At 40.5% G+C, this 104,496-nt stretch carries 60 protein-coding genes and 2 tRNA genes; 33 read left to right on the top strand and 29 right to left on the bottom strand.

Annotated features, from left to right (window positions below; all coding sequences use genetic code 11):
• Window positions 1-913: 913 nt before the first annotated feature.
• The 3 genes from HCG49_RS15455 to HCG49_RS15445 all read left to right on the top strand — a co-directional run bounded on the left by HCG49_RS15455 (window position 914) and on the right by HCG49_RS15445 (window position 3,948).
• A complete protein-coding gene (locus HCG49_RS15455; protein ID WP_168470427.1) occupies window positions 914-1,837 on the top strand; it encodes a mechanosensitive ion channel family protein in 924 nt (307 codons plus the stop codon).
• A 266-nt stretch (window positions 1,838-2,103) separates the two neighbouring features.
• The gene (locus HCG49_RS15450) at window positions 2,104-2,979 is read left to right on the top strand and encodes an AraC family transcriptional regulator (RefSeq protein ID WP_168470426.1); all 876 of its coding nucleotides are present in this window, start codon (window positions 2,104-2,106) and stop codon (window positions 2,977-2,979) included.
• A gap of 255 nt (window positions 2,980-3,234) precedes the next feature.
• Entirely contained in the window at window positions 3,235-3,948 is a 714-nt protein-coding gene (locus HCG49_RS15445) for a pirin family protein (protein WP_168470430.1), read from the top strand.
• 505 nt (window positions 3,949-4,453) lie between these two features.
• On the opposite strand, the gene HCG49_RS15440 is transcribed toward HCG49_RS15445, so the two are convergent.
• The gene (locus tag HCG49_RS15440) at window positions 4,454-5,452 is read right to left on the bottom strand and encodes a TlpA disulfide reductase family protein (RefSeq protein WP_168470425.1); all 999 of its coding nucleotides are present in this window, start codon (window positions 5,450-5,452) and stop codon (window positions 4,454-4,456) included.
• Window positions 5,453-5,928: 476 nt separating this feature from the next.
• On the opposite strand from HCG49_RS15440, the gene HCG49_RS15435 reads away from it, so the two are divergent.
• Window positions 5,929-6,501, top strand: coding sequence for a sugar O-acetyltransferase (locus tag HCG49_RS15435; protein WP_168470424.1), 573 nt, complete (start codon window positions 5,929-5,931; stop codon window positions 6,499-6,501).
• A gap of 274 nt (window positions 6,502-6,775) precedes the next feature.
• On the opposite strand, the gene HCG49_RS15430 is transcribed toward HCG49_RS15435, so the two are convergent.
• The 3 genes from HCG49_RS15430 to mce all read right to left on the bottom strand — a co-directional run bounded on the left by HCG49_RS15430 (window position 6,776) and on the right by mce (window position 8,713).
• Window positions 6,776-7,240 carry a hypothetical protein gene (locus HCG49_RS15430; protein ID WP_168470423.1) on the bottom strand — a complete coding sequence of 155 codons (465 nt, stop codon included), beginning with the start codon at window positions 7,238-7,240 and terminating at the stop codon, window positions 6,776-6,778.
• 880 nt (window positions 7,241-8,120) lie between these two features.
• A tRNA-Ile gene (locus HCG49_RS15425) sits at window positions 8,121-8,194 on the bottom strand.
• Between the two features lie 99 nt (window positions 8,195-8,293).
• The gene (mce, locus tag HCG49_RS15420) at window positions 8,294-8,713 is read right to left on the bottom strand and encodes a methylmalonyl-CoA epimerase (RefSeq protein ID WP_168470422.1); all 420 of its coding nucleotides are present in this window, start codon (window positions 8,711-8,713) and stop codon (window positions 8,294-8,296) included.
• 71 nt (window positions 8,714-8,784) lie between these two features.
• Between mce and rbfA the strand changes: the two genes are divergently transcribed.
• Together rbfA and HCG49_RS15410 are read left to right on the top strand one after the other, a co-directional pair.
• The gene (rbfA, locus tag HCG49_RS15415; protein WP_072765714.1) at window positions 8,785-9,177 is read left to right on the top strand and encodes a 30S ribosome-binding factor RbfA; all 393 of its coding nucleotides are present in this window, start codon (window positions 8,785-8,787) and stop codon (window positions 9,175-9,177) included.
• 2 nt (window positions 9,178-9,179) lie between these two features.
• A complete protein-coding gene (locus HCG49_RS15410) occupies window positions 9,180-10,388 on the top strand; it encodes an ABC transporter permease (RefSeq protein WP_168470421.1) in 1,209 nt (402 codons plus the stop codon).
• 487 nt (window positions 10,389-10,875) lie between these two features.
• On the opposite strand, the gene HCG49_RS15405 is transcribed toward HCG49_RS15410, so the two are convergent.
• The 4 genes from HCG49_RS15405 to HCG49_RS15390 all read right to left on the bottom strand — a co-directional run bounded on the left by HCG49_RS15405 (window position 10,876) and on the right by HCG49_RS15390 (window position 17,465).
• Window positions 10,876-12,453, bottom strand: a complete 1,578-nt coding sequence (locus HCG49_RS15405; RefSeq protein WP_168470420.1) for a hypothetical protein — start codon at window positions 12,451-12,453, stop codon at window positions 10,876-10,878.
• 21 nt (window positions 12,454-12,474) lie between these two features.
• On the bottom strand, window positions 12,475-13,182 hold the full coding sequence (locus HCG49_RS15400; RefSeq protein WP_168470419.1) for a hypothetical protein: 708 nt from the start codon (window positions 13,180-13,182) through the stop codon (window positions 12,475-12,477).
• Window positions 13,183-13,959: 777 nt separating this feature from the next.
• Window positions 13,960-14,964, bottom strand: coding sequence for a tRNA dihydrouridine synthase DusB (gene dusB / locus HCG49_RS15395; protein WP_168470418.1), 1,005 nt, complete (start codon window positions 14,962-14,964; stop codon window positions 13,960-13,962).
• 95 nt (window positions 14,965-15,059) lie between these two features.
• On the bottom strand, window positions 15,060-17,465 hold the full coding sequence (locus HCG49_RS15390) for an outer membrane beta-barrel family protein (RefSeq protein WP_168470417.1): 2,406 nt from the start codon (window positions 17,463-17,465) through the stop codon (window positions 15,060-15,062).
• Window positions 17,466-17,950: 485 nt separating this feature from the next.
• On the opposite strand from HCG49_RS15390, the gene HCG49_RS15385 reads away from it, so the two are divergent.
• Window positions 17,951-19,165 carry a CynX/NimT family MFS transporter gene (locus HCG49_RS15385; protein WP_168470416.1) on the top strand — a complete coding sequence of 405 codons (1,215 nt, stop codon included), beginning with the start codon at window positions 17,951-17,953 and terminating at the stop codon, window positions 19,163-19,165.
• Window positions 19,166-19,260: 95 nt separating this feature from the next.
• Here the strand turns inward: HCG49_RS15385 and HCG49_RS15380 are convergent, their stop codons facing one another.
• Window positions 19,261-21,618: an outer membrane beta-barrel family protein gene (locus tag HCG49_RS15380; RefSeq protein ID WP_168470415.1), complete on the bottom strand. Its 2,358-nt coding sequence runs from the start codon at window positions 21,616-21,618 to the stop codon at window positions 19,261-19,263.
• Window positions 21,619-21,973: 355 nt separating this feature from the next.
• Between HCG49_RS15380 and lepA the strand changes: the two genes are divergently transcribed.
• Together lepA and HCG49_RS15370 are read left to right on the top strand one after the other, a co-directional pair.
• The gene (lepA, locus tag HCG49_RS15375) at window positions 21,974-23,770 is read left to right on the top strand and encodes a translation elongation factor 4 (protein ID WP_168470414.1); all 1,797 of its coding nucleotides are present in this window, start codon (window positions 21,974-21,976) and stop codon (window positions 23,768-23,770) included.
• The gene (locus HCG49_RS15370) at window positions 23,770-24,591 is read left to right on the top strand and encodes a glycoside hydrolase family 16 protein (protein ID WP_168470413.1); all 822 of its coding nucleotides are present in this window, start codon (window positions 23,770-23,772) and stop codon (window positions 24,589-24,591) included. Before lepA ends, HCG49_RS15370 begins: the two co-directional genes overlap by 1 nt.
• A gap of 844 nt (window positions 24,592-25,435) precedes the next feature.
• On the opposite strand, the gene HCG49_RS15365 is transcribed toward HCG49_RS15370, so the two are convergent.
• Window positions 25,436-27,301, bottom strand: a complete 1,866-nt coding sequence (locus HCG49_RS15365; protein WP_168470412.1) for a cation:proton antiporter — start codon at window positions 27,299-27,301, stop codon at window positions 25,436-25,438.
• 235 nt (window positions 27,302-27,536) lie between these two features.
• Here HCG49_RS15365 and HCG49_RS15360 point away from each other — a divergent pair, with 235 nt between their 5' ends.
• The 6 genes from HCG49_RS15360 to HCG49_RS15335 all read left to right on the top strand — a co-directional run bounded on the left by HCG49_RS15360 (window position 27,537) and on the right by HCG49_RS15335 (window position 36,530).
• Window positions 27,537-29,318 (top strand): monovalent cation:proton antiporter family protein, encoded by a 1,782-nt coding sequence (locus HCG49_RS15360; RefSeq protein WP_168470411.1) that lies wholly within the window; start codon window positions 27,537-27,539, stop codon window positions 29,316-29,318.
• 117 nt (window positions 29,319-29,435) lie between these two features.
• Window positions 29,436-30,296 (top strand): MBL fold metallo-hydrolase, encoded by an 861-nt coding sequence (locus HCG49_RS15355; protein ID WP_168470410.1) that lies wholly within the window; start codon window positions 29,436-29,438, stop codon window positions 30,294-30,296.
• Window positions 30,297-30,618: 322 nt separating this feature from the next.
• A complete protein-coding gene (locus tag HCG49_RS15350; RefSeq protein WP_168470409.1) occupies window positions 30,619-32,250 on the top strand; it encodes a S8 family peptidase in 1,632 nt (543 codons plus the stop codon).
• Window positions 32,251-32,287: 37 nt separating this feature from the next.
• Window positions 32,288-34,126 carry a M1 family metallopeptidase gene (locus HCG49_RS15345; RefSeq protein WP_168470429.1) on the top strand — a complete coding sequence of 613 codons (1,839 nt, stop codon included), beginning with the start codon at window positions 32,288-32,290 and terminating at the stop codon, window positions 34,124-34,126.
• Between the two features lie 253 nt (window positions 34,127-34,379).
• Window positions 34,380-34,769 carry a ribonuclease P protein component gene (rnpA, locus tag HCG49_RS15340; RefSeq protein ID WP_168470408.1) on the top strand — a complete coding sequence of 130 codons (390 nt, stop codon included), beginning with the start codon at window positions 34,380-34,382 and terminating at the stop codon, window positions 34,767-34,769.
• Between the two features lie 132 nt (window positions 34,770-34,901).
• Window positions 34,902-36,530 carry a S41 family peptidase gene (locus HCG49_RS15335; protein ID WP_168470407.1) on the top strand — a complete coding sequence of 543 codons (1,629 nt, stop codon included), beginning with the start codon at window positions 34,902-34,904 and terminating at the stop codon, window positions 36,528-36,530.
• 42 nt (window positions 36,531-36,572) lie between these two features.
• Here HCG49_RS15335 and HCG49_RS15330 read toward each other — a convergent pair whose 3' ends face one another.
• Window positions 36,573-37,688 carry an acyltransferase family protein gene (locus HCG49_RS15330; protein ID WP_168470406.1) on the bottom strand — a complete coding sequence of 372 codons (1,116 nt, stop codon included), beginning with the start codon at window positions 37,686-37,688 and terminating at the stop codon, window positions 36,573-36,575.
• Window positions 37,689-37,952: 264 nt separating this feature from the next.
• On the opposite strand from HCG49_RS15330, the gene HCG49_RS15325 reads away from it, so the two are divergent.
• The gene (locus HCG49_RS15325) at window positions 37,953-39,014 is read left to right on the top strand and encodes a Gfo/Idh/MocA family protein (RefSeq protein ID WP_168470405.1); all 1,062 of its coding nucleotides are present in this window, start codon (window positions 37,953-37,955) and stop codon (window positions 39,012-39,014) included.
• A gap of 113 nt (window positions 39,015-39,127) precedes the next feature.
• Here HCG49_RS15325 and HCG49_RS15320 read toward each other — a convergent pair whose 3' ends face one another.
• Window positions 39,128-40,324: an SH3 domain-containing C40 family peptidase gene (locus HCG49_RS15320; protein ID WP_168470404.1), complete on the bottom strand. Its 1,197-nt coding sequence runs from the start codon at window positions 40,322-40,324 to the stop codon at window positions 39,128-39,130.
• 458 nt (window positions 40,325-40,782) lie between these two features.
• Here HCG49_RS15320 and HCG49_RS15315 point away from each other — a divergent pair, with 458 nt between their 5' ends.
• Window positions 40,783-41,157 (top strand): hypothetical protein, encoded by a 375-nt coding sequence (locus HCG49_RS15315; protein ID WP_168470403.1) that lies wholly within the window; start codon window positions 40,783-40,785, stop codon window positions 41,155-41,157.
• A gap of 115 nt (window positions 41,158-41,272) precedes the next feature.
• Here the strand turns inward: HCG49_RS15315 and HCG49_RS15310 are convergent, their stop codons facing one another.
• Window positions 41,273-41,713, bottom strand: a complete 441-nt coding sequence (locus HCG49_RS15310; RefSeq protein ID WP_168470402.1) for a GNAT family N-acetyltransferase — start codon at window positions 41,711-41,713, stop codon at window positions 41,273-41,275.
• A 3,790-nt stretch (window positions 41,714-45,503) separates the two neighbouring features.
• Window positions 45,504-45,935, bottom strand: coding sequence for an RpiB/LacA/LacB family sugar-phosphate isomerase (locus tag HCG49_RS15305; protein ID WP_168470401.1), 432 nt, complete (start codon window positions 45,933-45,935; stop codon window positions 45,504-45,506).
• Window positions 45,936-46,684: 749 nt separating this feature from the next.
• Between HCG49_RS15305 and rnr the strand changes: the two genes are divergently transcribed.
• The 3 genes from rnr (at window position 46,685) to HCG49_RS15290 (ending at window position 50,389) form a co-directional block, all read left to right on the top strand.
• A complete protein-coding gene (gene rnr / locus HCG49_RS15300; RefSeq protein WP_168470400.1) occupies window positions 46,685-48,874 on the top strand; it encodes a ribonuclease R in 2,190 nt (729 codons plus the stop codon).
• A 151-nt stretch (window positions 48,875-49,025) separates the two neighbouring features.
• Window positions 49,026-49,709 carry a head GIN domain-containing protein gene (locus tag HCG49_RS15295; protein ID WP_168470399.1) on the top strand — a complete coding sequence of 228 codons (684 nt, stop codon included), beginning with the start codon at window positions 49,026-49,028 and terminating at the stop codon, window positions 49,707-49,709.
• A gap of 14 nt (window positions 49,710-49,723) precedes the next feature.
• Window positions 49,724-50,389, top strand: a complete 666-nt coding sequence (locus tag HCG49_RS15290) for a LysE family translocator (RefSeq protein WP_168470398.1) — start codon at window positions 49,724-49,726, stop codon at window positions 50,387-50,389.
• 693 nt (window positions 50,390-51,082) lie between these two features.
• Here the strand turns inward: HCG49_RS15290 and HCG49_RS15285 are convergent.
• The 6 genes from HCG49_RS15285 to HCG49_RS15260 all read right to left on the bottom strand — a co-directional run bounded on the left by HCG49_RS15285 (window position 51,083) and on the right by HCG49_RS15260 (window position 77,921).
• Window positions 51,083-51,153 (bottom strand) — tRNA-Cys (locus HCG49_RS15285).
• Window positions 51,154-51,205: 52 nt separating this feature from the next.
• On the bottom strand, window positions 51,206-51,562 hold the full coding sequence (folB, locus tag HCG49_RS15280; RefSeq protein ID WP_168470397.1) for a dihydroneopterin aldolase: 357 nt from the start codon (window positions 51,560-51,562) through the stop codon (window positions 51,206-51,208).
• 96 nt (window positions 51,563-51,658) lie between these two features.
• On the bottom strand, window positions 51,659-52,609 hold the full coding sequence (locus HCG49_RS15275; RefSeq protein WP_168470396.1) for a type IX secretion system membrane protein PorP/SprF: 951 nt from the start codon (window positions 52,607-52,609) through the stop codon (window positions 51,659-51,661).
• Window positions 52,610-52,630: 21 nt separating this feature from the next.
• Window positions 52,631-72,946, bottom strand: a complete 20,316-nt coding sequence (locus HCG49_RS15270; RefSeq protein ID WP_168470395.1) for a T9SS type B sorting domain-containing protein — start codon at window positions 72,944-72,946, stop codon at window positions 52,631-52,633.
• A gap of 631 nt (window positions 72,947-73,577) precedes the next feature.
• Complete coding sequence (locus HCG49_RS15265) at window positions 73,578-75,659, bottom strand: type IX secretion system membrane protein PorP/SprF (protein ID WP_168470394.1); 2,082 nt, start codon at window positions 75,657-75,659, stop codon at window positions 73,578-73,580.
• Window positions 75,660-75,665: 6 nt separating this feature from the next.
• The gene (locus HCG49_RS15260; RefSeq protein ID WP_168470393.1) at window positions 75,666-77,921 is read right to left on the bottom strand and encodes a gliding motility-associated C-terminal domain-containing protein; all 2,256 of its coding nucleotides are present in this window, start codon (window positions 77,919-77,921) and stop codon (window positions 75,666-75,668) included.
• 279 nt (window positions 77,922-78,200) lie between these two features.
• Between HCG49_RS15260 and HCG49_RS15255 the strand changes: the two genes are divergently transcribed.
• The 4 genes from HCG49_RS15255 (at window position 78,201) to HCG49_RS15240 (ending at window position 81,202) form a co-directional block, all read left to right on the top strand.
• On the top strand, window positions 78,201-79,886 hold the full coding sequence (locus tag HCG49_RS15255; protein WP_168470392.1) for a glutamine--tRNA ligase/YqeY domain fusion protein: 1,686 nt from the start codon (window positions 78,201-78,203) through the stop codon (window positions 79,884-79,886).
• 405 nt (window positions 79,887-80,291) lie between these two features.
• Window positions 80,292-80,621 (top strand): YtxH domain-containing protein, encoded by a 330-nt coding sequence (locus HCG49_RS15250; RefSeq protein ID WP_168470391.1) that lies wholly within the window; start codon window positions 80,292-80,294, stop codon window positions 80,619-80,621.
• Window positions 80,622-80,632: 11 nt separating this feature from the next.
• Complete coding sequence (locus HCG49_RS15245; RefSeq protein WP_168470390.1) at window positions 80,633-80,980, top strand: hypothetical protein; 348 nt, start codon at window positions 80,633-80,635, stop codon at window positions 80,978-80,980.
• A 3-nt stretch (window positions 80,981-80,983) separates the two neighbouring features.
• Window positions 80,984-81,202, top strand: coding sequence for a DUF6327 family protein (locus HCG49_RS15240; RefSeq protein WP_168470389.1), 219 nt, complete (start codon window positions 80,984-80,986; stop codon window positions 81,200-81,202).
• Between the two features lie 892 nt (window positions 81,203-82,094).
• Here HCG49_RS15240 and HCG49_RS15235 read toward each other — a convergent pair.
• On the bottom strand, window positions 82,095-83,027 hold the full coding sequence (locus HCG49_RS15235) for an SPFH domain-containing protein (protein ID WP_168470388.1): 933 nt from the start codon (window positions 83,025-83,027) through the stop codon (window positions 82,095-82,097).
• A gap of 166 nt (window positions 83,028-83,193) precedes the next feature.
• Window positions 83,194-84,705, bottom strand: coding sequence for a glutamate--tRNA ligase (gene gltX, locus HCG49_RS15230; RefSeq protein ID WP_168470387.1), 1,512 nt, complete (start codon window positions 84,703-84,705; stop codon window positions 83,194-83,196).
• Window positions 84,706-84,963: 258 nt separating this feature from the next.
• Here gltX and HCG49_RS15225 point away from each other — a divergent pair, with 258 nt between their 5' ends.
• From HCG49_RS15225 to HCG49_RS15200, 6 genes are all read left to right on the top strand, one after another.
• Window positions 84,964-88,386 (top strand): hypothetical protein, encoded by a 3,423-nt coding sequence (locus tag HCG49_RS15225; RefSeq protein ID WP_168470386.1) that lies wholly within the window; start codon window positions 84,964-84,966, stop codon window positions 88,384-88,386.
• On the top strand, window positions 88,379-88,798 hold the full coding sequence (ybeY, locus tag HCG49_RS15220) for an rRNA maturation RNase YbeY (protein WP_168470385.1): 420 nt from the start codon (window positions 88,379-88,381) through the stop codon (window positions 88,796-88,798). Before HCG49_RS15225 ends, ybeY begins: the two co-directional genes overlap by 8 nt.
• 5 nt (window positions 88,799-88,803) lie before the next feature.
• Entirely contained in the window at window positions 88,804-90,672 is a 1,869-nt protein-coding gene (mnmG, locus tag HCG49_RS15215; RefSeq protein ID WP_168470384.1) for a tRNA uridine-5-carboxymethylaminomethyl(34) synthesis enzyme MnmG, read from the top strand.
• Window positions 90,673-91,026: 354 nt separating this feature from the next.
• The gene (locus tag HCG49_RS15210; protein WP_168470383.1) at window positions 91,027-91,575 is read left to right on the top strand and encodes a hypothetical protein; all 549 of its coding nucleotides are present in this window, start codon (window positions 91,027-91,029) and stop codon (window positions 91,573-91,575) included.
• Complete coding sequence (locus HCG49_RS15205) at window positions 91,553-92,380, top strand: class I SAM-dependent methyltransferase (RefSeq protein WP_168470382.1); 828 nt, start codon at window positions 91,553-91,555, stop codon at window positions 92,378-92,380. The genes HCG49_RS15210 and HCG49_RS15205 overlap by 23 nt, the downstream gene beginning before the upstream one ends.
• A 296-nt stretch (window positions 92,381-92,676) precedes the next feature.
• Complete coding sequence (locus HCG49_RS15200; protein ID WP_168470381.1) at window positions 92,677-93,183, top strand: OmpH family outer membrane protein; 507 nt, start codon at window positions 92,677-92,679, stop codon at window positions 93,181-93,183.
• A gap of 935 nt (window positions 93,184-94,118) precedes the next feature.
• Here HCG49_RS15200 and HCG49_RS15195 read toward each other — a convergent pair.
• Together HCG49_RS15195 and holB are read right to left on the bottom strand one after the other, a co-directional pair.
• Entirely contained in the window at window positions 94,119-94,514 is a 396-nt protein-coding gene (locus HCG49_RS15195; RefSeq protein WP_168470380.1) for a DoxX family protein, read from the bottom strand.
• A gap of 29 nt (window positions 94,515-94,543) precedes the next feature.
• The gene (holB, locus tag HCG49_RS15190) at window positions 94,544-95,695 is read right to left on the bottom strand and encodes a DNA polymerase III subunit delta' (RefSeq protein WP_168470379.1); all 1,152 of its coding nucleotides are present in this window, start codon (window positions 95,693-95,695) and stop codon (window positions 94,544-94,546) included.
• 266 nt (window positions 95,696-95,961) lie between these two features.
• Here holB and HCG49_RS15185 point away from each other — a divergent pair, with 266 nt between their 5' ends.
• The 3 genes from HCG49_RS15185 to HCG49_RS15175 all read left to right on the top strand — a co-directional run bounded on the left by HCG49_RS15185 (window position 95,962) and on the right by HCG49_RS15175 (window position 99,899).
• Complete coding sequence (locus tag HCG49_RS15185; RefSeq protein WP_168470378.1) at window positions 95,962-97,152, top strand: phosphoglycerate kinase; 1,191 nt, start codon at window positions 95,962-95,964, stop codon at window positions 97,150-97,152.
• A gap of 125 nt (window positions 97,153-97,277) precedes the next feature.
• Window positions 97,278-98,891 (top strand): lytic transglycosylase domain-containing protein, encoded by a 1,614-nt coding sequence (locus tag HCG49_RS15180; protein ID WP_240938719.1) that lies wholly within the window; start codon window positions 97,278-97,280, stop codon window positions 98,889-98,891.
• 12 nt (window positions 98,892-98,903) lie between these two features.
• Window positions 98,904-99,899, top strand: coding sequence for a DUF4837 family protein (locus HCG49_RS15175; protein WP_168470377.1), 996 nt, complete (start codon window positions 98,904-98,906; stop codon window positions 99,897-99,899).
• A 257-nt stretch (window positions 99,900-100,156) separates the two neighbouring features.
• On the opposite strand, the gene HCG49_RS18765 is transcribed toward HCG49_RS15175, so the two are convergent.
• The 5 genes from HCG49_RS18765 to HCG49_RS15155 all read right to left on the bottom strand — a co-directional run bounded on the left by HCG49_RS18765 (window position 100,157) and on the right by HCG49_RS15155 (window position 104,235).
• On the bottom strand, window positions 100,157-100,324 hold the full coding sequence (locus HCG49_RS18765) for a DUF6747 family protein (RefSeq protein ID WP_317167508.1): 168 nt from the start codon (window positions 100,322-100,324) through the stop codon (window positions 100,157-100,159).
• Between the two features lie 250 nt (window positions 100,325-100,574).
• Complete coding sequence (gene nadB, locus HCG49_RS15170; RefSeq protein ID WP_168470376.1) at window positions 100,575-102,170, bottom strand: L-aspartate oxidase; 1,596 nt, start codon at window positions 102,168-102,170, stop codon at window positions 100,575-100,577.
• Between the two features lie 4 nt (window positions 102,171-102,174).
• Window positions 102,175-103,101, bottom strand: a complete 927-nt coding sequence (gene nadA, locus HCG49_RS15165; RefSeq protein ID WP_168470375.1) for a quinolinate synthase NadA — start codon at window positions 103,099-103,101, stop codon at window positions 102,175-102,177.
• Between the two features lie 151 nt (window positions 103,102-103,252).
• On the bottom strand, window positions 103,253-103,726 hold the full coding sequence (locus tag HCG49_RS15160) for an RES family NAD+ phosphorylase (RefSeq protein ID WP_168470374.1): 474 nt from the start codon (window positions 103,724-103,726) through the stop codon (window positions 103,253-103,255).
• A complete protein-coding gene (locus HCG49_RS15155) occupies window positions 103,726-104,235 on the bottom strand; it encodes an antitoxin Xre/MbcA/ParS toxin-binding domain-containing protein (protein ID WP_168470373.1) in 510 nt (169 codons plus the stop codon). The genes HCG49_RS15160 and HCG49_RS15155 overlap by 1 nt, the downstream gene beginning before the upstream one ends.
• Window positions 104,236-104,496 lie beyond the last annotated feature (261 nt).

The following is a 104,496-nucleotide window of genomic DNA, read 5'->3' as shown; positions in this document are numbered from 1 at the left end:
GAACTTTTTATTCTTTTCTTCTTCGCCCTGTCTCCCAAAGCGGCTGCAAATGTACAGCTTCTTTTTTATCCGGCAAGCTTTTTTGAAAAAATTAAATTCTTTCTTTTCGCTTAGCTGATAATGGAAACAAAACTCAATGAACATGGCGCTCTTAACGCCTTTTCCGTTTGCTCGGCACTGCCTCGCTAGCGGACGGCAAAGGTACGCCACTTTCTAAAACTGGCAAGGTTTTTTTGTTGTTTTTACACCCTTACGTTCATTTTATTTTTAACCGCTTTAATATAAGTATTTTATAAGGTAATAAAAATCGAAACTCGCTCCGAAAAGTCTCACGACTTCGCAGCATACTCAGTACGGGCACGAGCGCGACGCTCGCGCCAGCGATCGGGGTTCAACTGTCCTATATATAAGGATAGCTTAAGAAAACCGTGAACAACAAATACAGTAAACATTAAAATCAGTCAGCTTGGCGCTCAACTAAGTCTTTCGCAGTATACACCATTTTGAACCTTGAACTATAATGCACCTCAAAGTCGCACCGCAAAGTCGGGAGACTTTGCAGAACAGTAAACAATAAAATCAGTTATGGAGTTGTCCTATATATAAGGATAGCATTGGATATTTCTAAAATATGGCCGCCACCCGGTACGGGCACGAGGGTGACCCTCGCGCCAGCTTTCAAGATCTTGGACGTTGCATTTAGCCTAAAACGATATACATTTGATTAGCGCTGATTTCTTTTATGTAGTTTCGCCAATTGTTAATACGGGTTTAAAAGACGACCATCTTTCCATGGAGCGCTTAACAAAAACCGTATAATGTTCGATATACACGACTTTTTAAAATGGAGTTACTACATCCATTGTTCAAACTTGAGTATTATTTTTATATATTAAAATAGAACCAACATTTTATGAAAATTCAGAAATCGAAAAGCTGGATCACGATTTACGGAGTATTGGCGGTATTGCTAATGGCCGTAAATTATTTATTGGATTTGAATGTTTTTGACCCTTGGGAAGAGTACCTTCCTTTTCTAAAAAAGCTAAGTTTAAGCTTATTTTTAATTGCCCTGATCTTTCTGGTAAGCAAAATCCTTGCGAAAATAATCGATGCCCAAAGCCAATCCGAAGGAGACCGATACAACCTATTGCGCATTGTCCGGTTTCTTGCCATGACATTCAGCCTTATTGTGGTCACTTCCTTTTTATTTCAAAACCTCTATGCAGCCGTACTTAGCTTTGGATTAATATCCTTGGTTGTTGGTTTTGCTTTACAAGCCCCCATCACTTCCTTTATCGCCTGGATTTATTTAATCTTTCGCCGATCGTATTTGGTAGGGGATCGTATTCAAATAAAAGGATTCCGTGGCGATGTGGTAGAGATAAGTTATCTAGACACTTCAATTTTGGAATGTAAGGGTGATTATCTCGGCAACGATAGAAAAAGTGGGAGAATAATCAGATTCCCCAATAGCCTGATATTGAAAGAGGAAATCATAAATTATGCTGGTCCCGAAGCTCCTTTTATTTGGAATGAGACTGCGGTTCAAGTAGCCTATACCAGCGACCTACAGTTTGTGGAAGAATGTTTAGTGGAGGCTTCCATCAGAGATTTCAAGGAACGCTATCCCCAGCTCACCTCCAAAAAGCATAAGCAATGGCTACCGGCCGTCTATTTTAGGACCAATAAGTATGCTTGGATGGAAGCAGTAGTGTTTTATCCTGTGGAGCCAGAAGACGCCACTGGTCGCCGAAACCGTTTATTGAAATATGCCCTGCCAATGTTAAACGCAGCTCCGGACAAAGTGAAATTTCCGGAAGGAACCTTGCGGTAATACTTATAGTAAGGTATACAGGTAATCCTTGTTTACTATATATAAGGATAGTTTTCAAAAAAGGCAGAGCGACATCCATTGTTTGGAACCTATTCAAAAAGGGAGCTCCACATAATTTGTAAACAGGATATACTTCCCTAAACCAAAAAGAAGCTAATAGCTGGTCAATAGAAATATTGCTAAATTTGATCTGAAATCGAAGGATGTCTACTTTAATAAACCTCTAATAATCATTATATTAAATTTTACCTTCGTTAAAATTAAAAATGAACAGCGTCAAAACATATCACACAGTAAATTCTGAAAAGGAAAACGTGAGTTTTGGAATATCTAAAATGGAAGATATTTATACAAAACGAAACGGTAAAGTTGACGAACCACACCGGCACCACTATTTTACGGTTTTGATTGTCAATAAGGCCAAGGGACTGCATAAGATAGACTTTAACACTTACGACTTATCCAACAGACAAATTTTCTTTGTTGCTCCTGGGCAGGTACACCAAGTAATTGAAACAGAAAAATCTATTGGCTTTGCGATGGTTTTTTCGAATCAGTTTTTAGTGGAAAATTCGATTCCTATATCCTTTATTGATAGCTTAAGCCTCTTTCAAAATTATGGACAAAGTCCACCATTAACTCCTGTTAAGGAACAATTTGACGTTATAGAAAATTTTACAAAACATATTTTTAGACTATTCCACAGTGATGTTAATATGAAGAGTTTGTCTATTGGTGCATTTTTAAAACTCTTGCTTATAGAATGCAATAATATATGTGCCATCAACCCTATCGAATCGGATGTCGACAGTTCTGGTGACAATTTAATCAGGGCTTTTAAAAAAGGCGTGGAAGACCACTGTAATAAAGAACATGCTACTACTTTTTATGCAAATATGCTTCATATTACGCCCGACCATTTAAATCGAACGGTAAAGGCTAAAATTGGTAAAACTGCCAAAGACTATATTCAAGCAAGAATAATCACGGAAGCCAAAAGACTTCTCTATTTTACCGATTTATCGAATAAAGAAATCGGGTATGCCCTAGGTTTTAACGAACCGGCCAATTTTAGTGCTTTTTTCAAAAAACATACTCAATTATCTCCTTCAAACTTCAAGAAAACCGAAATGAAGCACTAATATCGGATTTTCATAAGTTCCTTCCCTCTTTTCATATTCCACAACTCTCTAAAGGTCCCCATCTTTGTACCATACTTTAAAGCAAAGAATATGGATCGTAAAAAATTTATTAAAAATGCCCTTTTAACCGGCGTTATGGGTGCTATTACTCCGCAAATACTAAAAGCAACCAATAGCCAGTCCATTAAATCTACTTACGATACATTGATGCAACAAGTAGGATTTAATCATTTACCAAATAAAAACATATATACTATGAATACAGTAATTCACAAGGCAGAAACAAGAGGAAGTGCAAATCACGGTTGGCTAAACTCTCACCACACCTTTAGCTTCGCTAATTATCACAACCCAGAAAGAATGCATTTTGGAGTACTACGTGTTTTAAATGACGACAGGGTACAAGCAGGAATGGGTTTTGGCACGCATCCACACGACAATATGGAAATCATATCAATTCCACTTGAGGGCGATTTAGAACATAAGGATAGTATGGGCAACGTGGCCGTGATTAAAGAAGGTGATGTACAAGTATTGAGTGCAGGAACCGGAATTACCCATTCGGAATACAACAAAAACAAAGACAAGGAAGTTAAGTTTCTTCAGATTTGGGTATTTCCAAAAGAGCGGAATGTAACGCCACGTTATGACCAAGTTTCTATTAGGGATATTGCAAAGGACAATGAATTTTATCAGGTACTTTCACCTAACCAGGACGACCAAGGTGTTTGGATAAATCAAGACGCTTGGTTTCATATCGGGAAATTTACAAAAGGAAATTCTGATAAATACAAGATCAAAAAAGAAGGAAATGGCGTTTATGCTTTTATTCTTGAGGGGGAAGTAGAAATTAATAATGAAAAACTATCCAAGAGAGATGGTATGGGTATTTGGAATACCGACTCCATTAATGTAAAAGCAACAGAGAATGCCCGTGTACTATTAATGGAAGTACCAATGACCATGTAATAAACCGCTTTCCAAACATATTGCTTTGCTGTTACCAAAGAAAATAGCAGCTAAAATGACCTACTCCTCTCCTTTTGGGCACTATCCCTTTAGGTGTGTAAGTAGAAAATAGCAAGGGTTGGACTTATTTTAAAGTCCAGCCCTTGTTTCATAGATTGTCAGGAACTGATTTAAAAATTATACCCTATAATCGCAAAAACTCCCCGTAATAACTAAGAAGCTTCCATTAAAAATGAACAAATACTATAGCGGTAGTGCGCTAATCGAATTCACGGAGCTTACGTTACTTTAATTTCACCATAAACACCTCTGATTAAAGCCACGAGTAAAGCCTGGATACTTTAACAACAAAACCCCGGACTAGCCGGGGTTTTTATAAAGTGCTTACACTTCTATTAAATGAATCTTATTTGTTTCTGATCGCAAGGGATCAACATTTTTTTTACCACAGGGTAATGATCTGAGGATCTTTTTGCACTGATCTTGGACAGCCGAGAACGGATTATTACTCTAGAATCTCTTGTAGTTTTTCCTTTAACGCTTCCCCTCGTAAGTCCCGACTTATTATAGTTCCGTATTCATCGATCAGGAAATTACTTGGAAGTAGATTTATACCGTAAATCATGCCCGCCTTATTGTTCCACGATTTTAGATCACTCACATTGGTCCATTGTAGCTTATCTTTTTGTATTGCTTCTAACCATTCCTCCTTATTATCGTCCAGGGAAACTTGGAATATATCAAAACCTAAACTTTTGTATTCATTATGAAGATCTACTAAATTGCTATTGTCCTTTCTGCAAGGTGCACACCAGCTGGCCCAAAACTCTAACAGTATCAATTTACCTTTGAGGTCGGATAGTTTTATTTGTGAGCCATATTGGTCCGTCAGTTCAAAATCAACATACTTATCCCCAATTGTAGGGTTTTGGTTGAGTTGAATGTATTTAAGGATTTTCTTTCCGTAAAACGAATTTTTACCCTCTTCAGATAATTGAGCATAGAGAGGCTCGGTCCCTTCTTTTTTCCACGAAGTATACCACCTAGAAAGAACATAGGGACCTAATATATTGTCCGCATTGCTTTTTATAAACTCCATTAATAGTTTTTTGCCTTCTTTTTTTGAAAGGGTGTCAATTGCTTTATTAAGGTCATTATAAATTATTTCGGTTTCAGAACCAGAAATTACGGCATTATTAAAATGGTGACTTGCCGCATTAAACGTCATTGGTTTATTTTCTAGCCAAAGGCTCTTATACAAGGAGTTGTTTTTGTTTTTCAACACGGCAACCATGGGATGGTTCGGTAATTGGGTGGTAAGTTTGAAGGTGTTATTATGAACCTTTACTGAATCTATTATTTCCTCCTTTGCGGCATCGAAAAGGTACAAAAGGGTCCCATTCTTCAGGTTTTCAGTGGTTCCATTTAGTGAAAATGCGGACTCCTTTTTTTCACTACAAGAGGTAGAAATAAGTAATAAGGTGATTAATGCTACAATTCTCATGGGTTTTATTTTTAAAGGTTGGTAAATAATGTTTGGTCCATTTTTACACACAACAATCATGCCGTCAAGTGGTTGGATTTTTCTGTAGCATGATACCGGTAAGTTTTCCGCCTTCGCGGAATGAACTTCCCAGTTAGGTGTTGACCATTTTTAGTCTTTGTAAATTGCTTATTGTTCACTAAAAACAGCGTTAGCTATTGCAGCGGCATCCTTTTTTAAAGGCCCCGTGGCCTTTAAAAAAGATACAGCGGAAAGAGCGACCCGATAGGGGAACGCCCAGATCATTTAACAAGACTTTTAAAGTGCAGCAGGTTCTCTAATTAATCCACTGATCAGGGTATTTTTATAATCGCGCACCCTATTTTAACATTGTTCCATTTTCAGATGTATCCAAAATAGGCGAAGAATTGATCTTAGGGTCCATGACGAAATATTATACTACATTTAAGCATTCATCATATTAAAAAAATAGGCTTGTGACCGAAAAGGAGAAAATGCTCAAGGGCGATTTTTACGATTCTAGAGATCCGGAATTGATAGGAATGTATCACAGGGCGCGGAAATTATTAAAGAATTACAACCTGCTGGATTCTGAACTTTTAGAAGAGCGGGAACGGATTTTGACCGAACTATTTGATGTTGTAGGTACAGGCGTGTGGATTGAAACCCCCTTTTTCTGCGATTATGGGAAAAATATATCCATTGGGGAAAATACTTTCGTCAATACAAATTGTATGTTTTTGGACAACAATAAAATAACTATTGGGAAAAATGGCCTGATTGCTCCTTACGTACAGATATACACGGCCAGCCACCCTTTAAAAGCATCGGAAAGAATCATTGAAAACGGTCATAAAGCCCGGTATCTAACTTCAACAAAACCGGTTACTATTGGTGATAATGTGTGGGTTGGCGGAAATTCTATAATATTCCCTGGGGTTACCATTGGGAATAATGTAACCATTGGGGCAGGAAGTGTGGTTACGAAAAATATTCCTGACAATGTTTTGGCTTTTGGAAATCCTTGTGTGGTTATTAAAAGCTTATAGCCTTATCAGTGAATCCATGGGCCATCAGAATTTGGCGATACCCTAGGCCTATTCAAAGGAATTGGATAGTGCTGTTTTGGATGAGGCCAGTGAGCTTTTATGGTAGATGTAAAAACAAACTTTCATCACAAAACGCTGGAAAAGCTTTAATTCGACGGATGGGTACTTTTTCTTTATAGTTCTAAAATCAAAATCGGAAAGATTCTGCGACTTCATAAAGTAAGACAAAACTTGGGGTTGAATACGTGGCTCCCCATTTCTTATAGGCACTGTTTTAATTATTTAGGAATGCAATTTTTTCATTGACCTTATCAATAAAATTGTGTAAATAATCTGGGACATTCTCTTTATTTTGGTCAATTCTCCAACTTTTTACGGTTCCATTATCGGAGTATTGAATAAATAATCCACCACCCTCTGCGCAATCCGGACAACCAAAAATGTCTTCATTGTCGTTCAGAAGTTGCTTTGGAAAAAACTTAGCCAAGTCTTTCACTATTTTAAATTTTTCGTTTTCTAATTCCACGAAGTTCAAATCCTGTCCAGAATAATCGTCAATGGTATCCTCAAATAATTTTTTGTCGGTCAGCATAAATGTTTCCACACACCCCTCCCCAACACACATGCCGTAGAAATGACCAAAAATTAAAAAATTCTGTTCATTTATTGAGACGCTATCATCATTATTGCAAGACATTAAAACTCCAATAATAGCCATAACCAAAAATGCCTTTTTCATAGGACTGTTTTATGTAGAAGATTTAGAATTCTATATTTGGTTGCGTCAAAATTACTTCCAACTAGTTAATAGAAGCAATTTATCAAAAAAGTGCGTATATGAAACAAAAGTAGACTGCTTATAAGGACAAAATTAAAGGATTGTTTATGAGCAATTCACTGGACTGTCAGACCCTACTTCCAATGAAATGATATAGCCCAAATACCATTATAGTTATAAGAACTATTTGTTCCTTTTGTTATTGTCATAAGGGAGCTAACCTCTAAGCCACAAATACTAATTACAGACCAGTCTCAAAGTCTACACTAGTCCTTAAGCCCTCGTGAGAGAGGTCTAAAATATATCGAAAATCATACAATTCTAGAGTTATAGCAGAATTATAAACTTTTAAATTCTAATTCATTAACTTATTTATTCGTCCCCTGAAAATAAAAAATCCCTGTAAGCACAGTGTTTAAAAGGCTTGTGGAGCGTCTCCAGTGGTCCCACCTGGGTTAGTGCGCAAAGCGCATGGACCAGGGTAACCGCGCCTGAAAATGCAAAGCCCAATAGTTACCGAATTTTGATGGAATGTTGTTCAATTCGGCTAAAACTTAAGAATTCTGGAAGAATTTAAAAAAGAAGGAAAATGTTGTACCTATGTTGTACCCACTACCAAAAAAAAAGCCCTCCCATCTGGGAAGGCTTGATTTTACTAGTGGTCCCACCTGGGTTAGTGCGCGAGCGCATGGACCAGGGTAACCGCGCCTGAAAATGCAAAGCCCATGGCTTACGCCATTGTCCTTTTCTTTTTGGTTCATCGGGTATACCTTCGGTATTCCCATGCCCAAAAAAAGAAAAAGCCCACACTCCTTACGGAATATGGGCTTTGCGCTTTAAGTGGTCCCACCTGGGCTCGAACCAGGGACCACCTGATTATGAGTCAGGTGCTCTAACCAACTGAGCTATAGGACCCGCGAATTGCGGATGCAATATTACAGTTTATTTCTCAAGACTGCAAACAAAAAGACTCGAATTCATCATTTTTTTTTGTTGCGCCATTTTCTAGGGCCTTTATTTGGGTTTATCGGTGTCCTTAACTTCCTGACACAGTTCTATTAAAACCCCATTAGTGCCCTTTGGGTGCAAAAATGCCACCAGTTTATTGTCGGCCCCTAATTTTGGGGTATTGTTTAAAACAATGAAGCCTTCTTCGCTTAACCGTTTTATTTCTGCCTCAATGTCATCGACCTCAAAGGCGATATGGTGTATGCCTTCTCCTTTTTTGTCGATAAACTTGGCAATGGGGCTATTGGCATCCGTAGCTTCCAACAATTCTATTTTATTGGGGCCCGACTTAAAGAAAGATGTCTTAACGCCTTCCGAGGCCACCTCTTCGGTCTTGTAGTGCGCTACCCCCAACAGCTTTTTGAACAATAGATTAGACGCCTCCAAATCCTTAACCGCTATGCCCACATGCTCTATTTTGTTCATTTTTTGCCAATTTGTATTAGTATCTATCAACTAAAACACTAAAATAAACATATTGTGCGTATTTTTGTCCCATGGAAACACAACGACAGAAAAAAATAGGCGGAGTTATACAGAAAGATATCGTTGATATCTTGCAACGTGCCGCTACAGATGGTGGGTTAAAAGGGACGCTTATTTCCGTATCTAAGGTGTCGGTGACCACGGATTTATCTATTGCGAAGATTTATGTGAGTATTTTTCCTGCCGACAAGGGCAAGGAATTATTGGAAGGCATCAAATCCAATCAGCCTTTGATAAAGCACGAATTGGCCCAACGCACCAAGAACCAATTGCGCAGGGTACCTCAGTTATTATTCTATTTAGACGATTCTTTAGACTATATCGATGGTATTGAAAAGTCCTTAAAAGGAGAAGATAACCCGGTTAAGAACCCTGATTTATTGGAGAAAAGGAAAAAAGCATAAGGTTGAATTTTCCCCTGTACATCGCCAAGCGGTATTTGCGTTCAAAGAGTAGTCAAAATGCGGTAAACATCATTAATTTCATCACCTTTTTGGTGATCGTTATTGGTTCTGCCGCCCTTTTTATTGTACTCTCGGGCTTTGCAGGACTAAAGACTTTTAGCCTTTCCTATACCAATACGGTCGATCCGGACCTAAAGGCAATACCGGCTACCGGAAAGTTTTTTACTATTTCGGAAGGTCAGATACAACAACTGCAAGAATTAGGCGACGTATTGTCCTTTTCCAAAGAATTGGAAGAAAAGGTATACCTTACCCATGCCCAAAAAAGTCATATCGCCTATATTAAAGGAGTAGACGCCCAGTATGTAAAAACGGTCCCCTTGGACAGTAGTGCCTACTTTTATGGCGATTGGTCCTTAAACAGCCTCCAGGCCGTGTCTGGACAGGGAATAGCCAATCTTTTAGGGATCAGTATAAACAATTTCAGCAGCCCCTTGGTGGTCCTGGCCCCAAAACCGGGGAAAGGCTCCCTATCTCAACAAGCCCTGAAAAGCAAGCCGTACAACGAGCTGAGCTTGGTCATTGGCGGAATTTACCAGATAGAAGAAGATCTGGACAAAAAGTATCTCTTTGCCGATTTGCCCTTGGTACAGGCCTTATTAGAGAAAGACAGCACCCAAATATCGGGCATCAATTTTAAGGTGCGGAAAACGGCCGATATTCCCGCCCTAAGAACGGCGATTGCCGCCGTTTTTGACGACACTGTCCTAGTAAAAGATCGCAAGGAACTCAATAGTACCCTTCACCGTATGTTGAATACGGAGAACTTAGCCACCTATCTTATTTTTACCCTTGTCCTTATCATTGCCCTCTTTAACGTAGTAGGGGCCATTATTATGATGATATTGGACAAACAGCAAAACTCCAAGACTCTTTATAATTTAGGAACCACCATACGAGAGCTACGTAGAATTTATTTTTTACAAGGTATTTTGGTCACTGGTATCGGCGGCCTTATAGGGGTGTTCACCGGCTCCCTGTTAATTTGGTCCCAATTGGCCTTCTCATGGCTAAAAATAACCCCTTCCCTAGCCTACCCGGTAGAATACAAACTCATGAACGTGGGGATTGTATTGGCCACCATCATCGTTTTAGGAATCATCGCTTCTATCATTGCCAGTAGCCGGATCAATAAAAAATTGATACAATAAGGGCTGTTTAATGTAAAAATGAAGCGCTTATTAAATGTAACTATTAAATAGTCATCACCTCTCCCATCAACTCGGGGAACAACCAGCCAATGTGACTTTTTACTACACACTAAACAAATGCAAGTTTAGTCCCGTGATCGTTGATGTTTTATTTTTTCGATGGTTTTTTCTTTTTAAGAAACTCATTGCAGCCAAGGCCAACGCGCCAACCGCCCCCTTACTCCAAATTCAAATTGTTGCATTTTCCGTGCGGTCTATTCCTAATTGATTATTGTTCACTGAATTCCGCGTTAGCTTTTGCAGCGGCATCCTTTTTTTTAGAGGCCATGGGCCTTGTAAAAAAGATATAGCGGAAAGAGCGACCCGATAGGGGAACGCCCAAATAAAAATGATCCTAAGGCTTTAATTTATCCCTAGCCCACAAAAAAAAAGGCTGTCCTTACAGACAACCTTTTTAGTATTAAATTATGTGAGTTTCCTTAAAAAACTACATTTCGTCCTCTATTTTAGAGCAAATTTCATTGACATCGTACGAATCGATGATATCGCGAACTCTACTTCCTAAAATAGGATTTGTTTGGCGTTTTTGTTGATACACAAAAGAGAACACATACTCGGTATTATCCTCTAATTTTGGTGTTTTACCCAATAAGCCGTTAAGAACCACCCCATAAGGCAAGAAATTTGTCCCCGTGGCCTTTTTGAAATAAATAACGGTATTGTCCAAGGTAATGGTTGCCTTGCTACAAGTGATACTGAATTGGATATCGAAATTTTCCGTCAAGGCGTTCGGTACCGATACGTCTACAGTAGACTGCTGCCCACAATTGATACTTTGGGAGACGACACTTTTCTTACCATTGATGGTATTGGCCGTAATGTTCAAGGTATAATTTCTGTTTTTAACAAGACGTTTATTAAAAGTCAAGGTTTTGTTCTTACCAGAAAATACCGTAGTCAATTTAGAGCTTACAATATTTCCCTGAGCGTTTTTAATACTCACATAGTACTGAGTGGCCGGACCATTGTTTACCAGGTTAAATTTTGGATAAGATGCGCAATAAGGGCTTCTTATTCTCTTCACAATATAATATCTACCCCACCATCTCCATGAAAAGCTATATCTTCTAAAACCAAAACGCGCTGCAGAGGCAGTTTTAGCACCTGCACCAGTTTCTGTAATAGTGATTTGTTCTGGGGTATCGTTCCCAGGTGTCTTTAAATACACCTCGTACTCTTCGCCGTCATCTGGTACGGCAACCGACATACTAGCAGGATTCTCTTCTGATAAATTTACTGTTTTACCATTGACCGTAGGATTGATATCAATCACAGAAAAAGGCTCTAATACGTTATCACCAGAAATGCTGATCTCTTCAATTTCGTTGATAGCACTAAAACCGGTATCGTCGTTTCCGGCATCGGTACCCAATTCAAAAGACTGTACATTTAAAGCAATATCACTACCGCTGACAACCGTTCCGTCCTGATCTACAAATGAACTTCCTTCTTCAACAGCAATGTTCGCCAAGGATTCTTCCTCTTCATCTGTAGAAGCTATGGTAACGGCAATAGTTTCGGCAGTTTTATTGGCAGAAAGGGCTGCATTTGCCTTTTGTACTTTTATAGTTGACGGTAAGTTGGCTACTTCCAAGACCGGGATACTTAAAGATTCTACCTCGGTACCATCGAAAACAATTTCGACAGTTTTGTCCAAATAACCTTCTGCCGATATTTTTGCAAGGACTACGATAGGCTCTTCCTCAGTAGCTGTAATACCATGTCTTAGTCCAATAACGATACGGCCTTCATCTAATTTAAGGGCCGATAATCCGTCTGAAGTAAATACCTCTGAGGCATATTCGCCCTCTATGGTTAATTTAACATCGTTTACTGTAGTTTCCGAATTAAGGGCATTTACAATATGGAGTTCCTTTTTATCTCCTACTGCATCTGGAGTAACAGCTATTTTAAATTCGTCTTTTAGACTTAAAAGTTTATCGGTATCGCAGGCCATAAGGGCTAATACGAACAAAAAACAACTTATTTTACCTAAGTTTTTCATGTTTAATCTTTTATGGTATTGTTATATTGAATAGGAAATTTTAAAGGAGAATTGAGGTATAAACCTTAATTCAGAAAAGCTATCCTGTAATAATGCTTCTTGATTTTTGGTGTTTTCTATGATCCCAGTGGCATCTAAACCTACTTTTGGAGAACGGGCATAATAGGTTCCGGCCTCGATACTAATACCAATTCTGCTATTCGGTACAGCTCTTCCAAAACCTAGGGCTACAAATGGAGAAACTTGTTCCCAAGCAGAGTCAATGCTGATAAAGCCTATATCTTCCGGGGTAAATTCTACCTCTCCAATAATGATACTTTCTTTAAAGGAAGTAGATACATTAAATTTGCTATCGGTAAAGTATCCCAAACCACCTACGATCTTAAAAGCATTTTTAAACGGGTGGTAATTTACTAGTACATCGATGTTCTTGAAATCGACGTCTACATCGAACAATAAATTCTGACCGTCTATGCTTTGTTCATAGTCATTTACTTCAAAAGCCAGGTAGTTGTAACGGGCCGTCAAAGAAATGGTTTCGTTAAATTTGTAAGAGTAGCTAAGACCTAGACCAGATCCGGCGCTAACACCAATGGCATGTTGATTCATTGGAGATTGTGTTTCTACCATTTCAGCTACTTCAGGCTGTGGTACGATAGTCTCTTCTTCTTGTGCCATTAGGCCCAGAGACATCGAAAAAAATAATAGGGGAAGGAGTTTCCTTTTCATTTAATGATAATAATAATGGTTAATAATTTGGTTAATCGTTTATAGACAGTCTGTGTTTTTGTACTACACCCATCTTTTTTTTCTAAAAAGCAAAAGGCCCACCCTGGCATCCGGTTTAAATCTCGAATGGCCTTTACGCTGTGAACCTATCTTATTTTCGGGATATTTTTACACCTTGCCGGTGATTATTCCTTACATATGCTTCTGTATCGCATGTTTATTCAGGATTTAAAATATGGAATTGATCCTATTTCCATAATTCAATATTGTACCAGCTTTAATTCTTTTATAAAAAATTTTATAGCTAAAGTCTCTGATTTTAGTATGATTCTTCTTGTTTATTTTTTTCTACTGAAAGGCCACAAAGATAATGAGTTACACCCATTTACAAAAGGCTAAATCCCTAATTTTTTAAGGTTTTTTTAAGAATTTCACAAAAAATAGATAGGGTGTTGTAATAGGCCACTAAAGCTAAAACTGGACTTCTAATAAGTGCCCTTTCATTAAAGAACAATAAAAGAAAATTGCAATGATGTTAAGGGTGACAATAAGCCAGAGGCATGCTAACAGTTGCTTATGGGTAAGCAGTGGTTTTTTTATAAATGATATGCTTGCGTGAGGTGTTTGCCACCATATCCCGGCAACAAAAAAAGGGCCCCTTACAATTGAAGAAGCCCTTTATTAAAATATTCTGTAGTTTTTATAGCTTTCAAAGCAGAACAAGCAACCCTGCTATTACGGCTAATATCAGGTCTAGATTTTGCTTTTCTGTGGTCTTTAATGGGTAGCGGGACTAAATTCGAAGTCCCCAAATTTCTCCAATACTTCGTCAAATGCCGCAAAAACATCTTCGGAATGATCACTGGTCACCATTTTCATTCTACATTCCTTAAAATTAGGAATCCCTTTAAAATAATTGGTATAATGTCTACGGGTTTCAAAAACCCCCAGTTGTTCTCCTTTCCAGTCTATGGCCATTTGCAAATGGCGACGGGCGGCCTCTACGCGCTCTTCCATGGTAGGAGGAGTGGCATGGGTACCGGTTTTAAAATAATGTTTTACTTCTTTAAAGAACCAAGGGTAACCAATACTGGCACGTCCTATCATGGCACCGTCCAAACCGTACTCATCGCGCATTAACATGGCTTTTTCCGGAGTGTCCACATCCCCATTTCCAAACACTGGAATATGCATCCGTGGATTGTTCTTTACCGCGGCTATAGGGGCCCAATCGGCATCTCCCTTATACATTTGCACCCTGGTACGTCCATGGATAGAGATGGCCTTGCAACCAACATCTTGCAATCGTTCTGCGACTTCCACTATTTTTATACTATCGTTGTCCCAGCCCAAACGGGTCTTTACGGTAATGGGCAACTTAGTGTGTTTTACCATGGCTTCGGTAAGTGATACCATAAGGTCTATATCCTTCAGTATCCCTGCTCCGGCACCTTTACTGACCACCTTTTTTACCGGGCAACCAAAATTAATATCGATTATATCGGGATTAGATTTTTCTACAATTTCAACAGATTGTAGCATGGAGTCTAAATTGGCTCCAAAAATCTGGATCCCTACCGGGCGTTCTTTTTCATAAATATCCAACTTCATCATGCTTTTCGCCGCATCGCGAATAAGTCCTTCCGAAGAAATAAACTCGGTAAATACCACATCTGCACCCTGTTCCTTACAAAGCGCACGAAAAGGTGGGTCGCTAACGTCCTCCATGGGAGCGAGCAACAAAGGGAAATCTGGTAACTGTATGTCTCCTATCTTTGGCAAATTGTTGTTTCTTTAATTGTGGAGTGCAAAATTAATGAAAATTAAACAATTGAATATCAATAGGAATAAGAATTGATTCGAAGATTATGAAATAATTATAGTTTAGATTTCTCTTTTAGGCGCTCTAACTCTTCTGGGCTAATGTCCCTATGGTTGTCTACCAACCTATAATTTCCAAATTTATAGCGTACCCCTAGTGAAATACTGCGACTTTCGGGCATGGAGATAAACCCGTTGTCCTGATTGCCATTTTTGGTAAACACAGGAATATTGGTGGTGTTAAAAATATCATGAAGCTCCAGGTTCACATAAACCCTTTTCTTATAGAACGACTTCCTAAAACTAAGGTCTGCCGTAAATTGATTTTTAAATTTGTGCTCCCCCATGATGTAGTCCGATAAATACATTAGGGAAAGATCGACGGTAAAGCTTTGGTCTTTAGAAAGTGTAAACTGGTTATAAAACTGTCCCAAATACCCCAGGGTACTGTTTTTTTGGACTACTCCTGTATTCCCGCGGGACAAATAGCTGTTTTCAAAATAAAAACCGGACATATAAGTACTTATATACCACCAATCTTTTATATAATCGAAGAAGATAAAATCGGCACTATATTGACTACTCCCCTCTATATTATAGTCCGATGAATTGAGTGTTTTATTGATATTGTCCTGTAGAATCAACTCTTCTAAATGCTTATTGATATGCTCATAATAGAAGGAAAATATATACTTGGCGTTATAGGTGTACTCTAGGGTTATCTTATTTTCTATAGATGGTTTTAGGGTTGGGTTTCCGGTATTATACTGACTTTCGTTTAAAAAATAACGGAAAGGATTCAGGTTTTGGTAGCGCGGTCTTTCAATAGCCTTCTTATAGCTAATCCCAAATATATGATCGGTTCCCAAGCCATACTGTAGGTTCATGGTTGGAAAAAGCTTAAAATAATTATCCTTGTGTAGATTTCCCAAAGAAATAGACTTGGCCTTTATTTGAATATATTCTCCTCTTAGTCCAAAAACCAGGCTCCATGGGTCCCACTGATTCCCGATATTGGCATAAGCGGCATAAATCTTTTCGTCATAACTAAAGATATCGTCCGCAATGTCGTCTGGCAGGGATGTTCCCTTATAGCGTACACTACTCCTGCTTTTGATATCGGCATACTTGCTTCCAAGCTCCAATTGGTTATTGCCCTGAGCCACGGAATAATCGATTTGGCCAGTCCCTATCCTATAATTTTGCTTGTTCCAAACATTGAAATTATTCTGATCTATTAAAGTACCGTCCTCATCGTAATAATCGGTAGTAAGATCTTGAAACTGATGATCCCTATAGTCTATATAATTAGAAATCACCTTTAAATCCCCGCCATTTTCGCCCAATTTAAGTCCATAATCCACATTGAGGGACACATTGCTATTGTCATTTTTTAAATCGTTAAACGAATTAAAATAAGATTGCAGCAAGCCCTGTTGGTCCAGGTCTCGGGCAGTAACCGTATTGTTGTTGTCCTTATTTGGAGAATTCAATAGGTTGGCGGCCAGACTTAGGTGATTGTTATCATTCAATTTAAAGTCTATGATAGCATTAAAGTTATGGGCATAGGATTTTGAAATGCTGCTAAAATCGGTTTCCCTCCTAAAGTCGGGCAGATTACCGTCAAAAAAATTGATATAACTCTCGTCCTTTTTATAGTTTTTTTTGGGGTTGTAACTATAGCTTGCAAAGGCATTAACAACTTCATTTTTGTAATAATGACTTGTGTTAAACTCATATTTAGAATAGGTAGCCTGTGTAATTTTGCTGCCCACTTCTCCCTTATACCCAATGGATAGATTTTTAGACGCTACGATATTTAATATAGCGCCCCCTTCGGCATCGTACTTGGCAGAAGGATTGGTAATTAGTTCTATAGAATTAATGTTTTCACCAGCATAATTTTCCAAAAGATCCTTCAATTCCGTATTGGACAAATACACTCTTTTACCGTTAATATAGATGAGTGTGGGCGAGTTTTTAATCGTAATCTTATCCCCGATGACAATTACTCCAGGGGTTTTTGAAAGGATAGAGAATGCTGAGGACTGGGATAAATTAGTATTTTCTACCTGAAACACCATACGATCCGAAAGTCGTTTTACGCTAGGTGCCTTTAAAACCACTTCATTTAAATATTTGGTTTGATCCCCAATAATAAGCGGACCTATACTAACATCCTCATTGACCTCCAAGGGCAAAAAATCGGATTTTTCAGAAACATAACTAACACTTACAAAATAGGCGTTGGGGGGAATGTTTTGGAGTATAAAATCTCCGTTATGATCGGCAGAGGTACCACTGACCAGCATAGAATCTGAAACCTTTTGAAGGTATACATTGGCAAAAGGAACAGGCTCATTGTGCTCGTTTTGTACCTTCCCAGATACCTTGTAAAGCTGACCGAAGACAGTAAGGGGACTAAGCCATAAGAAAATTAGAGTTAGGATGTTTTTTGGCAATAGTCAGTTCGGTTTTAAGGTAGCAATCTAAACAAAATTAAGATTTAATTAAGAATTAAACGGGTTTTTTTCCTAAGTATTATCTCGATAATATTTTTCGTGTTAAAAATAATTATCTGTAATGAATTTAGCTTCATGAACTTACTAAAATAACCACTCTAACTCTTACATTTCTCCTTTTTTATTCCAAAGTCCCCAAAAATTATTAATGTCAGGTATTTCTTCGCCTAAAAAAACGGATTTTACTGTACAGCAGGTGTTATTATGGTTATTTAAAGGCTTTTTAGACTACTTATTGCAACCGAGGATGGTACTGCTTACTATTCTTTTCTCGTTGGTATGGTAGCAAATAAAAAAAACGAGCGTTCTTAGGTCCTAACTTCCTATACCCTAAGGTTTTTTATTAAGGAAGCCTTAACCTTTTTATAGCCTATTTATAGCTAAATAAGCGATACCTTGGCCCCTTCCAAATAATGTAACTATTGATGAAGGGAAAAGCTAGGATTTCGGTGGCCAGCAAGGCCAATGGAAAATTAAATTTTGAGCTTGTTTTAATTGTTCTAGGGATTGTATTTATAGCCGCCAATTTACGGGCTCCTATTACGTCGGTGGGTCCGGTTATCACCGAACTTTCTGACCATCTTCAACTAACGCCGGCCCTTGTAGGCCTTCTTACGGCTATCCCTTTAATGTCCTTTGCTTTTTTATCTGTTTTTGCACCAAAACTCGGGCGCAAAATAGGGTTGGAAAAATTACTGTTGTACTCCTTATTGGTTTTGGCCTTTGGCCTTTTTATACGGTCTTTTGGCAATGTATTCTTATTGTTTTTTGGTGCTGCCTTAATTGGGGCTGCCATTACTGTAGGCAATGTATTAATGCCGGCCTTTATTAAAAAAGAGTTTCCTACCAAGGTGGGTATTGTCACGGGGGTGTATTTGGTATCTATGAATTTCACTTCAGCATTAGCGGCCGGATTTAGCATTCAAATTGGAGAGCTAAGTGGTTTTGGATGGAGAGGTTCTATTGGAATATGGGGCTTTTTGGCCTTGTTAGGCTTTCTTATTTGGTTTCCACAGGCCCGAAAAGCCTCGGCAGTAAGATCTGAACCTAAAACCACAACGAAAACCTCTCTTTGGAAATCGGGACTGGCATGGAATATAGCCGTTTTTATGGGCTTGCAGTCCCTGTTGTTTTACTGTTTTGCCGCTTGGCTGCCTACCATACTACAAAGTTGGGGCATGTCTGCCGATCGTTCTGGCTGGATGCTCTCCTTTATTCAAATGGCCCAATTGCCCATTATGCTTATTGGCCCCATTTTAGCCGCGCGCATGAAAAACCAGCAAGCCCTGGTATGGGTCACTGTTGGGTTATTGCTCCTTGGCCTGGCCGGAATAATCTTTGGGAAAATCACCTTTATTATCCCATCTGTAATCAGTATCGGCATTGCCCTTGGTTTGGCCTTTACCCTAGCCATGATGTTTATGGTCTTACGGACCAAACAAACCACGGAAGCGGCAGAACTTTCGGGCATGTCACAAACTGTGGGCTATATCATAGCGGCCTGTGGGCCTCCCGTTTTTGGAGCTCTCTTTAGCCTTACCGACACTTGGTACTACCCCCTTGGGTTACTGGTCATCGCGACATTAATACTGTGTAAGGTAGGCCTGACCTCTGCGAAGGACAGCTATGTTTCTTTTTAATAAGGTACTCTAGAGGCCTCACCTTAAACCTCTAAAATCAATAGCTTTATAGAAGGTATACGGAAAGTACTTAGAAGCGGCTTTTTAAAATTTTGTCACAGTCGGTTTCGTTCCTCTACGTTTTTGGAACGGTAGTTATCCTTTATCCCAAGGTTCCCAAATTTGTAACGGAACCCAAGGGAGAATATTCTCCCATCTGGTCGGTAGACCGACGTATTATAATGGTTGCCATACTTACGGGTATTCCGCAGGGTAAACTGCTTAAAAACATCTGTAAGCCCCATACTTATTACACCTCTTTTCCCAAAAACGGTCTTTTTAAGGGAAATCTCCCATTCGTTATACCTCTCTTGTCTAGAATTTCCCCTTATAATGGGAGATACGTACATGAAATTAATATTTCCACTGAGGGACCTATCTTTGAGCAAGGAAAAATTATTGTTCCACTTGACCAAGAGCGTCCACAAACCCTGATCTATTTTCTGCTGGGAATCCAAATCTACAAACCGCTCGGCACTATAAAAATAAGAGGCCAAGAAATAAGTGTCCCAGAATTTAGCCACTCCTTTATTATAGATAAAATCTAAGCCATAGGCCAACTCCCTATCTACGTTGCTAGTCTTAAACCGCAGTAATTCGTTCTCATTGTCCTGAAAAGTAAGCAGTCTTATAATATTGTTGTGATAACGATAAAACAATTCAAAGGTATAATCGCTCTGATAGGTATAGGATAAAATTGCCGAATGTTTAAACGAAGGTTGCAAGTCCATATTTCCCTCTACCACAGAATTATTGGACTGAAAGACCTGAAACGGATTTACCTTATCGTAGCTAGGTCTGGCAATACTCCTTTTTACACTCAATCCCCACAAGTGATTATCCTGAGGTGTAAACTGCACATAAAGACTGGGGAACAATTCTAAATAATCCTTATTTATCTTATTGCTCAACTGGCTGAAATTGCCTGTGGTGGTTGTGTATTCTGCTCTTAGGCCTGTTTTAAGGGACCATTTTTCGCCTTGGGAATGAAAACTGGCATAGGCCGCCCAAATATTTTCATCGTATAAAAAGACCCCGTCCTCGGTAGGATCTATTCCGGGCTGATCTCTGTCGAAGCCTTCTTGGGAAATGCGGCTTTCAGAGTCAATAAGGGCATATTTTAGACCCGTTTCTAAAGTCGATTTTTCCCCTATAGGCGATTCGTAATCGGTTTGCAGGCTAAATAAATCAGTCTGTTGCTCATTGGTGGTCGTAAAGTCGTTCTCACTGACGGTGTTCCCATTGTTGTCGTAGAAATCGGTAGCCAAGCCCTGATCTCTTTCATATTGATAATAGGTAAAATGGGAATGAAAGCTTAGCCGTGCCCCTTCTGGGTTCAGCTTTCGTACATAATCTAGATAAAAAGCCGAGTTGATCCCTTCGGATTCGGAATCGATATTGGTATAAAATCCGTTGTTATTAGGGTTGTCCTGCTCCCGGATCCTGGTATCTGAAAAATCCTTGGCATCACCTAAAGGCGTTAAGGAAGCGATGGTAGAAAAGGCTAGGGTATTGTTGTCATCCAAGGGATAATCCAAAAATACGCTGGCGGTATGTTTTTTGCGTTTATCTACCGACTCTAATTCCGAGGTCCATGTTTCCCTCACATTTCCTTGGTCCAGAAAATAGGTGACATCGGTATAACGGGTTAAAAATTTATCCTGGTTAAAGCTATAATTAAAGGAGGATTCCAGCTTTTTTCCCTTAAAATAATGGTTGGTTCCCAACATTTGTTGCGGAAAAACCCCTTGTTCATAGCGGTTAAAAAAGGCTCCATTATACCCTGCTACTAGATTCTTTTTCATTTTAATATTGATAATGGCCCCACCTTCGGCATCGTACTTTGCCGGTGGCGTGGTAATTACCTCTATCGCTTGTACCCCACTGGCCCCCGTACCGCTTAAAAGCTGTAACACATCGCTTTGGGGAAGATGTACCCTTTTGTCATTGATATAAATCTGCACCCCGCTTTCTCCCTTAATGGTTATTTTTTCGTTCATCACAAATACACTCGGGGTATTTTTAAGAACCTCCCAAATATCGGATTCTGAAAGCGCTGTATTTTCTATGTTAAACACCAAACGATCGACCTTTTTTACCACTGTGGGCTTATTGGAAACGACGAACACCTCGTCTAAGGCATGCATTTCATTTTCCAAAAATATTGTTTCCAAGGCTGTATTAGAGGTCAGCTCTATGCGCCGAAAAGGGGAAGAATTGCCAATATAACTGGCCTGTAAAAAATACACGTCGGGAGCGATATTGTTAAAAGCAAAGAATCCGTTTTCATCAGAAGCGGTTCCTTTTACAAAACTAGTGTCCGAAGCCTGTAATAAGATAAGATTGGCAAAGGCAATATTCTCCCCGTCTTTTTGGCGTACCTCGCCCGAAATTTGATATTCTTGCCCCCACATTGGGAATGAGAATAGCCACAAAAACACGTAATTTTTAAATAGTTGTCTCACGAAAATATCAAATAAGGGGGGTTTTTGATTTTTTTTCAACAATCTAAACTTATAACATAATTTTAAGAAAGCAGCGTCTTTTCTCTAATTCGTTGTCAATAATTTAACTCATTTAAAAGAATAGAAAGGATTAGGCACTTTCCAGAGCATTTATTTTACCAGCCTTGCCATCTTCCATGAAAAGAGCACTGCTTTTTTACTAAAAAAATGATGGATAAAGCCTATATTTGCAGTTGATTTTAATGCCATTGCACCCCTTGGTGTTTCGGGCGTTGAAAAATGGAACTGAAATAATTCAGCATAGATGAAAAACATACGGAATTTTTGCATTATTGCACATATTGATCACGGTAAAAGCACCTTAGCAGATAGATTATTGGAATTTACCGGATCGGTAACTGACCGGGAAAAACAAAATCAGCTATTAGATAGCATGGATTTGGAGCGGGAACGTGGTATTACCATTAAGAGTCATGCCATACAAATGGACTACGAACATGAAGGTGAGAAATATATCTTAAACCTAATTGACACTCCTGGTCACGTAGATTTTTCCTATGAAGTTTCCCGATCTATCGCGGCTTGTGAAGGAGCCTTATTGATCGTAGATGCGGCCCAGAGCATACAGGCCCAAACAATATCGAACCTTTATTTGGCCTTAGAAAACGATTTGGAAATTATTCCTGTTTTGAACAAGGTAGATTTACCAAGTGCCAACCCGGAAGAAGTTACCGACGATATCGTAGAGCTTCTAGGTTGTTCTAGAGAAGAAGTTATTCCTGCCAGTGCCAAATCAGGACTGGGAATCAAAGATATTTTAACGGCTATTATAGAGCGTATCCCTGCCCCTAAAGGCAATCCGGACGAATCTTTACAAGCCTTGGTCTTCGATTCTGTTTACAATCCATTCAGAGGGGTTGAGACCTATTTTAGGGTCATCAACGGAGAGATTAAAAAAGGCCAGAAAATAAAATTTGTTGCCACCAACAAGGATTACTACGCCGATGAAGTAGGAACCTTAAAGTTGGTACAACATCCTAAACAAGTTATAAAAGCCGGAGATGTGGGGTACCTGATCACCGGTATCAAAGACGCCCGTGAGGTAAAAGTAGGTGACACCATTACCGATGCTGCCAATCCTACCAAAAATGCTATTGGAGGATTTGAAGATGTTAAACCTATGGTATTTGCCGGTATATACCCTGTAGATACCGAGGATTACGAAGAATTGCGTTCTTCTATGGAAAAACTGCAATTAAACGATGCTTCCTTGGTTTTTGCCCCCGAAAGTAGTGCTGCCCTTGGTTTTGGTTTCCGTTGTGGTTTCTTAGGAATGCTTCACATGGAAATTATCCAGGAACGTTTGGAGCGCGAGTTCGATATGACGGTTATTACTACCGTACCTAACGTTAGTTACCACGCCTTTACCCGTAAAAATCCGGAAGACGCCCTTATCGTTAACAACCCGTCAGATTTACCAGATCCGTCTACATTAGACCATGTAGAGGAGCCCTATATTAAGGCTACCATAATCACAAAATCGGATTTTGTAGGGAACGTTATGTCGCTTTGTATTGATAAAAGGGGACAGATTACGAACCAGACCTATTTAACGCCAGAAAGGGTAGAGCTTAATTTTGATATGCCTTTGGCCGAGATTGTTTTTGACTTTTACGATCGTCTAAAAACAGTTTCTAAAGGATATGCTTCCTTTGACTACACCCCTATTGGTATGCGTACCTCTAAATTGGTGCGTGTAGATATTCTATTGAATGCACAACCGGTAGATGCACTTTCTGCCCTGATACATGCCGACAATGCCGCCAATATCGGTAAAAAAATGTGTGAGAAATTAAAAGAACTGATCCCTAGACAACAGTTCGATATTCCTATCCAAGCGGCTATTGGTGCGAAGATCATTTCCAGGGAAACGATAAAAGCCTTGCGTAAAGATGTTACCGCCAAGTGTTATGGAGGTGATATTTCTCGTAAACGTAAATTATTGGAAAAGCAAAAGAAAGGTAAAAAACGTATGCGCCAAGTGGGGAACGTAGAGATCCCACAGCAAGCGTTTATGGCCGTTTTAAAACTGAATGACTAATGACAACAGCCCATAAGTATACCCTCCGAACAATTGGTCTATGCTTATGGGCTTTTTCTATCCTTAGCGGTTGTAGTTCCTTAAAAACCCCCGCTCCTACCAATGCCGATGGATGGCAATTAATCTGGGAAGAATCTTTTGACAAAAAAGATTTCCTAGACCCTGCCAAGTGGAATATTATTGAAAGGGGTACTCCGGACTGGTCCAATTATATGTCCGATCACCAAGATGTTTATCAAGTAAAGAACGGGAAATTATACCTGCGCGGGATCGTTAATCCGGACCGCAGCAAGGATACCGTACCTTTTTTAACCGGTGGCGTATCTACCCAGGGAAAATTTGCTTTTCAATACGGTAAAATCGAAGTCCGCGCCAAACTAGAGAGTGCACAAGGCGCTTGGCCCGCAATCTGGATGTTGGCAGACCAGCCAAAATACGGGAAATATCCCAGAAACGGTGAAATCGATATCATGGAACGCCTGAGTTTTGAAAATAAGATTTACCAGACCATCCACTCTTACTATACCTTGGAACTAAGACAAAATTCCGTGCCCCCGCATTCTTCCACAACGGCGGTACAGCCAGAAAAATACAATATTTATGGCCTGGAGTGGTTCCCAGATAAATTGGTCTTTACCCTGAACGGTAAGGAAACGTTTACCTATCCCAAATTAGAGGGTGTCGATGCCACACAATGGCCCTTTGACCAGCCGTTTTACTTTATGCTCGACATGCAATTGGGCGGTGCTTGGGTGGGCGCTGTCTCCGCCGAAGATTTACCGGTACAAATGATCATAGACTGGGTAAAAGTCTACCAATAGCCCTTGTGGCCATTACTGCGCAAGACCTAGGAGCGAATCACCTAACTCTGATATTATACCACATCCTAGCAAGAAAACCTCTTAAAACTGAGGCCTGGGCTAAACATTATATCGCCAAAAATAGGCTAGTAGTACCAAGAATAACTTTTTTTTGGGCGTTCCCCTAGCGGGTCGTGCTTTCCGCTATATCTTTTTTAAACGGCCCAAGCCTTTAAAAAAGGATGCCGCTGCAATCTCTAACGCTTTTTCAATTAACAATAACCAATTAGAGAAAAGAGAAGAGAGAAGAGAAAAGAGAGAAGAGAGGACCGCTCTGCAAATGCAACGACTTGCATTTGTAGTAAGGGGCCAGCTGACGCGTTGGCATTGGCTGCAGTCATTTTAAATTAACAATACACAATTGGATAAAAGAAGAGAGAGAAGAGAGAAGAGAGGACCGCTCTGCAAATGAAACGATTTGGATTTGCAGTAAGGGACCCAATCAATTTCCTATAAGCAGTAGACAATGTTTAAATGAGGGCAACACTAATCAACGAAGTACATGATATTTGTTATGAAGTTATCTTGTTATCGATTATGATGAAGGGTGGGGTTCAGTGAACTTTAACCAATCGGTACATTTTCACATTGCTACATTAAACAATTGCATTTTTCACATTGTTAATTGCTAATTGTTTATTGTTCACTGAAAAAAGCGTTAGGGACCGCGGCGGCATCCCCGCAGCGCAGCAAGGGATATAGCCAAGGGCCCGACCGACGAAGGAGGGAACGCCCTAAAAATTATAAATGTTTGCCAAAAAGTTGAAAAGCATAGAAGGTGAAACGATCTCCTTACTACGATTCACTATACCTCTATTTCCTTAGGTTCCTTTTCCTTCTGTTCATCTTCCAAGTCGAATTCCTTCCCTAGATACACCAAAATACAGCCGTCTGTGATATCGTCCATTTCCTTGCTAAAAGACGAAATGATCCGTAGTTCGCCATCGGGCATTTTTAAAAATAAAGGCACGATATCCTTATCTACTTTGGAAAGTTCTATAAGACCATCGTAATGCTCCTTGTTATTTACCTCAATTTCATTAATCTTAGGATATTTCCTAGAAGTTTCGGTCAGGTTAATAAAATCGTCAGTATGCGAAAACAGGCCTTCTTTGGGATTCTTTTCCGGGTCGTTCATTTCGCTCGAGTTAATTAAGCGATAGGCCCCGTTTTCCCCATATTCCTTTTTAAAGTGTTTAATGGCAAAATTGTTGATATCAGAATTCCCGGTGAGCGCCAATAAATAACCTACGTCACTAAGCTCTATATTATCGGTAATGGAATCGGCATAAATATTGGCCGCGATGGCTTCTAAGCCCTGTTTTTTAGCCTTATTAACGTTGTTTTGGTTGTTATCGATCAGCACTACGTGGCGGTTGTTATCCTGAAGGTAGGTCCCAATAAGCCTGGAAATTTTGGAAGCCCCGATAATCAATATTCCCTCGGACTTGTTTAAAAACACCCCTATTAATTTGGCAAAGAGCCTGGCCGTCGTTGCATTAAACAAAACGGTTCCCAAAACGATCATAAACACCAATGGGGTTATAAATTGTGCATCGGCCTCGCCCTGTACCAATAATTTGGACCCAAATAAAGAAGCAATACCCGCCGCAACGATTCCTCTAGGGCCTACCCATCCTATAAACAGTTTATCCCTAAAGCTTAGGTTAGACCTAGTGGCACTAAGGAATACGCCCAAGGGACGAATAATGAATACGATGGTACAAAACAAGGTTACGGTCTTCCAGGTATAGATTAGCTCTAAATCTGCCAAATTGATATTGGCCGCCAATAAAATAAATAAAATGGATATTAAGAGAATACTTAAGCTTTCCTTAAAATACAAGAGTTCCTTTAGGTTTGGCAAATCGGTATTCCCCATTACCATTCCCATAATCACCACCGCCAAAAGGCCCGATTCGTGTGCGAATACGTCTGACATCACAAACACCATCAGTACGGTAGATAAGGATACCACATTCAATAAATAATGGGGAACAAAATTGTTTTTAATCACAAATACCAAGGCATGGGCAAAGGTAAATCCGAAGGTAAATCCGAACAGCAGAATTTTTCCAAATTCTATTAAAGCGGTCACCGTATAGTCCCCACCTCCACCTACTCTAATAAATTCGTAGACCAATACCGCCGCCAAGGCGCCAATTGGGTCAATAAGAATCCCTTCCCATTTCAACACTGCCGAAAGGTCTTTTTTTAGGGGTATATTCCTTAAAATAGGGGTAATTACTGTAGGTCCTGTCACAATGATCAAGGAAGAAAACAGAAAGGACATTTGCCAATTCAGTCCAAAAATAAAATGTGCTGCCAAACCGGCACCAAAAAAGGTTACTAAGGAACCAACGGTTATAAGTTTGGTAATCACAGGCCCCACATTGGCCACCTCTGATCGTTTTAACGTAAGTCCGCCTTCGAATAAAATTATACTAATGGCCAGGGAAACAAAATAATACAGGCTATCTCCGGGGAACAATCCTTTGGTGCCGTTCCATATAGGTTCAATTAACTTGGAGCTATCATCGGTAAACATGGTGGCTATAGGCCCCACCAATAATCCGATTAAAATTAAGGGTAAAATAGCAGGTAGCTTTAATTTCCAAGCTACCCATTGGGCAATAATTCCAAGTATAATAATTCCAGCAAGCTCTACCATAAAAAAATTTGAAGCAATATAAGTTTTAAAAAATAAAAATATTGCCCGAAAAAGAAAAAACCTTGGTTGATTTATATAAAATTATATCGGAAAAGCCCTTAATTAGGCCAAACAAGAGGCCCTACTTGTTAAAAGGAATTCCATTAAGCTTGGCGAACTATTTGTTGGGCATGCTTTGTCATTCGGCAATATTTAGGTATTTTTAGTTTCTTAGAGTGTTAAAAACCAAACTCCTATGGCAGAACTACAAATATTAAATCTTCTACTTGTATTAGTTGCCGCCTGGGGTGGGGGCATGTTGGCAAAACGGCTTGGTTTCCCTCCTATTCTAGGCGAATTGTTGATAGGTATCATTCTTGGGCCAGGGCTTTTTGGGGTTCTGGAAACCTCTGGGGCCCTCAATACCTTGGCAGAAGTGGGTATTCTATTCCTGATGGCCTATATAGGAATGGAAATAAATTTTAAAGATTTAGGAAAAGCCTCTTGGCCAGGATTATTGGCAGCCATTGGAGGGTTTGTAGTGCCTTTTGTACTGGGGTATTATACGATAATATTGTTTGACGGCACCAAAATTGCCGCCCTTTTTGTAGGTATTGCGGTAGGGGTGACTTCCCTGGCCACAAAAAGCCGAATCTTGGTAGACCTTAAACTTTTAGATACCAGAATTGCCTATGTCCTCATGGCCGGGGCACTGATATCGGACACCTTGGCCCTGATCATTTTTGCAGGAATCATTGGGTATGTCGACGTTGGTAGCGTAAACGCGGCTAGCCTGAGCTGGGTCGCCGGAAAAGCCATGATCTTTTTCGCTTTTTCCGCCCTGATCGGAATATATATTTTTCCGGTAGTGGGCAAGTTGCTGTCCAAATCAAAAACAATAAACCGCACTGTCCATTTTACCATAATGGTCATTATTGTTCTCGGCTTTTCCGAACTAGCCGAGCTCGCCGGACTTCACGGTATATTGGGAGCATTTATGGCGGGACTCTACATCCGGGACGGGGTTTTTTCCCGACAGGTGTTCAAAGACGTTACCGGGGTTTTCCACGATGTTTCCATTGGTTTTTTAGCCCCTATATTCTTTGTTACGGCCGGTTTTAATGTTAGCTTGGAGGTCTTTCAGACAAACCTATTGCTATTAGTCCTAATTATTGCAGGCGCCGTAATAGGTAAAATTGTGGGGACGGCATTGTTTTATTTGCCCAGTGGCAATGGCTGGAGGGAAGGTATTACTATTGGCACCGGAATGAATGGTAGGGGAGCCGTAGAAATAATCATCGCGGGAATAGGCCTTCAAATGGGAATCATCTCCACAGAAATATTTTCGATCCTTGTATTTATGGCCATTTCTACCACCCTGACCGTGCCATTTCTTCTTACTTGGACCACCAATTGGTTAAGAAAAAGAGGGGAATTGGTAATGCAGGATGCACGAAAAGGATACGTGATCTTAGGTGCCAACCCTTTAGGGCTGTATATTGCCAAACAGCTTCAGGAACACAACGAAGTAGTCCTAATAGATGCTAACAAAGACCTTGTACACGAAGCCATAGAACAAGGGATCACCACCATACATGGGAACGGATTAAAAGAGGATACTTTTGAGATGGCCAATGCCCTCAACAAAAATACCTTTATAGCCTTGACCGGAAATAGTGAAATTAATCTACTTGCCGCCCAATTGGCAAACAATTCTTTTTATATCCCTCATAAAATAGTGCTAATATCGGCTGGGGAAGAAGGAGCAGGTTTAGACCTCCTAGCCCCTATGGATGCCTCCTCTATGTTTGCTAGTAAAACCGATTTGGCACCTTGGGCCTATAAAATCTCTGCCAGCGAATTTAAAGAGCATACCGTAGAAGTGGCTATCGATTGTACCACAAGGGAATGGGTAAAGGAACACGGTAAACACCGGGATATCCTTCCCGTATTAATTATAGGGGAAACCGGACACAAACGTCCCTTCCATTATAAGGATAGCATAAGCGCAAATGAGAAGGTTATTTACCTAGAATGACCTATTTTATTGGAATTCGACACAAAGTGTTAAAAAACAACTAATAAAGTATTTCCTTTTCACAAAGCTCAATGCTTTTGTTATTTTGCGTAAAGTTTACGGAAATGTAAATATTGTATGAAATTACACCCCATAGAGACTGGAAATTTTAAATTGGACGGAGGCGCCATGTTCGGTGTAGTACCAAAATCTATTTGGAACCGCACCAACCCTGCAGACCCTAATAATATGATAGATATTGCCGCAAGGTGTCTTTTAATAGAGGATGGCAACCGTTTAATCTTAATTGATACCGGTATGGGCAACAAACAATCAGAGAAATTTTTTGGGTATTACTATCGGTGGGGCAATTTTACCTTGGACAGTTCCTTGCAAAAATTAGGCTTTCACCGAGACGACATCACCGATGTGTTTATGACCCATTTACATTTTGACCATTGCGGGGGCAGTGTACAATGGAACAAGGATAAAACCGGCTATGAACCGGCCTTTAAAAATGCGACCTATTGGACCAATGAAGCTCATTGGAACTGGGCCATAACTCCCAATGCCCGTGAAAAAGCCTCTTTTTTAAAAGAAAACCTTTTGCCGATGCAGGAAAGTGGCCAACTGAAGTTTATTGACAGAGGGGAAACTTCTTTTAAAGAACATTCCGAATTGAATTTCGGTATTCTTTTTATAGACGGCCATACCGAAAAGCAAATGTTGCCCCATATTCAATACCAGGGCAAAACATTGGTTTTTATCGCCGATCTGATTCCGACCGTTGGACACATTCCCCTACCTTATGTGATGGGGTACGATACCCGTCCCCTACTGACACTTCAGGAAAAAGACAGCTTCTTAAACACGGCAGTGGACAAGGAATACCTGTTGTTCTTTGAACACGATGCCCACAACGAACTATGTACCTTACAACATACCGAAAAAGGAGTTCGGTTAAAAGAAATTCATACCTTTAACAATCTTTTTCTATAATATGGGTTGTAGCAAATTCTTTTACCTTGCTTCCTTTTGTGATGTAATGATTTTAGGGTTCTCTAATAGAGTACACCCTAAGAATAGTAGTATTGCAAAATCTATTTTTCCAAATTGCATTGAACAAGGAGCATTGGCAACCGAATATATCCCTAAGACATCACAAAAAATTTATAAAATTCCTATTCCCACAGGACTATTAAACCGTTTGTCGCCATCCTAAAAGGTTTTTCCTTTGTACATGGTCGAGCAAGGGAAACCTATGCCACTATATCGTAAAGAAATAAATTTTAAAAATAATCTAACTTAACATTACAATCATATGACAATGAAATTAAATAACACGTTTGTAGCCCTTTCGGCTTCTTTGTTTTTGATGGGTTGTGGCAGTACCGCTTTGGTGTCTACCCCTATTGAAAACATTGATACCTTACCTTTAAAAGTTACGCCTTTAACGGAGGCTCAAAAACAACACTGGGGTCATGCCAATTTATTGACCGATACCATACCGGGAATGAGTGTTGATAAGGCATATGCAGAACTAATTGCCAACAAAAAAGGTGAAAAAATAATCGTTGCCGTCCTAGATGCAGGAATGGATTTAGAGCACGAAGATTTGGTAAACATTCTTTGGACCAATGAGGACGAAATTCCTGGAAACGGCATAGATGACGATAACAACGGCTATATAGATGATATCCACGGGTACAATTTCTTGGGAGAGTCTTATGACGAACAGCTAGAAATGACCAGAATGGTAGGCCGTAATATGGGCGATCCTGCGACTCTTGCCAAGGCCAAGGCAAAATTGGAGGCAGATCGTAATAAAGCCATGCAAAACAAGGAACGTTACGAGCAAATAATGCAGGCGGTGACCAATGCCGATACTGCCGTACAAGAAGTATTGGGCAAAGAGATTTATACCAAAGAAGATTTGGCCACTATAGAAACCGAAGAGGAAGAAATGCTTCAGAACCTTGGTATCTTATCGCAAATGTTGAGCATGGCCGGTAGCATTGCCGAAGTAAAGGAAGAGCTTAACGGAGCTATCTCTTACTTTACGGACCAACTTAACTACAACCTAAACGTTGACTTTAACGGTAGGGAAATTGTTGGCGACGATCCTTATGATATTACCGATACCAATTACGGGAACGGGAATCCGCATATCAGAAGAGACGATGAAAGCCACGGTACGCACGTAGCCGGAATCATTGCTGCAGAACGCAATAACGGTTTGGGTGCTAATGGTGTAGCCAACAATGTGGCTCTGATGAGTATCCGTGCGGTTCCTAATGGGGACGAATACGACAAAGATATTGCATTGGGGATCCGATATGCCGTAGATAACGGTGCAAAAATTATTAACGGAAGTTTTGGAAAGCCTTTTTCTCCAAACGCACAATGGGTGTACGATGCCATTAAATATGCTGCGGAGCACGATGTGCTTTTTATACATGCCGCCGGAAATGACGGGAAGGATTTAGACGATCCGAACAACCCTAATTTCCCTAACGACCAAATAAACAATGGACCAGAAATGGCCGATAACGTTATTACTGTTGGTGCTTTGGAAAGTAAATACGGATCAGAAATGGTCGCTGGTTTTTCTAATTACGGTAAAATAAATGTTGATCTTTTTGCACCAGGTGCAAAAATATATTCTACCATGCCAAATAACGAATATAAATTTATGGGAGGTACTTCTATGGCCGCCCCGGCCGTAGCGGGTGTAGCTGCCCTTGTTTGGAGCTACTATCCAAGCTTAAAGGCCCCACAAATTAAGCAAATATTAATGCAGTCTGGTCTTACCACTACTACCAAAGTATTGGTATCTGGAGAGGAGTCTAAAGCCACAGAATTCCAGAACATCTCTAAATCTGGTAAAATGGTGAATGCTTACAACGCTCTAATAATGGCTGAGCAGGTTGCAAAAGGAAAAATTAAATTATAATATCAGCATGAAGTATCACAAAGGCTTATTCATAGGCATGATTGTCGCTATTCTAGGGTTAACCACTACCCTAGAAGCACAAAACAACACTACCTATTGGCAACAACACGTAGATTATACCATGGAAGTGGCTATGGACGTGGAGAATTACCAATACCATGGAACACAGAAATTAGTATACACCAATAATTCGCCCGACGAGATAGATCGAGTGTTTTACCATCTTTTTTTCAATGCCTTTCAACCTGGCAGCGAAATGGATATGCGTTTACAGAGCATTAAAGATCCAGATGGCAGGATGTTTGTAGACGGCAAAAGTAGGATCGCCGGTTTAACCCCCGATAAGATCGGATACCTTCGGGTAACGGATTTAACGCAAGACGGTGAAAAAGTATCCTTTACCGAAAAGGGAACCGTATTGGTGGTAAACTTGGCAAAACCAATTCCTGCTGGCGGGAAAACTACTTTTGATATGACCTTTAAAGGGCAGGTACCAGAGCAAGTACGTCGTGCCGGAAGAAACAGTAGTGAAGGGGTTGCCCTTTCTATGAGCCAATGGTATCCTAAAATGGCAGAATACGATTTTGAAGGTTGGCATGCCGACCCTTATATAGGGCGTGAATTCCACGGTGTTTGGGGAGATTTTGATGTAAAATTGACCATAGACAAGAAATATGTTGTCGGTGGAAGCGGATATTTACAAAACCCTCAGGAGATAGGCCATGGCTATGAGGCCCCTGGTACAAAAGTAAAGAGACAAAGAGGAAAAACCCTTACTTGGCACTTTAAAGCTCCTATGGTTCACGATTTTATGTGGGCAGCAGATCCAGACTATATTCACGATACCTTACAGGTAGAAGATGGTCCCTTATTACATTTCTTATATAAAGACGATAAGGAGATCTTAGAAAACTGGAAAAAACTTCAGCCAAAAACGGCCGAAGCCATGAAGTTTTTCAATAACAATATTGGAAAATATCCCTATGATCAATACTCCGTTATCCAAGGTGGCGATGGCGGTATGGAATATGCTATGAGTACCCTAATTACCGGAGGCAGAAGTTTTGGTAGCCTAGTAGGGGTCATGGTACACGAGTTGGCCCATTCTTGGTTTCAGCATATATTGGCAACCAACGAATCTAAACACGAATGGATGGATGAAGGTTTCACCTCCTTTATTTCTAGCCTTTGCATGAACCAAATTATGGACCAGAACAAACAGAATCCGTTTGAAAACAGCTATAAAGGATACTATAATTTGGTCGCTTCGGGAAAGGAACAACCACAGACTACCCATTCTGACCGATACGATTTGAATTTTGCCTATGGCGTTGCTGCCTATAGCAAAGGAGCTATCTTTTTATCGCAATTAGGATATGTTATTGGACAGGATAAATTAATGGAGACCTTGAGAAAATATTACGAGGACTTTAAATTTAAGCACCCTACTCCCAATGATATAAAAAGAACGGCCGAAAAGGTTTCGGGAATGCATTTGGATTGGTACCTAACAGATTGGACACAAACCGCTAATACCATCGATTACGGTATTAAAGAGGTTGCGGCCAATGGCGAGAAAACCGTAGTTACTTTAGAGCGTATCGGCGCTATGCCAATGCCAATAGATATTTTGGTATTGTACAACGACGGTACTCAAGAAACTTTTTACGCCCCATTGCGAATGATGTACGGCGAAAAAGAAAATCCGTATCCTACCTTAAAAAGAACGGTTTTAAATGACTGGCCTTGGGCACAACCGGAATATGATTTTGTTTTAGAAACACCCTTGGACAATATTAAGGCCGTGGTGATAGACCCTTCTCAATTGATGGCAGACGTCAATGAGGAAAACAACGTTTACCAGCCACAGGAATAACTCCTAAGGGCAATTTTAAAATCCGATTAAAAGACCAATGCTTTGGTTTTTTAATCGGATTTTTTTTTACCATAAGAACTGAAATAGGGCTTCCTAGGGTTTTCTTGCTACTATGGCTGCTCAATATTTATGGCATGGCCTTATAAAATTAGCCAATCCCTTCATATATGGAGTTTTCCAAGCGCTTAGTTTTTTTAAGTTGAGGCTCGGGAACTATAAATGCTGAGAATATTATTTATACTTTTGCGCTTCTATGTCATTTACATTCCCGAAAAAAGAAAAGCTTAAAAGCAAAAAACTTATTGAACGCCTTTTTAGCGAAGGCCAGGGTATTTCGAAATATCCTATTAAGTTATTTTATTTAGAAACTACCTTACCCGAAGAAGTACGGGCGCAAGCAGGCGTTACCGCTTCCAAACGGAACTTTAAAAGTGCTGTAGCCCGCAATCGTATAAAAAGACTGCTACGGGAGGCATACCGCTTAAATAAACCCCTTCTTTTTAACAACATAGAGGGCAACTATGCGTTAATGTTTTTATATATTGGGAAGGAAATGCCCACCCAGGAAAAAATAACGGAAACGATGGTTCTTTTAATCCAGAAATTTTCTGCGGAACTCAATAAATCCAAGCTCGGGGAATAAGGCCTAAGATAGTTTCTTTCACCTTATTACAACACACTGCATGTGGTTGTCTACTAGCTTTTTTAGTTCATATTTCCATAAAAGGGCATTCTTCAAAATTTGGCGTTTTAAAGAACTATAAAAGTAAGGCAGATGAAAATAAATTTTAAAAAACAGATACTAATCCCGCTAGTAGCCCTAGTTTTTATAGTTACCGCAAGTAGTTTTAGAGGCGATTTTTTTGAGATTGCCAAACAGATCGAAATTTTCACGACCCTTTTTAAAGAGCTGAACATGAACTATGTGGATGAGACAAATCCTGCCGAGTTGATGGATACCGCTATAAAAAACATGTTGGAGGACCTAGATCCCTATACCAAATTCTTAAATGAGCAGGATGTAGAATCTTTTAGAATTAACAATACGGGCGAATATTCTGGGATCGGTGCTTTGGTACGCGGCCAGAAGGGCAAGATAGTTATTATGGAACCCTATAAAGGATATCCGGCAGACAAGGCCGGATTAAAGGCCGGGGACGAAATAATTAAGATCGGAGACATAGATCTGTCCGATTTTAAAGATGATGCGGGAGAGCTTTTAAAAGGTGCCAACAACACCAGTATAACAGTTGTTTATAGCAGACAAGGAGCCCTAAAAACGACCACCATTACCAGAGAAGCCATAGAGGTAGATGCCGTCCCTTATTACAAAATGATCGATGACAAAACCGGGTATATCGTTTTGGCAAAATTCAACCAAAAAGCCTCTAAACAAACCAAGGAAGCCCTTAGAAACCTTAAAAATGAAGGGGCACAGAAAATTGTACTCGACTTAAGAGGGAATCCCGGCGGCCTATTGACAGAGGCCATTAACGTGACCAACCTTTTTATCCCCAAGGGAGAACTGGTGGTGACTACAAAATCTAAAGTAAAAAAATTCAATAGGGAATACCGCACTAAAAACCAGCCGGAGGATACCGAAATACCCTTGGTAGTATTGGTCAACGGAAGAAGTGCTTCGGCCAGTGAAATTGTTTCGGGAAGTTTGCAGGATTTGGACAGGGCCGTTATAATAGGCGCCCGTAGTTTTGGGAAAGGCCTGGTACAACGCCCTTTAAAACTAACCTATGGCACCCAATTAAAGGTTACCATATCGCGTTATTATACCGCTTCGGGCAGGTGTATACAATCGCTGGATTATTGGAACCGCGATGAAGACGGGAATGCCGTCCGAAACACCCAATATAACGATTTTACCACCCGAAACGGCCGTAAAGTACAAGATGGCGGAGGCGTATTGCCAGATATAGAAATTGCCACGGCAAAAACAAATTCCCTCACCCAAGCCCTTTTATCGGAACATATGATCTTTGATTATGCTACCGATTATTATTACAACAATACCTTGGAAAATTTAGCCGACTTTCAGTTTGGGGAAGCCCAGTTCAATGCCTTTAAAAACTTTGTCCTTAAAAGTGGATTTACCTTTGAAACCAAGGCTGAAAAAGCTTTAAAGAATGCCATGGCCAACCAAGATAGTTCCTTGTTTAACGGGTCGGTACAGGACGCCTACAAAACCCTTTTATTAGAAATGGATAAGAGCAAAGTTTCGGCCCTAGATACCCATAAAAAGGAGATCCATAAAAATTTAGAGGATGAGATCCTGAAAAGATATTTTTATAGGGAAGGTCTTTACGACTATCACCTAAAACATGATGAGGCAATCATGGCCGCTACCGCCCTATTAAACGATGCGGCCAAATACCAGGAAATATTGCGATAATTAAGAAGGGATATCAATCTGTGATGTCTCTTAAAGCAGCGCTTATATCTTAAAGTATATTTTCTTCTTGTTCAGAAAATAGGTCAGGTACCAGAAAATAAATAATACAAAAAGGGAATTGATCACCATAATGATCACTTCGCCCACCCCCATTGGCGATAAGATACCTTGGGTAAAAATAAGTCCGAATTTTCTAAACCACTGTACTCCTACCGTTTCTGCAAACAAATAAATAAAAATAGCGTTGGTTCCCACCACAGAAAATATGGAGAGCCATTCGTTTTTATTGTTCTTCACCTCTATCCACCAATAAAACAAGGCCAAGGTCAGCAAGGCCCATCCTCCTGAAGCCAAGGTAAAAGAAGTAGTGGCAATACGCTTAATTATGGGGGTAACACCTACTATATCCATACCGTAGCCCAATACCAATAAAATAGCTCCCCACACCAACAAAAGCTTTATATTTTTTGAAGAAGTACTGTTGGAAAGTAATAATTGACCACATAGTACCCCCATAATCGTATGTACCGCCGTAGGGAGAAAATTGATGGTGACCCATCCACCTCCATTAATTTTTCCCATCAATATCATATCCATATACGATCCAAAATTCTCCCCTTGAACAAAAGGATCTTGTGGGTTATAGGTGCGGTATAATATTTCGGTAAGCAACAGTATTCCGACACAAAAATAGATTTGCCAAGCCGCCGATTTATCCATAATTATAAAAGCAATGGTAATGGTAAAAGCCAATTGCACCAATACGTTCCATAATTCCCAAACTAGCGCATGGCTATAGACACAGTGTAATAATACGCCAAAGCCAAAAAGCAATAGGCACCTTTTTACAATATGGGCCCTTACTTGTTGTTTACTGTCTCTAGCCATTCTTTTTCGCAAGGAAAAAGGCATGGCCACCCCTACTATAAACATAAAATAAGGTTGTATCAAGTCCCAAAAACGCAGCCCATTCCATGAATGATGTTGCAATTGTTTGGCAAAGGGTTGTATAAAATTAAACTCCTTGGCAAGGTTTCCTATACTATGGTGAAAGCCTGCTGCTTCGGCAATTAATAAAAACATGATAAGCCCGCGAAATACATCCAAGGATAATAATCTTTTGGAAAGCGCAGTGGTAGTTTGGGTAGTTTTGGTCATTTTAGAAAAATTGATGCATTGGTTTTATATAAAGTAAGGGCGCCTATACCCTATTATTTGGTTGGTGATTTGTCCGGAACTATCTGAGTACAAACGGAAAAACTAGTCGTAATTTACTACTTTTTTATAAAGAGAAACGATGAAAGAAAGAATGGTAGTCCCAAATTTTTCACATATTGCCCATTGTGCCAAAAAGGGTTCTTTAAATTTGGTTTCTTTTCTTAATTTGCAGGTGGAATCCGTTGAATATTTAAAAGAAAACGCATGAAAACTTTAAAAACATTGGTAGTAGGTTGCGGAAACATGGGTGTTTCCCATGCCAGGGCCTATCACCAACTGCCAGATTTTGATATTGTTGGTTTGGTGAGCCGAAAACCGGAAAGCAGGGAAAGACTCTCCAAAGAATTGGGCGGATTAGCTACCTTCGCCGATTTTAGCACGGCCTTGGAAACTACTAAACCCGATGTGGTATCGATAAATACCTATCCGGATACCCATGCCCAATATGTTCGAAAAAGTTTGGAAGCAGGAGCCCATGTTTTTGTAGAGAAACCCTTGGCCCTGACCGTAGAGGAAGCCCAGGAATTGGTGGCCTTGGCCATAGAAAAAAACCTGAAAATGGTGGTAGGATATATCCTAAGGGTACATCCATCATGGACAAAATTTGTTGAAATGGCGCGTGGATTGGGGAAACCCTTGGTGATGCGTATGAACCTTAACCAACAAAGTTCTGGCGATAAATGGTATACCCACAAACAATTGATGCATTCTATGTCGCCTATCGTTGACTGTGGGGTGCATTATGTAGATATTATGTGTCTAATGACCCAATCTTACCCTATTAGTGTAAGTGCTATAGGTGTTAATCTCAGTGAGGAGATAGACTCATCTATGTATAACTATGGACAGTTACAAGTGCGATTTAAAGATGGTTCTGTAGGCTGGTACGAAGCCGGTTGGGGACCTATGATGAGTGAAACGGCCGTGTTTATTAAGGATGTCATTGGTCCTAAAGGTTCGGTTTCTATAGTTGACCAAGCCAAAGGTGCCTCGCAAGATATTGAAGGGCATACCAAAACCAATAGCCTTAAATTACATCACAGTGAATTAAATGAACAGGGAGAATTTATAAAAAAAGATGAAGTCGTTCCTACGGCAGATGAACCCGATCATGATGGACTCTGCCTGCTAGAACAAGAGTATTTGTTAAAGGCAATTCGGGAAGATATAGACGTGTCGGCACATTTGCAGGATGCCGTCAATAGTTTAAAAATTGTTTTGGCTGCCGATGAATCCGTCAAAACCGGTAAAACAGTATTTTTATAAGGACCGCACTACCCTAGCCGCCCTTGTAAGGCTACAATAAGGGTATAGTATCTAAAAAATCCATTCTCCGTTTCAAATCAATTTTGAAGGGAGAATGGATTTACTACTTTCTTTTAATCTTTAAAGACCGGAGTTTTTACTAATTCTATTAAGCCGTCCTTAGCTTCATTTAGGTATCTGTTAGATCGTAAGTAACGGTTGTAATTATAGGCGTCGTAATTAGGCGCATCCTTGTCCATACTACTAATATGTACCCTCCCGGCAGAGTGGATAAATTCATTGTTTCCAATCCACATTCCTACGTGAATGACGCGTTCTTTGGTAGTATCGGTAGCCGGTTTTCCAAAAAACAATAAATCTCCAGGTACTAATTTGTCAAAATCCTTTTTAGCATCTACTTGTTTCCCCGTATGTATTTGTTGGGAGGCATCCCTTGGTAAAACAATCCCATTTAAAAAATAAATACTCTTGGTAAAGCCACTACAATCGACCCCTTTGGTCGATGTTCCTCCCCATAGGTACGGTACCCCCATTAAGGTTTTAGCAGTATTGACCAAGGATTCCTGACTTGGATCTAAGCGTTCTAACCAGGTATCGTACTCCATGGCTTCTTTTTTGTTTACAAAAGCCTGTCTCCCATCGGGAAATTGTACTTTAAAGAATCCCTTTTCTTCCCCTAAATATTCTAATATCCCCCCGGCAACCATATCGGAAACCACCTGCGAACTTTCATCTGCTTCGGTATAGGCATGACCGATGGTGGACAGGAAAATAATTTTTTCGGCCGCTTTCCATTTTGAAAATTCAGCTGGCAATACCCCTTTAACTCCCCCTCTATCTACCCAGGACAGATAATTATCTGGGGTCTGAATCAGTAACCAATCGCCTTCATTTTTTAATATTTTTACGGGCGTTCCCAAAGTGGCCTGAGTAACCAATTCCGAGGAATGTGCCGGTTTTCCCCTTAAATTAGCCACCGAAATGGTTATAAGTCCTTGCTTTTCTGCTAAGGAACTAGCAGGTAAATGCTGTACACTGTCTATATAGGTTATTTTATGGGCGTCTAATTTTTGTTTAAGGGCATCCACGGCGGCTACCATATCAGATTCTCCTTTAAGAATAATTCCGTCCTTATTTTCTGAAAAAGAAATGTCAAATAATGCCACCCTTTTATCCGGGGCAAAGTTTTCTTTTACTTCCCCAATCAGCTTGTCCAAGGTATCGTCTTCTTTATTAATTTCAGTTTTACAGGACATAAAAAAGCTTAAAAAAAGCCCTAGTACCCCAATGTAAATTTGTTTTTTATTCATTTTCCTTATTTTAAAGTGTATTATTTTTTAAAACGATTTCCTTTTCTGAAAAATAGGAAATTAAATGATAATGGGTTGCAAAAGAGACATTAATTGCTTCAAATTATCCTTTAAATATCCTTTTTCCCTGCTTTCTGTATTTTTAGAAATGGCATCCTTAGGTTCTCATATATTTAGGAAGAGCTCAATAAAAAATAGTACCTATTTACTACCTACCTAAAATCAGCCCTAATTAGCCTAAGACCATGGGATCACTATAGGTAAAAGCACAAGATAAATACTGCTAATATCCTAAGGTCCTTAGCCACATTCTTTTATGGGAGGCTAATGGCAAGGCATCCGAGAAACTGCTTTTTTGCATTAAATAAAACCAGATACTAAAGTGTTGTTAATGAATCTGTTAAATTAGGAATTGGACGTAAATTTAATTAAATTAGAAGTTCACTAAAAAACAATCAATGGTACAAGTAGAAAGAGAAGAAAACGCGGCATTCTTAAAAAAATCGATAACGCATTTAGAAGCACACGGTTTTGAGAAGATCAAAGCAGATTTAGAAGGATATGACATCCCTAAATCTTATTTAAAAAAGGGCAGTGACACTAAAATCACGCCGGACATTGTGGCCACTAAAAATGGTAAAAAGTATTATTTTGAGATTAGCTTAAAATCCAGCCGACCACTTCTTCTAAAATCTAAATGGTTGTTTTTAGATACGTTGAGCCGTATGAAATCTAATCATTTTAAAATTATTACGACCAAAGGCCATTACAAGTTTACCGATAATATGCTCGAGGATATTAATTTAAGCGATAAAACGCCTATTAAAATTTAGTAGATTCCCGCATTTCCCCTAATTGTACACATTTTGCCCAAGTATTTTTTTTGGGCCATACAACAATAAGATTTAGTATTAGCCCTTTAATTATTCCCTGTCGAGTAAATAAGGGCTATTTTTTTTTCATTCCTATATGCGGAATTCCGTCTTCCAAATAGCCTTCTCCAAAAACTTGAAAGCCCAAGGAATTATAAAATTTCATCAAATATTGCTGGGCAGAAATTCTGATGGTTTTGGTGTCAAAATAAGTTTCTATGGCTTTTATAGAGGCTTTCATAATTACTTCCCCGTAGCCATAAGAACGTTGGTTCTTCTTAACTACTACCCTACCAATACTGGCCTCTTCGAAATAATCCCCAGCCTTAAATACACGGGTATACGCGACTATGACATCATTTTTACGCCCTATAATATGCAGGGCCTTTTTATCCTTCCCGTCCAGGTCCTGATATACGCAATCTTGTTCTACCACAAAAACTTCGGACCTCAATTGCAAGATGTCATACAGTTCGTCCGTATTTAAATCACTAAACGTTTTTATATCTATTTCCATAACCACTCCTTATATATATGTACAGATAAGCTGTTTCATGATATCCAAATTTTTACTTCTAACCAATCAGATGATAAAGCTACTAAAATTGGAATTCCAGGTTTTAAATGCTGATCTTTTTTTTCCTATATCCTTATTTTGTGCAAAACTATCTCGCAAGGCGTCTTATTTTTTCCTTCATATAACATCACTCCAAGGTTAAACATTTCATGAATTGACCCCTTATTACTATTAAAATCTTAGGAACTATTCTAAAATGGTTCCATAAACCTGCACAATTTTGGGAATGAGGACATTTTCTCATTTAATTTCAGTTACATTTAAAAGTAAGGGCAAGCCCAATAAAAAGAAATAATTATTACTAAAATTAATGCAAACAAATCTACCCTAAGAACACCCATCCTTATTTTCTAGATACAGCTTAGCCCTAGAATGGATAATTCTATATCATCTAAATATTATTTAGGACAGTATTGATTTCTTTTAAAAAATTATGGCCAAAAATTTAGATCATTTTACAATTGTCGACATCAAAGAACTTTGTGTACGGTAAAAAAATAGGCATTGATCCTTCACTCCATGCCTATTCCTTAAAAAAGGATAAACCTAGGCTTAATTTAAGTATTTACGAACCTAAATTTAGTCCCATTTTAAAAAAAACATAAAGAACGGGGAAAATATTAGCTACGAATTTAGTTGTCTTAACATTAATATATACCTCAATTCAAGTTTAACTTAAGCCATAATTTGAAGGTAATCACAGCTCTCATTTATTAAATTAGAACTTTTAAATGGCCTTTAACTCGTACAAATTAGATCAAAAACTAAAACAAAAATATCCGTATTTCATAAATAAAATCTTAGAAAAATTGTTTGTTTAGACCCAAACCTCTTCTAAATTATTTCTTGTATTTATCAAAAATGAGAACGAAAATCAACTATAATCCAGAGGTAACTTAACCCTAAAAGAGACCTTATTTTGATAAATATTAAAAAAGAATTCTACTGTAAAAACAGTTGTAGGAACATAAATTTCCAACTCTTTTTAAGGCAAAACCAATCCAAAATATACTTGAATTTAAAGTTCGTTTTAGTTAAAACAGCCCATGAAAAGACTGTATAAAACGCTAAGATTTGGATAAAACAAAACCATTAAAATTCATTTATTTTATAAATACAACCGTTATAAAAAGCCATAATTAGAGCTAGATATCATCTAAAAAACTTCATTTATTCATTGAAAACAAAGACAGAAAATCATCCATTTCAGGGTTCATCGAGCCTAAAAATAGTGCCTATTTAAGCAAAATTTTTAGTAAAACAAAGAATATTTCCGATGTAGAAACAGCGGTACAAACATAAAATTTGCCTTTATTCTGCGCCCAACCTACCCTAAAATATACTATCAATTAAGGTACATTTTACTTAAAACAGCCCAAGAAAAGACAGTATTAAACTTAAAGATTTGAATAAAATATAACCATTGAAATTCATTTATTTTATAAATACAACCGTTATAAAAAGCCATAATTAGACCTAAACCTCACTTAAAAAACTTCCCTTATTCAACCAAAATAAGGACAGAAAATGATCCTATTTCAGGGGATATTTAGCCTAAAAATAGTGCTCATTTGAGCAGATATTTTAATAAAATAAAGAATATTTCCGATGTAGAAACAGCGGTACAAACATAAAATTTAGCTTTATATTACGCCCAACCTACCCTAAAAAACACTAACAATTAAGGTTCATTTTACGTAAAACAGCCCAAGAAAAAACTGTTTAAAACGCAAAAATTGGGATAAAAACCAAGCTTTAGAACTCTCTTAATTTATATATACAACCCTAAAAAAAAGCTTATTCAAACCTAATATTTTTCCGAAAAACCATACTTATCTCCTTAAAATATGAACTAAAAATGACCAGATTTTTGAGATCTTATAGCTTTAAAAAAGTGCTTAAATTGAAAAATAGAATTCGTTATGCGAGCAGTTTTTTGGATAAAAAAACAGCTATATGAACATAAATTTTCAACTTATTTAAAGGTCAAAATACCTTAAAATGAACTAAAATTAATAGTTAGTTTTCCTCAAAACAACGCACCAAAATTGGAACCACAAGGCGATTTTTTGCCCAAATTTACACCTATTAATTCCATTGTATACAACTTAAAATCCCTGTAAAAAACACCACAATTCCCCCCAGAATTGCCACAATCCAACCTAAAAAAAGGCCAATATAAGCTTCGAAAATAAGCTTTTTACAATAAATTTTAGTCCAATATATGTTCCTAATTCGGCCATTTTTGGCGGCAAACTCTTAGTAAAAACAGTGCTATTCTTCCATGAAATTAGCATAAAATAATATTTTTTAAGGCTCAAAAAGCACCAAGAATTTTATGAAATGGGGATGTTTTTAGGGATAAATAGCGCCAATTATAGGTATAAAAACTTGCTGTATTTAAGTAAAAAATGCGTTCTTAATCCTGGTAAAAAGGATATAAATAAAGGATTATTAAAGGCCATTTACCGCCAAAATCGACCTAAAATAATTGTAAAAATCAACCACAAAAGTGAAATACAGAAGGATAATTTCCGTCAATATGTCATAATTATTTGTAGAATCACCAAGCAATAGTTTCTATATTTATTCAATAATAAGCCTCGTTTATAGCCCAAAAAATTTCTTTTGTACAACTTTTTAAAAGCTGGAAACACACTCTATAGAACCTACAGATTGTTTAAAAATTGATAAAAAACTAAATATAATTAGATTATATTTTTATAAAAAATTCATCTATATCTGTCCAAAATTCTTTCTTAAATTTTAAAAGTATACATCACATCCAAGCTTTATAAGGAAAAATACAACTCTTTATTTATGGCAAAATATACCTTTAAATCCACCCAGACTACCCTTAAAATCTAGTTTTTAAAACAAAATAATAATGGCATACAGCCAAATTATTACTGAATATAAATGCCAATACCCGTCAAAATTTACAGCTTCCCTCCTCCTATTATCTCCTTAAAACGGCCCTAAATCATCCGTCTATTCCAGGCTAAATTTTGCAAAAATTGGTATATAAAAATAACATTTACAATCTTTAAACAGCCCCAAACCAGCGCCACAATAACGCCAATTTTTAACCAAAAAACGGACTGTTTATTGTGGTTTATTCCATCTAAAAACACCTAAAATATATCCCGTAAATAGATAGAAAAAAGCTTTAAATAACGCATGTTTCGATGGTAAAAGCGCATTAAATAGAGGTGATTTTATACTAGGTTTTAAGGCAATAAAAACCTTAAATATCGGTTTATTTTCTTTCTATTAACCTGTACTGAATCTAAGGAAAAGTTTAAAAACAAGGGCTGTTTATCAGGCTATTCCATAGGTTGGGAAACACCTTTAAAACTATAATTGTATCACAGAAAAGTTATCCTTTTACTGTATAGGATACCTCCTCTAGAAAGAAGATAAGAGCGGTTGTAAGGGCTTAAAGGAAATGAAATTTCGAACTTATTTAAGGTAGTAAATCTAATCGCATACCTATATATATAGGAAAACATCCGAATTTAACCACAGTGGAATTAACTGTTGCAACATATTGATAATCACCTTATTAACAGGTTATCAACAAGGTTAAAAACAATAAGGAATAAGCATAAATAAGAAATGGGGTTCCCGCTAAAGCTGGGAACCCCATTTGTAAATTTTATCAGAACGATTCTTTTAAATCAAATCGACACAAAAGAACTGTATATCAGTTTATTAAATCTATAATACGCTATAAACAAGGAATCTTTTCTATACGGTTTTGGTGACGGCCCCCTTCAAAAGAAGTGTTTATAAAGGTAGTAACCATATCCAGTGCTTGCGGCAAAGAGACATACCTTGCCGGTATTCCCAATACATTGGCGTCATTGTGTTCTTTGGCCAGTTTTACAATCTCAGTTGTCCAACAAAGGGCCGCCCTTACCTTTTGGTGCTTATTAGCGGTCATACAGGCCCCATTTCCACTACCACAAATGATGATGCCAAGATCGGCTGTTCCCGCTGTTACATCCTTGGAAACCGGATGTACAAAATCCGCGTAATCAACACTTTCCGATTGATCTGTCCCATAATTAATGACCTCTATTTTCATCGAATTTAATAGTTCGACAATGGCATGTTTATATGCTGTACCCGCATGATCGTTACCGATGGCTATTTTCATTTTTAATGTACTCGTTTATGTTTTGGAATAAGATTTTTTGAGAGATATTAACAATGCTCCAAGACCGTATATTTTGTAGATATTGGGCCTTTTTTATGTTCCATTCATTTATGGTTGACAAGGCGCCGAATAGGCCGTTATTTGATGTTATGTGCTGATTACTAATATACAACTAAGTCCATTTTCACCACACAAATAGGGTTGTTAACATCATAATTTTTGTAAAATCTGAAAAAGCTTGTTAGTTAGCTATTTAAGCTTAAAACACTAATGTTAACAAGCTGATGATAAAAAGTAAATAGTAAATTTTGATTTCTCGATTATATTTCCCTATAGAAAACAAAACCATCATAATATAATTTACTTCTCAAAATCTAATAATAAGTTATGAAACAATAAGCTTTCGTAGTTAACAATTATTTAAACTTTACTTATTAAAAAATTCATGTTAATATAGGTTATCAACACATGTTAATAACTGTGTTAAGAACTTGATTTATAATAAAAGTCCTATCGGATAACTTGTCAATAAAGTCCAAAGATACTGTAAAACAAATTTCCAATCATAATTTTATTGCAACTATTAACAAACTATAATATCCACCAGTTTTTTTTTAAATTTAATAAAAAGAAAATAGTGTATTATATAATTGTTGATAAGAACGTTGCAGAAGTTTTACGGTAAGTTGATTCCGTATTGATAGGACAATGGATTATAATTCGTAATTTTCCACAAATAATAAGTATTAATGTCGAAGAGAAAAAAGAAGGGTCAAAACAATAAAAGCAACGAAATAACAAAAGGAATCTTTACTGTTCTTGAAAAGGAACCGGGAAAGTCTTTTAACTATAAACAAATCGCTGCTAAAATTGGCCTTACCGATACCAAGGACAGAAATGATCTGATCAAAAAATTGGTGTCGCTAAAAGAGAAAAAAAGAATCGTAGAAGAAAGCCGTGGAAATTACAAGGCAATTGCTTCTACAAAATCGTACCATACCGGTAGGGTAGATATCACCGGAAGAGGAAATGCCTATATCATTGTAGAGGGATTGGATGAAGATGTTTTTATTCCCTTTAATAAATTAAAAAAAGCTTTTCATAAAGACACCGTAGAGGTGTATATTTTTCCAAAGAGAAAAGGAAAAAAATTAGAAGGCGAGATCACCAAAATTGTAAGTCGCAATAAAATGGTTTTTGTGGGGATTGTAGAGATGCAAAAAAGTTTTGCCTTTGTACGTCCCACAGATCACAGAATGTATACCGATATATTTATTCCAAAAGAAAAAATCGGGACGGCAGAAAATGGCGATAAGGTCATTGTAGAAATTGACGAATGGCCAGACAAGGCCGATTCTCCTTTTGGGACCATCACCGAAGTGTTGGGAAAACCAGGGGAGCACAATACAGAGATCCATGCCATCTTGGCAGAATATGGTTTGCCCTATGAATTTCCGGTAGAAGTAGAAAGGTTCGCGGACCAGTTGGACACTTCCATTAAAAAAGAGGAAATAGAAAAAAGAAGGGATCTACGAGACACCCTTACTTTTACGATTGACCCAAAAGATGCCAAGGATTTTGACGATGCGCTTTCCTTTAAAATTTTGGAGAACGGAAATTATGAAATCGGAATCCATATTGCCGACGTTTCCCATTACGTAACGCCAGATTCTATTTTGGACGAGGAAGCCTACAACAGGGCCACTTCGGTTTATTTGGTCGATAGGGTAGTACCCATGCTCCCGGAAGTCTTATCGAACAATGCATGTTCGCTGAGACCCAATGAGGAAAAATATACCTTCTCCGCAATTTTTGAAATTGATGACAAGGCCCAGATAAAAGATCAGTGGTTTGGAAGAACGGTCATTAATTCTAACGAACGTTTTGCCTACGAAGAGGCGCAGCATATTATCGAAAATCAAAACGGAAATATTCCGGAAGAAATTTCGATTCGCGAAAAAGCATACAGTGTCAGTGAAGAGGTCGTTGCGGCAACCTTGACCATGGACCGACTTGCAAAAATTATGCGGAAGGAACGCATGCGTGAAGGAGCCATCTCTTTTGATAAAGTAGAAGTGCGGTTTAACCTGAACGAAAATAGCGAACCGGTAGGCGTATATTTTAAAGAAGCCAAGGATGCCAATAAACTGATCGAGGAATTTATGTTATTGGCCAATAGAAAAGTTGCCCAATTTATTGGAAAGCCAAAACCGGAAAAAACTTTTGTCTACCGAGTGCACGACGAACCCAATGAAGATAAATTAATGGCCCTTAACGGCATTGTATCCCGTTTTGGACATTCCCTTAACTTTAAAGATAGAAAATCTATTAGCAGCTCTCTAAATAAGCTTCTGGAAGATGTAAAGGGACGCAAGGAACAAAACTTGGTCGATACCCTCGCCATTAGAAGTATGAGCAAGGCAATCTATACCGTGGACAATATTGGACATTACGGATTGGCCTTTGATTATTACACCCATTTTACTTCGCCCATTAGAAGGTACCCAGATGTGATGGTACACAGATTGCTGCAACATTATTTGGATGGGGGTGCTTCGGCAAAGGAAGATGTTTACCAAGATAAATGTAAACACTCGTCAGACATGGAAAGTTTGGCCGCCAATGCAGAACGCGATTCTATAAAATATATGCAGATCAAGTTTATGCAAGATCACCAGGACAAAGAATTTATTGGCGTAATTTCTGGGGTCACCGAATGGGGACTCTATGTAGAGATTATAGAAAATAAATGCGAAGGAATGATCCGCATTAGGGATATCAAAGATGATTATTATACCTTTGATGAAAAGGAATACGCCATTGTAGGGGAAAGACACAAAAAAACCTACCAATTAGGAGACGAGGTAATCGTGATGGTAAAGAACTCCGATCTAATTAAACGACATTTAGATTTTTCGCTTCTAGGAAAAAATAAATAAATTTTGTTCGCATAGAATTTGTTTAAAAATGGAAGGATTACACCTGGAGCAAGATTTTTTAGTACATCTTGTTTCCAGGTGATGTCTACAGCAGATTGGTCGTAAACTACGTTTTGGGTTTACGGCTTATTAAAACTATAGATTTAAGCAGATGAAACAAATAATCGTATGTTTTTTAGCCCTTGGGTGTGGTCTTCAAACCCTTTGTTCCCAAAATGAAAAAGTAATTCAGGAATTACAAGCCTTCTCCGAAATAAAAGCTTTTGATGGCTTGTCCGTAAACCTCATTAAAGCAGATGTGAACAAGGCCGTCATAACCGGGGCCAATACCACCAAGGTAGCCATCGTAAACAATGAGGGCGTTTTAAAACTCCGCATGGAGGTAGGGAAAATTTTTAGTGGTTATCGTACCTTTGTAAACTTGTACTATACGGGGGAATTGCTGGTTATCGACGTCAATGAAGATGCCCGTATTTCTTGTGAACTGCCTATAAAACAAAAGGTTTTAGAACTAAAGGCACAAGAAGGGGGAGAGCTAAATATAAATGCCCAAGTAGAACAATTACTGATAAAAGCGGTTACCGGGGGAATTATTACAACCAGTGGAAAATCGTACAATCAGGATATCCAAATAAATACTGGCGGTAGCTATTACGGGAAAAATTTCAATACAAAATTCAGTACCGTCAATGTCAATGCTGGTTCTAGGGCCGACGTATTTGCTACGGACTATGTAAAGGCTACCGTAAAAGCTGGAGGCGAGGTTTTGGTGTACGGGAAACCCGCTAAAATGGATGAGAAAACCGTTTTTGGTGGTAAAATAACCAAAATGTAAAGAATTTAAATTTTATGATAGAAGATGTACAGGCAGCGATACCACTAGGCTTTTTTTTAAGTTTTATGGTGGGTCCTGTTTTTTTTGTGCTTCTAGAGACGAGTGCAACAAAGGGTTTTAGAGCAGCCCTCTGTTTTGATATAGGAGTGATAGTGGCCGACGTTCTTTTTATAACAGCGGCATATTTTAGTAGTTTTCAACTGTTGGAAAACCTGAGCAATCAACCGGGACTGTATGTTTTTGGAGGGGTTATTTTACTGGTATACGGACTCACCAATATTTTAAAGAAAACTGCCAAGCACAAGGACAAAAAAATAAAGGTTACCAAAGGCGATTATGTCAGTTTGTTTGTCAAAGGGTTTTTATTGAACTTTATCAATATCGGCGTTTTGGTGTTTTGGCTTGGAATTATTATTGTCGTAGGACCGAGTTTGGACAACGATCCCAAACGTATCTGGGTATTTTTTGGCGCTATGCTGGCGTCCTATTTTATTACCGATCTCGTAAAAATATTGTTGGCAAAACAACTGCGTAAAAACCTGACTTCAAAACGAATCCTTATGGTAAAAAAAGGCCTGGGAATTATATTGATCCTCTGTGGATTGGTATTGATTGTCAAGGGATTCTTGCCCAAGGACAAATTAAATATCGAAAAAGGAATAGAACTCATGAAAGAATAATAGGTGGTAGGGTTCGCCACTGTTTCCTAGTTGAGAAGGAAGGTGTCGCGCTGTTCTAAATCCGTCCTTTTTTCTCCTGCTCCCCTTGTTTTCAGCATTATTATTTGGGCGTTCCCTCCTTCGTCGGGCGGGCCCTTGGCTATATCCCTTGCTGCGCTGCGGGGATGCCGCCGCGGTCCCTAACGCTTTTTTCAGTGAACAATAAACAATTAGTAATTAACAATGTGAAAAATGCAATTGTTTAATGTAGCAATGTGAAAATGTACCGATTGGTTAAAGTTCACTGAACCCACCCTTCATCCATCATAATCGATAACAAAAATAACTTCCTAACAAATATCATGTACTTGGTTGATTAGTGTTGCCCTCATTTAAGCATTGTCTACTGCTTATAGGAAATTGATTTGGCCCCTTACTACAAATGCAAGTGGTTGCATTTTCCGAGCGGTCCTCTCTTTTCTCTTTTCTTTTATCCAGTGAACTTCCCTGATTAGTGTTGCCCGCATTTAACATTGTTTATTGCCAAATTGATTATTGTTCATTGATTGTCGCGTTAGCTTTTGCAGCGGCATCCTTTTTTGGACGGTGCAGGCGTTTAAAAAAGATATAGCGGAAAGAGCGACCCGATAGGGGAACGCCCATAAAATAAAGGCATAAAAAAAACCTTAACTAATTAAAGTTAAGGTTTTAGAGAGGCATCGAGCGGATTCGAACCGCTGTACAAGCTTTTGCAGAGCTCTGCCTAGCCACTCGGCCACAATGCCCTTTCGTTCTGCAAATGTAATAATTTTTTTAACTATCAAAAACTTAAAATCACTATCTTTTAGATTTTATTGTTACCGTAACCTCGGCAACATCGCCTCCGATAGGCGGATTTATCTTGGTAACAGCTACTTTGGCCCTCGTTACCATCTTACTTTCCTTGAAAATTCTTTTTATGATTCTTTCGGCCACATGTTCTAAAAGTTTGGAAGGGACTTTCATTTCTTCCTTTACAATATGGTTGATCAGCACATAATCGACCGTGTGTACCAGTTCATCAGATTTCGAAGCCTTTTTTAGCGAGGCCTTAACGGCAACATCAACACGGTAATCGCTCCCTATTATAGTTTCTTCCTTTAAACAGCCATGATGGGCATATACCCTTATATTACTAACTTCTACCTTTCCCACGTTACAAAAAATTTTTACAAACTTACTGCAATCCTTTTAGTTGTGGGTCATAAAATGCGCTAATTTAAAATAGGCTAGACTTGTTATTAGCTGCTCTTAATAAGTACACCTACAGTTGCTAATACCTTGGAATAAATCTACACCGATGGTAATAACGTGGGTTCCGGTGCTATATCCTAAAATTTCGTTTAAAATAATTTGATAGGAGTAACCAAAGTAGAAATTGTTTTTTTTAAGGCCTACCAGAGGGGCCACATAGTGTGGTTTTCCTATCTGGTCGTTCAAAAACCGATAGCTTAGACCGGCATAGTAATAATCTTGAAAATCGTACCATCTGAATTTCACGTTTAAATCTGCTTCGGACCTACCATCGCTCTCAAAAAGCTTATAGAGTATGGAAGGTTCTATTTCTAAATTACTGGCCTTGGATTCTCTATAACGATATCCGGTATAGGCATAATAGTTCCTGAGTCCATTTGGTTCATAAATGGGATCGAAGAGGTCGATGTCCTTATTGATAAGGTTAGAGGCATTGAGGCTAAAATAAAAGTTGTTTTTGCGATAAAGGACTCCTATATCAAAATTGTGGTTGTTGGTAGCCCTATCATTGGTTACTGCGGCATCGAAGCCGGCATCGGTAAATTTTTCTATATCTATCCTAAACTGGTTAAAATTATAGGAGACACCAAGGGATAAAAATTCGTCCTCGTACCGGTCTAGGGTCAAATGGTGTGCAAAAGAAAGTCGGGCTCCCTTTTGTTTGGTATAACCGTTAGAATCGTTGTATAAAAAGAGTCCTACCCCAGATTTTTCCCCAAGCCTCATATCGCCCGCAAAAGATTGGGTCCTTGGGGCATCTTTAATCCCTACCCATTGTGCCAGGCCATTTATTCGGATCTTTATATGATCGCCAATTCCGGCATAGGTAGGGGAGAGCACAAAGGGGTTGTCCGCTAAATATTGCGACAGTTGGGGCGAATTAAGTTCCTGTCCTGATGAGATTAGGATACTTAAAAGAAACATCAGGGGTATTACTCTTTTGATCATTAGTCTTGAAAATTAAATTCTTTATCTATACAGGGTAAAATGGCCTACAAACTCTCTATCGTCATTTTCTCCCTTGAGTTTAATGATATACCAGTAATCTCCTGATGGCAGTTCGGTATTTTTATAAAGTCCGTCCCAACCTTTATCATTGGCACCCATTCGGTAAACCTTCCTACCATAACGGTCAAATACTACTGTTAGTATTTTTGGGAAGCCTTCTAAATTCCTCGGTGCCCAGAAATCGTTTTGGCCATCGCCATTTGGCGAAAAGAAATTCGGGATTTCAATATCAATGAATTCCATAAAGATATCGGCAGAGGTTTCGCAACCGTTATCATCGATCACCGTCACCGTATAAGTCCCTGTTTCCCTTATGTAGAAGGTGTTTCCGCTACTACTTTCCTTACCGTTGAACAGGTAAGTGTATTCTGGGTATCCACCACTGGCGCTGGCCGTAATTTGGTTGATGGTCTTTTGTTCCAACGCGAGTGTCAAAGGATCTATCTGGTCTATTTCAAAATCGATCGTTTGTATACATCCATTGCTATGGGCTATGGCTATATAGTGCTTCCCTGGGGTCATGTTGGCAAAATTAGGCTCTAGGACCATGTCTGCCGGATCTGTGGAGTCTAGGGCATACATAACCTCAGGAGCAACGCTTGGGTCCTCTAACATCAAGGAAATAGCGTTAGTAGGACCGTTGTCCTCACATCCATAAGAAGGGGTGATGGCTGCATTTAAATTTACGCCTGCTTCTATGGTCACCGCTATATTGGTCTCGCATCCCTGAGCATCCCTAACAAGGATGGCATAGGTACCGCTGGCCAAATTGCTAAACTGGGTTCTGCCCACCACGAAGTCGCTTTCTGACATAGAATTGATACTGGTTCTGTATGGGGCCGTACCACCTTGGATGTTAACCGTAATAGAACCGTCTTCACTGCCTACACATAGTTCTGGGGCTACCGCAGTTGCGCTCATTTCTAATGGTTGGGGCGCCACAATATCGAAATTGAAGACAAATGGTTTACAACCTTTGGAATCTTGGGCAATGACCGTATAAGATCCCGGTGCCAGATCAGTGAATTTATTTTTAGTATCGAACTGGTTTAAATTTGGGGATATGGCATATTGGTACACGCCGGTTCCGCCCGTTAAACCTACTTCAATACTTCCATAACCATCGTCACACATAGGATTGGTTACAATAGGGGTGTTGGTGGTCAAAGGATTTCCTTCGCTAATAGCCACTTGTACCCTATCTGTACAATCCTTGCTGTCTACTTGGATATAGTAAGTGCCTGCGGCCAAATTATTAAAGATGGTATTGGTTTGCGGACCTCTTACAACCGTCAATTGGTCTTGAGCCAATAGGGAGTACGTATAACTGCCCAAACCTCCAATGGCCTTTACCTGTATTACACCGGTAGTCTCTTCAAAACAACTTACATCGACTACGGAGCTTGCTTTAATTTGCAAGCTAGGAATGGCATCTATGGTCACTTTATTTGAAATTGTAGAAACACATCCGTTAGCATCTTTTATAAAGTATTGGTACGAACCAACGGCTTGATTTGTAATATTTACGGAATTTCCGGCCATTGGGGTAAATACTCCAGAAGCGGTTGTGCTGTAGCTATAAGGAGCTGTTCCTCCTGTTGCCGTCAACCTAAGGTCTGCACCTACCGTACAGCTGTTTACATTGGTGATGGCAAGGGAAGCCCTTACTTTTGCCGGTTCGCTAATGAGTACCGCTAAAGTGGTAACATCACAGTTCCAACCATCGGTTACCGTAACAGAATAGTTACCGGCGGGCAAATTAGTAAAGGTATTTGTCAACTGTGGAGCAGAGGAGGACCCCATGTCCAAATAGTTGAGGATATAATTATAAGTGGCCGTAGCATCTATGGCCGGTCTTCCTCCTCCAGAAACATTGGCGGTAATAGAGCCAGCGAAATCGCCTGTACATAAATTGTTGGCATTTACCGTGGCCGTGGCAGTAATAGGGGCTGGTTGTACCAAGGTCTCTGTCCTAAATACTTCACAGCCGTTTAGATCCCTGACATAGATTTCATAGGTGCCTGCCGATAGTCCGCTAAACACATTATTTGTAGTAAAATCGGAGGCCACTGGCGCTGTTCCCTGCGCAATAGCATAGGTATAATTGGCCCATCCCCCGTTGGCATTGGCCGTAATTTCACCAAGCTCGGTACAGGTTAAGTGCGCCGAAATATTGGTCGATATTGCTAAGGCTCTGTTTGGCGATGCAATAGTGACCGTATTGGATGTGGTGGTACAGAAAGGAGTCTCTGTAGCCGTAATGATCACCCTATAATTTCCTGCCGGGATACCACCGATGGTTAACGGATTCGTACTGGTATTGGCAGCCGTTGCCGCTACTATTTGAATACCTGCAGTCGTATAGACCTCATAAGAATAGGCACCGAAATAACCGCTAATATTTATTTCTAGGGCACCGTCATTACCACCATAACAACTTACTGGTGTTGTGGCCGTGGCCAACACATCGATGGTATCATAAGCTTCTATCTCATAAGGAGCCGTGGTAAAGGTACAGCCAGTACTATTATCGGTGATTCGGAAAACATAGGTCCCTGGGGTCGTTAGATCAAAGTCGGCCGTTTGGCTCACCACATTCTGCGACGGACCGTTAGGTAACAGTTCATATGTAAAGTCGCCCGATCCTCCAGTAACCGTCAAACGAACTGTTTCAGCATTAGTACAGCTTATTGCAGTGATTTGGGCAACGTCTACTGCCGTAATTTTTGGCAATGGATTAACCGTTAAACTCTCTGTGACCATACAACCGTTTTGGTCTTTTACCGATAGGGTAATATTTTGGACCATTCCGGTATCTTTTATCTTAAAGCTATTGGTAGCAAAGAAATTGATACCATCAATGCTATAGAAATAAGGAGCGGTTCCGTTATTCGCGCTTGCCGTAATCGTTACCTGAGATACTGAATTGTCGGCATTACAGCTAAAATCGGTTTGACTAGTAGTCATGGAAAGCGGTAATGGCTCTGTAATTATAATTCTTTCTGTAAGCACACACCCTCTATCAGATCTTACGGTAATATCATAATTGCCCGCAGTCAATCCGTTGAACAGATTACTGTTTTGGGTGGTAGTGGTTGTACCATCAAAAATTGTATAGGTGTAGGGCGGGTTATCATTGGAAGCATCCAAGATAATTTCGATAGAACCATCGGTACCTCCGTTACAGGATACGTTTTCTTTGTTCCATGTGAAGCTTACCGGGGTGGCAGCCTCTAAAGAAATATCGGTAGTGCTGTTACATCCTGAAGCGGTATCATGGATCACCACTGTATAATCCCCTGCACTTAGGTTTGTAAAGGCATTGGAAGAATTTTGGGCTACTAAGGTAGCTCCTAAACCATCTCGTAGTTCGTATTCGTAGTTCCCCGATCCACCATTGGCAGTCACGGATATCTCCCCATCATTATTGTCACAAGAAGGCTGGACTGCGGCCACTGCCGTTGCAGTTAAAGGAGCAAGAATATCGATTGTATCGGTAGCGGTACATCCATTGGCATCCCTAACGGTTATGGTATAGGTTCCCGGGGCCGATACGGTAAAGGTATTGCTAGTCTGGTATCCGGTGCCAATACTGTATTGTAGCGGAGCTACACCTGTTCCTGCAACGGTAAAGCTATAGGAATTGCCGCCAGAGGTACACTGATCTGCAGCAAAGGCTGGAGCCGTTACGGTAGGCATAGAATCTTCTGCAACAACCACATCGATCATAAAGGTACATCCATTAGCATCTTTTACCCACACATCCCAGTTAAGGTTTGTAGCAGGATCTAAGACAGCACTAGCGCTAGCGGTATAGTTCGCTAATACCGGGGCCATACCGTCCTGTACAAAGGCATAGGTATAGGCTGGCGTTCCACCACTTGCTTTTACTGTTACTTGTGCTCCAATAGTACAATTGGCGTTGATATTTTTAGTCGCTACCAGATTTAAGGTTGCAGCCGGAGATGCAATGGTCACAGTATTAGAAACAGTATCACAGAACGGAGTGTCGGTAGCGGTAATTTCTACATAATAATTACCGGCACTCATATTCGGAATGGTCAATATACCTGGGGCAACCCCTGTATTGGTGATTCCCGTTGAGGTGTTGTTGCTTCTGAATACCTCATAGCTATAGTTGCCAGTATATCCGCTTAGGTTAATCTCCATAGCGCCGTCATTTCCTCCAAAACAACTTACTGCTTGCGTAGCGGAAGCGGTTACTTTAATAGTGTTAAAAGGAGCAACGGTATAAGGAGCCGTAGTAAAATAACAGCCGGTCACATTATCGGTTACCCTAAAAGTATAATCTCCCGGAACGCTAAGGTTAAAGTCGGCCGTTTGGCTGGTCAAATTCTGCGATGGACCACCTGGCAACAATTCAAAAGTAAAGTCGCCCGATCCTCCGGTCACCGTTACCCGTGCCACCTCATCGTTGTTACAAGTGATGGCAGTCTGTTGTGCCACGGTCACATCCGTAATCCTAGGTAATGGATCAACGCTCACATTGGTGGTCTCTGTACAACCGTTGTTGTCCTTCACGGTAATTGTAAAGTTCTGAACGGCTTTGGTATCGGATACTGTAAAGGTATTGCTGGTTTGGAAATTGGTTCCATCGATGCTATAGGTATAGGTACCGGTGCCTCCTGCGGCAGTAACGGTAATACTAGCCGTAGACACGCTATTATCTGCGGCACAGGCAAAATCAGTAGCCGTAGCCGTAGCGGTTAGGACCGGATTTTCATCAATGATAATGGATTCCGTATAAGCACAGCCTCTATCCGAAGTAACGGTAATGTCATAAGTACCGGCACTTAATCCAGTAAACATATTACTGTTTTGTGTGAATGGCGGATTAATCCCATCGTCCATGGTAAAGGTGTATGGCGGATTATCATTGGAAGCATCCAAGATAATTTCTATAGAACCATCGGTACCTCCGTTACAGGAGACGTCTTCTTTAGTATATGTAAACACTACCAGGCTAGGTGTTTCCAAGGTGATTTTGGTACTGCTTTCACAAGAGGAAGCAATATCGTGCACCACTACTGTATAATCCCCTGCACTTAAGTTTGTAAAGGTATTGGAAGGGCCTTGGGCTACTAAGGTAGCTCCTAAACCATCTTGTAGTTCGTATTCGTAGTTCCCCGATCCACCATTGGCGGTCACGGATATCTCCCCATCATTATTGTCACAAGAAGGCTGGACTGCGGCCACTGCCGTTGCAGTTAAAGGAGCAAGAATATCAATAGTATCGGTAGCGGTACACCCGTTGCCATCTTTTACGGTTACGGTATAGGTTCCTGGGGCCGATACGGTAAAGGTTGGGCTCGACTGGAATCCGGCACCAATACTGTATTGTAATGGGGCTACACCATTACCAGTAGCGGTAAAGCTATAAGCGTTTCCGTTAGAGGTACATTGGTCATCAGCGTATGTTGGCAAGCTTACGGTAGGCATGGCGTCCTCGTTTACCGTAATCGTTTCTATTTCAACACATCCATTGGCATCTTTAACATACACATCATAATCCGCTGGGTAGGTTGCAGGGTTTAAAGTTGTACTCGCACTAGCATTATAATCCGATGCAATGACAAAATTTCCTGAGGGGACAAAGGCATAGGTATAGGCCGGAGTTCCACCACTTGCTTTTACGGTTACTTGCGCTCCAATGTTGCAGTTGGCAGGGATGTTTTTGGTCACTACCAAGTCTAGCATTGCAGCCGGAGATGCAATGGTCACAGTATTAGAAACAGTATCACAGAACGGAGTGTCGGTAGCGGTAATTTCTACATAATAATTACCGGCACTCATATTCGGAATAGCCAATACACCAGGGGCAACCCCTGTATTGGTAATCGTAGTTGAGGTTCCATTGCTGTAGAATACCTCATAGCTATAGTTTCCTGTATATCCGCTTAGGTTAATCTGCATGGCACCGTCATTACTGCCAAAACAACTTACTGCTTGCGTAGCGGTAGCGTTAACCTTTATGGTGTTATAAGGAGCGACCGTATAAGGTGCTGTTGTGAAATAACAACCTGTCACATTATCGGTTACCCTAAAAGTATAATCTCCCGGAGCGCTCAGGTTAAAGTCGGCTGTTTGGCTGGTCAAATTCTGCGATGGACCGCTAGGTAACAGTACAAAGGTAAAGTCGCCCGATCCTCCGGTCACCGTTACCCGTGCCACCTCATCGTTGTTACAAGTAATGGCAGTTTGTTGTGTTACGGTCACATCCGTGATTTTTGGCAATGGATTAACGCTCACATTGGTGGTCTCTGTACAACCGTTGTTGTCCTTCACGGTAATTGTAAAGTTCTGAACGGCTTTTGTATCGGATACTGTAAAGGTATTGCTGGTTTGGAAATTGGTCCCATCGATGCTATAGGTATAGGTAGCGGTGCCTCCTGTAGCGGTAACAGTAATAGTAGCCGTAGACACGCTATTATCTGCGGCACAGGCAAAATCAGTAGTCGTAGCCGTAGCGGTTAGGACCGGATTTTCATCAATGATAATGGATTCCGTACGGGTACAACCTCTATCCGATGTTATGGTAATATTATAGGTGCCAGCACTTAATCCAGTGAACACATTACTGTTTTGTGTGAAGGGCGGATTGGTGCCATCGTCCATGGTAAAGGTGTATGGCGGATTATCATTGGAAGCATCCAAGATAATTTCGATAGAACCATCGGTACCTCCGTTACAGGATACGTCTTCCTTGTTCCATGTGAAGCTTACCGGAGTGGCAACCTCCAAAGAAATATCGGTACTGCTGTTACATCCTGAAGTAGTATCGTGTACCACCACTGTATAGTCCCCTGCACTTAGGTTAGGGAAGGTATTGGAAGGACCTTGGGCTACTAAGGTAGCTCCTAAATCATCCTGTAATTCGTATTCGTAGTTCCCAGATCCACCATTGGCGGTCACGGATATCTCCCCATCATTATTGTCACAAGAGGTCTGGGCGCTCACTTGAGAGTGCACCTCTAAAGGAGGATGAATCACCAAGGTATCGGTAGCGGTACATCCGTTGGCATCTTTAACGGTTACGGTATAAGTTCCTGGGGCCGATACGGTAAAGGAAGGGCTCGATTGGAATCCGGCACCAATACTGTATTGTAATGGGGCTTTACCATTTCCTGCAACGGTAAAGCTATAAGAATTGCCGTTAGAAGCACACTGGTCTACTGCTAAAGCTGGGGCGGTAACGGTAGGCATAGCATCTTCTGCAACAACCACATCTATTTTATAGGTACAGTCATTAGCATCTTTTACCCACACATCCCAGTTAAGGTTTGTAGCAGGATCTAAGACAGCACTAGCGCTAGCGGTATAATTTCCGACAGGAGAAGCACCATCCTGAACAAAAGCATAGGTATAGGCCGGAGTTCCACCACTTGCTTTTACGGTCACCTGGGCTCCAATAGTACAGTTGGCATTGATATTTTTAGTTTCTACCAGGATCAAGGCGGCAGCCGGAGAAGCAATGGTCACAGTATTTGTGGTATCGTCACAGAAGGGTGTATTTGTAGCGGTAAGTACCACATAGAAGTTCCCTGCGGGCAACCCAGAAATCGTTCTTGGATTTGCTGAAGTATCCGTGCTTATTACTGCCGTAATATTAGTTCCACTACTATCAAAGACTTGATAGTCATAATTCCCCGTGTAATTATTTACTTGGATTTCCATAACTCCATCAGAATCTCCATAGCAATTTACTGGACTAATGGCGGTGGCCACTACATCAATCAGATCGTAAGGAGCTACTGTATACGGTACCGTAGTGAAATAACAACCAGTAACATTGTCGGTCACCCTAAAGGTATAATCTCCTGGGCTCGCAAGGTTAAAGTCGGCCGTTTGGCTGGTCAAACTCTGCGATGGTCCGCTAGGTAACAGTACAAAGGTAAAGTCGCCCGATCCTCCGGTAACGGTTACTCTTGCCACCTCATCGTTGGTACAAGTGATGGCAGTTTGTTGTGTTACGGTTACATCGGTAATAGTGGGTAATGGATTTATAGTCACCGTATCCGTATCGGTACATCCGTTAGCGTCTTTCACGGTAACTGTAATGTTCTGAACGGCATTGGTATCGGTGATATTAAAAGTATTGTTTGTAAAGAAATTTACGCCATCAATACTGTATGTATAAGGAGCTGTACCTGTTGTTGGAATATCGGCTGTAATCACCGCTTGTGATACGGAATTGTCGGCTGCACAGGCAAAATCGGTGGCACTAGCGCTGGCCAATAATTCGGTAGGCTCGTTAATAGTGAAAGGAAGGTCCGTTTTGCAAAGTCTGATAGACCTAACTCGTACGATATAATCGCCCTGAGATAGGTTTTTAAAAGTGTTGGAAGACCTTGGCAAAGATAATGGGATCAAACCTGTACTATTAAATAATTGGTAGGTGTAAGGCGGATTGTTCATGCCAGGGCCGAGGTTGACGATAATTGAACCATCATTGGCACCATGGCAACTGATATCTTTTTTCTCCCCAATAGCGGCAACTACGGCTTTTGGTACTTCCAAGGTGATATCTATAGATGCATCACAGCCTGTAGCCACATTATCATAAACATAGGCTGTATAAGTGCCTGGGGTAAGGCCACTAAATGTAGAAGATATTTGCTTTGGACGAATGATATTATCTGATGAATCCCTAAGTTCATACCTGTAATTAAATAAAGTACCACCATAGGCATTTACCTTAATTTCGCCGTCATCCATTAGCAGGGCATCACAGGATGGAGTTACCGTTACTTCGGCCGATAAGGATGTAGGGGTATAGATTTCTATATTTTCAGTATTACCACAACCATTGGCATCCCTAATGATTACGGTATGGGTACCAGAACTCAATCCGGTAAAACTAAATGTTGCAGGAGCGCCGGAGAAGGTCACTGGCTGAAATGCACCACCATCTAAGCTAAGGAAATACGGTTGTACTCCAGCATTGGCCAATTCCACTTCAATAGTAAAATCACCTTCTACCGTCGCACATTGGTTCGGTACCGATAAACTAATGGCCGGCGTAGGATCTTCAACAATGGTGATAGGAACAAATTGTATACAATTATTAGCATCTTTTACATATACCCTATAGGCTGCTGCATTTCTATTAAATATTCCTGTGGTATTGGTTCCGGTCCATGTTGTTGCGGTAGGAGCCGCTGCCGAGGCCAATTCTAGTTGGAATAAGTATGGGCCCTGCCCATATTTAGCTTTAGCTGTAATTGTGCCTGAATTATTTTTACAACTATTGGCATTGGTAGCCGTAGCCGTAATCTCTAATAAGGCAGGAGATTGTTCTATTGTGAAGCGATCTGAGGCGCTTACACATCCAGCACCATTAACTTCGGTGAATAAAATATAATAGTCTCCAGGAGCAATACCGCTCAAGGTTCTGGTCGTTGAGGCACCTGGTATAATGGCTGTAGAACTACCTGTAATGCCTGTGGAAGTATGAGTAATGGCATCAAAAATTTCATAGTCTACCTGAGTTCCGGTATAACTGTCAAAAGTAAATTCTACCGTACCGTCCGCAGCACCAAAACAACTTACATTGGTACTGGCATCTACGGTTGAATTTAAAGTGGAACTAGAGGCAACAGGAACTGTAGCTTCTTGGGTATATTCGCAAGAAGTATCGGTATCGTACACCACAAAGGTATAGGTAACCCCAGGAGTTAAGCCCGTAAAATTATGGGAATTATCCGGTGCAGGAAAGGCGTCTTCAGGGAACCAAGCCGGGTCGGCTGCATTAAATGGCGGTGCCGGAAAGATGGCAAAATAGAAGGATCCCGTACCTAAGGTTCCATTACTTGCAGCAGCTTCTACCAACATTTCACCACTTCCAGGAAGACATCCAGCAGCACCCGCGGTGGTAATAAGAACATCAGGACCGGTGGTGATCGTAACTGTAGAAGTATTTTCACAACCATTGCTGTCAATAATCCTAATGGTATACTCACCAAAATCGAGTCCAGTAAAGGTATGGTTATTTGTCCCGGATGCCGTATCATAGGAATCGGTATAGGAATAATCACTTTTGTTTATTTCATATACATAAGTGGAAGCCCCACCATTGGCATCTATCGTTATGGTACCCATGACATTTGAGGTAGCAGAACAAGATAAATTAGTATGGGTAATATTTGGGCTTATTGCCGTAGGTTCTGTAATTGTTTCATTGGTTACTACAGAACAACCTTTATCATCGGTCAAGGTAATTTGGTAATCCCCCGCTGGTAAACCAGTGGTCTGGTTGCCATAATCGGTAGTGGAATTAGTTTCCAATATATTGATGGTATATGGAGCTGCACCAACACTGGTATCTACAACAATATCCAAAGCTCCTGTGCTGTCCCCATTACAAAGAATATGGGTAGGGGTTACGCTGGTAATAACAGGATTGTTGGCCGTTGTCACGCTTACGGTATTAGATTGCGTAATACAACCTCTGGAGTCGGTTATTCTAAATCGATATGTTCCAGCAGTTGAGGTACTGTATGGGAAGGCACCTGCATAGGCGACATAACCGGCACCGTTTACATTAACTTCGTAAGAATAGGCAGGATAGCCACCATTTACAGTTACATTTATTTCAGCATTTGGACTAACAGAACAGTCAAGGTCCTTTGTAAGCACAGCATTGGCAGTAAGTTCTGGTTCAATTGTGAACTGTACAGTATCTGTACAACCATTGCTATCCATAACTGTAAAGTCATAAGTAGCAGGGGTTAAGTCTGCAAAAGTATTTGAAGTCTGGGTAGGCCCGCCGTTTAGGCTATAGTAATACGGAGCTTTTCCTGCACTGGCACCTACCACCACTGTAGCAAGTTTAGAGGAGGAATAGCAAAGATCAGATGTGGCATCTATACTGGCAACGGGATTGACAGGAGTTGTAATATCAAAAGTATCTGTTAAGACACATCCACCGGCATCGGTTACGCGGATGGTATAAGTTCCATCTTGGCTAAGTCCAGTGAAGGTATTGTTAGCTTGTGGACCTAAAACGGTGCTGTCTGGTTGTTCAATTTCATAGACATAACTTCCCCAGCCATCGGTAGCCGTAATAGTCACGGAACCATCATCGAGGCAGGTTTTAGGGGTAACTACATGCGTAAAGGCCATGGCCGCTACTGGCTCGTTAACGGTAACAGTAGCCGTATCGGTACAGTTGGTAGTATCGTCGGTAACGGTAATGGTATAATCGCCGGCCAAAAGATTGCTAAAATTCAACGGATCTGTCGTTATTCCGTTTTGTGGGACTATTGCTGTTGGACCTGTTACGGTAAAGCTGTAGTTTCCGGAAAATCCGGTTACGTTGTATTGAATGACACCATCGGCACTGCCATAGCAAGATACGTTTTGAGTCGTTATTCCGGATACATTTATTTTTTGTACTGGGTTTATGGTAAAGTTTTCGTCGTAGAAACAGCCTTTGGCATCGGTCACCCTAAAGGTATAGGTGTCAGGGGCCAGGCCAGTAAATACATTGTTGTTACCGTTAGCCACTGGGGCAGGAGAAATAATTTCATAGGTGATAGCCCCACTTCCTCCAGTAACCGTTAGGGTAACATCTGAAGTTTCTGCTATACAATAAGGTTCAGTGGCACTAAACGCGATATCGGTTGGTGGGGTAAGGGCATCTACAGTGATCGGTCTAGTAGCGGTACAATCATTGGCATCCTTAACGGTAAGGGTATAATTCCCGTCTTTAAGTCCGGCAAAAGTATTGGATGCACCAAAATTAGTCCCGTCAATACTATAAGTATAAGGGGCAGTACCTCCAATTAGGCTTTGAACCTCAACACTGGCATCTTGGGTACAAGTATAGTCTTGGATCTGTACGGCATCAAAACTAATGGCTGCCGGTTCGTTTACGGTCACTGAATTGGTCACGGTACAACCTTTACTGTCTTGGACGGTATAAGAATAGGTCCCAGCGGCCAATCCGCTATAGGAAATTTGGTTGCTAAATCCACCACCATTAAAATTTACTTGATAAGGAGCGGCACCAAAACTGGCATCGATTGTTATATCGACCCTTCCATCGTTTCCTCCGTTACAGCTAACATCGGCAACGGTTTCTGTGGCTTGGGGATTGCTGATGGGGGCTATGGTAATCTCCGCAGTTTGGGCAACACAGCCTTCGTTATCGGTAATCTGGAATCTGTAAGTTCCAGCAGCAGTGGCGGTATAGGAAAAAGTATTTACACCTGCTCCCAAAGCGGTAGCAGGACCATATCCGGCTCCGTCAATATTGACGCTATAGCTATAATCGGCATACCCACCATTGATTGCAATATCAATTTGGGCACCGGTAGGAGCGGAGCATGTAAGTTCCTTGCTCACTGTGGCCGTTGCGTTTAATTGAGGGTTAATAGTAATGATATTCGATATAGCCGTACACCCGTAAGAATCCGTTATAGTTACTTGGTGGTTTCCTGGGGTTAGATTGTTAAATACGTTGTTGTTTTGGTTAGGGCCTCCGTTTAAACTGTATACATAAGGGGCAACACCATTGGCAGGGGTAGCAGTTAGGCTAACACCGGTTCCTGCCACATAACAAAGGTCTGTGGTTGCAGCTAGGGAAACAGTTGGACTTTGAGGATTTGCGATCGAAAAAGTATTGGAAACTTCGCATCCGTTGGCATCTCTAACGGTAATGGTATAATCCCCGGCAGTATTGATAGGGTTAAAAACATTGTTATTTTGATAGGCATACACAATACCCAAAGAAACTTCGGATAATTGGTATTGGTAGCCTCCCCATCCGCCAGTCGCATTGGCGGTTGCCGAAGCATCGGCCGTACAGGTCAATGGGGTTAGGGTATGGCTTAAGCTTAAGGCCGCTGACGGATCTGAAACCGTAGCAGTACTGGTTATGATACAATTGGTAGTATTATCGGTTACGGTTATGGTATAATCCCCGGCGCTAAGGCCAGTAAAATCTTGGGTATTGGCAGATTGGGATGTTCCGCTTTGTACCACTGTCATGGCGCTATCGGTAAGGGTATATTCATAGGTAGTAGCAAAATCATTGATGGTAAAGCGTAGCTCGCCATCATTGCCGCCCATACAGCTTACCTCGCTAATGACCAGTGAACTTACGGTCATAGGAGCTACTGGCGTTATGGTAAAGTTTTCGTCGTAAAAGCAACCATCGGCATCAGTAACCCTAAAGGTATAGGTGTCCGGAGCAAGATTAGTAAATACATTGTTGCTGCCATTGGCCACAGCGGCAGGAGAAATAATCTCATAGGTTATGGCCCCGCTACCTCCAGTAACCGAAAGGGTCACATCGGAAGTTTGTGAAGGGCAATTAGGTGCCGTAGCACTAAAAGCAATATCGGTCGGCGGGGTAAGAGCGTCAATAGTGATGTTTCGCGTAGCGGTACATCCGTTGTCATCCTTAACGGTAAGGGTATAATTCCCGGCCTTAAGTCCGGCAAAAGTATTGGCGCCAAAATTAATACCATCAATGCTATAGGTATAAGGGGCAGTGCCTCCAATTAGGTTTTGGACCTCTACGCTGGCATCTTGGGTACAGGTATAGTCTTGTATCTGTACGGCATCAAAACTAATGGCTGCCGGTTCGTTTACGGTCACTGATTTTATTACGGTACATCCCTTACTGTCCTGTACGGTATAGGAATAGGTGCCAGCGGCCAATCCGCTATAGGAAATCTGGTTGCTAAATCCACCACCATTAAAATTTACTTGGTAGGGAGCGGCTCCAAAATTGGCATCGATTGTTATATCGACCCTTCCATCGTTTCCTCCGTTACAGCTAACATCGGCAACGGTTTCCGAGGCTTGTGGATTGCTGATGGGGGCAATGGTAATCTCCGCAGTTTGGGCAATACAGCCTTCGTTGTCGGTAATCTGGAATCGGTAGGTCCCAGCTGCTGTAGCGGTATAGGTAAAAGTATTTACACCGGCTCCCAAAGCGGTAGTAGAACCATATCCGGCTCCGTCAATATTGACGCTATAGCTATAATCGGCATACCCACCATTGATGGCAATATCAATTTGGGCACCGGTAGGGGCAGAGCATGTAAGTTCTTTGCTCACTGTGGCCGTCGCGCTGAGTTGAGGGGCAACGGTAATGATATTCGATAGGGCAGTACAACCGTAAGAATCCGTTATGGTTACTTGGTGGTTTCCTGGGGTTAGGTTGTTAAATACGTTGCTGTTTTGGTTTGGACCTCCGTTTAAACGGTACACATAGGGGCCAACTCCATTGGCAGGAGTAGCGGTCAAGCTAACACCTGTCCCCGGAACATAACAAAGGTCTGTAGTTGCGGCTAGAGAAACAGTTGGACTTTGAGGATTTGCGATCGAAAAAGTATTGGAAACTTCGCATCCGTTGGCATCCCTAACGGTAATGGTATAATCTCCGGCAGTATTGATAGGATTAAAGACATTGCTATTTTGATAGGCATACACAACTCCTAAAGTGGCTTCGGATAATTGGTATTGGTAGCCGCCCCATCCGCCAGTCGCAGTTGCGGTTGCCGAGGCATCGGCAGTACAGGTCAATGGGGTTAGGGTATGGCTTAAGCTTAAGGCCGCTGGCGGATCTGAAACCGTAGCGGTATTGCTTATATTACAATTGGTGGTATTATCGGTAAGGGTAATGGTATAATCCCCTGCGCTAAGTCCACTAAAGTCTTGGATAGTGCCCGATTGGGCAGTTCCGCTTTGAACCACTGTCATAGCGCTATCGGTAAGAGCATACTCATAGGTAGTAGCAAAATCATTGATGGTAAAGCGTAGTTCGCCATCAGTGCCACCCATACAGCTTACCTCGCTAATGACCTGTGAACTTACGGTCATAGGAGCTACTGGCGTTATAGTAAAGTTTTCGTCGTAAAAGCAACCATCAGCATCAGTAACCCTAAAGGTATAGGTGTCCGGAGAAAGATTAGTAAATACATTGTTGTTGCCATTGGCAACAGCGGCTGGAGAAATAATCTCATAGGTTATAACCCCGCTTCCTCCAGTAACCGATAGGGTCACATCGGAAGTTTGTGAAGGGCAATTAGGTGCCGTAGCACTAAAAGTAATATCGGTCGGTGGTGTTAGGGGATCTATAGTGATCGGCCTAGTAGCGGTACAATCATTTGCATCCTTTACTGTAAGGGTATAATTCCCGTCTTTAAGTCCAGCAAAAGTAATGGATGCTCCAAAATTAATACCATCAATACTATAGGTATAAGGGGCGGTACCACCAGCGACACTCTGTGCTTCCACGCTGGCATCTTGGATACAAGTATAGTCCAAGATCTGTACGGCATCAAAACTAATGGCTGCCGGTTCGTTTACGGTAACAGAATTTGTCACGGTACAGCCCTTGCTGTCCTGTACGGTATAGGAATAGGTACCAGCGGCCAATCCAGAATAAGTAATATTGTTGCTAAAGCCACCTCCATTAAAGGCCACCTGATAAGGAGCGGCTCCAAAATTGGCATCGAATATTATATCGACCCTACCATCGTTCCCGCCGTTACAGCTAGTATCGGCCACGCTTTCTGTGGCTTGTGGATTGCTGATGGGGGCGATGGTAATCTCTGCAGTTTGGGCAATACAGCCTTCGTCATCAGTAATCTGGAATCTGTAAGTTCCAGCGGCAGTGGCGGTATAGGAAAAAGTATTTACACCTGCTCCCAAAGCGGTAGCAGGCCCATATCCGGCTCCGTCAATATTGACGCTATAGCTATAATCGGCATACCCATCATTGATTGCAATATCAATTTGGGCACCGGTAGGAGCGGAGCATGTAAGTTCCTTGCTCACTGTGGCCGTTGCCCTTAGTTGCGGGGCAACAATAACGGTATTCGATATGGCGGTACATCCGTAAGAATCGGTAACGGTCACCTGATAGTTTCCAGGAGTTAGGTTGTTAAATACGCTGCTATTTTGGTTTGGACCTCCGTTTATACTGAATACATAAGGACCAACACCATTGGCAGGGGTAGCAGTCAGGCTTACACCGGCAGCTCCGCTATAGCATAAATTTGTGGTAGCAGCTAGGGTAACGGTCGGATTTACAGGGGCTGTTAAGGTAATTGTCTTAGAAACTGTACAGCCATCGGCGGTTCTGACGGTAATATTATAATCGCCCAATTGAGTAAGACCGCTAAACACATTACTGTTTTGAGGACCTACATTAGAACCGTTCGGTTGTATTAATCGGTATTCATAGGAGCCCCATCCACCAGTAGCATTAATGGTAATTGCGCCACTAGAAGAACATGTTATGGGAGAAATACTAGCGGTAAAGTCTACGGCTGTAGGGGGTTCGTTAACTGTAACGGTCGCAGTACTGGTACAACCGGTTTCCCTGTCTCTAACCAGAATGGTATAATCTCCTGCGGTAAGTCCGCTTAGGGAGATATCTTCATCATCTTCTTTGTCTTCAATAAGTACCCCGTTGATGGAATACTCATATTTTTTCTCAAAATTAGAAATGGTAAACAGAACTTCCCCGTCGGAAGCACCAACACAACTTACGTTACTGATAAGCTGTGGGGTAGCGATAATTTTTTCAACGGCTTCTATGGTAAAGCTATCTTCAAAGGTACAGCCATTGTCGTCTGTTACTTGAGCGATATAGGTACCTGGCGATAGTCCGGCGAACAAAACCTCGTCATCGTCAACAGAAGTAGACGGAATAATCGAAGGGGATATTATTTGATAGGTATATGGATCTTCTCCTCCATGCACGTGCAGGGTTACATCTGAAGTTTCGTCCGGACATGAGGCTTCGGTCATTTTTCTAACATGAAGTCTATTTGGTTTTTTTACCTTTTTAAATTTTACTTTTTTGGTTTTGTAAACACAGCCATTGGCATCTCTTACCCGAATCTCATAATCTCCATCTACCAAGCCCGAAAAACGCTCGGCTCCTGGGCCCGTTACATAATTGGTGCCGTCTAAACTATAGGAATAAGGGGCGGTGCCCCCTGTGACATTTTGGGCTTCTATAACCCCGTCGTTCGTACAGGAATAATTGGTGATTATAACTGCATCGGCATCTATTTTGCTAGCCTCGCCAATGGTTATATCGGTAACATATTCGCAGGTTTCGCCTCCTTTTACGGCTCTTACGGTAACTGGGTATGTATCTGGTTTAAGGTTTATAAAGCTCTGTTGGCTATTAAAATTGTTTCCGTCCTCGCTAAAGCTAAGGGTATATCCATTGGTATTGGTTACCGTAATGGTAATGGTTCCATCCTTTTCATCGTGACAACTTTCATCTGTTTTTGTGATGTTGAACACCGGTGCTGGTTCTGAATTAATGGTAACCTCATTGGAAAGGGCGCTACAGTTATTGTCATCGACCACTACAAATATATAGGTGCCATCTTGGCCCAAGGTTCGGGAAAACGAGGTGGTATTAAAATATTCGGAAGCGGGTATATCGTTTACGTTCGCATATAAGGGGCCTCCATTCCCGGCGGCATCTACATAACTCCAAATAGCGTAGGAATAATTGGGTTTTCCGCCACTAGGGTTCATTTGGATACTGCCATCTTCGCAACCTATGTGCTGACTAACCGAAGTAGTTAAGGCTAGGGTGGTGCTGGCAATAATGGATACATCTTCGGAGTAAGTACAGCCATCATCTGTGGTAGCTATCAGGGTATAATCTCCAATAGCGACATCATTAAAGGTAAAGTTGTTATCCGAAGAAGGACCAAAATTATCTATAAGGGTTGCTCCCTGTCTCAACTCGTAATAATACTGTGGGTCTACATCGTTCACAGAAACGCTGATACTTCCCAAATCGGTGAAACAAACAGGGTTTGTAGTCGTTACGTCAACAGTAAAATTACGTTGAAAAATATCGATACTGCTTGCTACAAAAACACATGGATTGGTTGCTACATTCTGTTGTCTGATATATACATTGTAAGATCCGGGCGCAGTAATATCAAAAACACCTGAGGTGTTAGAGGCGCTCCAATCGTTGGCATCCAAGCTATATTCATAACTTCCCGGAACATTGGTAATGGTAATATTTCCAGGACTGTTACACGTAATATCTTTTTTTATGACTTGAGGATCCAATACATTCTCATAAACTTTAAAAGGAAATCTGTTTGAACAGCCGTTTTGATAAGATACTATAAACCTATATTCTCCAGGATCCGTAGCGGTAAAATCTTCTGTGGTGGCCACAGTCACCCAGGAACAAGTATTATTGGTATTGGCACAGTTCTCCGAACTTTGGGCGGTACAACTGGCCTCGTCCAATTTTTGCCAAGCAAAGGAAACAGCATCGGTAAAAGTAGTTTCAATAAATCGCTCATCATTGATACCACAAAGAAAAATTTTCGGCAATTTGGAACCGTCATTCGGACAGGTATCCACAACATCGGCATAGGGAATTACCGGATTAGGGGTGGTATTATCAAAGGGAACCACTTTTATAACCTCGGAATTACTAACACAAGGTGCGGGTATTGTTTTGTAAACGGTATAGGTTCCTAGTTGTGTTACTACCAAGTTTTGTTGGGTTCCTACGATATTACCATTCTCATCTCGCCATTCATAAGCGTCATAACCGTTTCCGGCAGATAATGTGGTATTGGCACCACATAGGTATTGTTCCCTAGAAAAGTCGCATTCGTCTAAATTGACCAAGAAATTGGTGGCTCCCGGCTCGGGAAAACTACAACTGTCATAACCGGGAACACTAGGGTCGTCCGAAATAACATTGTTGTTAAACTGGCCGTGATAGGTGGCATAGGCGGTATTTCTAATAATATTAGAACAGGCGTCGCGAAGGCTATAACAATCTTCAACGACCTTCACCTTTAGTTTAATGGTGTATTGGGGATCTCCTTTTTCTACGAATACATCTGGAATGGAAAAATTAATCTCATTGGTAATAGGATCAAAGGTATAGGTAATGGCCTGGCCGTTTACAGGGGCAGGCAGGACTAGATCACTAGGCAGAAAATTTACGTTGGCAGGTAAGATATCCCGAAGGGTAAAATTTTGAGCATTATCATTTCCGGTGTTTTGGAAGCGTAGCATATAGTACATTTCTTGTCCCAGCACCACATCGGCATTGGCAATATCGTTTCCGTTGACATCCTCTACATTTTTAAGCAGACTTATGGTAGGTTCTATTACTTCAATATTAAAGGAATTGAAGAAGGGATAGTATTGGTCTCCTGTAGAGGTAAACCTAAGGGATGCTGCTGTTTCGGAGTTGGGTATGACAGAATAGGCTGGGTTGTCCAGCTTAAAGATATCGGTATCGTAGCCCAGGGTATTGGTACTATTTGGATTTCTATTGGTAGTTAAAACACCATTAATGGTAATATTACTGTTAAAAAAGTTGTTGGCAGGATTGGTGGGGTTACTTAAGCGGGTGTAGGTTGGATTGCTTGCGGCCTTAATATATAATTCATCTCCCGTAATTCTATTGTCTCCTTCTAAGGCAGCGGCAGCGATATGGGCGTTTACGGGTCCTGCTGGAATCGTTTCGAATCCTGAATAGTTTATGTTTACATTTGGGTTAGCGCTATTAACCCGTGCAAAACCATCGAAGGTAGTAATTGATTTTCCCGTGAGGCTTGGATTTTCATAAACAAGGACCATGGTCCAACCAGCGGAAGCTCCTCCACTTAAGCTACCATTAACAGCTCTTACATTGGCAATGGTATACTCTCCTTGGGCATCGGCCATGGCGGTTATTAAGGAAGTAATATCTGCATAACAGGCATAGGGACTGTTGTCTCTCATGGACGAACTTCCGCTTGTAATACCATCGTAAAGAACTTCGTCTGCGGTAATATCGACATAGGTGCCTCCTGGCACCTTTAATTTTACTTGGTTAAAATCTGATTGCCTATTGGTACCTATACTTTGACCGGCCCTTTCACTAGGGTAGGTAGCAGACCAATAGAGGCCGGCATAAACAATCCTATTACAATCGGCCTGCGGATAGGTGAGGGTAGCACTACTAGAACTAAAGGTCGATGCGTCTCCATCCACATCAATGTATTGCATATTTAAATTATCGTTGTACTGAGAAGAGCTGCCAGTCGTATTATAAGGTTGATTCGGTCTGGTAGAATTACTGCCGCCATCCCTATTCAGAATATTGTTGGCAATAAAGGTTAGATCGCCTTTAAGATTGTTTTGATAACGTACTTCAAAGGAATTGTACTCTTGTGAAATACCGGTATAGCTCAAGAGGATTACCGTAGCCAGAATTAAGTTGGAGAATAATTTTAATTTCATTGTACAAGAAGGTTAAGGCTCTTAATTTGGGATATGCGTTTTCAAAAACCGTGAAGGCTTGTGAATCTTAGTTTTCAGTAACCGAGGTGGAATTCTTTGTGAAAATTCTCGTTTTGGTTACAAACGCTTGGCGTTCAATAACAAATATTGACTTTAATCCTGAGGGCAAGAAGTTATTGTTGTAGCGTGGTTTATTTCTGTTGTGAAATCCATTTTTTGTATGGTGATGGCTTTTTTCTCACACATATTTAGGCATGTTGAAATCACTTTGAAGACCACTTTGAAGATTTGTGTTTGTTTGTAATGTGTTGATAATAAGAGTATTGGGTTTTTAAAAATGAAAAAAGGCCCTTTTATCCATAATTTGTTGCGCTTCATCGGGTTAATGAAAAAGCCTTGGCGATATTAGAAGTTTTCGCATGGATCGGGACCTTGGTTTTTCTGCATATAAAAACAATCAGATGTATTACAAATGAATTATGGTCTTGAATTTTTAAAAAAGGTGTTGGCTTTGAATTTTACTTTTTCAATGGGGTAATAGTTTAAAATTTATTAAAAGATTGGTCGGTTTTTTAGATTTCAATTTTTAGGTTGGTTTTTGGATTATTAAGTTCCACTACGCTATAATTCCCTAAGTGATACCATTGGGGGTCACCCTCATAATCCACATTTTTTCGGAATAGGTGTCATTGAGTTTAGAGTAATAGGACACCAGGGCATTGTTCCAGGATTCGTGTTTTTTTAAGTAAACATACCGATAGTTATTATCGGGGTTTATAAAATAGCTGGCGCTTAGTCCTTGGGCATTGAGTAGTTTTACGAATTTATTGGCATTGTTGGCATTGGCAAATACATTTACAATAATGTAATAACCACTCCCTACTCCATTTATCTTAAACATTTTTGCTTTGGGATCGTTTGCTTTCACCTTGTCTTTTACCACTACGTTTTTCTGTAATTGATCGGAGCTATAGCGCGATGATTTTTCCTTTATTTTGTGAACATTGTTTACATAGGCCTTATCGGTATAGCTGCTATTGTCTACGTTCATAATCCACATATCGCCTGTATAGTTACCATCCAAACTTGATTTATGGGCCGCTAAGGCCTCTTGCCAGGTATTATAGCGTTCTAGGTATACATATTTTAGGGCATTGCTAGGATTCTCAAAGTAATCGGCCCTAAGACCTTCTTGGGTAAGGCTGTTGACAAATTGGTTTAGGTATTTCTCGCCTTTGTAAACATTGGCAACTAGGTAATAGCCTTCGCTTACCCCGGGGAGATCCCTGAATTTTTTACTTTTTATCTGATGTTTTTTAGCAATTTCAGTGAATTCGTCCGCTTCCGTTAAGTTGTTGTTTTGGGAAGGATGATCTTTTTTGATATCGGATTTGGCCGCTACTATATCCTTAGGAATACTAGCCTTTACTATACTGTTCGGTATTTTGCTTGTGCTATTGTTTTTCTTGGCCAAGGTTGCGTTTTTGTCGGCAGCATTAAATAAAAAGATCTCTTGGGCCTTGTTTTCCAAATCGGGGCGTTTTCCCTGGGTTTCGTTCTTTACCATTTTCATGACCAATTCGAACCTGCGTTCTAGGTCTTTTTGGCGATTTTCCTCTAGGGAATCCTGTCGAAACATCAGTTCTGCCAATATTTCATCATTTTCGGCCAATGCTTTTTTAAGTTTTTCTATTTCCAAATCGCGCAAGCTTGGAACTTCATCGGTATTTTTATCTTGGGCAACAAGCTCATCCTCTTTATCTTCGAGCATAACCCTGTCTTCGGTTAGGGTAGGGGTTATAGAAAAGGCAAAGGATATTTCGTGAGTCAATCCTAGGTTGTCAAAATTATTGGTCAATCCTTTTTCCATGGTATATCCGATCGATACTCTTCGGTTTAGATTAAACCCTATTCCTGCCGAGGCGCCGTAGAAGCTATCATAGCCCCCTTGTAGCCATCCTAATTTTGGCAAATCGAGGATAAGGCTTCCTCCTAAAACTACCTCTTCTTCTCCCATGGCCCTCACTCTGGCCAAAGGCATTAAACGAGCTTCATGAAGAAGTCCACCCTCATTTTTAAACTGATGGGTATATTGTAAATGGGCAGAGAATGTTTTTTCCTTAAACTGCGTATTGGAAATATTTTCGCTAATGTTATAGTCGAATAAATTTTCGGCAAAAACACCAAAATCAAATTGGTTAAAGGAAAGGTTAAACCCAGGTTGAAAACTAAGCAGGGAACCTTCCTGCAAGCCGTTTAAGGCAGGATCGTTCTGGTCCAATGCATTAGCACGCCCCCGGTCGAAACCGCTATTATAATACGCCAGATTGGCCCCAAAGGTAAAATTGCTGTTGTCGGCGAGCTTAATTCCATAAGCATAGTTGGCCATGACCCCATAATTGGATATCAAACCTTCTCTTTGGGAAAAAAGGCTTAGCCCCAAGCCGCTTCTATCATTCATTCTACCACTATAACTCAAAAAATAATCCTGATTGTTATCACTAAAGGATACCGATTGGTTTCTATGCAAAAGGTTGATATACGACTTGTCTTCCCGCACCGTGGAAAAAGTAGGGTTGATTAAAAACCGGTTGAATTTTAATAAATTCTGGGAAGGGACATTATATTTTAAAGTAGGGTTTTCTTCTTGGGCGCCTAGCTTAGCAAGGGCCAATAAGAAAAGGAATAGTATAAGATAGTTTTTGCTGCGCATGGTTGGTTAACGAATAACGGTTATAGTACCTTGTTTTAAAGTTTTCTTGGCTTTTTTAATGGTATAGTAAAACACCATGTTTTGTTTAGGGAAGATGGTAGTGGCTTGTGGCCAGTCATTATTGTATTGAAATTGGTTAAAAACCTCTTCTCCTTTATGGTTATAAATAATAACGTTTATCTCTGGGTCTTTAGTATAGGTGTTGGGAAGAACCCACTGATCGTTATAGCCGTCCCCATTTGCCGTAACAACATTGGGGATGCTAAATGTATCTTGGTAAGTTACCCTAAGGCCCTTGCTTATTTGACAGCCATTAAGGGTAGCCAACAAGGTATAATTCCCTTCTCTACTAAGGTCAATTTCGTATGTACTGCTCACTAATGTTTGGTCTTTGTCATACCAAGCATAACTATCGGCCCCGCTAGCGGTGATGGTTTTACTGCTCCCTTCCCTAATAACCACTTCGTTGTTGGCGATGTTCAGGCTAATTAAGGACTCGTCCATAGGCGTTACGGAGATGTAATTGGAGACCAAAGTACACCCGTTTTTTAAAAGCTCAAGAGAATAGGTTCCCGGGCTATTTACGGTTAAAACGGTACTCGTCTGGTTTAGGTTTTTGCCATCTTTCAACCAGTTAAATGTGGCTCCATTTAGATCGGTTGTTGTACCGATACTAATTTCGGAACTATCGTTACAAAGTACCGTTGTTCCAGTATTTATGGTAAGGGCTTCATTGGTCATAAGAATTACATCCAGGGTATTGGAAGTGGGATTATAACCGTCTAAGGTTGCCACCAGTGTGTAGTTTCCATTTTCATCAGAAGTGGTCAGGCTAATATTTTTTCCTGTCTCACTACTTAGCGGCATTCCGTCTTTTTCCCATTGATAGCTAAAAGAATTAAGTAGCTCCAAGGTCACATCGGCCCTTGTACCATTGGGAAAAATCGCGGTAATGGTGTCGACCTCCAAGACGATGCTAGTATTATTACAGTCGGTATATTCTGTGGCGTAGGCGATACTTAGTTCAAAGGCGGTAGGAGGGCTTATAAGAATTTTTTCTGAATTCTTGCTGGTGGTACAAGCACCTCCGGTTTGGGTTACTTCCAAATAGTATTCCCCAATAGCATTGGCCAAATACGTTTTGTCGGTAGCCCCGGGAATGGCAGTATTGTCCTTGTACCATTGGTAAGTGGGCGTATTGGCATCGGTAGTGGCCGATAGTACGCTCGTTTTTCCCGGTAATAAAACTAGAGGCCCGGTCTGATCTATCGTTACCGAAAAATCTTCTTCTAAGTTGATATTGATTCCTGTAGAACGTTCCATACAAATGTCATCGCCATCTATTTCAACCGAATATTCCCCTTCAAACCCTACTGAATTGGCATCTACGGTATAGCTAGAGGCATCTACAATCGGCGATGTTATAGGGATACCATCCTTGTACCAGGTATAGGTAAAGCCTTGGTCTTTAATATTACTTTCTAGGGTTAGGGTTTCACCGCTGCACAATAAAGTTTTTGCAGGAGGATTTATAGCAATCCCCATGCTACTACCTTTTTTTATTTTTATACTATTAGATAGGGTATTGGCCGATCCGGAACAACTGGTCCCGTAGTCTACCTCTACCATATAAATTCCAGGTATGTCTATGGTAATAACACTGCTTTTTTCGCTTAACAAAGTACCGCTGCGATACCATTTATATTGATAATTTCCAGGGTGACTGACGTTATGTACGGCTAGGGTGATGTTATTTCCGCTGCATAGGTCTATACGGCCACCAGAGGGAATATTGCCATTAGCGTTTTGACTGATAAGCAGGGAAGATTTAAAATCTATATAATACATCTCAAAGGAATCCGAAGGCGGGCTTATTTTAGCCGGACTAGTACTTCGCACTCTAAATCTATAGGCTTCTCCACGGGTATCTGTGGGCAAGGAAAACTTGATGTCAAAGTTAAAATTCGTATTTTTATTAGAAATCTTCGCCAATTCGGTGGGTGAACCAAAATTGCCAGATGCATCGGAGAGTTCTAAAATAAACTGGTTATCGGCGTTTACGGTTGGCAACCAGGTAAAATTTACATAGTATTCGTTAAAATCTGCCGAAGCACAGGCGGCCGTCCAAATAGAATTCCCGGCTATATTAGGATTATCTGCCGGAGTAGGTTTGTTCAATGTTTGCCCAAACAAGGGGGCAGCAACTAACAAAAGGTAGCTAAGAAAGAGGAACGGAAGGCTATTTTTTAGGGTCGGTATCATACTTTATGGTGGTTTGGGCCACTGTTGGCGAATCGTTTGTAGCATTATCTACAGAAAACCATGGGCAGTGGTTTGGGGTCCATGGTGGCAGCAAAAAAAACTGTATCCCCGATTTTCTCGCTGTTGCCTAACAAATATGGAGAATGGACAAGGCTTATTAAAGTTTAAGTTGTAAGGCTAAATAAATGTGTTGTGAAAAGGGCTTTCTTGTATGGTATACGCTTTTTATAGTACGCTTTATCTGCATTTTATATACATTTGTGCAACAAAAAAAAGAATATGAGTGAAGGGTCAAAATCGCTGAATTTTATAGAGCATATTGTAGAGGAAGATTTAAGCAATGGTTTTGCAAAAGAGAAGCTTCGTTTTCGTTTTCCGCCAGAGCCCAATGGGTATTTGCACATTGGTCATGCTAGTTCTATTTGCCTGAATTTTGGATTGGGCTTACGGTATAAAGCTCCGGTAAATCTTCGTTTTGACGATACGAATCCCGCCAAGGAAGAGCAGGAATATGTCGATGCTATCAAAAGAGATGTAGAATGGTTGGGTTTCCAATGGGAAACAGAATGTTTTGCATCAGATTATTTTCAACAATTATACGATTGGGCCATTGTCCTTATCAAGCAGGGCAAGGCGTATGTAGATAGTCAATCGTCTGCAGAAATAGCCGCCCAAAAAGGAACCCCGACCGAGGCCGGAAAACCAAGTCCGTTCAGAGATCGCTCTGTGGAAGAAAACCTGGAGCTTTTTCAAGCGATGAAGGAAGGGAAATTTAAGGAAGGCGAGCATGTTTTAAGAGCGAAAATAGACATGACCTCTTCTAATATGCTGATGCGCGATCCTTTGATGTACCGTATCTTACACCGTCCGCATCACCGTACAAATACCGATTGGTGTATTTATCCGATGTACGATTGGGCCCATGGGGAGAGCGATTATGTAGAGCAGGTATCCCATTCTTTCTGTACCTTGGAATTTGCCATGCACAGAGAATTGTACGATTGGTTCTTAGATCAGGTGGTCGATGAAAATAAGGTACGACCAAAACAGCGCGAATTTGCTAGAAGGAATTTTAGCCATACGGTGGTGAGCAAGCGTAAACTTCTGCAATTGGTAGAACAGGGATTGGTCTCTGGATGGGACGATCCTAGAATGCCTACCATTTCTGGATTGAGACGAAGAGGGTATACGCCAGAATCGCTGATCAACTTTGCCAATACCATTGGGATTGCCAAAAGAGATAACGTAGTCGATGTTTCCTTGATGGAATTTCATGTCAGGGAACATTTAAATAAAATTGCCCCAAGGGTTATGGCGGTCTTAGATCCTTTAAAAGTGGTCATTACCAATTACCCAGAAGGAGAAGAAGAGTGGTTAGAAGCAGAAAACAACCCGGAAGACGAGTCGGCCGGATCTAGGCAGCTACCTTTTTCAAGGGAAATTTATATAGAAAAGGATGACTTTAAAGAAGAAGCCAACAGGAAATTCTTTAGGTTAAAATTAGGGGGAGAAGTGCGACTTAAGAACGGTTATATTATAATGGCCGAGAGCTGTACAAAAGATGCCGATGGGAATATTACAGAGGTACAATGTACCTATGACCCAAAAAGTAAAAGTGGTAGTGGTACCGAGGAAAGCCTTAGAAAGGTAAAAGGGACCTTGCATTGGGTTTCTGCCCCTCATGCCGTTGAGGCCGAAGTACGCTTGTACGATAGACTTTTTATGGATGAAACGCCAGATAGTCATAAAGACAAGGACTTTTTAGAATTTATCAATAAGGATTCCCTACAGGTGATTAATGCCTTTGTAGAGCCAAGTTTAAAAAATGCAGTCCCTGAAGATCGTTTTCAATTTCAGCGAACCGGATATTTTAATGTGGACAAGGACTCTACTTCCGAAAAACTGATTTTTAACAGAACGGTTGGTTTAAGGGACAGTTGGGCGAAAATTCAACAAAAAAACTAAGCATAGAATAAGCTTATCGATATCAATATAACTATTGGTATTTTTTATTAAAAACCACCTCTTTACAGCGTATTTGAGGTGGTTTCTTTTTTTGGCAATATATTTCCATCTCCCGAGGTATGAGAATTCGTGAGGAGTTCTTATATGAGGTTTAGTTGACTTAATCTGGTGTAAAATGTATTTTTCATGGCTTTGGCCGGCTTTGGGACAATCTTTTTGTTAGCATGGCTTCTTTTGGAGCGGTCTAAGCGTAAAAATAGAGATTGTGATGATTTCCAATCTATAGGAGCCCCAATCTAGCGCAACAACGACTTCTTCTTACTTTTAACAAGTATTAACACGTATTATGCGCTAATTACCGTATCTTAATGGATGTAAGAACTATTAACTAAAAAAACACAGATTATGCAGAACAACAGTGGAAATACTTTATTAGCCTTACTAACCGGAGCCGCCATTGGGGCTGGTATTGGAATTCTATACGCTCCCGAAAAGGGGGAGAAAACCCGTAAAAAAATTAGAAAGAAGGCAAAAAAAACCTCAGACGATCTCAGTTCTAGGCTTTCCCACGCCAAAGATGAACTTACCAAAACGGCAAATGCTAAGAAAGTGGACTTTGAGCACAAACTAGATGAAACAATCTCCAATATGAGCTATAAGGCCGATGATATTATCAGCGCCTTAGAAGCTAAATTAGCCGATTTAAAGAAAAAGAATGCAGATCTTCACAAATAGGAAATAAGATTATGGCCATAGAGGAATTAAAAGAAAATTTATCGGAGGCCGAAAAAAACCTTCGTTCCTATGTAGATAATACCGCAGAGTATTATAAGTTGAAGAGCTTTAAATTATTTATGCGGGGAGTGGCGACAATGGCCAAAGTTTTACTGGTGGGCGGTGTGGCGCTCTTGGCATTGTTTATCTTGTCCCTAGCGGCGGCCTTCGGCATTGGCCAAGCCCTTGAAAATACCTTTTTAGGGTTTTTATTTGTGGGCTTATTTTATATCCTGGTCGGATTAATGTGTTATTGGTTCCGACACAAATTGGATAAACCTATCCTAAAAAAGTTTTCTAAATATTATTTTGAGGAATAGACTATGAGAAAGACTTCTTTTAATTCCTTTGAGGAAATTGATACTGAATTGAAGGTTCTGAAATTGCAAAAGAATATCAATAAAGAATTGATCAGGTTTAATGTAAACAAGGCCAAATCTTCTGTCGCTCCTAAAAATCTATTAGGAGGGGCAGGGGGAATGGTGCAAAAGGCCGTTCTTTCCTTTGTTATCAATAAGATTCTTAAAAAGATAAGAAGATAAAACCAATTGTTATTTTTATTCTAGGCACCTTTTACGGACCCGTCTCAGAAGGGTAGCGGTCGTATTCTATACAGTTCGTGAATAAAAGTTTCAGCACTATTACACCCTTGTTTTCTTGGGCGTTCCCCTATGGGTCGGTATTTCCGCTATATCTTTTTTAAAAGGCCCTGCCTCCTAAAAAAGGATGCCGCTACAATCCCTAACGCTTTTTCAATTAACAATAACCAATTAGCAATAAACAATGCTTAAATGCGGGCAACACTAATCAGGGAAGTTCATGCTTAAAAATGGTAAACACTAATCAGAGTAGTTCAACAAAAGGGCAAGCTGTAAATACAGTGAACAATAACCAATTAGATATTAGATAAAAGAAAAGAGCGAAGAGAAAAGAGAGGACCGCACGGAAAATTCAACAATTTGGATTTGTAGTAAGGGGCCAGCTGGCGCGTTGGCCTTGGCTGCAGTCATTTTCAATTAGCAATAAGCAAGGTTTAAAATAGGGGATCGGTAATCGGGGGTGCTACCTTTAAACAAAGGCCCCAAATTCACCAATGGCCATGTGCAAATATTGAAGTGAGCTCATTTTCTAATGGTTACATTGAAAAATTGTTTCATTTCACATTGATCATGGACTTCCCTGATTAGGGTTGACTGGTTCCTGCGTTAGGGATCGCAGCGGCATCCCCGCTGCATGGCAAGGGATACAGCGAAGAGCCCGCCCGACGGAGGAGGGAACGCCCAAGATTAAATACTTATTGGTATAGTAATTATGACTATGGAACCGAAAATTGTAGCGTGTTTATGATGACACCTAAATATGAAGCATAAAAAAAGCCTTTTGATCTTCTGGTAAAGGAAACATCAAAAGGCTTACTAAGTGGTAATTAAAGGCTTATTTTTCGTCTTCGTTCTCTGTATTTTTTAATTTCATGGACTCACCGATCATATTACTGGCGGTGAAAGAGGCCACCATATTGTTTAACATATCGCTTCCCGCCTGTGGAGAATTGGGCAATAGGATTAAATTGGTGTTGGTTGCCTCGCCTATAGACTGTAGGGTATCGTAGTGCTGTGTTACCACGATCAGGGCAGAGGCTTCTTGGGAATTGATGCCTACTTTGTTCAGCACTTCTACGGATTCTTCTAGTCCTCGGGCAATTTCGCGGCGCTGGTCTGCAATACCTTGTCCTTGTAATCGTTTGCTTTCGGCCTCGGCCTTGGCTTTTTCTACAATTAAAATTCTAGCGGCATCCCCTTCGAATTGAGCGGCAATCTTTTCGCGTTCAGAGGCATTAATGCGGTTCATAGCTTCCTTAACCTGGGCATCGGGATCGATATCGGTAACCAAGGTTTTGATAATATCGTAGCCATAGTCGAACATCGCTTGTTGCAGTTCTTTTTTAACGGCAATGGCAATATCGTCCTTCTTTACAAAAACATCATCTAATTTCATTTTGGGAACTTCGGCCCTAACCACATCAAAAACGTAGGAAGTGATCTGGTCGTGCGGATATTCTAATTGGTAAAAGGCCTCATATACCTTGTCTTTAAGGACAACATACTGTACGGACACCTTCAATTTTACAAAAACATCGTCTAAGGTTTTGGTCTCTACGATCACATCTAATTGCTGAATCTTTAGTCCAACCCGGGTAACCACCCGATCTATAATCGGAATTTTAAACTGTAAACCAGAAGTTCGAATGCTGTGGAATTTTCCAAAGCGTTCTATAATGGCGGCAGTTTGTTGTTTTACTGTAAATAGGGAAGACAAGAGCAGAATGACCCCTATAAATAATAGCGATAGTAAATAAAATGGATCCATAATTGTAAATTAGAATTAAGTACTGAATTTACAAAAGACTTTCTTAACGGCTAGGGGTTTGTGCCTTAATATTTTATTCTATGTGGTATAAAAAAAACTGGTAGGCTGTAAAGTGTATACCGCCTACCAGTTTATATAAAAGTATTAAAGTTTCTTTTGCCTGTTATTATAGGGCAGCGATAGCATTTTTTATTCTTTGTATACTATCTTCCTTCCCTATCATAGCAACGATATCGAAGATGTGAGGACCTTTCATATCTCCAACAATCACTAATCTAAGTGGTGGCATCACCTTCCCAAAAGAAAGTTCTTGTGCTGCGATCCACTCTTTTACAACCGTTTCTACATTGGCAGAACTAAAATCGGTGATGCCTTCCAAGACAACTACCAATTGTCCCATAATGTCCGCGGTATCTTCCTTCCACTGCTTTTTAACGGCTTTTTCGTTATAGGTATTTGGTGCAACATAAAAGTAGTCGCTTAAGTCCCATAAATCGGCTATAAAGCCTGCGCGTTCCTTAATTAAGGCGATCACTTGGGTCATATACGCCTCGGATGTACGGTCGTCGGCTATCGGTAAGTTCTTGGCTTCTAAAATCGGTTTGAAGGCCTCTGCGAGGGAAGCATTGCTTTTTTCTTGCATATAGTGCTGATTATACCATTTGGTCTTATCTGGGTCGAAGCGAGCTCCTGATTTGTTTACCCTTTCTATACTGAAGATATCAGTGAGTTCTTCTAGGCTGAAAATTTCCTGCTCCGTACCAGGGTTCCATCCCAAAAGGGCCAAAAAGTTAACAACGGCTTCAGGGAAATACCCTTCTTCGCGGTACCCTTTGGCATCTTTCCAAGAAAGTGGAAATACTGGAAATCCTAATTTCTCCCCGTCCCTTTTACTCAATTTACCCTTGCCTACGGGTTTCATAATTAAAGGTAAATGGGCAAATTCTGGAGCCTCCCAGTCAAAAGCACTGTAAAGCAGTTGGTGCAATGCCATAGAAGGAAGCCATTCTTCACCCCTGATAACATGGGTAATTTCCATAAGGTGATCGTCGACAATATTAGCTAGGTGATAGGTAGGCATTCCGTCGCTTTTAAACAATACTTTGTCGTCCAAAATATTGGTGTCTATATGTATACTACCCCTAATAAGGTCTTTTAGATGTAATTTTTGGTCTTGTGGCGATTTAAACCTGATGACGTATGCTTCGCCAGAAGCCAATTTTTCCTGGGTTTCTTCCTTACTTAAGGAAAGGGAGTTGGACAGCTGTAAGCGATTGTGCCAATTATAGATAAAAGTCTTGCCGTTGACCTCGTATTCCTTTCTGTTCTCATCTAAGGCTTCTGCAGTGTCAAAGGCGTAATAGGCATGTCCTTTCTCGATCAGTATGTCCGCATATTTTTTATATAGATCCTTGCGTTCACTTTGTCTATAAGGACCAAATCCGGCTTCTTTTCCTGGACCTTCGTCGTACGGAATATTACACCAGTTTAGGGCATCTATAATATATTGTTCCGCTCCTTCTACATAGCGATTTTGGTCGGTATCTTCTATTCTAAGGATAAAATCTCCTCCGTGTTTTTTAGCAAAGAGATAATTAAATAGGGCGGTTCGAACGCCACCGATGTGCAGCGCTCCGGTTGGGCTGGGTGCAAAACGAACACGTACTTTCTTACTCATAGACTTTAATTTTGTACGCAAAGATAGTGCAAGCCCCGTAACTCCCAAAGAGGATACAAGATATACTCGGTATGTTGTGGTTTTTTAAAAGGGTAGGGAAGGAGTGGTGCTAGGAACAAAAATCGATTGTTTTTTAGAGAGAGTAAAAAAAGGGATGCTCGCCTTAGCTTCTATCTAGCTGCGAATAGCTGCTTTTTAACAGTATTTTGATGTAAATCTTTGTACTATGCTGTAACTTGGTGTAAAATAATTATTGTTTTGACTACATACCATAACATCTTAAAAAAGCTAAATGCCTTTACGACTAAATACTATACCAAAATATTGGTAAAGGGTGGATTGCTTTTTATTGCCTTTGGCGTGCTTTTTATGTTGGTAATTTTAGGGGTGGAGTACTTCTTATGGTTGGGCTCTACCGGCCGACTGCTTTTGCTGCTTATATTTCTTGGGGTAGAAGGTTTTCTGTTGTTTAAACTGGTGCTGACCCCATTATTCTATTTGTTTAAAATTAAAAGAGGATTAAGCGATAAAGAGGCCTCTCTACTGATAGGGAAACATTTTCCTGAAGTAGATGATAAGTTGTACAATTTATTGGACCTGGCAGAAAATACCGAACAGTCCGATTTATTATTGGCCAGTATAGAGCAACGAGCCAATAATTTGGCCCCGATTCCTTTTTCCAAGGCCATTCAGATTAAAGATAGTTTTAAAAATGCTAAATACCTTTTGGTACCCTTTGTTCTTTTGTTGTTGATGTGGGTGTCTGGGGATATTGTTTCCTATTTTGATTCTTATAAACGCGTAGTCAATTACGACATGGCCTATGCACCTCCAGCACCTTTTGAGTTTAGGCTGTTATCCGATAGCCTGGAAGTCTATGAAACCAAAGAGTATATTTTATCGGTTACGACGGTTGGAAATATAAAACCAGAAAATGTATCCTTGGTTATGGGAAATAGGGAAGTGGTGCTGCAAAAGGAAAAGGATGTTTTTAAATATGTGATGACGCCTCCTTTTGAAAGCCTTGATTTTTACTTTAAAGCAAATGGTATAAAATCGCAAGAATACCAACTAAAGGTATTAAAGGTGCCCTCTATAGAAGACTTTAGGATGGTCTTGCAATATCCTAGATATTTGGAGAAGCGCAACGACACTTTGCTGAGCACGGGAAATGCGACTTTTCCTGAAGGGACCGAGGTAAAATGGGCTATCCGTGGAGAAAATACCGAGCGGATTAACTTAAGGACAGCCGATAGTACTGTTGCTTTTAACAAAAACGGAAAAGTATTCAGCTATGCAAAAAAGGTCTATTCCGATATGGATTATGAGGTGGTCACCTCTAATGAGAACGTTCGGTATTATGAATCTCTTGGCTTTCGGTTTTCAGTGCTCAAAGATGCTTTTCCAAGGATAAAAGTAAAGGAAGTGCTCGATTCCTTGCAACCAAATATCCGGTACTATATAGGAGAATCTACCGATGATTATAAAATTAGTAGTCTCAGCTTGGTTTGCTATCCAGATACCAATAAAGATGCCCAACAACGGTTAGAATTGGGTAAACCAAATAAGAATTATGAGCAGTTTTACTACACTTTTCCGGCTGGTTTGAGCTTAAAAGAGGGGGAATTGTATTCTTTTTATTTTGAAGTTAAAGATAATGATCAGCTACACGGTGGTAAAACTGCTAAGAGTCAAGTCTTTAGAATGAAAGTACTAGATAGTAGTGAGTTACAGAATAGGGCATTGGCAGTACGGCAAGATATTATTGATAAAATGGATCATACCTTGGATAACTTTAAACAACAAGATGCTGCCCTAAAAGAAATGGAGAAGGAACAAAAAGAAAAAAGTCAGCTTGGGTTTAATGATAAAAACAAGGTTCGAGATTTTCTTCGGAAGCAGGAAGAACAGGAAAATTTAATGCAAAAATTTAGCAAGGAATTAAAGGATAACCTGGAGAAAGCAGGGCGGGATGCCAAGTTAAATAAATTGTTACAGGAGCGTTTGGAACGTCAAGAAAAGGAGGCTCAGAAAAATGAAAAACTACTGGAAGAGCTTAAGAAAATTGCCGATAAGATTTCCAAGGAAGAACTTACCCAGCGTTTGGAGGAATTAGGGAAGAAACAGAAAAACAGGGAACGTAATTTAGAGCAGTTGCTAGAACTGACCAAACGGTATTATGTAAGTGAAAAGGCACTACAAATATCCAAAGATTTGGAAAAATTGGCGGAAGAGCAACAGCTATTATCCGAAAAAACACTGTTCGAAAAACTAAGGGATGAACGACAAAAGAGATTGAACGAAAAGTTCGATGCCCTTAGCAAGGAAATGGAAGAACTTAAAAAAGACAACCAAAGTTTACAAAAACCGATGCCCTTGGGATTTGAAAAGGAGAAGGAGGAAGGGGTGAAGAAGGACATGAAAGAAGCCTTGGATGAATTGGAGAAATTAGGGGACAAAGCACCTGATAGTTCTCCAGATGCTACCAATTCTTCTGCAGACAAGATTACCAAAAAACAACAATCCGCTGCTCAGAAAATGAAGGAAATGAGCAAGGGGATGCAGGAATCTGCCTCGGGAAGCGGAGGCGAAACCCTGGCCGAGGATGCCGAAATGTTGCGACAGATCTTGGACAATCTAATCACCTTTTCCTTTAAGCAAGAACTGTTGTATAACGGTTTGGGACGCTCGGACAGGGAAAGTAGTTTCTTTATGGGCAAACTGAAGGAGCAACAGGAATTACGGGAACTGTTTGTACATGTAGATGATAGTCTTTTTGCCCTCTCTTTAAGACAGGCGGAAATCGCTGAATTCGTGAACGAACAAATCACCGAAGTGTATTACAATACCGATAGGGCATTGGAAAGTATGGCCGATAGTCAAATGTTCGAAGGGGGTTCTTTTCAAAAATACGTGTTGAATGCGGCCAATAGTTTGTCCGATTTCTTGGCGAATATGCTAGATAATATGCAGGACAATCTGAAAGCTGGCTCTGGGAAAGGACAAGGGGCCGGAGATATGCAGTTGCCAGATATCATAAAAAGTCAGGAAGAATTAAAAGAAAAGATGTCTCAAATGGGGCAGGGGAGCAATCCAAAGCCCGGGGGAAATGGCACCCAGGGCAAGGGAGAATCGGAGAAAGAAGGAGGGTCTGGGGAAAATGGCAAAGGAAACAATGATGGAAAAGAAGGGCAGGAAAAGGGTAAAAATGGCAAAAACGGGAAGCCTCCCGGAGGTGCTGGAACGGGCGAAATGGGCGATGAACAATTAGGGGAACTGTATGAAATTTATAAGGAGCAACAGCGAATTCGTGAGGCTTTTGAAAAGCAATTAAAGGACCTGATCAATAATGACGAACGTCAATTAGGGGAGAAAATATTAAAACAAATGGAAGATTTTCAGAACAGTCTTTTAGAAAACGGGCTCACCCCAAAAACCATGAACAAAATGGGGCAATTGAACTACGAACTGCTAAAAATGGAAAATGCTGCCCAGCGCCAAGGGCAAAAGAAGGAACGAGAAAGCACTACAAACACCAAAAGCTTTCAGAATCCGCTACTTACCAAACCCTCATTCCTAGAGAATTATCGTCAGGAAATAGAAATTTTAAATAGACAAGCATTACCTTTGCAGCAACATTTTCAAAATAAGGTAAAGGAATATTTTAAGACAGATGATTGATTTTCATTACGAGTGCGAGTTTAGTATCCCTAACAAGGAGCAATATGCGGATTGGTTGACCCAAATAGTGGCTTCGGAAAACAGTTCTTGTGGGCCCTTGGAGTACATTTTTTGCGATGACGAATACCTCTTGAAAATTAATCAGGAGTATCTAGATCACGACACCTATACCGATATCATTACCTTTCAGTACAGCGAGGGCAGCAGTATTTCTGGGGACATTTTTATCTCCGTGGAAAGGGTGCGGGAGAACGCTAAGGAATACGGGGTCGATTTTGATCAGGAGTTGTTGAGGGTTATGGCCCATGGGGTGCTGCATCTTTTGGGGTATAAGGATAAAAGCGAGCAGGAGGCCGCTTTGATGAGAGAAAAAGAAAACGAAAAAATTAAATTGTTCCACGTGGAACATTAGAGATTATGTTTGATACACAGTACGACGTTATAGTAGTTGGTGGCGGACATGCCGGAGCCGAGGCGGCGGCAGCTGCTGCGAATATGGGTTCTAGCACCTTGTTGGTGACCATGAACCTGCAGAATATAGGACAGATGTCCTGTAACCCGGCCATGGGCGGAATTGCCAAAGGACAGATCGTTCGAGAGATCGATGCTCTGGGCGGTTACAGCGGTATTATTACCGATAAAAGTGCCATTCAGTTTAAAATGCTGAACAAAAGCAAAGGGCCTGCCATGTGGAGTCCACGTGCCCAAAGCGATAGAATGCGCTTTGCAGAAGAATGGAGAATAGCATTGGAAAACACCCCGAATTGTGATTTCTACCAGGATATGGTTTCCGGGCTGATCATAGAAAACGATCGGGTAGCGGGGGTGGTTACCTCCCTTGGTCTGCGAATAAGATCCAAGTCGGTTGTCCTTACCAATGGTACCTTCTTAAACGGGCTTATCCATATTGGCGACAAGCAGTTTGGCGGGGGTAGGGCCGGAGAAAAGGCCGCAACCGGAATCACGGAACAGCTAACATCTTTAGGGTTCGAAAGTGGAAGAATGAAGACGGGAACGCCTCCTAGAGTAGATGGAAGATCGCTAGATTATTCGGTGATGATACCACAGCCAGGAGATGTTGTGCCCGAGAAATTCTCCTATATGGATACCAAGGCCCTGACACATCAGCGCGATTGCCATATGTCGCATACCTCTGCTTTGGTGCACGATTTGTTGCGCGAAGGCTTTGATAGGTCCCCTATGTTCAACGGTAGAATTAAGAGTTTAGGGCCTAGATATTGTCCTTCTATAGAAGATAAGATCAACCGTTTTGCGGACAAGGATAGCCATCAGCTTTTTGTAGAACCAGAGGGATGGAATACGGTGGAAGTTTATGTAAACGGCTTCTCTACTTCCTTGCCCGAAGATGTGCAGTTTAAAGCATTGAGGTCTGTTCGTGGATTCGAAAACGTCAAGTTCTTTAGACCTGGATACGCCATAGAATACGACTACTTTCCACCTACACAATTGAAGCATACCCTGGAGACCAAATCTATAGAGAACCTGTTTTTTGCGGGACAGATTAATGGTACCACAGGATATGAAGAGGCCGCTTCCCAAGGGTTGATGGCAGGTATAAATGCCCACCTAAAAGTGCACGAAAAAGATCCTTTTGTGCTACAAAGAGACGAGGCGTATATTGGTGTTTTGATAGATGATCTGATTACAAAAGGTACCGAAGAGCCGTATAGAATGTTTACTTCTAGGGCAGAATACCGTACCCTTTTACGTCAGGATAACGCCGACTTAAGATTAACACCAAAGAGTTTTGAAATTGGATTGGCCACTAAAGAACGCTTGGAAAGAATGGAGGAGAAGGAGGCAAAATCCGAATCTTTCGTGAATTTCTTTAGGGAAACCAGTTTTAAACCGGACGAAATAAATCCGATTTTAGAGAGTGTGGAGTCTTCTACAGTGAAGCAACCGGACAAGTTATTTAAGGTTTTTTCCAGGCCAAGGGTAACCATGGATCACATGATGCAGTTAGACTCGGTATCCTCTTTTGTGAAGGAAAATGAACTGAACAGAGAGGTGATGGAGCAGGCAGAAATTCAGGTAAAATACTCGGGTTATATCGCCAAGGAAAAGAACAATGCGGACAAGCTTCAGCGCTTGGAGAATATCAAAATCCCTGAGGATTTTGATTACACCAAACTTAAGTCCCTGTCGTTCGAAGCGCGCGAAAAACTGCAGAGCATACGTCCGGTGAGTATTTCACAGGCGTCCAGAATAAGCGGAGTATCTCCTAGCGATATCAGCGTTTTGTTGGTCTTTATGGGCCGATAATAAGGAAGGAGGCGTAGAGCATTTTACAATGTTCCACGTGGAACATTGCTGAAACAACATATGGTGTTCGGTGCTTTTTAAAGCCCGATAAGACCACTTTAATAAGAAGGGTGTTTACTTTTAAAAGGAAGTAAATGCCCTTTTTTACGGCTTGGTTTTTGTGGGGATATTTCCATTGGAAACGGTGCGGAAGAAGAGGGGATGGCGACCTTTTTCAAACGGGTATTTCGCTCTTTGTTGATGGGCGATTTTAAGCTGCCATTATAAAATGAGCACGACCGATAGCCGGTCCAAAACAGGGCCAAGGATATGCGAATGACATAGGGCCGATAAAAAAACAAATAGGAACTACCTATGAAAAGAATACTGCTAGTTTTATTGATAGGGGGTCTGTGTTTTTCCTGTATCCCTTTGCGGATTGCCCCGAGGATAGAAGACTATAAAATTAGCCAAGGGAAGAAATTTAAACGTGGCTTGCCCAAGCGGCAGTTGTTTTTATTCCAAGATCCAAAAGAGGCTACTGCATTTTATAATTTTGTCAATTCCAAGTTTCAACTAGGGGACGAAAATGTGATGGACGACGTTCCATTTACCATTGCTCAAGATCAATATTTCTTTTCCTTTTATGAAATTCAGATTCCGACCAAGCATATAAATTTCTTTCCCTTGCTGTTCGATTCCTTCTTTAACGCAGCCCTAAATATCCAAGAGGGGGAAGAAAGGGATCCGGAAGAAATTAGGAAGGATAATTACTATATCGGGATAGAAGTCTACAGCGATTTTGAAGAAGATTGCCTGCTTGAAAATTCGCTTTCAAGAACTGTCGTTTTAAAGTATCTTCGTAATCTGAAGAACGAATATTTAGTCACGCAGCAGAACCATGAAGTTTTATTTAAACAGTGAAGATTATACCCTAACGGGAGAACAGTTTCAATTAATGCACGATCTGGAAAAGGACATGCTGGTGACGGAACCCCAACCAGAAAACCTGGCCAAGTATTACGAGAGCCAAGATTATATTTCCCATACCGATGCCAAGAACAATTGGTTCGAAAAAATGTACCAGGCCGTCAAAGGGTACAACCTAGATCGCAAGCTTGCCCTCATTACTTCTTATGCCGGCGATAAGAAATCGGTCTTGGATGTAGGGGCGGGGACGGGCGATTTTTTGGCCCTGGCAACAAAACACGGCTGGGAGACAGACGGAGTAGAGCCTAGCGATCTGGCAAAAGCGAAAGCCGCAGAAAAAGGATTGACACTCTATAGCGAGCTAGGGGCGTTGCCCGGGAAAAAATACGAACTCATCACCCTTTGGCATGTGTTGGAGCATTTGCCCAACTTGGAAGAACAGATTCAACAATTGGTCGGGCTCCTTTCCGAGACCGGTACCTTGGTAATCGCCGTGCCCAATTTTAAATCCTATGATGCGGCCCACTATAAAAAATATTGGGCGGCCTATGATGTGCCCAGACACCTTTGGCATTTTTCTAGACAAAGTATACGGCAACTTTTTTCTGCCCAAGGAATGGAAGTGGTAAAAACCAAGCCCATGATATTCGACGCCTTTTATGTTTCCTTGCTTTCTGAAAAATACAAGTCGGGAAAACAAAACCCGATCAAGGCATTTTTGGTCGGACTCTGGTCTAATCTGTCCGCTATGCGCACCAAAGAGTATTCTTCCCTTATATATGTCCTAAAAAGGAGCTAAAACGCATTTTAAGCCCTTTTGCGCGATTTTCTACTAAGGGGAGATATAGGAATATTAAAAAATTGAGATTCCGCTTAAAACAAGTGTATTAAAAGGCCGATCTTTATACCTAAGGCTTATGGAACCATGGGGTTACCATAGGTTTTTGTTATAATAGTTTCAGGGCTGTTTTTGAGGGGTGCCCTTCATTTGGAATGCAGCAACCAAAAAATTAAAAGGATGAAGGATTGCCAATAATTTTTCCAGTTATTAAAAAACCTTTTCTATTTTTGATAAAATTTATAAATAAAGTTAAAATGAAAAAAATAGTTTTGGTAATGGCCCTAATCGGTTTCGCATCGTGCCAACAAGAAAAAATAGGTTTTGTAGATAATGTGAAGTTGATGGAATCCTATAAGGAGAAATTAGATATCGAAGCCAGGTTTAAAACGAAGTCGGAAGCTTTTGGAAAAAAGAGGGATAGTATCTCACAGGCGTTTCAGTTAGAGGCACAGGATTTTCAGGGCAGGGCAGAAAAAATGTCTCAAGCCAAAGCTCAAGAAGAATACGGAAAGTTGCAACAACGCAGTCAGATAATAGGGCAGCAATTGCAGCAAGAAGAGCAGCAGTTACAAATGCAGGGCCAGGTAGAAATGGATAGCTTGGTAAGCAATGTAAAAAGAGAAATCAAGGCCTACGGAAAAGCAAACGGATACTCGTTTATTTTGAGCGGGGGCGAAGGCGGTAGTGTTCTTTACGGAACGGACGCCAATGATGTAACCGATGCGGTCGTGAAAATATTAAACGAAAATTACAAGAAGTAAAACGTAATTTTTTCTAAATACTAAAGTCCCGATAACCTGGTTGTCGGGACTTTTTTTTTGTAGTAACAAGAGCTGTAAATTGTACGGTTATTTTTGGGGCGTTCCCTAAGGGAGCGCTTTTTAAGTGGACGAATTAGCAATTGGATAAAAGAGAAGAGAGAAGAGAGAAGAGAGAAGAGAGAAAAGAGAAAAGAGAGGACCGCTTTGGAAATGCAACGACTTGCATTTGTAGTAAGGGGCTAAATCAATGTACAATAAGCAATAAGCAATTGGAAGAAAGAAAAGAGAAGAGAGAATAGACTGTATAACTATGAATTGGAGTGCTGAAACAGAGAAAGCCAATTTCAATAAACAAAGATTTCAGTTATAAGGTTATCTTGTTATCGAGGTAATAACAATACCCCCATATTCACCAATAACCATGTACAAATATTGAAGTGAGCTCATTTTCTAATGGTAACATTAAAAAGTTGTTTCCTTGATAATTGTTTATTGAATGTCGCGTTAAGGACCGCGGCGGCATCCCCGCAGCATCGCAAGGGATATAGCCAAGGGCCTGACCCGCTAGGGGAACGCCCAAATTATTTTCAAGGAACTATGGACAAATAATCAATAGACAAGGAGCAATGGAAAAATCCTTCTTTAATCAGTTGCCCGATGCTATGAGCTATAAAGTCCTGGGGCACAAAATACCTGTCCATTGTACCGCAGCATCTTTAGCCTTGTTGCCACTAGGGAGTCCGCGAAAAGGTTTACGTTTTATAAAATTATTCGCATAAAAAACAGGCTTTGTCAAACTACCTTTTTGGTAACTCAACAAAGCCTGTCTTACGCTTTTTGCAAAACCTAGGGAAAGGGTTTAGATAATAAAGATATGCTCTTTAATTGCAACTTAAAATAGTCGCCTTCCCGGCCTGCGAATGGTTCTTAGTGTATTATTGCAATAGGAACACTAAAAATATAGCGGGGATAAAATAAACGGCAATGGTTTTGGCGCCTTCATAATCCTTGGCCAAGCGCTGCCCGAACAATAACATCAATAAAGTTAGGCAAGAAATGACCGCCCCGGAAAATGCCAAAGTATTCTCGCCCTGAATGGCAATCTGGAAAAATCCAAGGATACAAAGCACTCCGGCAAATATTTCGGTAACCAGTACAATGGCCAATAATGCAGGCACTATGTTTTTAACCGGCGTCTGGGAAAAATGCCCTTTTAACCATGTTATATTGCCCTTCCAATCCAAGGTTTTATCAATGGCGCTTTGGGCAAAAGTTATAAATAGGAAAAGTAATAAAAGCAATTCCGTGGCGTAGTTGTACAAATATTCCATAAGCTTCAATTATTTGGTTTTAGGTTATATTATACTGCTTTTTTATGTAGGAGGCGGGTGAGCTTAATGGAGAGGTCCATTAAAATGATCTTAGAATTCCCGTTGCGCTCAATATGGTAAATGGCATCTTCCAATTCCTGAACGATGGGCAGAATATTATTGCCGTGCACAAAGGGGGCAAATTTCTCGATCTGGAACCCTTCCACATGTATTTGCATATAGGCCAGGGATTCCGTATTGTAGTTGATCAATAGGGCTTGGCGCATTACGGACAGGCAGTATTTCAAGAATTTCTTTTGGGTTTCCCTACCTGTTTTGGCAACCACTTCGCTCCAGCCAATTAGGTCGTGTATGGCCGCTTTGTTTCCCTTGGCCTTAAAGGCACTTCGCACCCATTGTACAAACCATTTTTCGAACACCTTATCCTCCGATTCGTTGTTCATAAAATCGAGGGCCTTGTTAAAGTTGCCATTGGCTTCATGGGCAACCCCCAAGGCATCCTGTCTGCTCATTCCTTTTTCGGTCAAGGCTTGGGCAATATCCTCCTCGGCCAGGGGAGGGAAGTGCAATACCTGACAGCGAGACCGGATGGTCTGTAATATCTGTTCCTCTTCTTCGGCAATTAGGATAAAGATAGTTTTGTGGGGAGGCTCTTCTATTAATTTTAAAAGCTTGTTGGCCGCACTGGTATTCATTTTATCGGCCATCCAAATAATCATTACCTTATACCCTCCTTCATAGGATTTTAAGGTTAATTTTTTTACGATGTCGTGGGCCTCATCTACCCCTATCAATCCTTGTTTGTTCTCTATTCCTATTGTTTTATACCAATCGAAAAGGTTGCCGTAGGGTTGTTCCTGAACAAACTGTCGCCATTCTTGTATAAACAGGTCGCTTACGGGGTGACTCTTTACTTTTTCGGAATTGGCAACCGGAAAAACAAAATGCAGGTCGGGATGCGACAAGGCATTGACCTTTACATTGCAAGCTTGATTGCCATTATCGTTTTCACCCCCCGTATTTCCACAGAGAATGTATTGCGCATAACTGATGGCCAATGGCAGGGTTCCGCAACCTTCGGGACCAACAAAAAGCTGGGCATGTGGTATACGGCCGGCATCGGTACTGGAAGTCAAATGATTTTTAATATGGGAAAGCCCTAAAATATCCTTAAATAGCATGCTTCAAATATAGCGGTTTTAATAATTATGAAATGAGCAAGACCGAAAAATTGTGGCAACTATGAATTCAGTTATGCGAATTAGATACCTGTACTGAGCGCAGCCGAAGAATGACCGTTAAAAACAAGAAATACCTGCCTATTAAAAGTAATTTCTTATTTTTTAATGAAGGTTTACTAAAGGAATGTCTAAATAATTGACAAAGTGGCTTTACACCCATCTCATAAATCTTTACATTTGCGTTTCTCTAAAAATCAATATTATATATGAAAACCATCAACGATTTTAATTTTAAAGGTAAGAAGGCATTAATCCGAGTAGATTTCAATGTTCCTTTGGATGCAGATTTTAACGTAACGGACGATAATAGGATTGAAGCTGCCAAGCCTACTATAATTAAAGTGTTAGAAGATGGCGGTAGTGCCGTACTGATGAGCCATTTGGGTAGGCCAAAAGGCCAGGTGAATGCGGATATGTCCTTAAAACACCTTTGTGACAAGGTATCTGAAGTACTAGGGGTAACCGTAAAATTTGTTGCTGATTGTGTAGGTGCAGAAGCCGAAAAAGCAGTTGCGGAATTGAAAACCGGGGAAGTATTGTTGTTAGAAAACCTACGGTTCCATGCCGAGGAAGAAAAAGGAGATAAGGCTTTTGCAGAACAATTGTCAAAATTAGGCGATATTTATGTAAACGATGCCTTTGGAACAGCGCACAGAGCTCATGCTTCTACAACGATCATTGCCCAGTTTTTTGAAGATAAAAAGTGTTTTGGATTCTTATTGGCCAAAGAAATAGAAGCTATCGAAAAAATTATGCGTACTGGCGAAAAACCGGTGACCGCTATTTTAGGAGGTTCTAAAGTATCTTCAAAAATTACCATTATAGAAAACATATTGGACAAGGTAGACCACCTGATCATCGGTGGGGGAATGACCTATACTTTTATCAAGGCACAAGGAGGAAAAGTAGGAAACTCTATTTGTGAGGACGATAAAATGGAGCTTGCTTTGGATATCCTAAAACAGGCAGCTGCAAAAGGTGTACAGGTGCATATTCCTGTAGATGTAATCGCTGCTGACGACTTTAACAACAATGCCAAGACCCAGGTCGTAGATGTAACCACTATTCCTGAAGGTTGGGAAGGTTTGGATGCCGGTCCTAAAACATTGGAAATTTTCAAGGAAGTAATCCTAAAGTCCAAAACCATTTTATGGAACGGACCAGTAGGTGTTTTTGAAATGGAAAGCTTTGCCAAAGGTACCATTGCCATTGGTGACTATATCGTAGAAGCTACCGAAAAAGGCGCTTTTTCATTAGTTGGTGGGGGAGACTCTGTCGCGGCAGTAAAACAATTCGGATTCGAAGACAAGGTGAGCTATGTATCTACCGGTGGTGGTGCAATGTTAGAGAGCCTTGAAGGGAAAGTTCTTCCTGGTATTGCTGCAATTTTAGATTAATTACAGCCTTTTTTAGGGGTGAGTTTATAGGATAGCCAAAAATCGCTGCGCTTTTTTAAAATATATTTTATAATTTAAAAAAAGGAACGGTTTTTGGCTACTCCAATTTTAAAAGTATTAGAGTTATGAGGGGATATAAATATATGTTGCTGGGTATGATGGCGTTGGGTTTTATTGGGAGCTCCATGGCCCAGGAAAAAGATGCCGTTCCAAAGAACAAGCGTACGATTGCAAAGGTGAAGCCTGTTGAAATCGACACCTTGGAAATGGATATGGAAGGGGGAGAGCTGATGGAAGAAATGGAATCTAAGGAGGAGCTTTCTGACGACCCTATGGTAATTCTAAAGGGACAAACCTCTTATGACCTAAAAGACCATGTCCGGGCGGCAGCCTATGATAGCCTTTGGATGAAAGAACTGTACGAGAGCGCTTCTTTATTCGATATCATCTATGAGGACATTAGGACCATGGAGGTAGATTCTACCTACTACTTAAGTGTCCATACCGATAGCCTAAAGGCCCGTTTAAAGGCACTGAACCAAAAAACACCTTTCAATATCAGTTACAACCCTTCTTTGGAGAACGTAATCAATATGTTCCTGACCCGCAGAAGGGGCCTAATGGAACGCATGCTCAAGGTCAGTCAGTTCTATTTTCCGATGTTCGAACAGGAACTGGACAACCAGGATGTGCCATTGGAACTTAAATATTTAGCCATTGTAGAATCGGCCTTAAACCCAAAAGCCCGTTCTAGGGTAGGGGCAACCGGACTTTGGCAATTTATGTATCCCACCGGGAAAATGTTCGATTTAAATGTGAGCAGTTATGTCGATGAAAGGAGCGACCCTATCAAATCGACCCAAGCGGCGAGTTTGTACCTTAAAAAATTATACGGAGTTTTTGAAGACTGGGATTTGGTCCTAGCGGCCTATAACTCAGGACCGGGAAATGTCAACAAAGCCATCAGAAGATCTGGCGGATATAAAAATTATTGGAACATCAGAAGAAACCTGCCTAGGGAAACCGCAGGGTATGTGCCCGCTTTTTTAGCGACCATGTATATTTTTGAATATGCCGAAGAACACGGATTTACAAGAAATCCGGTTGAGCGCCCTTATTTTGAGACCGATACTATTCATGTAAAAAGCACCATTACTTTCGATCAGATTTCGGATTTGGTCAATGTAAGTGTCGAAGAATTGGAACTGTTGAATCCGTCCTATAAATTAAAGATTATTCCTTATGTCAAGGGTAAAAACTACGCCCTTCGTTTGCCTGTCGATGCCATGGGAAAATTTGTGACCAATGAGGAGGCCATTTATGCTTTTGTACAAAATGAATTGAAGGCAAAGGAGAAACCATTGCCTCAAATAGTGCAGGCCGAAGATCAGATACGGTACAGGGTTAAGAGTGGCGATTTCCTAGGAAAAATTGCCGGCCGTTATGGGGTTAGTATCAGCCAGATAAAAACGTGGAACGGTCTAAGAAGTAATAATCTAAGAATAGGACAGCGATTAACGATCTATCCTAAAACCAATGGAGCGGTAGTAAACAACAGTGGAAAATCGACCTCCTCCGCAGGCTATAAGGTACATACGGTGCGAAATGGAGACTCCTTGTGGACCATCTCAAAAAAATATCCTGGAATTTCTATCGATAATTTACGAAAATGGAACGGTATTAGTGGTAACAACATCAAACCGGGTACAAAATTAAAATTGTGCGATTGTTCCTCGTAATTAAAAACTACTATGAAAATAAAATTTACGCTGTTATTGTTGGTCTTTGTGACCCTTGTTTCTTGTGATAACAAAGAGAAGAAAAAGTATTTGCCAGAATCTATCGGTGCCATTAATTCTTTGGCCGTAGTGATGGATAACCAGTTGTGGGAAGGAGAAGTAGGCGATAAGGTACGAGAGCATTTTGCGGCCCCTGTTCTGGGGCTTTCTTGGGAAGAGCCTCTTTTTACCATCAATCAGATGCCTTCCAAAGTATTTTCCGGAACTATTATCAACACAAGATCGGTCTTGTACATCTCCAAGGATACTTTGAATTTGGCCCATATTAAGAGCGACCTTTATGCAAGGCCGCAAAAAGTAGGGGTGATCAAAGGAGCTACCGAAGAAGAAATCATGAAAAATTTGGATGCCAAATCCGATGAAATTATCGAGGCCTTTAAATCCGTCGAAATCCAAGAAGCCCAAAAGCGTTTTTTAAAGTCCCTTAACAAGGAAAATGTATTAGAGAAAAAATTTGGGATCAACCTATCGATTCCTTCTATTTATAAGGTGGGGAAAGAAGAGGACAACTTTGTTTGGATAGACAGGCAGATCCAAAAAGGAACCATGAACATTATTGCGTATTCTGTACCCGGAAATCAGTTTAAAAGCGATTCTACTTTGGTAAAAGATATCGTAAGGATGCGCGATTCTATTGGTCAATTATATATTCCCGGACCCGATGTTCCTGGAAAAACTACCTATATGATGACAGAAAAGGCCTTTGCCCCTTATGTTTTTCCTGCCGAGATCGGCGGAAGAAAAGCGGCCGAGGTAAAAGGAATATGGGAAATTAACGGCTATCCTATGGCCGGACCTTTCCTGACCTATATTGTGAACGACGAAAAGAACGACCGCAAGATCGTGATAGAAGGATTTACCTTTGCCCCGGCTACCGAGAAAAGGGATTTTATGTTCGAACTCGAAGCAATTCTAAGAACACTACGCTTTACCGATGATATAAAATAGGTAAGATAATCTATAACACTTTACTTGTATGGCGCCCCATGGGCGCCATACTTGTTTTTAGGCCGTTTTAAGGCGTGATTATATGTTCGGCAATATTCTTTGTGGCAGGGAAGAAATATACGCGTTAAAACTCCCAAATCAGCCCCGTTGCCATCTGGGGTAACAGTTGTAAATACGGTTCCGTTAGGGCACAAGCGAATTCCCACCAAGTCCTAGAACAAAGCGCTATTAAATTCGTTCATGGCTTTCCAGTGTTTTTAAAAGGAGAATCCGGTAAAGACTCTAAACAAGAAAGCGTATATAACAAGGGCGATTAAACAGAAACAAAAAATGGAAAAGGCCTTAAAATACTGTTTGAGGATAATATGTCCTAGATTTTTAAAAGCTTCCAAATAAATTTCTTTAATGAGTAAAACTTTTTTCATATTGCTGCGTTTTAAGGGATTATACTTTAATCTATAGAGAATTAATAGGGCATGAAAATAAATTGGTTGATGGGAGTATAAGGTCGGCCAATAGGAGGGGGTGATGGCATTTAACCTTGTTTTATGAAGATGCTTGCCAAGGCTGTTCCTAAATAAAATAAGGATAGTCTTGTTTAGATTTTTACTACTTGGCGTACTTACAGCTGCCGAATTGTAGTGCCTTTTCTCGGCAGTGAATGACGGTCGAATCTTATAGACACAACAATGGCTCCCGATCTCTTATTTTTTCAGTGTTACCAATCAAATCCACGTTATAATAGCCGCCTTTATTGGTAGTGCGTTCCAAGGACTGGCCAATGATCAAATGTGCCAAGTTCACCATATTTCGCAATTCGCAAAGCGGCGGACTCATTTTAGAGTGGTTGTATAAGGTGGTTGCTTCTTGGTATATCTTCGCCAATTGTGCCTCGGCTTTCTTCAATTGTTCTTGGCTTCTTACGATCCCGACGGAGGTTCGCATTAAGGCTTGTAGTGCCTTTAATTGTTGCTCGATGGCATTTTGATCATCGGGGAAAGGATTGCCATTGTCCTTCCAAGGAGGTAGGGAGAGAGGGGAGGGCTGCAGTGGGTTCGCCTTGTGATAGAGAAAACTATTATGGGCATATACCAAGGCTTCCAATATAGAGTTCGATGCCAATCTGTTGGCGCCGTGCAAGCCGGTCCTAGTACATTCCCCACAGGCAAATAAATTGCGGATAGAAGTTTTGCCGTGCCTGTCTACCTTAATTCCGCCACAGAGGTAATGTGCTGCAGGCACTACCGGGATCATGTCTTTTTCAAGGGCATAACCGGCCTCTAGGCACCTTTTATAAATATTGGGAAAGTGCTTTTTAAAGCCTGTCATTTCTAAATGGCTAACGTCTAGAAAAACGTGGGTATCCCCAGATTTTTTTAATTCACGATCGATGTTCTGTGCTACGATGTCCCTAGAGGCCAGTTCTGCTTTGGGGTGGTATTTTGGCATAAACCTTTCGCCTTTCCCGTTGCGCAAAAAGGCTCCAAATCCTCTTACGGCTTCCGAAATCAAGAAGGCCGGACCTTCTTTGCCTTCGTATAGGGCAGTGGGGTGAAACTGAATGAATTCCATGTCTTCAATATCTGCTTTGGCCCTGTAGGCCATAGCAATACCATCGCCTGTGGCCACCAATGGGTTGGTGGTATGCCCATATAGCCGGCCCATTCCTCCGGTAGCCAATAGGGTACTCGCTGCTTTTATGGGGAATACATGGCCACTTTTCTCGTCCATCACATAGGCGCCATAGCAGCTTGTAGGGGAGGAATCGGTGGTATTGAAATGATGTTCGGTAATCAGATCGACGGTGAAATGATAGGGTAGGATTGCTATGTTTGGCAATAGGGCTATCCGTTTCAGAAGCGCTCTTTCTATTTCAAAACCGGTGACATCCTTATGATGTACCACTCGGTATTCCGAATGCCCACCTTCTTTGCCTAAATTGAGCTTGCCCGATGTATCACGATCAAAATTGGCGCCCCACCGGATCAGCTCCGCCAATCGCAATGGCCCTTCTTTTACGACCATAGCAACGATTTCGGGATCGCATAGGCCATCTCCGGCGGTTAAGGTATCCTGAATATGGTTCTGATAGGAATCTTCTTTTAAATCCGATACTACGGCCACTCCGCCCTGGGCGTATTTGGTATTCGACTCGCCTTTTGCTGCCTTGGTGACTATGGTTACCTTTTTATGGGGGAATTCCGTGGCCATTTTAATGGCAAAGGTGAGTCCGGCTACCCCGGAACCAATAACAAGAGTATGGGTTTCCATAGGCTTATTTTGATTGTTCCAACATTCTTTGAATGGGCAGTAGGGCGGGGCCCATGACGGCTTCGGGGAGCTTTATTTCCGGGGCTCCGTGGCGCAGGCAATCGTAAATTTTCTCCAGGGTATTTACTTTCATAAAGGCACATTCGCTACAGGCACAGCTGTTATCATCTTTGGCGGGAGCCGGAATCAGCAAGGTATTTGGTACTGCCTCTTGCATCTTGTGCAAAATTCCGGCCTCGGTGGCCACTATATAGTCGTTTTCGGGATATTTTTTGACGTATTCGATCAATTGGGCCGTAGACCCAATAAAATTAGCAATGGTTAACAGGTGTTCGTCCGATTCTGGGTGGACGATTATTTTGGCCTTTGGATATTCCCGGTATAGGGTCAGTAATTTGTCGATCGAAAAGGCTTCGTGTACTTCACAGGCACCATCCCAAAGCAATAGTTCGCGCCTCGTTTTTCGGGCGACGTATTTGCCTAGATTTCTGTCCGGGGCAAAAATTATGGGCCGGTCTTTTGGAATAGCATCTACAATCTGTACCGCATTGGAAGAGGTGCAGACCACATCGCTCATCGCCTTTATTTCTGCCGAGCAGTTGATATAGGTAACCACATAATGATCGGGATGTTGTTCTTTGAACTTTTTGAAAGAGACGGGGGGACAAGAGTCTGCCAAGGAACAGCCCGCTTTTAGGTCGGGTAGAAGCACGGTTTTGGTGGGATTCAGGATTTTTGCGGTTTCTGCCATAAAATGGACCCCTGCAAAGACAATAATGTCGGCATCGGTATCGGCTGCTTTTTGGGAAAGCCCCAAGCTGTCGCCCACATAATCGGCGATTTCCTGAATTTCTGGACGTTGGTAATAATGGGCCAGAATGATGGCGTTCTTTTCTTGTTTTAACCTGGTGATTTTGTTCTTGAGATCCATACCCCTTAAAGAATTTTTGAAAGGCGCAAAGTAGTGGCATTAGAAGGCTAAAAAAATGACAAAAGTCATATTAAAGGATAAAAAAGTCCTTTAATATAACTTAGGAAAGAATGTTATTTGGTGGGGGTATGGTGCACTATATATTTTCAATTTATTTGACTTGTTTAAAACGTTGGTCAAATTTCAAAGGTTTTTTAGAAACAACTGTAATTTTTTTAGAATCAGCGTGATTTGGGTTTATTAGATAATTAAATTCAGGCATTACAATGCTACTGGGTACTTTTAAAACGGCAGCTTCATTGCCAGCCACAAAATCATCACCAATAAATTGTGTTTCAAGAATTGGAGGATTTGAATACCAATTTTCAGGTAAGTCTTTATTTTTTAATTCTAATATTTCTATATCATCAGGGATATCAATCTCCACATAATAGCGATCTGTAGGTAAATCTTCGTTTAGATCAAGATGTACTGAAACCTCCAAAGTGGCTAAGGCCCTTGACTCTGAGGTGTATACTAAAAATGTATTATGACTGTTCCACCTGAAACCATTGGAGCGAGCAGCTCCAAGGCCTTTTAAGGTGGTTTCAAGATATTTTTTTCTTTCTATTCTAAAGACCCTCATTACGCTAAGTTTCCGTATTCGAGTCTATTTAAACTATTTCTAACTTCTTGGATTCCTGTTAAGGAGTCGAATAGACTTATTGGCGTAGCTCCGCCTAATGAAATATTGGGCTTTTGTAACCAACGGTGAAATTTTTCTTTTTCATCATTGAAAACGTCTAGACCAAATTCTAACAATTCTGTTAAGACTAAAATTATCTCACTATCTCTCCCGCTTAATAGATGGTTATCTCGCTTTCTTTTATTGTACGTGGTTTGGGGCATATCCAATAAATGCAAAAGCTGTTTGATAGATAAATTTGACTTATCGCTTATAAATTCAATAGATTCATAGGGTAATCCTGCTCTTATAAGGGAAACTCTGTCCATTTTGCTACTCCAAGCATAGGTGTTTCCGGGAGTCTTAATAGACCATTTTTGGTCCTTTTTATTTCTAACCGCTCTTGCACGCTGGATACTTTTTTTTGGATCAAAAGATTTGCTTTCTGATTTTTGGTCTTTAACCTCCATAACAATCAATTTACTGTTAAGATACAGCAAATTTACTGTAATAACAATATTCTGATTAAAAATTAGTGCTAAGTCCTAATGACAATAGAACTGATTTATGAACTTCCATGATGAGAGTTGACCGTTTTGTACTTCCCTGATTAGCGTTGACCGGTTTTAGATATTAATTTCATTATTAAAGATAACGAGTTTTTCTCTTTGATCAGGGTTTAATAAGGATACTTTGCCACTATATGAGGTAGGGGCCATTCTTCCTATATT

Source organism: Arenibacter sp. 6A1, from assembly GCF_012272855.1.
Lineage (GTDB): Bacteria > Bacteroidota > Bacteroidia > Flavobacteriales > Flavobacteriaceae > Arenibacter.
The sequence above is the reverse complement of the archived record's forward strand: the minus strand, read 5'-3'. Positions and strand labels throughout refer to the sequence as shown.

Coding starts and splice junctions, on each gene's coding strand:
- HCG49_RS15455 (WP_168470427.1), top strand. CDS start 914: ATGAAAATTCAGAAATCGAAAAGCTGGATCACGATTTACGGAGTATTG.
- HCG49_RS15450 (WP_168470426.1), top strand. CDS start 2,104: ATGAACAGCGTCAAAACATATCACACAGTAAATTCTGAAAAGGAAAAC.
- HCG49_RS15445 (WP_168470430.1), top strand. CDS start 3,235: ATGAATACAGTAATTCACAAGGCAGAAACAAGAGGAAGTGCAAATCAC.
- HCG49_RS15440 (WP_168470425.1), bottom strand. CDS start 5,452: ATGAGAATTGTAGCATTAATCACCTTATTACTTATTTCTACCTCTTGT.
- HCG49_RS15430 (WP_168470423.1), bottom strand. CDS start 7,240: ATGAAAAAGGCATTTTTGGTTATGGCTATTATTGGAGTTTTAATGTCT.
- mce (WP_168470422.1), bottom strand. CDS start 8,713: ATGAACAAAATAGAGCATGTGGGCATAGCGGTTAAGGATTTGGAGGCG.
- rbfA (WP_072765714.1), top strand. CDS start 8,785: ATGGAAACACAACGACAGAAAAAAATAGGCGGAGTTATACAGAAAGAT.
- HCG49_RS15405 (WP_168470420.1), bottom strand. CDS start 12,453: ATGAAAAACTTAGGTAAAATAAGTTGTTTTTTGTTCGTATTAGCCCTT.
- HCG49_RS15400 (WP_168470419.1), bottom strand. CDS start 13,182: ATGAAAAGGAAACTCCTTCCCCTATTATTTTTTTCGATGTCTCTGGGC.
- HCG49_RS15385 (WP_168470416.1), top strand. CDS start 17,951: ATGAAGGGAAAAGCTAGGATTTCGGTGGCCAGCAAGGCCAATGGAAAA.
- HCG49_RS15380 (WP_168470415.1), bottom strand. CDS start 21,618: ATGTGGGGGCAAGAATATCAAATTTCGGGCGAGGTACGCCAAAAAGAC.
- lepA (WP_168470414.1), top strand. CDS start 21,974: ATGAAAAACATACGGAATTTTTGCATTATTGCACATATTGATCACGGT.
- HCG49_RS15370 (WP_168470413.1), top strand. CDS start 23,770: ATGACAACAGCCCATAAGTATACCCTCCGAACAATTGGTCTATGCTTA.
- HCG49_RS15365 (WP_168470412.1), bottom strand. CDS start 27,301: ATGGTAGAGCTTGCTGGAATTATTATACTTGGAATTATTGCCCAATGG.
- HCG49_RS15360 (WP_168470411.1), top strand. CDS start 27,537: ATGGCAGAACTACAAATATTAAATCTTCTACTTGTATTAGTTGCCGCC.
- HCG49_RS15355 (WP_168470410.1), top strand. CDS start 29,436: ATGAAATTACACCCCATAGAGACTGGAAATTTTAAATTGGACGGAGGC.
- HCG49_RS15350 (WP_168470409.1), top strand. CDS start 30,619: ATGACAATGAAATTAAATAACACGTTTGTAGCCCTTTCGGCTTCTTTG.
- HCG49_RS15345 (WP_168470429.1), top strand. CDS start 32,288: ATGATTGTCGCTATTCTAGGGTTAACCACTACCCTAGAAGCACAAAAC.
- rnpA (WP_168470408.1), top strand. CDS start 34,380: ATGTCATTTACATTCCCGAAAAAAGAAAAGCTTAAAAGCAAAAAACTT.
- HCG49_RS15335 (WP_168470407.1), top strand. CDS start 34,902: ATGAAAATAAATTTTAAAAAACAGATACTAATCCCGCTAGTAGCCCTA.
- HCG49_RS15330 (WP_168470406.1), bottom strand. CDS start 37,688: ATGACCAAAACTACCCAAACTACCACTGCGCTTTCCAAAAGATTATTA.
- HCG49_RS15325 (WP_168470405.1), top strand. CDS start 37,953: ATGAAAACTTTAAAAACATTGGTAGTAGGTTGCGGAAACATGGGTGTT.
- HCG49_RS15320 (WP_168470404.1), bottom strand. CDS start 40,324: ATGAATAAAAAACAAATTTACATTGGGGTACTAGGGCTTTTTTTAAGC.
- HCG49_RS15315 (WP_168470403.1), top strand. CDS start 40,783: ATGGTACAAGTAGAAAGAGAAGAAAACGCGGCATTCTTAAAAAAATCG.
- HCG49_RS15310 (WP_168470402.1), bottom strand. CDS start 41,713: ATGGAAATAGATATAAAAACGTTTAGTGATTTAAATACGGACGAACTG.
- HCG49_RS15305 (WP_168470401.1), bottom strand. CDS start 45,935: ATGAAAATAGCCATCGGTAACGATCATGCGGGTACAGCATATAAACAT.
- rnr (WP_168470400.1), top strand. CDS start 46,685: ATGTCGAAGAGAAAAAAGAAGGGTCAAAACAATAAAAGCAACGAAATA.
- HCG49_RS15295 (WP_168470399.1), top strand. CDS start 49,026: ATGAAACAAATAATCGTATGTTTTTTAGCCCTTGGGTGTGGTCTTCAA.
- HCG49_RS15290 (WP_168470398.1), top strand. CDS start 49,724: ATGATAGAAGATGTACAGGCAGCGATACCACTAGGCTTTTTTTTAAGT.
- HCG49_RS15275 (WP_168470396.1), bottom strand. CDS start 52,609: ATGATCAAAAGAGTAATACCCCTGATGTTTCTTTTAAGTATCCTAATC.
- HCG49_RS15270 (WP_168470395.1), bottom strand. CDS start 72,946: ATGAAATTAAAATTATTCTCCAACTTAATTCTGGCTACGGTAATCCTC.
- HCG49_RS15265 (WP_168470394.1), bottom strand. CDS start 75,659: ATGCGCAGCAAAAACTATCTTATACTATTCCTTTTCTTATTGGCCCTT.
- HCG49_RS15260 (WP_168470393.1), bottom strand. CDS start 77,921: ATGATACCGACCCTAAAAAATAGCCTTCCGTTCCTCTTTCTTAGCTAC.
- HCG49_RS15255 (WP_168470392.1), top strand. CDS start 78,201: ATGAGTGAAGGGTCAAAATCGCTGAATTTTATAGAGCATATTGTAGAG.
- HCG49_RS15250 (WP_168470391.1), top strand. CDS start 80,292: ATGCAGAACAACAGTGGAAATACTTTATTAGCCTTACTAACCGGAGCC.
- HCG49_RS15245 (WP_168470390.1), top strand. CDS start 80,633: ATGGCCATAGAGGAATTAAAAGAAAATTTATCGGAGGCCGAAAAAAAC.
- HCG49_RS15240 (WP_168470389.1), top strand. CDS start 80,984: ATGAGAAAGACTTCTTTTAATTCCTTTGAGGAAATTGATACTGAATTG.
- HCG49_RS15235 (WP_168470388.1), bottom strand. CDS start 83,027: ATGGATCCATTTTATTTACTATCGCTATTATTTATAGGGGTCATTCTG.
- gltX (WP_168470387.1), bottom strand. CDS start 84,705: ATGAGTAAGAAAGTACGTGTTCGTTTTGCACCCAGCCCAACCGGAGCG.
- ybeY (WP_168470385.1), top strand. CDS start 88,379: ATGATTGATTTTCATTACGAGTGCGAGTTTAGTATCCCTAACAAGGAG.
- mnmG (WP_168470384.1), top strand. CDS start 88,804: ATGTTTGATACACAGTACGACGTTATAGTAGTTGGTGGCGGACATGCC.
- HCG49_RS15210 (WP_168470383.1), top strand. CDS start 91,027: ATGAAAAGAATACTGCTAGTTTTATTGATAGGGGGTCTGTGTTTTTCC.
- HCG49_RS15205 (WP_168470382.1), top strand. CDS start 91,553: ATGAAGTTTTATTTAAACAGTGAAGATTATACCCTAACGGGAGAACAG.
- HCG49_RS15200 (WP_168470381.1), top strand. CDS start 92,677: ATGAAAAAAATAGTTTTGGTAATGGCCCTAATCGGTTTCGCATCGTGC.
- HCG49_RS15195 (WP_168470380.1), bottom strand. CDS start 94,514: ATGGAATATTTGTACAACTACGCCACGGAATTGCTTTTATTACTTTTC.
- holB (WP_168470379.1), bottom strand. CDS start 95,695: ATGCTATTTAAGGATATTTTAGGGCTTTCCCATATTAAAAATCATTTG.
- HCG49_RS15185 (WP_168470378.1), top strand. CDS start 95,962: ATGAAAACCATCAACGATTTTAATTTTAAAGGTAAGAAGGCATTAATC.
- HCG49_RS15180 (WP_240938719.1), top strand. CDS start 97,278: ATGAGGGGATATAAATATATGTTGCTGGGTATGATGGCGTTGGGTTTT.
- HCG49_RS15175 (WP_168470377.1), top strand. CDS start 98,904: ATGAAAATAAAATTTACGCTGTTATTGTTGGTCTTTGTGACCCTTGTT.
- HCG49_RS18765 (WP_317167508.1), bottom strand. CDS start 100,324: ATGAAAAAAGTTTTACTCATTAAAGAAATTTATTTGGAAGCTTTTAAA.
- nadB (WP_168470376.1), bottom strand. CDS start 102,170: ATGGAAACCCATACTCTTGTTATTGGTTCCGGGGTAGCCGGACTCACC.
- nadA (WP_168470375.1), bottom strand. CDS start 103,101: ATGGATCTCAAGAACAAAATCACCAGGTTAAAACAAGAAAAGAACGCC.
- HCG49_RS15160 (WP_168470374.1), bottom strand. CDS start 103,726: ATGAGGGTCTTTAGAATAGAAAGAAAAAAATATCTTGAAACCACCTTA.
- HCG49_RS15155 (WP_168470373.1), bottom strand. CDS start 104,235: ATGGAGGTTAAAGACCAAAAATCAGAAAGCAAATCTTTTGATCCAAAA.